104 protein-coding genes and 1 tRNA gene are annotated in these 114,480 nt (G+C 61.7%); 49 read left to right on the plus strand and 56 right to left on the minus strand.

Annotation, left to right across the window (positions count from 1 at the left end; all coding sequences use genetic code 11):
• Window positions 1-753 precede the first annotated feature (753 nt).
• The gene (locus tag XF30_RS33610; protein WP_109145066.1) at window positions 754-3,549 is read left to right on the plus strand and encodes a glycoside hydrolase family 5 protein; all 2,796 of its coding nucleotides are present in this window, start codon (window positions 754-756) and stop codon (window positions 3,547-3,549) included.
• A 35-nt stretch (window positions 3,550-3,584) separates the two neighbouring features.
• Entirely contained in the window at window positions 3,585-4,661 is a 1,077-nt protein-coding gene (locus XF30_RS33615; RefSeq protein ID WP_146207769.1) for a glycosyltransferase family 4 protein, read from the plus strand.
• 68 nt (window positions 4,662-4,729) lie between these two features.
• Here the strand turns inward: XF30_RS33615 and XF30_RS33620 are convergent, their stop codons facing one another.
• A complete protein-coding gene (locus tag XF30_RS33620; protein WP_146207770.1) occupies window positions 4,730-5,857 on the minus strand; it encodes a glycoside hydrolase family 5 protein in 1,128 nt (375 codons plus the stop codon).
• A gap of 300 nt (window positions 5,858-6,157) precedes the next feature.
• On the opposite strand from XF30_RS33620, the gene XF30_RS33625 reads away from it, so the two are divergent.
• Together XF30_RS33625 and XF30_RS33630 are read left to right on the plus strand one after the other, a co-directional pair.
• A complete protein-coding gene (locus tag XF30_RS33625) occupies window positions 6,158-7,366 on the plus strand; it encodes an acyltransferase family protein (RefSeq protein ID WP_109145069.1) in 1,209 nt (402 codons plus the stop codon).
• Window positions 7,363-8,481, plus strand: coding sequence for an acyltransferase family protein (locus tag XF30_RS33630; RefSeq protein WP_109145070.1), 1,119 nt, complete (start codon window positions 7,363-7,365; stop codon window positions 8,479-8,481). The genes XF30_RS33625 and XF30_RS33630 overlap by 4 nt, the downstream gene beginning before the upstream one ends.
• 86 nt (window positions 8,482-8,567) lie before the next feature.
• On the opposite strand, the gene XF30_RS33635 is transcribed toward XF30_RS33630, so the two are convergent.
• The 3 genes from XF30_RS33635 to XF30_RS33645 form a co-directional block, all read right to left on the minus strand.
• Window positions 8,568-9,833 carry a glycosyltransferase gene (locus XF30_RS33635; RefSeq protein ID WP_158284435.1) on the minus strand — a complete coding sequence of 422 codons (1,266 nt, stop codon included), beginning with the start codon at window positions 9,831-9,833 and terminating at the stop codon, window positions 8,568-8,570.
• 168 nt (window positions 9,834-10,001) lie between these two features.
• On the minus strand, window positions 10,002-11,471 hold the full coding sequence (locus XF30_RS33640; RefSeq protein ID WP_109145072.1) for a flippase: 1,470 nt from the start codon (window positions 11,469-11,471) through the stop codon (window positions 10,002-10,004).
• A gap of 49 nt (window positions 11,472-11,520) precedes the next feature.
• Window positions 11,521-12,672, minus strand: coding sequence for a glycosyltransferase (locus tag XF30_RS33645; RefSeq protein WP_109145073.1), 1,152 nt, complete (start codon window positions 12,670-12,672; stop codon window positions 11,521-11,523).
• 170 nt (window positions 12,673-12,842) lie between these two features.
• On the opposite strand from XF30_RS33645, the gene XF30_RS33650 reads away from it, so the two are divergent.
• Genes XF30_RS33650 through XF30_RS33660 form a run of 3 tightly spaced genes read left to right on the plus strand, consistent with a single transcriptional unit; the run spans window position 12,843 to window position 16,029 of the window.
• Window positions 12,843-14,069 carry a glycosyltransferase family 2 protein gene (locus XF30_RS33650; protein WP_158284437.1) on the plus strand — a complete coding sequence of 409 codons (1,227 nt, stop codon included), beginning with the start codon at window positions 12,843-12,845 and terminating at the stop codon, window positions 14,067-14,069.
• A gap of 23 nt (window positions 14,070-14,092) precedes the next feature.
• Complete coding sequence (locus XF30_RS33655; protein WP_109145075.1) at window positions 14,093-14,854, plus strand: WecB/TagA/CpsF family glycosyltransferase; 762 nt, start codon at window positions 14,093-14,095, stop codon at window positions 14,852-14,854.
• Entirely contained in the window at window positions 14,851-16,029 is a 1,179-nt protein-coding gene (locus XF30_RS33660) for a glycosyltransferase family 4 protein (protein WP_109145076.1), read from the plus strand. Before XF30_RS33655 ends, XF30_RS33660 begins: the two co-directional genes overlap by 4 nt.
• A gap of 256 nt (window positions 16,030-16,285) precedes the next feature.
• On the opposite strand, the gene XF30_RS33665 is transcribed toward XF30_RS33660, so the two are convergent.
• Window positions 16,286-17,395: an O-antigen ligase family protein gene (locus XF30_RS33665; protein WP_146207771.1), complete on the minus strand. Its 1,110-nt coding sequence runs from the start codon at window positions 17,393-17,395 to the stop codon at window positions 16,286-16,288.
• Between the two features lie 219 nt (window positions 17,396-17,614).
• On the minus strand, window positions 17,615-18,637 hold the full coding sequence (locus XF30_RS33670) for an ABC transporter substrate-binding protein (RefSeq protein ID WP_109145078.1): 1,023 nt from the start codon (window positions 18,635-18,637) through the stop codon (window positions 17,615-17,617).
• Between the two features lie 206 nt (window positions 18,638-18,843).
• On the opposite strand from XF30_RS33670, the gene XF30_RS33675 reads away from it, so the two are divergent.
• On the plus strand, window positions 18,844-20,349 hold the full coding sequence (locus XF30_RS33675) for an undecaprenyl-phosphate glucose phosphotransferase (RefSeq protein WP_109145079.1): 1,506 nt from the start codon (window positions 18,844-18,846) through the stop codon (window positions 20,347-20,349).
• 480 nt (window positions 20,350-20,829) lie between these two features.
• Here the strand turns inward: XF30_RS33675 and XF30_RS33680 are convergent, their stop codons facing one another.
• From XF30_RS33680 to XF30_RS33705, 6 genes are all read right to left on the minus strand, one after another.
• The gene (locus XF30_RS33680) at window positions 20,830-21,399 is read right to left on the minus strand and encodes a hypothetical protein (protein WP_158284438.1); all 570 of its coding nucleotides are present in this window, start codon (window positions 21,397-21,399) and stop codon (window positions 20,830-20,832) included.
• 184 nt (window positions 21,400-21,583) lie between these two features.
• Window positions 21,584-23,845 (minus strand): polysaccharide biosynthesis tyrosine autokinase, encoded by a 2,262-nt coding sequence (locus tag XF30_RS33685; RefSeq protein ID WP_109145081.1) that lies wholly within the window; start codon window positions 23,843-23,845, stop codon window positions 21,584-21,586.
• 251 nt (window positions 23,846-24,096) lie between these two features.
• Window positions 24,097-24,678, minus strand: a complete 582-nt coding sequence (locus XF30_RS33690) for a hypothetical protein (RefSeq protein ID WP_244609066.1) — start codon at window positions 24,676-24,678, stop codon at window positions 24,097-24,099.
• 133 nt (window positions 24,679-24,811) lie between these two features.
• Window positions 24,812-26,326, minus strand: a complete 1,515-nt coding sequence (locus tag XF30_RS33695; RefSeq protein ID WP_109145083.1) for an O-antigen ligase family protein — start codon at window positions 26,324-26,326, stop codon at window positions 24,812-24,814.
• 28 nt (window positions 26,327-26,354) lie between these two features.
• On the minus strand, window positions 26,355-27,098 hold the full coding sequence (locus XF30_RS33700; protein ID WP_244609067.1) for a hypothetical protein: 744 nt from the start codon (window positions 27,096-27,098) through the stop codon (window positions 26,355-26,357).
• A 9-nt stretch (window positions 27,099-27,107) separates the two neighbouring features.
• Entirely contained in the window at window positions 27,108-28,310 is a 1,203-nt protein-coding gene (locus tag XF30_RS33705; protein WP_109145084.1) for a polysaccharide biosynthesis/export family protein, read from the minus strand.
• A 404-nt stretch (window positions 28,311-28,714) separates the two neighbouring features.
• On the opposite strand from XF30_RS33705, the gene XF30_RS33710 reads away from it, so the two are divergent.
• The 3 genes from XF30_RS33710 (at window position 28,715) to XF30_RS33720 (ending at window position 30,862) form a co-directional block, all read left to right on the plus strand.
• Window positions 28,715-29,158, plus strand: a complete 444-nt coding sequence (locus XF30_RS33710) for a hypothetical protein (protein ID WP_244609068.1) — start codon at window positions 28,715-28,717, stop codon at window positions 29,156-29,158.
• 75 nt (window positions 29,159-29,233) lie between these two features.
• A complete protein-coding gene (locus XF30_RS33715; protein WP_109145085.1) occupies window positions 29,234-29,509 on the plus strand; it encodes a hypothetical protein in 276 nt (91 codons plus the stop codon).
• Between the two features lie 84 nt (window positions 29,510-29,593).
• Window positions 29,594-30,862 (plus strand): hypothetical protein, encoded by a 1,269-nt coding sequence (locus tag XF30_RS33720; protein ID WP_109145086.1) that lies wholly within the window; start codon window positions 29,594-29,596, stop codon window positions 30,860-30,862.
• A 106-nt stretch (window positions 30,863-30,968) separates the two neighbouring features.
• Here XF30_RS33720 and rfbD read toward each other — a convergent pair whose 3' ends face one another.
• Together rfbD and rfbC are read right to left on the minus strand one after the other, a co-directional pair.
• Window positions 30,969-31,874, minus strand: a complete 906-nt coding sequence (gene rfbD / locus XF30_RS33725; RefSeq protein WP_109145087.1) for a dTDP-4-dehydrorhamnose reductase — start codon at window positions 31,872-31,874, stop codon at window positions 30,969-30,971.
• Window positions 31,874-32,428: a dTDP-4-dehydrorhamnose 3,5-epimerase gene (gene rfbC / locus XF30_RS33730; protein WP_109145088.1), complete on the minus strand. Its 555-nt coding sequence runs from the start codon at window positions 32,426-32,428 to the stop codon at window positions 31,874-31,876. The genes rfbD and rfbC overlap by 1 nt, the downstream gene beginning before the upstream one ends.
• A gap of 104 nt (window positions 32,429-32,532) precedes the next feature.
• Here rfbC and rfbA point away from each other — a divergent pair, with 104 nt between their 5' ends.
• A complete protein-coding gene (gene rfbA / locus XF30_RS33735) occupies window positions 32,533-33,408 on the plus strand; it encodes a glucose-1-phosphate thymidylyltransferase RfbA (RefSeq protein WP_109145089.1) in 876 nt (291 codons plus the stop codon).
• 20 nt (window positions 33,409-33,428) lie between these two features.
• Window positions 33,429-34,493, plus strand: coding sequence for a dTDP-glucose 4,6-dehydratase (rfbB, locus tag XF30_RS33740; protein ID WP_109145090.1), 1,065 nt, complete (start codon window positions 33,429-33,431; stop codon window positions 34,491-34,493).
• A 213-nt stretch (window positions 34,494-34,706) separates the two neighbouring features.
• On the opposite strand, the gene XF30_RS33745 is transcribed toward rfbB, so the two are convergent.
• Window positions 34,707-35,333, minus strand: a complete 627-nt coding sequence (locus tag XF30_RS33745; protein ID WP_109145091.1) for a transglutaminase-like cysteine peptidase — start codon at window positions 35,331-35,333, stop codon at window positions 34,707-34,709.
• 192 nt (window positions 35,334-35,525) lie between these two features.
• Between XF30_RS33745 and XF30_RS33750 the strand changes: the two genes are divergently transcribed.
• Both XF30_RS33750 and XF30_RS33755 read left to right on the plus strand, forming a co-directional pair.
• The gene (locus XF30_RS33750) at window positions 35,526-36,263 is read left to right on the plus strand and encodes a metallophosphoesterase family protein (protein ID WP_109145092.1); all 738 of its coding nucleotides are present in this window, start codon (window positions 35,526-35,528) and stop codon (window positions 36,261-36,263) included.
• Between the two features lie 20 nt (window positions 36,264-36,283).
• The gene (locus XF30_RS33755) at window positions 36,284-36,937 is read left to right on the plus strand and encodes a hypothetical protein (protein WP_036011260.1); all 654 of its coding nucleotides are present in this window, start codon (window positions 36,284-36,286) and stop codon (window positions 36,935-36,937) included.
• A 1-nt stretch (window position 36,938) separates the two neighbouring features.
• On the opposite strand, the gene XF30_RS33760 is transcribed toward XF30_RS33755, so the two are convergent.
• Complete coding sequence (locus XF30_RS33760; RefSeq protein WP_109145093.1) at window positions 36,939-37,316, minus strand: hypothetical protein; 378 nt, start codon at window positions 37,314-37,316, stop codon at window positions 36,939-36,941.
• A gap of 416 nt (window positions 37,317-37,732) precedes the next feature.
• Here XF30_RS33760 and XF30_RS33765 point away from each other — a divergent pair, with 416 nt between their 5' ends.
• A complete protein-coding gene (locus XF30_RS33765; protein WP_244609069.1) occupies window positions 37,733-38,110 on the plus strand; it encodes a hypothetical protein in 378 nt (125 codons plus the stop codon).
• A gap of 46 nt (window positions 38,111-38,156) precedes the next feature.
• Here the strand turns inward: XF30_RS33765 and XF30_RS37925 are convergent, their stop codons facing one another.
• Complete coding sequence (locus XF30_RS37925) at window positions 38,157-38,399, minus strand: hypothetical protein (RefSeq protein ID WP_128262894.1); 243 nt, start codon at window positions 38,397-38,399, stop codon at window positions 38,157-38,159.
• 97 nt (window positions 38,400-38,496) lie between these two features.
• A complete protein-coding gene (locus XF30_RS33770) occupies window positions 38,497-38,739 on the minus strand; it encodes a hypothetical protein (protein WP_036035522.1) in 243 nt (80 codons plus the stop codon).
• 183 nt (window positions 38,740-38,922) lie between these two features.
• Here XF30_RS33770 and XF30_RS33775 point away from each other — a divergent pair, with 183 nt between their 5' ends.
• A complete protein-coding gene (locus tag XF30_RS33775; protein ID WP_109145094.1) occupies window positions 38,923-40,134 on the plus strand; it encodes a ribosomal eL19 family protein in 1,212 nt (403 codons plus the stop codon).
• A gap of 15 nt (window positions 40,135-40,149) precedes the next feature.
• Here XF30_RS33775 and XF30_RS33780 read toward each other — a convergent pair whose 3' ends face one another.
• The 3 genes from XF30_RS33780 to XF30_RS33790 all read right to left on the minus strand — a co-directional run bounded on the left by XF30_RS33780 (window position 40,150) and on the right by XF30_RS33790 (window position 41,340).
• Window positions 40,150-40,428 carry a hypothetical protein gene (locus tag XF30_RS33780; protein WP_225112340.1) on the minus strand — a complete coding sequence of 93 codons (279 nt, stop codon included), beginning with the start codon at window positions 40,426-40,428 and terminating at the stop codon, window positions 40,150-40,152.
• 163 nt (window positions 40,429-40,591) lie between these two features.
• Window positions 40,592-41,008 (minus strand): hypothetical protein, encoded by a 417-nt coding sequence (locus XF30_RS33785; RefSeq protein WP_109145095.1) that lies wholly within the window; start codon window positions 41,006-41,008, stop codon window positions 40,592-40,594.
• A 41-nt stretch (window positions 41,009-41,049) separates the two neighbouring features.
• Window positions 41,050-41,340: a hypothetical protein gene (locus XF30_RS33790; protein WP_036011277.1), complete on the minus strand. Its 291-nt coding sequence runs from the start codon at window positions 41,338-41,340 to the stop codon at window positions 41,050-41,052.
• A 908-nt stretch (window positions 41,341-42,248) separates the two neighbouring features.
• Between XF30_RS33790 and XF30_RS38330 the strand changes: the two genes are divergently transcribed.
• From XF30_RS38330 to XF30_RS33805, 3 genes are all read left to right on the plus strand, one after another.
• Window positions 42,249-42,542 carry a hypothetical protein gene (locus tag XF30_RS38330; protein ID WP_156446746.1) on the plus strand — a complete coding sequence of 98 codons (294 nt, stop codon included), beginning with the start codon at window positions 42,249-42,251 and terminating at the stop codon, window positions 42,540-42,542.
• 578 nt (window positions 42,543-43,120) lie between these two features.
• A complete protein-coding gene (locus tag XF30_RS33800; RefSeq protein ID WP_109145097.1) occupies window positions 43,121-44,713 on the plus strand; it encodes an EAL domain-containing protein in 1,593 nt (530 codons plus the stop codon).
• 90 nt (window positions 44,714-44,803) lie between these two features.
• Complete coding sequence (locus XF30_RS33805; RefSeq protein ID WP_036011287.1) at window positions 44,804-45,169, plus strand: VanZ family protein; 366 nt, start codon at window positions 44,804-44,806, stop codon at window positions 45,167-45,169.
• A 44-nt stretch (window positions 45,170-45,213) separates the two neighbouring features.
• On the opposite strand, the gene XF30_RS33810 is transcribed toward XF30_RS33805, so the two are convergent.
• From XF30_RS33810 to XF30_RS33820, 3 genes are all read right to left on the minus strand, one after another.
• Window positions 45,214-45,660, minus strand: coding sequence for a CHRD domain-containing protein (locus XF30_RS33810; protein WP_036026578.1), 447 nt, complete (start codon window positions 45,658-45,660; stop codon window positions 45,214-45,216).
• 134 nt (window positions 45,661-45,794) lie between these two features.
• Window positions 45,795-46,079, minus strand: coding sequence for a hypothetical protein (locus tag XF30_RS33815; protein WP_036011293.1), 285 nt, complete (start codon window positions 46,077-46,079; stop codon window positions 45,795-45,797).
• A 158-nt stretch (window positions 46,080-46,237) separates the two neighbouring features.
• Window positions 46,238-46,681, minus strand: coding sequence for a hypothetical protein (locus XF30_RS33820; RefSeq protein WP_109145098.1), 444 nt, complete (start codon window positions 46,679-46,681; stop codon window positions 46,238-46,240).
• On the opposite strand from XF30_RS33820, the gene XF30_RS40220 reads away from it, so the two are divergent.
• The 3 genes from XF30_RS40220 (at window position 46,680) to XF30_RS33835 (ending at window position 50,163) form a co-directional block, all read left to right on the plus strand.
• Window positions 46,680-47,180, plus strand: coding sequence for a hypothetical protein (locus XF30_RS40220; RefSeq protein WP_502696147.1), 501 nt, complete (start codon window positions 46,680-46,682; stop codon window positions 47,178-47,180). The genes XF30_RS33820 and XF30_RS40220 overlap by 2 nt on opposite strands.
• 126 nt (window positions 47,181-47,306) lie before the next feature.
• Window positions 47,307-47,978, plus strand: coding sequence for a hypothetical protein (locus XF30_RS33830; protein WP_036035538.1), 672 nt, complete (start codon window positions 47,307-47,309; stop codon window positions 47,976-47,978).
• A 34-nt stretch (window positions 47,979-48,012) separates the two neighbouring features.
• Window positions 48,013-50,163, plus strand: a complete 2,151-nt coding sequence (locus tag XF30_RS33835) for an adenylate/guanylate cyclase domain-containing protein (RefSeq protein ID WP_109145099.1) — start codon at window positions 48,013-48,015, stop codon at window positions 50,161-50,163.
• A gap of 49 nt (window positions 50,164-50,212) precedes the next feature.
• On the opposite strand, the gene pobA is transcribed toward XF30_RS33835, so the two are convergent.
• Entirely contained in the window at window positions 50,213-51,385 is a 1,173-nt protein-coding gene (gene pobA / locus XF30_RS33840; RefSeq protein ID WP_109145100.1) for a 4-hydroxybenzoate 3-monooxygenase, read from the minus strand.
• A gap of 50 nt (window positions 51,386-51,435) precedes the next feature.
• Between pobA and XF30_RS33845 the strand changes: the two genes are divergently transcribed.
• Together XF30_RS33845 and XF30_RS33850 are read left to right on the plus strand one after the other, a co-directional pair.
• Entirely contained in the window at window positions 51,436-52,341 is a 906-nt protein-coding gene (locus XF30_RS33845) for a helix-turn-helix domain-containing protein (protein WP_109145101.1), read from the plus strand.
• A 345-nt stretch (window positions 52,342-52,686) separates the two neighbouring features.
• On the plus strand, window positions 52,687-53,298 hold the full coding sequence (locus tag XF30_RS33850) for a LabA-like NYN domain-containing protein (protein WP_109145102.1): 612 nt from the start codon (window positions 52,687-52,689) through the stop codon (window positions 53,296-53,298).
• Between the two features lie 23 nt (window positions 53,299-53,321).
• Here the strand turns inward: XF30_RS33850 and pcaG are convergent, their stop codons facing one another.
• A complete protein-coding gene (gene pcaG, locus XF30_RS33855) occupies window positions 53,322-53,948 on the minus strand; it encodes a protocatechuate 3,4-dioxygenase subunit alpha (protein ID WP_109145103.1) in 627 nt (208 codons plus the stop codon).
• Between the two features lie 5 nt (window positions 53,949-53,953).
• Entirely contained in the window at window positions 53,954-54,742 is a 789-nt protein-coding gene (gene pcaH, locus XF30_RS33860) for a protocatechuate 3,4-dioxygenase subunit beta (RefSeq protein WP_036026596.1), read from the minus strand.
• A gap of 90 nt (window positions 54,743-54,832) precedes the next feature.
• Between pcaH and XF30_RS33865 the strand changes: the two genes are divergently transcribed.
• The 3 genes from XF30_RS33865 (at window position 54,833) to XF30_RS33875 (ending at window position 58,798) form a co-directional block, all read left to right on the plus strand.
• Window positions 54,833-55,762: a LysR family transcriptional regulator gene (locus XF30_RS33865; RefSeq protein WP_109145104.1), complete on the plus strand. Its 930-nt coding sequence runs from the start codon at window positions 54,833-54,835 to the stop codon at window positions 55,760-55,762.
• A gap of 99 nt (window positions 55,763-55,861) precedes the next feature.
• Window positions 55,862-57,166, plus strand: a complete 1,305-nt coding sequence (gene pncB / locus XF30_RS33870; protein WP_036011351.1) for a nicotinate phosphoribosyltransferase — start codon at window positions 55,862-55,864, stop codon at window positions 57,164-57,166.
• 318 nt (window positions 57,167-57,484) lie between these two features.
• Window positions 57,485-58,798, plus strand: coding sequence for a GGDEF domain-containing protein (locus tag XF30_RS33875; protein ID WP_036011353.1), 1,314 nt, complete (start codon window positions 57,485-57,487; stop codon window positions 58,796-58,798).
• A gap of 8 nt (window positions 58,799-58,806) precedes the next feature.
• On the opposite strand, the gene XF30_RS33880 is transcribed toward XF30_RS33875, so the two are convergent.
• Window positions 58,807-59,427 (minus strand): TetR/AcrR family transcriptional regulator, encoded by a 621-nt coding sequence (locus tag XF30_RS33880; RefSeq protein ID WP_192893478.1) that lies wholly within the window; start codon window positions 59,425-59,427, stop codon window positions 58,807-58,809.
• Window positions 59,428-60,086: 659 nt separating this feature from the next.
• Here XF30_RS33880 and XF30_RS33885 point away from each other — a divergent pair.
• Complete coding sequence (locus XF30_RS33885) at window positions 60,087-63,491, plus strand: acyl-[ACP]--phospholipid O-acyltransferase (protein WP_109145105.1); 3,405 nt, start codon at window positions 60,087-60,089, stop codon at window positions 63,489-63,491.
• A 26-nt stretch (window positions 63,492-63,517) separates the two neighbouring features.
• Here the strand turns inward: XF30_RS33885 and tcuB are convergent, their stop codons facing one another.
• From tcuB to mobB, 14 genes are all read right to left on the minus strand, one after another.
• Window positions 63,518-64,618: a tricarballylate utilization 4Fe-4S protein TcuB gene (gene tcuB, locus XF30_RS33890; protein ID WP_109145106.1), complete on the minus strand. Its 1,101-nt coding sequence runs from the start codon at window positions 64,616-64,618 to the stop codon at window positions 63,518-63,520.
• Window positions 64,605-65,996 (minus strand): FAD-dependent tricarballylate dehydrogenase TcuA, encoded by a 1,392-nt coding sequence (gene tcuA / locus XF30_RS33895; protein WP_109145107.1) that lies wholly within the window; start codon window positions 65,994-65,996, stop codon window positions 64,605-64,607. Before tcuA ends, tcuB begins: the two co-directional genes overlap by 14 nt.
• A gap of 88 nt (window positions 65,997-66,084) precedes the next feature.
• A complete protein-coding gene (locus XF30_RS33900) occupies window positions 66,085-66,840 on the minus strand; it encodes an IclR family transcriptional regulator (RefSeq protein WP_109145108.1) in 756 nt (251 codons plus the stop codon).
• A gap of 8 nt (window positions 66,841-66,848) precedes the next feature.
• Complete coding sequence (locus XF30_RS33905) at window positions 66,849-67,730, minus strand: NAD(P)-dependent oxidoreductase (RefSeq protein WP_109145109.1); 882 nt, start codon at window positions 67,728-67,730, stop codon at window positions 66,849-66,851.
• Between the two features lie 62 nt (window positions 67,731-67,792).
• Complete coding sequence (locus XF30_RS33910; protein WP_051057080.1) at window positions 67,793-68,989, minus strand: ABC transporter substrate-binding protein; 1,197 nt, start codon at window positions 68,987-68,989, stop codon at window positions 67,793-67,795.
• Window positions 68,990-69,005: 16 nt separating this feature from the next.
• Window positions 69,006-69,863 carry an alpha/beta fold hydrolase gene (locus tag XF30_RS33915; RefSeq protein ID WP_109145110.1) on the minus strand — a complete coding sequence of 286 codons (858 nt, stop codon included), beginning with the start codon at window positions 69,861-69,863 and terminating at the stop codon, window positions 69,006-69,008.
• Window positions 69,860-70,303 (minus strand): hypothetical protein, encoded by a 444-nt coding sequence (locus XF30_RS33920; protein ID WP_036011397.1) that lies wholly within the window; start codon window positions 70,301-70,303, stop codon window positions 69,860-69,862. Before XF30_RS33920 ends, XF30_RS33915 begins: the two co-directional genes overlap by 4 nt.
• A gap of 161 nt (window positions 70,304-70,464) precedes the next feature.
• Window positions 70,465-71,550 (minus strand): HupE/UreJ family protein, encoded by a 1,086-nt coding sequence (locus tag XF30_RS33925; protein WP_036011399.1) that lies wholly within the window; start codon window positions 71,548-71,550, stop codon window positions 70,465-70,467.
• Between the two features lie 18 nt (window positions 71,551-71,568).
• Window positions 71,569-72,042 carry a Cys-tRNA(Pro) deacylase gene (gene ybaK, locus XF30_RS33930; RefSeq protein ID WP_109145111.1) on the minus strand — a complete coding sequence of 158 codons (474 nt, stop codon included), beginning with the start codon at window positions 72,040-72,042 and terminating at the stop codon, window positions 71,569-71,571.
• 136 nt (window positions 72,043-72,178) lie between these two features.
• Entirely contained in the window at window positions 72,179-74,947 is a 2,769-nt protein-coding gene (fdhF, locus tag XF30_RS33935; RefSeq protein WP_109145112.1) for a formate dehydrogenase subunit alpha, read from the minus strand.
• Window positions 74,944-76,650, minus strand: coding sequence for an NADH-ubiquinone oxidoreductase-F iron-sulfur binding region domain-containing protein (locus XF30_RS33940; RefSeq protein WP_109145113.1), 1,707 nt, complete (start codon window positions 76,648-76,650; stop codon window positions 74,944-74,946). The genes fdhF and XF30_RS33940 overlap by 4 nt, the downstream gene beginning before the upstream one ends.
• A 269-nt stretch (window positions 76,651-76,919) precedes the next feature.
• A complete protein-coding gene (locus XF30_RS33945; protein WP_036011410.1) occupies window positions 76,920-77,153 on the minus strand; it encodes a sulfurtransferase TusA family protein in 234 nt (77 codons plus the stop codon).
• Between the two features lie 47 nt (window positions 77,154-77,200).
• On the minus strand, window positions 77,201-78,457 hold the full coding sequence (locus XF30_RS33950) for a molybdopterin molybdotransferase MoeA (RefSeq protein ID WP_109145114.1): 1,257 nt from the start codon (window positions 78,455-78,457) through the stop codon (window positions 77,201-77,203).
• 9 nt (window positions 78,458-78,466) lie between these two features.
• On the minus strand, window positions 78,467-78,994 hold the full coding sequence (mobB, locus tag XF30_RS33955) for a molybdopterin-guanine dinucleotide biosynthesis protein B (protein WP_109145115.1): 528 nt from the start codon (window positions 78,992-78,994) through the stop codon (window positions 78,467-78,469).
• A gap of 209 nt (window positions 78,995-79,203) precedes the next feature.
• Here mobB and fdhD point away from each other — a divergent pair, with 209 nt between their 5' ends.
• Together fdhD and mobA are read left to right on the plus strand one after the other, a co-directional pair.
• Complete coding sequence (fdhD, locus tag XF30_RS33960) at window positions 79,204-80,094, plus strand: formate dehydrogenase accessory sulfurtransferase FdhD (RefSeq protein WP_036011418.1); 891 nt, start codon at window positions 79,204-79,206, stop codon at window positions 80,092-80,094.
• Complete coding sequence (gene mobA, locus XF30_RS33965; RefSeq protein ID WP_192893329.1) at window positions 80,075-80,731, plus strand: molybdenum cofactor guanylyltransferase MobA; 657 nt, start codon at window positions 80,075-80,077, stop codon at window positions 80,729-80,731. The genes fdhD and mobA overlap by 20 nt, the downstream gene beginning before the upstream one ends.
• Window positions 80,732-80,736: 5 nt before the next feature.
• Here mobA and XF30_RS33970 read toward each other — a convergent pair whose 3' ends face one another.
• Window positions 80,737-81,036: a hypothetical protein gene (locus tag XF30_RS33970; protein ID WP_109145958.1), complete on the minus strand. Its 300-nt coding sequence runs from the start codon at window positions 81,034-81,036 to the stop codon at window positions 80,737-80,739.
• Between the two features lie 110 nt (window positions 81,037-81,146).
• Here XF30_RS33970 and XF30_RS33975 point away from each other — a divergent pair, with 110 nt between their 5' ends.
• A complete protein-coding gene (locus tag XF30_RS33975) occupies window positions 81,147-81,377 on the plus strand; it encodes a hypothetical protein (protein WP_036011421.1) in 231 nt (76 codons plus the stop codon).
• A 41-nt stretch (window positions 81,378-81,418) separates the two neighbouring features.
• Here XF30_RS33975 and XF30_RS33980 read toward each other — a convergent pair whose 3' ends face one another.
• Genes XF30_RS33980 through XF30_RS33990 form a run of 3 tightly spaced genes read right to left on the minus strand, consistent with a single transcriptional unit; the run spans window position 81,419 to window position 85,376 of the window.
• Complete coding sequence (locus XF30_RS33980; RefSeq protein ID WP_109145116.1) at window positions 81,419-83,368, minus strand: molybdopterin biosynthesis protein; 1,950 nt, start codon at window positions 83,366-83,368, stop codon at window positions 81,419-81,421.
• A gap of 13 nt (window positions 83,369-83,381) precedes the next feature.
• The gene (locus XF30_RS33985; RefSeq protein WP_109145117.1) at window positions 83,382-84,488 is read right to left on the minus strand and encodes a molybdopterin-binding protein; all 1,107 of its coding nucleotides are present in this window, start codon (window positions 84,486-84,488) and stop codon (window positions 83,382-83,384) included.
• Window positions 84,489-84,548: 60 nt separating this feature from the next.
• Entirely contained in the window at window positions 84,549-85,376 is an 828-nt protein-coding gene (locus tag XF30_RS33990) for an ABC transporter substrate-binding protein (protein ID WP_036026620.1), read from the minus strand.
• 282 nt (window positions 85,377-85,658) lie between these two features.
• Here XF30_RS33990 and XF30_RS33995 point away from each other — a divergent pair, with 282 nt between their 5' ends.
• Together XF30_RS33995 and XF30_RS34000 are read left to right on the plus strand one after the other, a co-directional pair.
• Complete coding sequence (locus XF30_RS33995; RefSeq protein WP_109145118.1) at window positions 85,659-86,552, plus strand: substrate-binding domain-containing protein; 894 nt, start codon at window positions 85,659-85,661, stop codon at window positions 86,550-86,552.
• 101 nt (window positions 86,553-86,653) lie between these two features.
• Window positions 86,654-87,868 (plus strand): ABC transporter substrate-binding protein, encoded by a 1,215-nt coding sequence (locus tag XF30_RS34000; protein ID WP_109145119.1) that lies wholly within the window; start codon window positions 86,654-86,656, stop codon window positions 87,866-87,868.
• A 187-nt stretch (window positions 87,869-88,055) separates the two neighbouring features.
• Here the strand turns inward: XF30_RS34000 and XF30_RS34005 are convergent, their stop codons facing one another.
• Window positions 88,056-89,018, minus strand: coding sequence for a TAXI family TRAP transporter solute-binding subunit (locus XF30_RS34005; RefSeq protein WP_109145120.1), 963 nt, complete (start codon window positions 89,016-89,018; stop codon window positions 88,056-88,058).
• A 106-nt stretch (window positions 89,019-89,124) separates the two neighbouring features.
• Here XF30_RS34005 and XF30_RS34010 point away from each other — a divergent pair, with 106 nt between their 5' ends.
• Both XF30_RS34010 and XF30_RS34015 read left to right on the plus strand, forming a co-directional pair.
• Window positions 89,125-90,099: a Bug family tripartite tricarboxylate transporter substrate binding protein gene (locus XF30_RS34010; RefSeq protein WP_109145959.1), complete on the plus strand. Its 975-nt coding sequence runs from the start codon at window positions 89,125-89,127 to the stop codon at window positions 90,097-90,099.
• 330 nt (window positions 90,100-90,429) lie between these two features.
• Window positions 90,430-90,505, plus strand: a tRNA-Ile gene (locus tag XF30_RS34015).
• Window positions 90,506-90,733: 228 nt separating this feature from the next.
• Here XF30_RS34015 and XF30_RS34020 read toward each other — a convergent pair.
• The 8 genes from XF30_RS34020 to XF30_RS34055 form a co-directional block, all read right to left on the minus strand.
• Complete coding sequence (locus XF30_RS34020; RefSeq protein WP_036035698.1) at window positions 90,734-91,369, minus strand: response regulator; 636 nt, start codon at window positions 91,367-91,369, stop codon at window positions 90,734-90,736.
• A 164-nt stretch (window positions 91,370-91,533) separates the two neighbouring features.
• Window positions 91,534-92,166 (minus strand): response regulator, encoded by a 633-nt coding sequence (locus tag XF30_RS34025; RefSeq protein WP_036011473.1) that lies wholly within the window; start codon window positions 92,164-92,166, stop codon window positions 91,534-91,536.
• Between the two features lie 60 nt (window positions 92,167-92,226).
• Window positions 92,227-93,363 (minus strand): sensor histidine kinase, encoded by a 1,137-nt coding sequence (locus XF30_RS34030; protein WP_244609071.1) that lies wholly within the window; start codon window positions 93,361-93,363, stop codon window positions 92,227-92,229.
• Window positions 93,364-94,042: 679 nt separating this feature from the next.
• A complete protein-coding gene (locus XF30_RS34035; protein WP_109145121.1) occupies window positions 94,043-94,879 on the minus strand; it encodes an outer membrane beta-barrel protein in 837 nt (278 codons plus the stop codon).
• A 118-nt stretch (window positions 94,880-94,997) separates the two neighbouring features.
• Entirely contained in the window at window positions 94,998-96,260 is a 1,263-nt protein-coding gene (gene arcA / locus XF30_RS34040; RefSeq protein ID WP_109145122.1) for an arginine deiminase, read from the minus strand.
• Between the two features lie 26 nt (window positions 96,261-96,286).
• Complete coding sequence (locus tag XF30_RS34045) at window positions 96,287-97,720, minus strand: basic amino acid/polyamine antiporter (protein WP_036011479.1); 1,434 nt, start codon at window positions 97,718-97,720, stop codon at window positions 96,287-96,289.
• A gap of 144 nt (window positions 97,721-97,864) precedes the next feature.
• On the minus strand, window positions 97,865-100,933 hold the full coding sequence (locus XF30_RS34050) for an efflux RND transporter permease subunit (RefSeq protein WP_109145123.1): 3,069 nt from the start codon (window positions 100,931-100,933) through the stop codon (window positions 97,865-97,867).
• Window positions 100,930-102,021 carry an efflux RND transporter periplasmic adaptor subunit gene (locus XF30_RS34055; RefSeq protein ID WP_244609072.1) on the minus strand — a complete coding sequence of 364 codons (1,092 nt, stop codon included), beginning with the start codon at window positions 102,019-102,021 and terminating at the stop codon, window positions 100,930-100,932. The genes XF30_RS34050 and XF30_RS34055 overlap by 4 nt, the downstream gene beginning before the upstream one ends.
• A 289-nt stretch (window positions 102,022-102,310) precedes the next feature.
• Between XF30_RS34055 and XF30_RS40225 the strand changes: the two genes are divergently transcribed.
• Complete coding sequence (locus XF30_RS40225) at window positions 102,311-102,511, plus strand: DUF3551 domain-containing protein (protein WP_109145125.1); 201 nt, start codon at window positions 102,311-102,313, stop codon at window positions 102,509-102,511.
• Between the two features lie 204 nt (window positions 102,512-102,715).
• Window positions 102,716-103,219: a DUF1269 domain-containing protein gene (locus XF30_RS34065; RefSeq protein ID WP_109145961.1), complete on the plus strand. Its 504-nt coding sequence runs from the start codon at window positions 102,716-102,718 to the stop codon at window positions 103,217-103,219.
• A gap of 18 nt (window positions 103,220-103,237) precedes the next feature.
• Here XF30_RS34065 and XF30_RS34070 read toward each other — a convergent pair whose 3' ends face one another.
• The gene (locus XF30_RS34070) at window positions 103,238-103,948 is read right to left on the minus strand and encodes a Bax inhibitor-1/YccA family protein (protein WP_109145126.1); all 711 of its coding nucleotides are present in this window, start codon (window positions 103,946-103,948) and stop codon (window positions 103,238-103,240) included.
• Window positions 103,949-104,186: 238 nt separating this feature from the next.
• Here XF30_RS34070 and XF30_RS34075 point away from each other — a divergent pair, with 238 nt between their 5' ends.
• The 11 genes from XF30_RS34075 (at window position 104,187) to XF30_RS34125 (ending at window position 114,213) form a co-directional block, all read left to right on the plus strand.
• Window positions 104,187-104,417, plus strand: a complete 231-nt coding sequence (locus tag XF30_RS34075; RefSeq protein ID WP_036026643.1) for a DUF6894 family protein — start codon at window positions 104,187-104,189, stop codon at window positions 104,415-104,417.
• A 128-nt stretch (window positions 104,418-104,545) separates the two neighbouring features.
• Window positions 104,546-105,985: a basic amino acid/polyamine antiporter gene (locus XF30_RS34080; protein WP_109145127.1), complete on the plus strand. Its 1,440-nt coding sequence runs from the start codon at window positions 104,546-104,548 to the stop codon at window positions 105,983-105,985.
• Window positions 105,986-106,014: 29 nt separating this feature from the next.
• Window positions 106,015-106,260 carry a hypothetical protein gene (locus XF30_RS34085; protein ID WP_036011617.1) on the plus strand — a complete coding sequence of 82 codons (246 nt, stop codon included), beginning with the start codon at window positions 106,015-106,017 and terminating at the stop codon, window positions 106,258-106,260.
• Window positions 106,261-106,289: 29 nt separating this feature from the next.
• Window positions 106,290-107,429 (plus strand): AI-2E family transporter, encoded by a 1,140-nt coding sequence (locus XF30_RS34090; RefSeq protein ID WP_192893330.1) that lies wholly within the window; start codon window positions 106,290-106,292, stop codon window positions 107,427-107,429.
• On the plus strand, window positions 107,426-108,025 hold the full coding sequence (locus XF30_RS34095) for a hypothetical protein (RefSeq protein WP_109145129.1): 600 nt from the start codon (window positions 107,426-107,428) through the stop codon (window positions 108,023-108,025). The genes XF30_RS34090 and XF30_RS34095 overlap by 4 nt, the downstream gene beginning before the upstream one ends.
• The gene (locus tag XF30_RS34100) at window positions 108,026-108,511 is read left to right on the plus strand and encodes a DUF992 domain-containing protein (RefSeq protein WP_109145130.1); all 486 of its coding nucleotides are present in this window, start codon (window positions 108,026-108,028) and stop codon (window positions 108,509-108,511) included. It begins immediately after the preceding gene.
• Between the two features lie 147 nt (window positions 108,512-108,658).
• Window positions 108,659-109,216 carry an HdeD family acid-resistance protein gene (locus XF30_RS34105; protein WP_036026649.1) on the plus strand — a complete coding sequence of 186 codons (558 nt, stop codon included), beginning with the start codon at window positions 108,659-108,661 and terminating at the stop codon, window positions 109,214-109,216.
• A gap of 16 nt (window positions 109,217-109,232) precedes the next feature.
• Entirely contained in the window at window positions 109,233-109,511 is a 279-nt protein-coding gene (locus XF30_RS40230) for a twin-arginine translocation signal domain-containing protein (protein WP_109145131.1), read from the plus strand.
• A gap of 39 nt (window positions 109,512-109,550) precedes the next feature.
• The gene (locus XF30_RS34115) at window positions 109,551-109,790 is read left to right on the plus strand and encodes a hypothetical protein (RefSeq protein ID WP_063822473.1); all 240 of its coding nucleotides are present in this window, start codon (window positions 109,551-109,553) and stop codon (window positions 109,788-109,790) included.
• A gap of 65 nt (window positions 109,791-109,855) precedes the next feature.
• Window positions 109,856-111,097 (plus strand): efflux RND transporter periplasmic adaptor subunit, encoded by a 1,242-nt coding sequence (locus XF30_RS34120; RefSeq protein ID WP_109145132.1) that lies wholly within the window; start codon window positions 109,856-109,858, stop codon window positions 111,095-111,097.
• The gene (locus XF30_RS34125; RefSeq protein ID WP_109145133.1) at window positions 111,094-114,213 is read left to right on the plus strand and encodes an efflux RND transporter permease subunit; all 3,120 of its coding nucleotides are present in this window, start codon (window positions 111,094-111,096) and stop codon (window positions 114,211-114,213) included. Before XF30_RS34120 ends, XF30_RS34125 begins: the two co-directional genes overlap by 4 nt.
• Window positions 114,214-114,480 lie beyond the last annotated feature (267 nt).

Below are 114,480 nucleotides of genomic sequence, written 5' to 3' on the forward strand. Positions count from 1 at the left end.
TTCGCCCCCCGGGCCTGATATTGTTGTTGGCTAGTCGGCGCGCCTTCTGCAGGCGATTGTATCAAATCGAAACCGCCGCCGGCTGGGAGGCCACGGCGGTTCTAGCCAAAGGTCCGAGTCGCCTTCGTCTTTTGACCGGCCCGTTCATGCCGGCCGCCCCGCCATCATCCTAGTGGTTTTTCGGCGCTACGGTGGCAAGGCATTCTCGATCGCAAATTCGGCGATCTAGAATGAACTTGGTTAATTTGCCGTATCGTGACCCGGAGATTTTATTAACTACTGGGCACAGAATTCGCCGAGGATGACACTCTTCTCCTAGCGGTACCGGTGTGGCCAAGTGCGCCCCTTCGAATTCCCGACCACAAGTAAAGCTCTCCCCCTTTGTCAGAATGCAGTCTGCAAAGAGTCCAAATGCAGGGTGAGGCAGACGACGAGTCGGCAGCTTGCTGCCTACACCTTCTTACCCGAGAGCCTGTACGCGCATGATCGCCGCCACGCCGGTCTCGAGCGTTGGCGAGCAAAGGCCCATTTGCGAGTAGACGTGATGCACCTTTGACGCACTACCTTTCCGTACAGCTCGACAACGCAGTAATGCTCCAACACCCCACCGCTGACAGACTCTGCTCTCCGCGCATGCTGAAGCATCCTGCCCTCACCGTGTCCAACATCGATAAAATTGCAAAAACAAGCTTAGGCAGACGCCGACGTTTCTACGGTAGATCGACTTGAAACATCGAAAAATGGGCGGCGGATATGGAACTTGGAATAAACCTCACCGGTGCGGACTACGGTCTTTTTCCAACTGAAAGTGAAATGGATTACTTCGCTAGCAAAGGAATGAGCACGGTTCGACTACAGGTCTCGTGGGAGAACTTGCAGCCTACGCAGAATGGCCCGCTGGATCCCGCATTTATTCAAAAGCTGGAGTCCATCGCCTCTTACGCGACTGCCAAGGGCGCACACGTTATCATTGATGTTCATAATTATGGCTACGGCTACGGCAATCTGATCGGAACCGAGCAAACACCAATCTCCTCCTTTGCCGATCTGTGGGGCAAGTTGGCTGGGGTATTCGCAGACAATCCCGACATCGTCTTTGGACTAATGAACGAACCGCAACTCCAATCGGCAGACACTTGGCTCTCTGCTGTCAATGCTGCGATCGCTTCGATAAGGGACAGCGGAGCAACCTCTCAACAGATCCTGGTGCCAGGACTCTATTGGGATGGAGCATTCTCTTGGACTACTTCCACGAATGCCACAGTCTTGGGAGCACCAGGCGCAATTGTCGATAGCGCCAACAACTACGCCTTCGAAGTTCACCAATATCTCGATGATACGTCGGGTCAAAACAGTTGGGTAGTCTCAGAGACCATCGGTGTGGAGCGCCTCGAAGCTATTACAGCTTGGGCCCGAGACTCCGGCGCAAAGTTGTTCTTAGGCGAGTTTGGCGTCGCGAACAATCCGACTGCGCTTACGGCACTCGACAACATGCTCGCATACATGAGTGCGAATGATGACGTCTGGCAGGGCGGCACCTATTGGGCCGCAGGTCCGAGCTGGAACGACTACATGTTTTCTGTCGAACCTGGCCTGGGCATTCTGGACCAGCCGCAGATGGCCGTTCTTCAAAAATACACCGGCGCGCACTTCGTGCGGACAATTTTGAGTAACGGCGGCACTCAGATAGATACGCTGGTCGATGGCATCACTTCGCCTACAATCACTGACATTTACGACGCATTCGAACATCTGACTTCGCGGACGATATTTGACGCAAATGGCAATGCTCGTAAAACTATTGTCGCACAATCCGACGGCACATACGAACTGACTACCTTCCAGAACTCCGATTCGCCAAGTGCAAGGGTGGTTCAAATCTTTGACAGTGCAGAACGCCTCCTGCAAGAGACATCAATCAATGATGACGGAAGCAAGGTCGTACAGCTCTTTGACGAGCTTAAGAACGCGACGAGCATCGAAACCTACAGTTCGGACGGCTCCTTAAGCACGCGTTTGATCAACGAACCGGGCGGCGCACACGTCTCCACCGATTTCAAGGATGGCGCCGTAACAGCTAAGACCATCTACGACTCTCAATGGTCGTTCATTTCTCGCACGACGTATGAAGATAGCGGAACACTCTCCACCGTCCATCATCGAGACGCTCATGGCAACAACGTCATCGACGAGTATGACGCAACCGGGATGTACATCGCCGTCAAAAACATGTATTCGACTACTTGGGCTGACGTCTCTCATACGTACTTCGACGCCTCGGGCAATGTTACGAAGGTTCAGAGGACGCTAGAAAGCGGCGATCACGAGATCAGTTTGTACAGGTCCGGAAGCGACATTCCCACTCAAATAGAGATTCTCAACTCAGAGTGGCAGCTTAGCTCACGCACCATCAGCAATCTGGACAACACGTACACGACAACGAAATATGCATATCCCGGTTCTTCTCAAGTCATCAGCACCGAGGTCTACGACAGCTCTTGGAGTTTAATCTCTCGCACAACCTACTCATCCCAGGGAGAGCTATCCTCCGTCGAAAAGGTTCTTGAAACAGGTCAACATCAGATCAGTCACTACAATGAACTGTCCAACATCTCCCACGTAGATCTCTTCGCGGACAACGGTCAACTCCTCCAGCGCACGCACTACAATTCAGCAGGAGCAATGACAGACATAGATCGCCTCTTGAGCAATGGTGATCACATCGTTCATACTTTTGATGGTCAACCGACAGGCCACCTTGTTTCCTCGGCGACTTACAATTCGAGCTGGGCGCTTACGAGCCGCACGACGTTTGATGCAGCCGGCCATGTCGTTTCGATTCTCGAGGAGCAGCAAGATGGGTCGCATGTGCTCGCCACCTATCTCACTACACAGCAAACGCCATCGACAATCGATGTTTTCGATCAGTCTTGGAGACTTACTGAGCGGTTTCAACTCGACTCAAGCGGAGCCGTCACTGCAATAGATCACGTAAATCCCGACAATAGTCATACTGTCGAAACATTTGAACCTGGATCGGACAAGGTCCTAAAATCAGAGCTGTACGATTCGAACTGGCAGCTTGTGAATCGCACCGAATTCGACGATAAAGGCTTTTTGTTTCAGACCTTGATTGAGAACCCAGACGGTACGCACACTGTCACGAACTTTTCGCCAGGGCTCTCGTCTCCAGCAACGATCGATACCTTCAGTGCCGATTGGCAAATCACTGAACGTCAGCAAATCGATTCATTCGGAAGGGTTATTGCGATTGATCACGTCAGCATCGACGGCTCCCATGTCGTTGATCAAATCAGCAACGATCTGGGGACTTGGACAACCACAATATTCGACTCGTCTTGGAAAGAACTTTCGATGATCGCGCACAACGGGCTTGAAGGCGCCCAAGCGGCTGGTCTGCTGGCCTCTCAGGGCTACCTCAGCGGTGTAGATTCCTCTTCGCATTCGGCTCTCCCCGATAATCTGGCCTCAGACTTTGAGAGCATTTGGCTGCAGAGTCAGGCGTCATCTCAGCTATTGTTTGCATAGCCGAGCACCGATTGACTGCAATAGACGAGGATGAGATGCCTTATCACGTTGTGCTAAATCGACCTACAGACCTGGCAGGCTTCACCAGGAAGGCTGAGCTTGGTCTCTCACCTCGCCACTCTATGGCCGAACTTTCCAGGCTGCTTAATGCCCAGGTCCATGACGGGGCCGGACTGACCCCCAGCCTATGGGACAAATTGCTAGGCAAACTCTCGCGAACTTCGCCGCTCTGGTGGACGATCGCAAGATCTCTTCGCAAGAAAGTGGCTTCCGGCGACGTTATCTTCTGCACTGGCGAAGACATAGCGGCACCCGTCGCCGCACTCTGCGGGAATCTGCCTCAAGTTGGCTTGGCCGTTATGGCCCATTCAGTGGATAGCCGAAAGAAGCGCCTTGCGCTCCAAGCATTTCGCATGAAAAGCAGGGTGGATCTTTTCTTTACAGTTGCGGAGCCGCAGGCTGCCTTCCTTCGCGAGTTCCTGAGGCTGTCTAGCCGACGCGTGAAATTCGTATGGGACCAAACTGATACGCGCTTTTTCACGCCGGGAGCCGCTTCGCCCAATAAGGCGCGGCCGTCCATAGTGAGCGTCGGCCTTGAGCGGCGCGACTATACGACCTTGGCAAAAGCAACGTCAGATCTTGATATAGATGTGTGCATAAGCGGCTTTTCTTCCGACACGAGGTCTGCCTCGCGCGCGTTCCCGGAACAATTACCTGCCAATATGACGCGGCGATTCTATAGCTGGCCGGATTTGCTTCAACTTTACAGAAATGCTGATGCCGTCGTAGTAGCTCTTTTTCCGAATTCGTATGCGGCCGGCGTTCAAGGACTCATGGAAGGTTTGGCGTGTGGCAGGCCGATCGTTGCGACCAAAACCAAGGGACTTGAAAAATACCTAAATGCTCCAGGACAGATCGTGACGGTAGAACCGGGCAATGTAAGCGACATGCGGAGTGCAATAGTTCAGATACTTGAGGATCGTGAGGAGCGAGAGAGACTATCCGAGCAGGGGGCAACGATAGCCGCAGAGAGGCATCAGCTTGAAAGGTATGTCCACGAAATAGCTGCTTCTCTACGTGAACTCGCGGCCAGGTTGGATGATCGGAACTAGGCGAAATACAGTCGCTTCTGTCCGCCCTAGCGTAATTAATTCATATAGTCCGCTTTCCCGCCAATTCTTTAGTTCTCGTTAAGTGGACCAGTCGCACTCAAATAGGGCTCCAAGTACTTCATCTGCGGCCTATCTTTTCGTGGGTGCGCCCACGTTGTCGCTCGTCCGTTGCCGCCCAACGCCACGTTTCGATCCGGGCTGTTTTTGTCCCACTGGGACGCATACGGATCCAGGAGAAAAATGTAATCGTCCTGCCACCAGCCTCCGCCGGCCCACCACGCCCAGCCAAAGAATACGTCCGCATTCTTCTCGACATAGTTTAGAAGCTCTGTAACGGCTTTGTGGCCGTCCTTGGTTGCGCAGGCAGCAAACTCTCCCACCATTGCGCGTCGCCCCGTTAGCCTTGCCCATCTAACAAATTCATCGAAGTCACTCGGCGAGGTTGACTGAACGTAACAGTCTTTGCCAGCGCTATATTTGTCAAAGTAGTGGTGGATAGAGAATGCAAAATTGTTGAGCGGGTCATGAATGGCTGCCGCCCATGTCCGGTTTTCGCGCTTGGAAAACCAACCTGGATGGCTCCAGTCATTTCCTGAGACTACAATAAGGTTCTTTGCACCGACTCTTCTGATTGCAGCGATGGCTGCGTTCTGCGCATCGATCAGAGTACGAGTATCTTGATCGTGCGGCTCGTTCTGAAGTTCAAATATCACATCCTCATAGTCTCTCCAGCGCGCTGCTATCTTCTGCCAGAGATCCGCGAAGTGATCGAGTGACACCTTTTCTGTTTCGCCCACCACGTACTCGACCCCTTCGATCGAACGCCTGCCAAAGCTGTGGATCTCAATCTGGACCTTCCCACCTAACTTGACGATCGCCCTGACTTGAGCGTCAATTTCTGAGACCTGCTTGACATCTAGCGCACCAAACAATTCCGGCTGCAACTGCTCCCATCCGACGAGCAGTCTTACGAAGTTCATTCTCTTCTCAACGAGAAAGTAGTTGATTGCAGAGTTAGCCGGAAACAATTCACCATTCGCGTAAATCTGGCCAGACAAGTTGATTCCCCGCAGCATCGGAGATTTGGTTGGCTGCGGACGAACATCTGAACCTGTGCACGCTGAATTGGCGAGGGCTACCATCAAACACGCGGCTAATTGCACCACGGTTCGCTGGCGAAGGATCAAAGACAGCACGACGACACCTCAGGAGACCACACCTATAAGCACCAGGATAAATCGACGCCCTCCGGTGAAGGCGAATTCGGCTCAGATACACGTCTTATGGCTTGTTTATCGCAATCTGGAGCGTCAAAGACGCTATTGTGGTTGTGATTAACGATCCGACTACTTACGGCTGGCAGCCCTCTCCTAGACCTCGTATTTCCCTTTCAGTTCATGTAATGAAGACAACATTTCTAGGCCCTCATTCCACCCGCGGGTAAACTTTAGAAGATTCCGCCTCTCTATGGAATTCGTACTGGAAGCCACGAACTTATGTTGATCCATAGCCGCCTCCTCCGCAAATGGTTACCCACAGATTCGATAAGTATCGCCGCTAACGATTGGCCCGCCCGAAGCGGACAGACCATTCCATCGCTCGATGGTCTCCGCGCCGGCAGCGTCATGCTCGTTCTCCTCGGCCACCTAATCCTGCCGTCGTCAATGATTGGCATAAGCGCGCTTGGGCTAGATGTATTTTTTCTTGTAAGCGGCTTTCTTATCACACGACTGTTTTTCGCGGAGGCCAGCGAATCTGGTCAGCTCGATCTCAAAGCCTTTTACCTCAGACGGATTGTTCGTCTTTATCCCGTACTGCTTGTCTATCTCGCCATTGTTCTGACAGTGCAGGCGGCTCGGGGAGGAGATATCAACGCGTTCGAGGTTACTTCAGTATTGTTCTACTTTTGGAACTACCTGACCGCGCATCAGGAGATCGTTGGAGAATCGTCTATCCTCCCGATCGGCGTCTTATGGTCACTCTCAGTGGAGGAGCATTTCTATCTTTTTGCTCCCCTTGCCTTCATTTGCTTCAGAGGTAGCCCGCTCGCCATGCTGCGGGCCACCCTTGCCGTGTGCGCCGCCACGTTGCTTCTTCGATATCTGTACTGCTTTATTTGGCCAGGCATAGAGAAGACACTTTGGATCTATAGACATTCAGAGACACGAGCCGATTCTATTGCTTTTGGCGCTATGGTGGCATGCCTCGTTCAAGTTGAGTCTTATCGCTATATCATCAAGATTTTAGCAAGTCGCACAGCCTTTCTAATCGGAACGATCGTGTTGCTGTCTTCTTACGCTATTCGTGACCCATATTTTCAGAACACGCTACGCTTTACGATCCAGGGCCTAGCTCTCATCCCAATGCTCTGTGGCGTGGTGTTCGGGCAGCCATTTCCCGCTCTAAATTATTTGCTCAATCAGTTCATTGTGCGCTGGATAGGCCAGATCAGCTACTCACTCTATGTTTGGCACGGGGGCATCATATTCCTCTTCAGTTCGTGGGTATTCCAGCTCCCAAACTTTCTAAGCTTGTTCCTGCAATTAGCTCTCACTTTTGTACTCGCCGCTTGCTCCTACTACGTGGTCGAGCGGCCGGCTCTAAAACTCCGCAAGCTGGTCACGAACTCCGCTTCTGGCGACAAGACTGCTACAGCAGCGCCCGAGCTTTGCGATCTCACATCTCGAAAGAGCATGGCCGGATGACCTCTCCTACTTTACTTCAATTGCCCACCGGTGCAGTAGCGAGAGAGGCCAGGTTGCCCCCGATTATGCCTGTCTATGTTGGAATCCAATACGCTCGAGCCATTGCAGCTACTTTCGTGCTGGTAGGTCACGCAATGGACATCCTCCCGGGCTCAAAGATTCCGACAGAGTATAACTTTGGCGGAATTGGCGTAGACATCTTCTTCGTCATCAGCGGCTTCATTATGTGGGTCACAACCGAAGCCAGGCAAATGACGCCGGTCGATTTTTGGCTACGCCGCATAAGGCGCATCGTCCCGCTATACTGGCTTTTCACTAGCGTCATAGTCGTCATCGGCATTATTGCTCCGGGACTTCTGGCCGCAACTAAAGTGACGACGACGAGCGCGATACAATCGTATCTCTTCATCCCTCACTACTATAGTAACTCGGCGTACCCCGACCTGATCGCGCCCTTGCTTGGACCGGGCTGGACTCTCAATTATGAGATGTTCTTCTACTTGGTATTCGGGATCTGCCTGCTTCCAAGTTTGTTCCGTAACCGCTTACTGATCATAACCTCAGTTTTCACAACGCTCGCTATAGTGGGAGCCTGCATGAACTCTAGCGCTCCGATTTGGATCGTCTATACCAATCAACTTCTCATGGAGTTTCTATTCGGTCTTTATCTCGGACGATCGCGACGCACTCTGGAACAGCTTCCATTTTCCATGGGATTTGTCCTCGTTTGCGGCAGCCTCTGTCTTGCCGCAGTATTGTTCATACGGTTCGACTATCCACGCCTAGTTACATTCGGACTCCCCGCTGTCGGTTTTGTAGCTGGAATGATTTGCCTTGAGAGAGCATTGCAAAACAAACCTTCGTCAATTTTCCTTTTCTTCGGAGACGCTTCATACTCCTTGTACTTGTGCCATCTATTCGCCATTTCCGCAGTACTCTTTTTGGCAAGGAAGACTTCCATTTCATGGTATCTCTCGGCTCCATTCGCAATTGCTCTCGCATTTGCGCTCGCAGCTCTGGTTTACACAATGTGTGAGCGCCCTCTTATCAGACTGCTCGCAGCGCGCGAACGGCAGCCAAAACACCATGAATCAACAGCGTTAGAGTCTATATAAGGCCTTGATTGAGGAGCTGCTTCGCTCGGCCAAAGCTGCCAATTTGCAACTGCCAATTTGCAAGCCTCAGCCTGAGCAACGCTCGTCTACTTTGCGGATGGTTCGACGCTGCAAAACTCACGCGTCCATTGCGCCCTACGCTCCAGCCAAATCTGCTGAGTGTTCAGTCGCGCAAACTCTATTCCGTGCAGAGCCAAGACAGCTAGGCGCTCCCGGTCCTTATCAAGCTCAATTATCCGTTCTGCCAATGCAGCTGGAGACGGCCACTTCGCTAGAGCGATCGCATTACTCAGTTCGGCGAGATCACGGAAATAAGAGATGTCGAAAGCGATCAACGGCAAACCGCGCGCCATTGAATCGAAAGCAGCTCGAGGAGTGTCTTCGATCACTGGAGCGGCGAGCGTAACGTGCTGCTCCTGCAGGAGCTCAAACAATTGTCGTCCATAAGGAACTTGGGGGACGAATTTAACTCGGTCTTGAAGACCGCAATCACTCACGCGCGAAGCGAGAACTTCCCGCAAGGGGCCATCGCCAATCACAGTCAGCACGGCGCTACTTCCCTGGTCACGCGCGAGCCTGATGGCATCTATCATCCGATCAACGCCTTTGCTGGGCACGAGCCGACCGAAATAACAAAGGCTTAAAACCGAGTCTCCTCGTCGTAGCCAGGAAGATCTTGCTTCCATCTGCACATCAGAAAGTATGTCTTTGTCAGTGTGGACCGCATCAAAAAAATTCTTTACGTGAGGTAGTCCTTTGGCGAATTGATTAACCATCGACTGGCTCTTGAGCATGACCAGCTGGCTGCTCTGAATCGCCAACCTTAGCTGGCTTTCCTTGAACACGTTTGTGACTAGGCGATGGAGCAGGTATTTCCAGACGCTAATTTCCCCCGTATGCAACTGTTGACTAGCGTGCGGGCGAAAATCGATATCGACGATGAATATTACTGGGCGTCGATGGAGTCGCCCTACGATGTTCACAAATAGGAGCATTGGCCGTCGAACATCCGTCGACAGCCCAGAGTGCACGATCGCAGTCCGTGCAATCACGCGATTCAATAACGAGAGCAACGGCAGGGCGTGCCAGAGCCAGAATCTATGAAGGGAAGCCGCCGCGGGATAGGCGGGCACAAATGCAATCGCGTCTCTCTCACTATCAAACGTAACATAGTGAGTTCTTTGACGCTTGTACTCTCCTTCATCAAGCTGAGGCGCAAGAAGCACCAGCCGATAGTCGCCGCCAATGGATTTTCGGAGTTCTTTTAGGTGCTCTCCAAAAGCACTTTCAGTAGCAAAGCAGCCAGGGGACAATGCGTATGCTGGTGTCTGAACTGCTAGGACATAATCCATGTAGCCTCTCCTTGGACTACCTCCGCCTACGCTAGTTATCGACGCCTGTCCCGCTTGTCGCCCCATCAAATCAACCCATTTGCATCGATTTGAGGCAGGGGACGCGCTCCATGCATTTGCCTTCACCTAAAAACAAGATGTTACCAAGATTCATGGGCAAGCACGCACCTAGCCCGAACTAGCAACAGGAACACGGGCCAGCAGCAGGGCTCGAAACTGCTTGTCCCAGGTTAGCGCGCTGCCAGCAAGAACAACTCCAAAGAGAAGCGCAACAAGTATTGCGCTTGTTGAGTCACCAACGAACATGGTTGCTAAGCCGCTTGCGACCATAATACCAGTGGACGGCATTAGCTTACACCAAATCAAAGAATCGATCTTTCCCACAGCAAGTAGAGCTGCAAAATCGATTGTCACCCGCAGGGTCCAAGCTAAAGCCGCTCCGACTAACCCGAACCATTCTGAAAATAGCCAAACCGACGCGAGAAACGGAGCGATCTCATATATATGTATCTTTGCGGTGAGATCCGGGCGCCCGCGGCTCTGCAAAAACGTGAACGGGATGAAGGCAACACCATTTATCCACGCGCCGAAAATGAGAAAGGGAGCTATCGGAGCAGAAAACCGAGCGAACTCCTCACCCAGCCAGAGAGTCAAGAATGGTCGAGACAGGAGAATGGCGGGCGCACATACCATCGCAAAACCGTATGCCAGCGTGATCGTCGCACGCGATGCTAGTGCCTTCGCATCGACGTCGGTTAGATTTGAAAGACGAGGGAACACCGTTTTAGCAAGAGCGAACGCGAGTATCTGCGATCGCGTAGCCATGTTCATTGGCACGGAGTAGTGAGCTACAGCGGAAGGTCCAAGCAGCTTTCCAATAATCAACTGATCCGCAGTATCCAGAAGCGGGCTGATCATGCTTGTGACACTGACCCAGGCGCCGTAGCCGAGCAGCGCTTTCACGTGCGAGCCACAATTTCGAAAACTAATGGGACGCTCGGTGTAATGAACGTACAACAAAACACAAAAGGCTGTGAATGCTCTACCAAGGAACGTCGCTAAAACGAGTACACTTAGAGCCGGTCCAAAAATCAGGGCTCCGCACAACGGAAGGACTTGTCCTAAAACCCCATTTCCGATCGAGAAGATGTTTGATTCAAGGAATCGCTCACGAGACTCTAACGCTCCCGCTCCCACACCGGCAAGCATATTGAGCGGAAGCATCAAAGCTATCCAAGGGAGCGCCTCAATTATCTCCGACTTGAATTGCGCACCGACGAGTTGGGTGTGAAGAAGGACTACGTGTCCCATCGCATATATTATGACTGCGCCGGTTACTCCCAACCCCAGGTTAAGGTAAAAGGATGAAAGCAGGACCGGCACTCTCTCCTCAGGTCCCGCCGAAGCAAGTCGACTCAGAGCATTGGCAGACGCCCTCGATAAACCAAAATCGAGAAAGCCGACGTAGCCCACCAGAACCCAAATCAGCGAAAGCATTCCGTAGCGATCCGCTCCGATCTTGGAGATGTAGATGGGAAGCACAAACAGAGTGACTACTAAAGGCAAGCTAGCGCCCGCCGCATTTAGCAGGTAGTTTCGCACTAAGCTCTTAGGCCTGCTTGCTCGCTCGACAGACATTATACAGATCCTATACGCTACGTTCCCGCGTTGCGCTTGCTAGTCGCGCTCAATCTCGCCGAACAAACCCGAGATAGCGCATCGCAATTGCATTCCACGACAGTGCACCCTCAAGCTTTACCGCGGCATGCGACGCTAGATGACGCCAGTGATCGATTGGCTGCACTCGAAAAGCTCGAATGGCGCTTGCAATCGACTCAGGAGTAGGCGGGCCCTCGATTTGAATACCGCTTAACCCATCATCGAACAGCTCTGAGAGCCCTCCGGCTCGGGTTCCTATAACAGGGCGACCTGCAAGCCCGGCGAGCACACCCACGCCGCTTTGCGAATTGAAATCTCGGTACGCCAACAGGAACGCGTCAACATCTACAATATATGCAGGTAACTCTTCATCCGGTAAGAAGCCAACTTTCACATCGAACGCCGCCGGATCCATTAACATTGCTCCTTGGCATTCCTGCCAATAGTCCAGCTCGTGCGGGTGAGGCTCGCCGGCCAACATCAGCGAGACGCTAGGATCAGATCTTCGTACGAGGATCACGGCCTTGATCGCTTCGAGGACACTTTTGTTCCGTCGGAACGTTCCAAATAAGAAAAAACGCCCTGACCCAGGACATGGCGCGACCGGCTCAATCTTGAACGCCCCGTGGGGAATCACGACGATTTTCGCCGAGCTGAGACCGTGCTTCTCAACTAGTTCGTCCCGAAGCGCCTTCGTCATCACAATAAGCAGATTTGCAAGACGGTAAGACAGCTTATGAGTAGCCAACTCTACACTGCGAAGAACACCGCTGAAGCGAAAGGCGTGAGGGACAGCGTCATGAACTAGGAAGATTACCCGAGCCCCGGAGAGACGGAGCACAATTAGTAATGGTAGCGTAAAGATTAGGGGATCCGGGATACTGAAGACATATGTGCGAGTTCGTGCCCGCATCCAAACTACCGCCCGCCATGTACCGACTACCCGGCGTAGAGAAGCGAGCGCACGAGTGAGACCCGTGCCGCCCTCCGTGAGTTCGCGACCAACCAGGATGCGCACCAGATTAGGATGTCGGGGTTCGCGAGTGGAGGGCTCGGCCAGCGGAGCAATCATGGCGACGGAAGCCCCCTGCTCTGCGATTGCTTGAACGGTCATCTGAGCGACCCAAGCCGCCCCTGCACGCCAAGCCTTGGTCACAAAGCACACTTCAATCATTCGCATTCACCAAACGTCGATGTCTTCGAGGATGTAGGATTTCGGAAACGGCTAAAACCCTAACGATCGAGAGACTTTGCCTAATCTATCACGGGCCATGCTGATCAACTCGACGGGCAGCAATGCTCGAAGCGAGGCAACGCCAGGTTCGATGCCCCCGATCCTGCATAATGCAAATGCAATCAGCCCCGCAGCCTGCCCAAATTAACATCGCGCCGCTGTCCAGCATTAGAAAAGCTGACGAGTGGGGCACCGAATCGATTGATCAGAAAGCCGATAACCGTCTATCCTTGCTAACCTTTCGTCTTCACCAATTCTCACCTTCCCCTTATTGTTCGCTTCATTTTTGGGGAATCTTCTATATACGTTTCATCATAATACTTCAGTTCTGTAAACCTGAGATGTGCATTGCAATGTCGGTCGCGGTTGTCATTGTTAATTGGAATGGCTGGAAGGACACGATTGAATGTATTCGAAGCCTCCTGCAACTTAATCGAGATGTAAGCATTGTAGTTTGTGACAACGGCTCAACCGATGGATCGTTTTACAGAATTCAGAAGTGGCTGATCGACAATCTTCCTGAGATCAATGCCGAGCGATCGATCTTAGGTCGGAAGAGCGTGGAATTTAGATTTTTAGAGACTGCACCTCACACAGCGACGTCGTCGGATCAATGCGGTATCACATTGATCCGAAGCGATTCAAATTTAGGCTTCGCGGGCGGCAATAACGTCGGCCTGCGATACGCTTTGGCTGGTGGCCATTCGTACTTCTGGCTCCTGAACAACGACACAACTGTCGCTGTTGATGCATTGGATCGGTTGTTGGAGAGGGTTAGCGAGGATGATCGCATAGGGATTTGCGGTTCCACACTCGTTTACTTTGACAAGCCGGACGTTGTTCAAAATCTAGCCGGAGGCGGGTTCAAGAGGTTCAGAGGAAAAGCCTATTCTTTAGGAATGGGGCTACCTCTTTCTGAGCCGATCGACCGCGCTCGCATTGAAAACGAGCTTCGCTTCGTGAGCGGCGCCTCCATGCTGGTCACCCGCACCTTTCTCGAACAAGTTGGATTGATGTGTGAGGACTATTTTCTGTACTTCGAAGAGCTCGATTGGGCAGAGCGATCGCGGGGACGCTTCAAGTTGGCATACGCCCCGCAATCCATTGTACGACATAAGGTCGGAGCTTCAATCGGTACCAGCGATTTCGGTAACCGATCGACCCTCTCCGACTATTACATGAACAGAAGCACTATTAAATTTTGCTGGCGACACTCCAAGATCTCCCTTCCGATTGTCCTTGCCTTAGTTGCCCGAGATGCTGTCCGCTGGTGCAGACAGCGTCAGTGGTCTCGCGCGGCAATTCTCGCGCGAGCCGGGCTTGGCCTTCCCTATAAAGCATAATATTTTGATTGGTTCTGTAATCGATGAGCACGCACAGCACGCTGCGCGAGATGCGGCGATTGGTAGAGCGGGTTGATGTTATCGAAACTCGCGAACAAGAGGACCACTTGATCGAAACGCTGTTGGCGATAAAGGCGCCAACAATCGTTTCTTTTCTCAATCAACACGCATTCAACCTGGCCTTTGTCGAGCCGACGTTCCGAGTGGCCTTGCAACATAGCGGCCTTCTCCTTCGCGACGGGGTTGGCGTGGAATGCTGCATGATGCTGCTGGGTCAGCGCCCAGGACGAAACTTGAATGGTACAGACCTCATCCCTCGCATTCTGGAAGCAGCTAAAGGAAAGCGAGTTGCTCTGTTTGGCACGTCTCCTGAATGGCTGAGACAGGCACAAATACCTCTTAAAGAAAGAGGCATTCAGGTTGTAATGGCTCTAGACGGCTTTCAAACCCATTCAGACTATTTAGACGCGGTGCGAACTTCAGATCCTGACATCGTGGTCCTCGGAATGGGGATGCCCAGGCAGGAACTGTTGGCGGCCGAAATTGCTAATGCTTCAGATCGTGCGAGGCTCATCTTCAACGGTGGTGCCATCCTTGACTTCTTCGCTGGTCGCTTCCCACGCGCTCCCCAGGTAATAAGGGCGGCCAGACTAGAATGGATGTTTCGACTGGGTCAGGAACCCCGTCGGCTGGCCCGCCGCTACCTACTTGGCGGAATGAAGTTCGCTTGGAGGATCTATAAATTGAAGCGAGTACTTGGATCGAACAACGAGGGGCTGGTATGAGCTCCCTGTTGAAGGGCTCCCAGCCGGCAAATACCGGCAGTAAACGAGCACCGTTGATCATTCTGTCTCCGGGGGGCCGCATCGGTAACGGCGGCATCGGAACTGTAACCCGATTGATTGCGACCTCCCTCGAGGAGTCCGAGAGCCATTACGAACCTTTCGTCGTCGACACTGGCGGCGCCGGTTCTGTGTTACACGCGCCTTTTCGCTTCGTATCTGCAATACTCACCTTATTGCGACTCCGAATGATACGGAGAGCATCTCTTGTCCATATTCAGGTCTCGGAACGCGGAAGCTTTTTGAGGAAGGGTCTTCTTCTTTTGCTCGCTCACTCGGTCGGCATGAAGACGATTCTGCACCATCACGGCGCTGAACTCGCGCCATTTTTCACAAACGCCAACGCCCTAACGCGCTCATGGGTGAGCTTTATATCTCGCTTGGCAACTCTCAATCTGGTCTTGGGTCAGCGTTCTAGAGATTTCGTTGTTGACCGGATTGGTGTCGACCCAAGCAAGATAGTTGTGCTTTACAACGCTGTGCGGAACCCGACCACCCAAAGGGAAATAGCTGCGCACTGGCACAGCCCTCCACTGCTGGTAATGCTGGCGCACCTGATTCCCCGAAAGGGGGTGAGCGAACTCTTGCAGGCGCTCGCCCAACTCCGAAAGAAGGGGATCAACTTCAAGACCGTCTTGGCTGGGGGGGGAGAAGTTCTGAGGTATCAGAGAGAAGCCGCGTCATTACAACTTTCAGACCTCTGCTCCTTTACCGGATGGCTCTCTGCCGGCGAGGCGCAAAAGTTATTAGCATTAGCTAACATTGTGGTCTTACCCAGTTTTGAGGAGGGGCTGCCTATGGTAATTCTGGAGTCTCTTAGCCTCGGCAAGCCAGTGATCACGACGCCCGTAGGGTCAATCCCTGAAGTTCTCGAAGATGAGAAAACATGCCTGTTCGTCGAACCCGGGAATGTCGATCAACTGACAGAAGCGATAGCTCGGATAATCGGCGATCAAGCGCTCCGGGCGACTCTTTCAGATGCGGGAAGAAGACTTTTCTTGGAACGATTCGAGCTCAATAATTACATGAAAAGTCTGGTAGATCTGTATTCGCGGTTAGAGAGTAAACCGTCGAAGCAGACACGCGCGGACGGAGGCACAACGTGCCAGCGGTCCTGAGGACCGAGTAGTAGCTGGTCTGTTCATGTCGAGTGTTTGTGCGGCTCGGGATTGAGCGGTTGTGATACCCACTGCCAAGCCCAAAACTTCCGCCATTTTCGAGGCGCTTTCGGGATGATCAAACTCGGGACGTGTAAAGCCTGTGGTTGCTGCCGGATGGCCGAAAGATTTCGAGCGATCTGAGCAGACGACGCTGCCTTCGCCAGCGCAACCGGGCAACGCCTCGGAACGTCGTCGCATCAGCTGTGAGCATGACTTAGATCGGCTTGACCTCGTGGGCTCTTAATAATCTGCGCGCCGGCCTGCTCAGCCACATACCCAAGAGCGCAGCGAAATAGATGGCTCCGGACGGATAAAATGGCAGCGGCGCGAGAACGGAGTAAGCGACGATGAAGGCACCGGTCAAAAAGAGTGCGCGGTGAAATTGCCCCGCTCCATGCGCCTCTCGAGTGATGATGTGGCAGCCGACGAAAAACAGTACGAACCCCACAAGACCCCAGTCAAACCAAATGCCGAGTGTTCCAAGATCGGAAGCCGCAAAAAATTCATTGCCGGTTACATATCCCAGATCCACGGTCGTCGGGGGGATTCCTACGCCATAGAGCCAATTACCATGAAGCAAAAGCCGCGCGACGTCGTACTCCTCCGCCCTGGCACCGCCAGAAGAGTCCGACGAGAAGATATCGAACGGGTTCCATCTGGAGTCGAGGAAGCCGTATAAGTACGTGAGGGTCGCTAGGTAAAGTACCGACAAACAGATCCTTCTAATCGTGAGGGTTTTGAAGTTCAGCATCTCAAAGATTGAGACTATCGCAATGACCAGGATGAAAACTCGCGACAACGAGAGAACGATCGCTGCCCCTGCGATCAAAGCGCCCACCGCATTCTGGACGCTGAACGAGGTTCTGATTCGGCTCAAAAACACGAACCACGCGAAGGTCGAGGCTCCTGTGTAGTTGAATAGACGTTCACCCCGTTCGATGTCAGTCAGCACGAGCGGCTCGAGAAGGATGGAAGGCAGTGTATGCAATTGATACAATACGACCATCGAAAAATAGAATGCTGTATAGGCGAAAGCGTAGGCGAATAGCGTGTTAACGAAGTATTCGCGCAGTCCGCACGTGGCAACATAGTAAAAAGCTATGAATGTAAGAGGCAGAATGTATTGGAATCCGGCGTTTACTAGAACCGGCTGACCGCTGACATTCGAGAATACCTCGAGCTGATTCACAATTAACAGGGCCGCGCCCAAAGCGATCAACACTGGCAGTGCGTTACCGCGAAACAAAGAAGCGAGTGAGTAGAAGATCACCAGAGCGGCGCATAGCCCCAGCACTGCTGGCTGAACCGAAGGATGGTCGATCACCCTATAGAGTCGCGATGTAAAAAGAAGATCACAGAGCAATATGGCGTGGATAGCACCTCTATGAAAGGCGAGTTCTAGTTTGGACAATGCTAGGGACGTCGTTGACGCCTGGGTGGATCGGACAATCACTTACAATTCCAAACGTACACTCGCTGCCGAGCTGAGCTTACCTCGTTGGATGCAACTCCGCAGCCTGAGTCACTTCCTCCTGCATCCCACTCAACGCCCCGTAGTAACACCCGGTGCAATTCGGTCAATTGGTTGACGATAGACATCGCGTAAGAACTGATAGGTGACCAACTGAGTTAGGGGAAATTGCTGCTCCCCCAGCTTCGCAAAGAGGAGAACGTCGCGCAGAGTTCGCCAACGGCGCTCGTCATAATCGGCGATCCGACCGTCCGCAGGAAGCACGAGTTCACGCTGTCGTTCAAGCTCGAACTTGATGCGTTCTGGCTTCAGCCTCTCCGGGTCGAACCTGACGAGAACGGGCACACTGTGCGTATAGTCACCGTAGACGAAACGCCAACCTTTGATAACCCCTGTAAGCACCTGCATGATGGCCGAGGGGCGATCGCGCACGAGATCCGAACTGGCAAAGTATACCAATCCAGGGACATGGATCCCGTAATCTTGAGGTTTGATAACATTTAGGCGGACATAGCCAGGCTCGGATGGCGCCGGCTCCCGATCAACAGGGGCGATGATCGCATCCACCTCACCTGAGCTTAACGCGTCGAAATTGTCGCGGTCGGGCAGCTTGACGATCCGGCTCCGTGGAAGGCGGAGTTGAGCCATCATGGCATCAAAGATCACCTCGCCCTCGCTTCCCCTACGGTAGCCGAGACGCTTGTCGATCAGGTCTGCTGGGCGGCGCAGCCCAGAGGCCTCTAATGTAAATATTGCGATTGACGTGTCGAGCAAGCTTGCCGCGAAAGCGGTCACCGGGGCGCCACCCCAGGCGGCAAGCAAGAACTTCTGGCCACTGGTCACGCCAATCGCGCGCTCGCGAACAACAGTTGCCACAAAATCGAGGTTATTCGGCTCGGCGCGCAGCACGACGTTGTGCGCAAAGAAGCTTTCCCTCTCAGCAATCATTTCTCCGGCAAATCGGGCTCCGAACGATCCATCGAGCAGCACGACTGTGGGCGCAGCTGGTTCGCGGTGGGACGCGACAGGGAACGATTCAAATCGCAGCACTCGGTAGAGCACTCCGGCGATAGCAATCACCGCAAGAGCGATCATTCCGATCAGTAGAAATCTTAGCCTCAAGCCTTGCTTTCGACGAGATAATGTTCGAGCCAATTACATCCCCAGCCGCAGTGGTCCTACATTTGCATCCCTATGATGAGGGTAGTAGGGTTACTTTTTGCTAACTATCGTTTTGACCCTCACTTTGCTCGAATGCGCGACAGTTCCCAGCAAGTAATTTCTAGAAGACGGATTTCATAATGACCGTTACTTCCATCCGGCCTAGCCGCCCCGGTCCGGAGCACGGTGGCTTAGACATCGACATTTCCGAAGCCCCCACAGCAAAATTCACTTCGTCACGTCCGACTTGGTTGCGGCCGGCAATCGCGGAGGGACTTCTGGCGATTACCGACGGAATCGTGATCGTCACCTGCGGTGTGGCTTGTGCGGTAATATATCACCTTTCCTCTTGGTCGGCTGTCGGAAAAGCAGACGTCTATGCTGCGGCAAGCATCTTAGTCGCGATCAATTTTGGCCTACTGGTCGCAGTGCAGCACGGCTACCGGTTAAAGAGCATTACAAATCTGCGGCGGCAGTGGCGCCTGGCGGCGGTAACTTGGACCGTTGTGTTTGCAGCGCTGCTTGCGATTGCCTTCACGATGAAGGTAAGCGAAGAGTTCTCACGAGGCGCGATATTATTGTTTTACTTGGTCGGGCTCATAGCACTCCTTCTTTGGAAGGCTACCGCCTCCCGTCTGACGTTGCGCGCATTGCGTGAAGGCGCGTTTGCCAACAGTCGCATCGTGCTCATTGCCGAGATGGGACTGCCCGCCTCTTCCACCGCGATGATAGAACTCTGCCAGCACGGGTATCGTGTGATGCGGACGCTCGAGATCCGCACCAGCCTCCTCGCATCGCCGCTTCTAATGTCTCGAATCGGCTCCCGTATGGAGGAGTTGGCTACATATGCGCGACAGAATCAGATCGAGCACGTGTTCCTGCTGATGGGCTGGGACCGCCAGCACGCAATTGATAGCATTTTGGACACTCTGAAGGTACTTCCCATCCCCATACATCTGGTCCCCGATGCGAACGTTTCGCGCTTTCTAAGGTACCCTTTAGTCAACGCCGGGAGCACGTGGACGGCTGAACTCAGGCGCGCACCTCTGAGTTGGAAGGAGCGCTTTACGAAGCGCGCTTTCGACCTCGTCGGTGCCTCGCTCGCCCTGATCGTCTTCGCACCGGTCATGGTACTCACTGCGCTTCTGATCAAAGCGAGTTCGCGTGGGCCGGTCTTCTTCCGTCAAACACGCAATGGCTTCAACGGAGGCGCCTTCCGGATCTTCAAATTCCGCACCATGCACGTTCTGGAGGATGGTCCGACCATTGTGCAGGCGAGCAAAAATGATCCCCGCGTGACCAGCATCGGTAAATGGTTGCGCAAGACGTCGATCGACGAGCTACCACAGCTATTCAACGTACTTGTCGGCGAGATGTCGCTCGTTGGCCCTCGTCCTCACGCTGCAGCCCACAATTCCGAATACGAGCGGATCATTGGACATTACGCGTTCCGCCATCACGTTAAGCCCGGCATCACTGGCTGGGCGCAAGTTAACGGCTATCGCGGCGAAACCCGTACACTTGAACTCATGGAGAGGCGGGTGGAGCACGACTTATGGTATATCAACAACTGGAGCCTCATGCTTGACGTCTCAATTCTACTGCGCACCATCGCAGCAACAGTTACGAAGCCGTCGGCTTACTGAGTCCAGCGCACGGGTGCAATGACAGGACAATCAATTTCCACTTGCCGATGCACCCAAGGGGGTCCGCAGCTCACGCCTTTCGTTCCGCGATAGAATAGCGGAAATATTTCACACCTGATATTGTTCCTAGTATGGTGTCCACTCGACCATAGCCGGTCACGGTCAGATCGTTGCACCTGTCAGAGCCAAAGTAGCAAACCTTCACTTTTATGGTCTTGGGACACCTATTTTTTACGCTGACCACGTGATCCAAAAGGCTCGAAGTCGCGACGTGTGGGCGCGCAATTGCTTCCACATCCAAGCAAGGTTTGTTCAACGCGTCCCTACTGATATGTGTGCCGGATTGCTCCCCAGGTCCTTGCAACGTCGCCCGGGCCCCATTTAGATTGCTCGTCTGCGCACGGCTGACGCACATGGATACTGCCGTATGTAGGCCAACAACAATCAGCGCAAGGCACACACGAGTTGTCAATCGTGAGTTCATCGCCAAAGCCTCTCATCAAGCTTGACCCCTGGCACAGAGACGCTCACACCATCCCGTAATAATTTCCTGGCAAGGGCCTCCCGTGGCGCAATGTCTACTCTATCCAAACTCTTGAGAAGTTTGTCCCGTGCAACCGGACCTACTCGCATCAGATTATTTGCAGCGACATCAACAAAGCCACTATTTAGAATGGCTGCAAACTCTAATTTCGCACTGCGTTGCGTGGCGCTATCTAACAGCGGGGAACTTGCTAGTGCGAGACTGTTGCGACGCAAAGCGACCCACCCTTCGTTCGCTCCCAGCGTATAAGACTGTTCGAGATAGCTGAGATATCTGAGGTCGAATCCGTGACGCATCGTCGCCACCGAATAGAGCATCAGCCAAAGAAAGGAATCATTTGGATTTATCGCAAGGGCCGCCCTCAGCAAAACTTCGGCGGAGTCTACTTTTTGATCGGCCTTATCCAAGTTGTAACGTTGCGTCGCTTCTTCGGCGCGCAATGCTAAAAGTGCCTTAGTGTACGTGAGCTCAGGCGGCATAACAGTTGGCTGCGAGATGAATGCCATGCGTGTCTGCATTTCTGCTAGGGCTTCGGGCTTGAAGCGATCATCCCCGATAATCCGCGCTGAAATCTCACGGGCCGGCGCAATATGCAAAGATGGTGGGAGAGCGATAGACGACCAAAAGATGCCGGCTGAGCCTAGCAGCAGCATTAGGCTACCAACCAGCGCCTGACGCGTTGGAAAGCCGCTAATCCGCAGAGCCATAGCGGGCATAGTATTTCTGGTAGTACCGGCGGCCGTGATAAGACTCATATCGTGCGAGCAGCCCAGTGTTAGCCTTGTTCAGAGCCACTCCAAGCAACTTTTCCTGGATCTCCGGTGCAGCGCGAAGATAGTGCTGCACCACGTCTATCTTGGTCTCCCCCCACTCCACCACGAAGATAAAGGAATCGACAAAGGACGAGGCAACGCGCGCGTCGACGACCGGCGCAATCGGAGGCATGTCGAGCACCACGTAGTCAAATTTTGAGCGCAACTGCGTAATGAGATCGTTCATTGCCTTAGAGGCGAGAACCTCATTGGTATGCAAAAGTTTCGAGGTAACGCCTGCGGGCAGAATCGAAAGACTCGTCTGAGGGTCGATGGTCAAGGCGTCCTCTAGTCGAGCCTTCCGGGACATGACGTCGAGGAGACCCAGCTGAGCTTCAGGCACCAAGTCGCGCGACAATGAGGGATTCCGCAGGTCCGCATCGACCAGAATAACTCGTGCCCCACCATGTGCCATGAGTTGTGCAAGGTTCGTAGAGAGCGTGCTTTTACCCTCGTTGGGCATGGTCGAAACGATTGCAACCACACGATTCTCACGCACGATTCCGTTGAGGTCCACAGCCACCTTCAACGAACGCACGGCCTCTGCGAATCGGGAGAGAGGATTCTCGACTACGTAGCGCAATAGGTCGAGAGGTTGACGAGGCCTCTTGCCCAGCGTGCTTCCCAACTTGCCGGCCATAGCGAAGGGCCCCCCGGCCTCGCCCAAGGCAGGAAGGATCGCGATGCAGTTTGTACCGAGTAACTGCTCCACTTGGCTGGTAGTTCTGAATACCTTGTCAGACAATTCGCGTGCCATGGCCAGACCGAAGCTCAGTATCAGGCCTGCGGCCAAGCCTTCCGCGAGAATTGTCAAAGTTTTCGGGTGGCTTTTGCCGAGGGGGGCAGTTGCCGCGCTGATTACTCGCGCCTCGGTGATCGGAAAGGACTGCTGCTGCACCGATTCCATATAGCGTTGCAGGAAATTGTCGTACATTGCCTGATAGGATTGCGCGCTGCTCTCGAGTTCGCGGAGCTGAATTTGCGCTTGGTTAGTAAGCTGGGCTTCCGAGACGACGCTTGCGAGGCTCGACTTGACTGCCTGTTCACGCGTGAGCGCAATATCGTAGTCGCTCTTGTAGGACTCCTGAATGCGCTTCAATTCATCTGTAATATTCTTTCTGATTTCTGCCATCTGCCTCCGCAAATTCACAGCTGCAAGATGATCCGATCCGTATTTTGCCGACCAGATTGATTCCTTGGAGGCCATATCGACGTATTGCCCGCGCAACTTGACAATCGTCTCGTTTCTCAAGGCGTCGGCAACTGAGGCATCGGGGATCTCCTGTTTGACAATATCGTTCATGCGATCCAGCCGCGCCTTCGCTTCGGCTGTGGACGCGTGTGCCAGCACGAGCTGGCTGTTCACCTCCGCGAGCTGCTGCTCATTCATCAACCGTCCGCCTGTGTCGACGATATTGTTAGCGATTTTGAAATCAACCACAGCTTTCTGCGCGGCGGACGCTTGGATACGAAGTTCCTTAATACGGTCCTGCAGCCAGACGCTGGCTCGGCGAGTGGCCTGGTATTTTGCTTCTAGCTGGTCGACAATATAAGCATCTGCGATCGCGTTGGCGATGCGCGCGGCCTTCGCTGGATCTTGCGACGTGAAGCTGATTTCCATGACATACGTTCGGCCCACTCGCTTAACCCGCCGACTACCGGCAAACCGACCCAGCGCACCCCGAGTCAGCTCTAATTCTGAAGGAGGCGGCTGAACTCCTGAAAAAAGCCGGGCGACCGAGCTCACAATTGCACCGAGCAGGCCCCCGCCGGCGGTGAACTCCGGGTCGTCCGTGAGGCGCAGCTCGCGGATCACGGCAAGGCTGATGTTCTCGGAATTGAGGATCTCGACTTGAGTTTCGACCGTTGCCGAATCGATTGCGACATCGCCGAGCACCGATTGCTGTTGAAACAGCTGTACTTTTCTGGTGTCGATCACCATCGACACTGTTGAAGTAAAGCGGGGAACTGCGGTGAAGAGATAAAGCGACGCAAGGATCAGACAGCCTAAGACAACGGCGAGCATGGCTAAGTACTGTCGACGGACAACTTCAAGGTAATAAGCAAACGTGTTCGACGAGTTTCCAACCTCCGGATATTCTCGGTTGATCGACGAGATCGGCTTGTTCACCTGCAACATCCAAGAATTCCTGAAAATAGATTATGTGTCGACTAAGGATCGATGTGTCAAAAGCGCGGCGGTGATCTGGAGCAAGCCCGACGCAAGGCGCTCTGCATTAGCACAATCCTGCCTGCAATTGAACGCCGGTCAATGCAGCGCAGGGCGCGCTTGCGCGACTTTTTCCTGGAAGCTTAACGGCCAAAAAACAAAGCGGCGCCTGCTGGCGCCGCAAATCGCGAGAGGTCATCGGCGGCCGCGAGCCGGATTTCTCAGCGCACCGGGCTGACGCTGTTGGCGGCACTGCCGACGCTGCCGCCGCCGGCGTTTGGTGGGGTGTTGGGCGTGCTGTTGTTGCCGAAGACGACGATGCCGCCGCCGCCGCCCGTAGGGAAGCCGTTGCCAGTGGGTCCGCCAGCTCCGGTACCGCCGCCGCCCGCGCCGGTCGCGGCAATCGCGACATCGCCGATCGCGGCCTGATAGGCGGCGATTACTTCGGGATTACCGGTGCCGGCGATCGCCGCCTGGATTTCATTGGCAAAGGCCTGATCCTGCTGCGCGGCCATGCGCGCGAGCTGAGCGAGGCCAGCGACAATCGCGTTCATCTGATCCTTGGTGGTCGCGGGATCCTTCAGGAGTGCAATTAGGCCGGGCACCGTGGTCGGATCGGAAGCGCCGAGGTCGCGCACGCGCGAGATCAGCTGGGGGCCGCCGGTCGGATATTGCTGCAGGAGGCCAGTTGGAGCGGCCTTGAACTCGGTAATAACGGTGGCAGGCAGCTGACGCTGCGGCGGGTAAATGGCGGCGCTGACAGACGACGAGATGGTCGCGGCGAGGGCCGCGGCGGCAGCCATGCGAAGCGCTTTCCTGATAACGCTCATAAATTAACCTCCAGAAAATTAGTTGCCCCGATTGCGTGCTCGGCGGGGGGCAAACGCCTGTGCATTGCAAGAACCTAGCGAAATAGGAAAAAGCTGTCCAATTATACTAAAAACTTTGTAAACGGAGCAACTGCTTCAATCTGGACCGTTTTGTGAAACCCGGGCTCGCTGCGCAGGGCTGGGCTACGGTTGCGGACGACTCTCGGGGTGCGGTGGCGCTACCGTCTGCGCTCGCGCGGCCCTTCCGGCTCGAGAACGATTGGGCCAGGCCAGCGCCGAAAAGCGCAAAGAACGGAATGCTGTAGCCGGGCACCTGGAGAGTGAAGTCGAGGCACGAATGCAGCAGCGACAGCGTCGCGGTGGCCGCGGCGGAAAGCGGGATGATGACATCGCGCCGCCGGCCGAACACGCCCCGCGCCAGCACCAGCAGCATGATGGCCCAGCCGAGCGCGACCACGAGCGCCATGGGAATGCCCACCTCGGAGGCAAGCTCCAGCGGTGTCGAATGCGCGAAATCCCAGATGCCGCTAATCGAGATGCTCGGGCTGCGGTAGGGCGGGAAGGCCCATCGGAAGGTGCCCATGCCGGTGCCGAACCACGGGTTGTCCGCGACGATCCGCAGCGTCGATTTCCAGGCCTCGACGCGGCCTTCGTCGACCAGGCCCTGGCTGTCGAAACGGCTGGAGACGCGGCCGCCTAGCAGCTGCAGCAGGCCGAGCGCGACGGCGAGCCCTGCGCCGAGCGAGATCCAGATGCCGGTGCGCGGCGGCAAGTCCTTTCTCAGGAACAGCGTGAAGGCGACGATCATCGCCAGCAGCGACAGGCCGACGCCGGCGCGCGATCCCGTCATGAACATCGCCATCAGGCAGATCAGGAAGCATGCGAGCTGCGGCAGGATCTCTTTCGGCGGGATCGCGCGCAGGTCGAGCGACAGGGGGCGCCATTCGATGTGCCGCTCCGGCAGGCGGCGGCGGACGTCCTCCTGGAACAAGAGCATCCAGATCACCGCGGCCGAGCCGAAATAGGCTGCCGCCGTGTTGCGGTTGATGAAGGTGCCGGTGACGCTGCCGAGATAGGCGGTCTTGTCGCGCCACAGGATCATGGTCGGCTCGATCAGGAACGAGGCAACGCCATAGAGCGCGTAGGCCGCGCCGGAGATCGCGATGACCCAGAGCAGGCGGCGCGCGCGCGTCCGGTCGGCGCAGACGGTAATGCCGAGCACGATGGCGAGGATGTTGGCGAGCGGCGCGCCGAGCGCGAAGAACGCCTCGTTCTTGACGATGGACGCGGACGGGGCGATCGGCACGCCGAGCAGATCCGAGGCCTGCTTCCAGATCGGCTGGAACGGCGCGACCCAGGGATGGTCGGAGAGCTGCTCGTGCAGCACGAAAGCGTAAGCGGCGACGATTACGCCGATGCCGGCGAGCAGCCACAGATGATGCGTGCGCAGATCGCGCGTGGGCGCGAAGATCACCGCGATGCCGAGACACAGGCACCAGAACGTGATCGAGAGATCATTGGTCGAGCCGAACGGAAACGGCGCACCGGCGGCCACGAAGAACAGGATGAAGGTCGCGGGCAAGCTCCACGACCAGCGAATTTTGGGAAGCCAAAGGCGCATCGTCGTTTTTGCGAGCTGTGCTCTGGGCTTAGAGGAAGCAATCGATCGGATAGATCTTCAGATCCACGTTGAGGCGGCTGTTCCGGCTCTGCGCGCGGAACGCGTAGAATAATCCAAAACTATCACTCCCCTGATCGAGTTTTATTCCGGGGGTTAATTCGTCGGGCGGGACCAGAACGCCGATGTGGCGGTTGATGGCGGATATCTCGATCCGCCCCTCCCCTTGCGCAAAATGCCCGCCGAGCTGGGTCACCGTGACCTTCGGCAGGCCGCGGCGCTGATGGCAGACATCCTCCTCCCAGAGCTTGGTCTGCTGCACCAGTGGCTTGCCCGGGCCATCGGGCACGACGATGTCGGGGAAGGACGGGCGCAGCATCCCGAAGAACTTGCTCTCCTTGGAGTTCGCCGAGAGGCGAACCGTGAAGGACAGCTCGCCCCTGGCGCCCTTGAGGCGCGACAGGACGGGAGCATCCGGCTCGGCGGAAACCATCACATCGATGCGATGGCGGACGCCCATCTCTGCGGCAGCGCCGAGCACCGGCCCGACCGGTGCAAGCGCGACGGCGAAAGGGACGAGAGCCAAAGGATGCCAGAATGCTCGAAAGCGCATGAAGCCCCTTGCAAAGCCGCGGGGTGACTGATGACCGGCGCGCCCGTGCCGAGTGGCGCCTTGATCCAGATCCCGGGCTTGTCGGCACAGCAGAACCGCCTCGATTGCTAAACGAAAATGGCACCGGGACAAAGCCCCGGTGCCATCGATTTGGTCGATCAAGTCGGCGTCTTACGGCGCCAGCTTGATGTTGTTGCGGAAGATCAGGGCGTCGTTGGCGAGATTGATGCTATCGCTGCCGGTCGCCATGATCACACGCAGGTAGTTCAGGAACTTGGCAACTTCGACGTTGCGCGAGTTCGAGACGTAGATGATGTCGCCGTTTTTCATCATGACCTTGGTGGCGAGGAAGAAGCCGCCTGGATCGCGGAAGTTCACGTTGAAGATAACCGGGATCGTCTCCGAGGTGTACTTGCTCACGTCGATGCCGAGTTGGGCCGCAACCTCGCGCGGCTCGCGGCGATAAAGGTACACGGCAGCCGGATCGGCTTGGCCGTCCAGCAGACCGCCGGCCTTGCCGACGGCTTCGCCGAGGTTGATGCGCCAGGCGTCGAAGTTGAACTCGCCGCTCTGGCCGCTGGCGCCGAACGCCAGGAACTTCTGCTGCTCGCGATAGACGTAGATACTGTCGTCGGGCCGCACATAGACGTTGTTCTCGGGCGCCATCACGAGATTCTCGAACGGCACGGTGGCCCGACGTCCGCCGCGCTCCAGCATGACCCAGGTCTCGAAGCCCTGGCCCTTGATGCCGCCGGCGCGGGTGATCGCATCGAGCACGCGATCCTTCGCGCCCGCCGCGCTCGCCGGATAACGCGCCGGCGAATTGACCTCGCCGAGCACGCTGATCAGCTGGGTGCGCTGCGAGGACATCGCCACGACCGCTTGCGGCTCGATGGCGCGGTTGCCGATCCTCTCGACGATCGCGCGCTGGATTTGGACGGCCGTCAGGCCCGCGGCCTTGATCTGACCGGCATAGGGCACGGTGATGAAGCCATCATTGTCGACCGACTGATCCGGGATCGTCACATAGTTACCCGGGCGGACACCGGCTTCCGCCGGGATGAACAGACCGCCTGCTGCGGCTTCGAAGATGGTGACGCTGACGACGTCGCCGATGCCGAACACGATGCTGGCAGGCGGGCGGCGGTCGGTGAAGACGCCGGCTAGGCCCTTGGGCTCGTGGGTGTGCAGGATCTTCACGGTCGCCGGATTGAGCGGCACCAGCTCGTAGGCCGGCGCGTTTTCCGTCTGGATCTTGTTGTTGACGTCGTCGGTCAGCGGTCCCGACCCCGGATTGGTCGAGCAGGCCCCGATCGCTAAAGCGGCCAGCAGAAAAGCTGGCTTCAACACATAGGTCTTGGCAATAGATGACATGAATCGCGCCCGTGGGTCCCCAAGTGACGTAAATTGGTACGGCCTAGGGGGTGGTGCGACAAGGGTTCCCGCTGGTTAACGGAGCGATCCGTCGGCCACTGTTGCGTGTGGGCCACTCTTTCGGGCCTAGTTTAACCCTTTGTGACTATTTGTTGTATTTCGTGTGCCCCGTTCGAGAGCAAACCGCCCGACTCAAGGGCTCGATGTGTCAAGTGCAAGGCTTCTTGACCAAGCCACCGTCTGCTAAGGCTGGGCCGTTAAGAGCAGGAATCTCCGTGTCAGGCGTCCTTCTGATCCCGCTGTTGGCGGGCTCCCTCCTCGGTGCCGCCGATCGCCCCCTGGGCCCTACCGCCCCCTGCCCTGGCAGCGCGGCGGCCTCCTGTCTCGATTTACCGGTCGTTGCCGTGGCCGCCCCGGCCCATTCCTCCGTCTGGAAATTCACCCGAACCCAAGGAGCCAAGGACGGCGAAAGCTTCGCGGCCATCACGAAGACCGCCGACACGACCCAGTCGGACCCGGACTTTGCCGGCCTGATCGTCCGTTGCGCCCCGAAGGGGAAGGTCGACGTGCTGATCGCGCTGATCCGGCCCTTCCCGCCCCGGAGCCGCCCCAAGGTGACCATTGCTGCGAGCGGCGGCGGCACCTTGACCTTTGATGCCAGCATGGCGGCCGCGGGCGCGGCCGTGCTGTTGCCCGACGAGGTCTCGGCCTTTGCCGCCGGGAAGTGGCAGACGACGGTCTCCCTGTCGGTGGTGGTCAGGGAAGGCGACAGCGAGATCACGGGTATGGTGGCGCTCAACGGGCTGCGGGAGGCCTACCACTCGCTGCTGGCAAATTGCGGCCAATAGGCCAAATTTAGCCATACGACTTAAGGGTCTTTTTAGGCGGCGAACCTAGGGTCCGGAGCACGGAGAGTGTTTCGGATGACCGCCTTTTTGACTTTCAGCTTTCTCACAGGGGCCGTGCTGGGCCAACGCTTTCGCGTGTTTGTGCTCCTGCCGGTCACATTTGCGCTCGTGCTCACCGTGCTGCCGGTCAGCATGATGACCAGCCTTGGCTTCCTTGAAGGCATGAAAGCCGCGGCGTTCGCCGCCATCGCCCTCCAGGGCGGTTACCTCTTCGGTTCGGGGGCGCGCTTTGCCCTTGCCGCCGCACGCGCGATCCGCGTCTTCGGTCGACCGGTCAAGGCCACCCGCTGATTGTGACGCAGGCCTCTGTTTGAAAACGCACCGCTCGCTTGTATGGTGACCTGACCGTTTCAGGATTCCCTTCGAGCGCGCCGTTTGTCCCTCGCCTATTTCGCCCTCATCGTTTCCATCGTTTCCGCTTCCGCTCTCGAAATCGCCGGCGCCGCGTTCGGTGCGCAGCTCGGGACGATGGCCGCAGCGCTAGGCCTGCTGGCCGCGGCCTCGAGCTCGCGCAAGGCCGACTACGAGCACTATGTGCGTGCGACCTTCTGGGGCCGCTGGATTTTAGTCGCCATTCCGCTGTGCATCGTGGCCCAGCTCGCTCCGCTTCCGCTCCGCGTTGCGCATCCGATCTGGGCCAGCGCCCACGAGGTGATCGGTGGCCTGTCGCTCGGGCCGATCACGGCCGATATCGGCTTGACGGTGAATGCGCTGCTGCTGGCGCTTGCCGCGATCTCATTGCTCGGCGTCGCGATCCTGGTGGTCCGCAACCGCGGCCGTGCCGAGCTGGTTCTGTTCGTGCTGAGCGGCGTAACCGCGATCTCCGCCTTGATGTTAGTCCTGCATCGGCTCTCGCCGGCGCTTGCCGGATCCGTCCCCCATGACCTCACGACGAGCCTGGCTGGGCTCGGCCTCATGCTCAATCTGGCGGCTATGCAGCTCGCCGCTGAACGGGCGGAGACGCATCATTCGGTCATTCGCTCCGTCGCGATTGGGCTTTGCGGTCTGGTCGGAGCCTTGGTCAGTGCCGCCGCGATCTTTTCGTTATCAGGGACGAACAGCGCGATCGCAGCGGCCCTTGGCGTCGTGCTGATCCTGCTGATCCTCGTCATCCGCAGACTCGATCTGTCGCCATTGGCCGCGAGCGCCTTGTCGGTGGCAGCCCTGGCGGGCGCGGCGATCGTGCTGACCTTCCTTTTCGAGAAGAACTCCGGACCGATACTCCTGCGGCTCGTCCCGGAGATGGGGGCCGAGACGAAGGCTGCGCTCGAGCGGATGTTGGCCGACACTCGCTGGTTCGGCGCCGGCGCCGGGACCTTTACTGCGGTGGGCAGGATCTATCAGAGCGACGCCGGCGCCGTCCTGACCGCACCCTCGGCGGCCATATCGGTGTTCGCGGCCATGGGTTGGGTCGGCTTGGTCGCCATGATCGCGGTGAGCCTGCTCGCTTTGGTTCGCCTGTTCGTCGGCGCCCTGCAGCGCGGACGCGACTCGTTCTTTCCCGCTTCGGCTGCGGCCTGTGTTTTGTTTGCGCTCGTTCAGAGCTTTGCCGGTCCTGGATTACTGCACCCGGCAGCAATCCTCTGTCTTTCGGTGATCGTGGGCCTCGGACTGTCGCAGAGCGTCAGCCAGCTCACACGATAGGAGCGACAGCCAGACTTGTCAGCCCTTCCAAATGGCGGCTGGACGGTGCGGCAACCATCTGTCGGTTCGGCGGGTCGGCACAGCCACAAGTCACCCGTGAACCCAATCAATAACGCTGCTCTCGAAGCACATACGCGTCTAGCTCATCGGCGAGTGCGCTTTGCCAAGCGGGAGTCTTGATATCGTAAACTTCCTTCAGACGTTGTAAATCCAGCCGCGAATTGGCCGGTCGCACAGCCTTGGTCGGATAATCGCTGGTTGCGATCGGAATGACTTCGCTCGCCTTTAACTCAATACCGCGAGACTGCGCACCCGCAATGATCGCACTGGCAAAGTCGCACCAACTCGCCGACCCCGAATTTGTGAGGTGCAGCAGTCCTTCGGATTGATCGAAGCTACCAGGCAGGTCAGGCTCGGCTTGCTCCAATATCCGAGTAAAGGTCGAAGCGATCGTAGCTGCCGTCGTCGGGGTTCCGAATTGGTCAGCAACGACGCGTAACGTATCGCGCTCTTTGGCAAGACGGATCATCGTTCGCATGAAATTTGCACCCTGCGCTGCATAGACCCATGCAGTTCTTATGATCAAGTGAGCCCCTCCAGCACTACGAACTGCAGTCTCACCCGCGAGCTTGCTAGCACCGTACACAGAAAGAGGTCCCGTCGAATCGTCTTCCCTCCAAAGATCGCGACTTTTGCCGTCGAATACATAATCCGTGGAGAAGTGAACCATCGGCACGCCACGGCCTGCGGCCCAAGCGGCCATGGCAGCCGGCGCATCTCGGTTGATTTGGAACGCAAGCGCGGCTTCATCCTCAGCTTTGTCTACTGCCGTATAGGCCGCTGGATTGACAATAAGATCTGGCCTAAACTCATCCAGTTTGCCTGGGAGAGCTTCCGGCTTCGACAGATCAAATTGCGCACGCAAGGGCGCAACGACATCGTGCTTATCTCCGAGCAAAGGCAGAAGTGCGCCACCAATTTGCCCTGCAGCTCCAGTAAGCAGAATTCGCATCAGATCTGCCCGTAAATTGGCAGATTCTGCATCTGAGAAAGCAGTGGAGCGGCCGCGTCCTTAGCGGACAAAGACGGGCTACTGATACCCCATTCGATTGCGATCGTCGGATCGTCCCAGCGTATTCCAATCTCATCCTGGGGACTGTAGACACCGTCGCACTTATAAAAGAAATCTGCCGTCTCAGAGAGCACAAGAAATCCGTGAGCGAAGCCGCGCGGGATCCATAGTTGACGTCGGTTCTCCTCGCTTAATTCAACCGCAACATGCCGCCCAAAGTATGGGCTGCCAACTCGGACATCGACCGCAACATCAAGCACGCGACCGCGCAACGCGCTCACGAGCTTTCCTTGTGAAAGGGGATTTTGTAGGTGCAGGCCGCGCAGCACACCCTGCGTTGAGCGAGACATGTTGTCCTGAACAAAAGGTCGCGCAATACCAGCCGACGCATATCGCTGAAGCTGGTAAGTTTCCAGAAAGAACCCGCGATCGTCGCCAAAAAGCTTTGGTTCAACAATCAGGACGTCCGGTATTTCCGTTGCAATGACATTCATCTTTACCGTCTACCCGGCATGCTGCAATTTACTCTAGATTCATAACAAAGTTGTGCAACGCACGCTATCTGCTAGTTTGCAAGGGGTAAATCATGTGAGGGGCTATGAAGGGGATTATCCTCGCTGGTGGTACCGGGTCCCGCCTGTACCCGGTGACTACGGTCGTATCGAAGCAATTGCTCCCAGTCTTCGACAAGCCAATGATCTACTATCCTCTTTCAACTCTGATGTTGGCAGGGATCAGGGACATTCTTGTCATTTCCACCCCGCAAGACAAACCGCTCTTTCAGCGCCTTCTCGGCGATGGCGAAGAATTCGGATTGCACTTCGCTTATGCCACTCAGGATACCCCGAGAGGGCTGGCTGACGCCTTCATCGTGGGACGCGACTTCGTCGGTTCAGATTCGGTTGCACTCATTCTCGGCGACAATATTTTCTACGGCCATGGCTTGCCCAGCATGCTTTCGAGCGCGGCATTTAGAAAAGCTGGGGCCACGGTATTTGGCTACGTCGTAAATGAACCGCAAGCCTACGGCGTGATCGAGCTCGACGAAACTGGACGCGCGCTTTCGATCGAGGAAAAACCGAAGAAGCCCAAGTCCAATGTCGCCGTAACTGGCCTTTACTTTTATGACAACGATGTACTCGAGATCGCGGCGAACGTGAAACCCTCGGCGCGTGGGGAAATCGAGATTACCGATGTCAATAAGGCCTATCTCGAGCGTGGCGATCTTTTCGTTGAGGTGCTTGGGCGTGGCTTTGCATGGCTCGACACCGGGACTCACGCCTCCCTGGTGGAGGCAAGCCATTTCGTGCAGATTCTCGAGCAACGTCAGGGCCTGCGCATCGCCTGTCCGGAGGAGATCGCACTTCGTCAAGGCTATATTTCGCTGCAGCAATTCGAGACTGTCGCTGAAAGGTCTGCAAAGAGCAGCTATGGCGAGTATTTGAGATCAATCGCGCGTTCATACTCGCGCTGAATCATTGCTGGAGAAGGGACATGCGCTTCAAGGGGGCCACGATTTTCGTTACCGGTGGCGCAGGCTTTATCGGCTCGGCGGCAATCCGACATCTGTTGCGGGACACGCATGCGCGCGTGGTGAATATCGACAAGCTGACTTACGCCGCCAATTTAGATTCGCTACCGAGCGCTCCAGGCAACCCGCACTATGCCTTTGAGCGACAATGCATCTGTGACGGCCCTGGCCTGCGACGACTGTTTGATAAGTATCAGCCTGATGCTGTGATGAACCTCGCCGCTGAAAGCCACGTCGACCGTTCGATCGATGGCCCTGGTGAGTTCATTCAGACGAATATCGTAGGCACGTTTACTATCTTACAAGAGTCTCTCCGCCACTACCGTTCGCTCTCAGCCGAGAGACGTGATCGATTCCGATTCTTGCACATTTCCACTGACGAGGTGTTCGGTTCGTTAGGCAAGGACGACCTTTTCACCGAGACCACAGCCTACGCGCCGAACTCACCCTACTCTGCAAGCAAGGCGTCCTCTGACCACCTGGTACGCGCGTGGAGGGAAACCTATGGATTGCCGACGCTCGTGACCAATTGCTCCAACAATTATGGTCCGTATCATTTCCCGGAAAAGCTAATCCCGCATATGATCATCAAGGGCCTTCGTGGCGAGAACATGCCTGTCTACGGTGATGGTCAGAACGTACGCGATTGGTTATTCGTCGAGGATCACGCCAAAGCACTAACTCTGGTTCTCGAGCGTGGCGCCCCCGGTGAGACTTACAACATTGGCGGGCGCAATGAGCGCACGAATCTGTACGTCGTTGAGACGATCTGCGATCTACTCGATCGATTGACTCCCGCTGCAGAGGGCCCGCATCGGCGGCTAATCTCGTTCGTTGCAGACCGTCCGGGACATGATCGCCGTTACGCGATCGATGCATCGAAACTGGAAGGCGAACTGGGCTGGAAAGCAGAAGAGAACTTCGAGAGTGGCATCGAGAAGACAGTAGGTTGGTATCTGAACAACCGATTCTGGTGGCAAAACATCCTTGACCGCGGGTATAAGCAGGCGCGGATCGGACTGGGGTAATTGGTGAAATGAAGCTTCTGCCGTTGAACTGACCGTAGTCCGCAACCGCTGTCCAGAACGAACTATAATCCTCTCGTCGGACCTCTTGGGACGACCTGCTCGCAAATAGATTCATCGCATCTCCTTTCCTGAAGGTGCGACGGACGGTTGAGTTGTGGGCCTCGGGCTATCGCAGAGCGTCAGCCAATCCGGATCACGATAGCGCGCGGGTGATCAGACCGCGCGGTCGCCGAGCGAGGCCCAGTAGTTCGGATTCTTGGGCGACTGAATGCGGACCCAGCGATAGGGCTTCTTCGACCACGGCATGATGTGGCCGGAGAGATTGTCCAGCACGAGATCGCCGGAGAAGGTGCGCACCACGACCACGAGATGATGCTCGCCCCAGCTGGTCACGACCTCGCTCAGCAGCACCGAGCGCGCCGGAAAGCCCTTGGCGATCAGATCGTGGCGTTTTGTCACGGCGTAATCGTTGCAGTCGCCGCTCGCCGGATGCAGCAGCCACTTTTCGCCGCGCAGCCCTTCCAGGTTGGCCTCGGGGCGGATCGCGGTGTTGACCCGCTGGTTGACCTCCTGCATCTGCGCCATGCGCTCGGCCGTCAGCTTCAGGCGGCCGCCCCGGAAGACGATCCGCTGCGGCCGCGGCTTGCACTCGTCCTTGTACTTCAGGCAGAAGAGCGTGAACGCCATCGGCGGCAGCGTCGGCTGGTCGAACTTGATGTAGTGGATGGCACCACGCAGCCCCAGGGGCGCCCCGACGAAGGCGGCTTCCGCTTTCTGCTGCACCCCCGCAGCAAGGACGATGGCGGCGACGGCCGCCAGGAACTTCACAACTTTGCGCATGTCGCGCTCCCCGTTCTTGTTGGGGAGACGCTACGCGAGACCTCTTGAAATACGGCTCAAAGGCCACGCGAGGCTTTAATCAAAATGCGGGCTCATCGGTCGGAAACAATTAAGAATACCGATGTGTGACTTGTTCTGCTAAGAGCGGTCACGACTTCCGCTCGTGACGCTGGATGCGATTCGACCGACCCGATGGGCCTTTCCTCCCGCTTTCGCAAGAAGACCAAGCCGCGGCTTCCCGATGGCGTCCGCGTCTATGCGATCGGCGACGTGCATGGCCGCGCCGACTTGCTTCAATCGCTGTTAACCGTGATCGACGCCGACTTGGCCCGCTCGGCGCCGCAACGCGCCATTCAGGTCTTTCTCGGTGACTATGTCGACCGCGGCCCGGACTCACGCGCCGTTCTTGATCTCCTGATCGAACGCTCGAAGTCGCACGAGACGGTCTGTTTGAAGGGCAATCACGAGGTCTTCCTGCTCGAGGTGCTCAAGGACCCCGCCCGCCTGCAGGAGTGGCGCCACTATGGCGGCCTGCTGACGCTGGTCTCCTATGGCGTCACGCCGACGATGAACCCTTCCGCGGAGCAGCAGGTCGAACTGATCGAGGGACTGAGACGTGCGCTCCCGCCGGAGCATCTCGCCTTCCTCCAGCAATTGCCCTCGTCCTTTACCTGCGGCGACTTCTTCTTCGTCCATGCCGGCGTCAAACCGGGCGTCCCGCTCGATCGCCAGAAGGATGAGGACCTGCTCTGGATCCGCGAGGAATTCCTCGCCTCCGAGGAGCGCTTCGGCAAATATGTCGTGCACGGCCATACGCCGGTCAGCGCGCCCGATATCCGGTCGAATCGCATCAACATCGACACCGGCGCTTATGCGACCGGCAACTTGACCCTGTTGACGATCCAAGGCGATAGTCTTCTCGCAATTTGAAAGCTCAGGCCGCAACTTCGGTGATCACGCTTCGCGCCATTGGTATCTTGACCGCGATCGCGCTGGCGCTCCACGCCGGCACAACGTTCTATGGCGATCTGGTGCGGCCGAACTTTCGCGCCAGCGACTTGTTCTCGGGCGAAATTCCGCCGGACAAGGCCAAGCTCGCGGCCGCAGGCAGCCTGGCATCCTTTTCGTGGGATGGCGACCTCCTGGCAAATCATGCGGCGGCAATGGCCGCCGACGTTCTGCATCGTCCGTCGGCCGAGGCAGGCGGAAGGGCCAGCGAGAACAAGACGGCCCAAGCCGCTGTCGTGGCAGCCTTGAAAGTTTCGCCGATCAGGCCGGCGCTCTGGCTCACGCTCGGCACGCTACAGGCCCAGGCCGGCGAGGCGGTCACGCCTGCGGTGAAGATGTCGTACCTGACCGGGTCGGTGCCGATCGACGTTGCCTTCTCACGCGTCCGCACCGTGACCTCGAGCGCCGCGGCAACCGACGAGGAGATCAAGCTGCTGGCGCAATCCGACATCCGGTCGGCGCTGGCCAATCGCTCGCGCTACGAGCCGCTGCTGATCGCGGCCTATGTGCAGGCAACTCCGCAAGGCAAGTCGCTGCTGCTGGAGACGACGAAAGTGACCGATCCCAGATTCAACGAGATCTTGCGGCGGTACTAAATCAGCGCACCGATTTCGGGTTGACCGGCACGAAGTCCTGATCGCGGCGCGGCTGATCGGATCGCCCCTGGTAGACGAACATGCCCTTCTTAGTGGCGACGATGTCGCCTCGCTGCAGGCTGTCGTCGCGAAGCAGACGTTCGGTCGCGACGAGGTCCGGATCTTCCGGAGCCGGCTTGTAGAGTTCCGGATGCTCGCGCCGCTCGCGCGCAACCCCCTTGGCACGGCGCCGCGCATCCTCGATGCGCTGCCGCCATTCGTCGCGCGAGACTTCCGGCTCGCTCGGCGGAAGATAGTCCTTGATGGACGGCTCCGGCTCGGTCTGAGCACGGCACGAGAGCGGGCAGGCGTAGAGAGCCAATCCGACAGCGGCAGCCACGGCCGCCTGAACCGGCGCGCGCGCCGGTCTCCGGCGGTCTGACAGGGACTTGCAGCGGACGGGTCGCACTCCGATGACTCCGATGGCGGGCCGAGCGGCAGCCGCAACTTCAGCTGATGCGGCTGCCAATTGCAACATTTTCGGAACGCAGCGGCCGTCCCTTCAAAAAGCGAAAAACAACCCCATGCACAGTAGCCGGCACCAACCGAATCAATGACTTACGTATTTTCCGAAGTCCTGGCTTGATCCGTCGGGCAAAACAGGTCTAGTATGGCATGATCCGGAGAGAGGCCGACCGATGATCGACCTATCTGCGATCAACGTCGGATGAGCGCCGCAAGGACAATAGCGTCGTTCTAAGGCCTCGTTAGACCATCGCTGCTAGACTTCGGCATCTGTCGATGGAGTTGCCGAGAATGTGTGCAAGCCTGGTATCGTTGTTGCGTGTTGCCGTTGCGGCGTATGCCATGTCCGCCCTCACGGCTCACGCCAGCCCCGTCTGCATCAAGGAGCGGACACCGTTCGCTTTGTCGCAAGACACCGTGAAATGGACGATGTCGATCGCGCCTGGCGCCGACTGCATTCAGGGACTGCGTTGGTCTTATATGCAGATCTTCAACGTATCCGTCGTGAGCGGGCCATCACGGGGACAATTGGCGGTGGTCGGGTCTGGCTTTCGCTATTCTGCAGAAAGGGAAGCGCGAGGCGCCGACAAGTTCACGCTGCTGATTTCGGGCAAGAACCGTCATGATCCCGGGACGTCGACTCTGGAGGTCGAAGTCAACCCGCAATAGGCAGGCCCACGACGCGCGAAGGGGTACCTACTTCGCCCGAAACGCTTTAGTAACGGCGGCTCGACCCGCTGCCCCGGGTTGTATTCCCGTGATAGGGCCGGGCCCGTCCGTAAGTCGTCACGGGAGGCTCGATCCGGCTCGGGATATTCGGCGTCGCGTTGGGACGCGCGGGCTGCGACGGGTTGACGATGATCACATTGCGGTTGGGCGTCGACGGATCGCTGACGCCCTGGGCCCAGGCGCCCGCAGGCACCACAAGGGCGAGTGTGATCAAGACTATTCGTTTCATGCGATATCTCCCGAGCAAGAACGTCAGGGAGGCGAAGACCGTTCCTTCACGACGGCATCACGGTTCGTTGCGCGACCTCACCGCGGTACGGGTGACCTCAGCGAGGCACCGCGATCAGCTTGCCATTCCTCCAGACACCTTGGGCCGCCTGTCCGGTAGAACCGCTACCCACGTTCCGGACAGCCGTAGGCCGCGAGGCAGCCTGGGTGGTCTGCTTCTTTTTGTCGGTCGTCGTCACGATGCTGGAGCTAGTCGTGTTGGCCTGATCCTTGGTCCCTTGTGCAGAAGCAGACTGAACCAGAAAGGCCAAAAACATGATTGCTGTCAAAATGCCGCGCATGGTCACACACCGGAAGAAGGAGCCGGTCGAAATGTCACAGGTTTCCGCCCAAAAGCAAGCGCTACGAAACGACCGCGCAGGACCTTTGCGGCCGGAGCATCAGCGTGTTTCACCGCAACCGACGCGATCCGGGGTGAAAAAACCTAGCGAAACGGCACTATCCGGGCTAGTTGATCGCTCTTGATGACCGAGACCGGCGACACCGCAGCCAACGCCTCGCAGGCGCAAGAGATCAAGGCCGGGCTCGTCCGCCTGTTGTCAGAGCGGATCCGCGAAGTCTCCGGCGACCCCAGGCAGATGCGGGATGTCGTCTACGAGCTGGCTCGCGTCAAGCTTCTGGAACAATTCACCCACGCCGATGCGCGGGAAGCGCGAGAGCTCCAGCAAGTCCTCGAACGCGCCATTCGGGAGGTCGAACGCGCCTTTGAGCGAAGCGAGCAGTCTTCACCGACCAGGGATGCCTCGGTCCCGGTGGCGAATTCTCCACCGGCGAACGTTCCCGTCCCCCCGCCCATTCCGACGCTCGCTGCCTCGGCGTCATCAGCCATTCCGATGGCTGCCGAGACGCCGCGGCGTCCTGCCGCACCGCCAGGATCGCCCGACCAACCCAAACGGAGCGGCGCTTTCAAGTCTCTCGTTCGATTGACCGCGATCCTCCTGCTCATTGCTGGCGCCGGCACCGCGGTCGTGTATTGGCCGCGGCTGAAGGCACAACTGACGGCATCGTCGCAGATGGCGCAGCCCGAACGTTCGGCCAAGGGCCCGGAGCCTCAGCTGACCGCGATTCCGACTCCCTCGGCCAGCGAGACCGCTGAACGAATCCCGGAGAGCGCAAAGGAGCCGGCGCCGGCGGCGCACCCCTCGATACCTTTGCCAACGACGTTCGGCGTCTACGCCTTGAGCGAGGGCCAGCTCCACGAGCTGAAGCCGGTTCCCGGAAAAATTCCGGACCGGCGGGTCGCGATCTCGGCCGCCATCAACACGCCGAGCGCGACCACGTTGATGGACGGCGACGTCAAATTCATCGTGTTCAGGCCCGACGGGGGTATCGACGCCAGCGGGACCGAAGTTCGGGTGATCGCAAAAGTCTCGCGAGCGATGGGCGTCGATGCCAGCGGGAAAGCCACCATGGTCAGCGCCGGCGATTCCTGGGTCATCCGCAGCATGTCCTACCCCTACAAGGTAGGTCCGATCGACGACCAGGCGAGAATGCTGTTGCTGCAACCGGAGCAAGACGGCTTCACGCTCGCGCCCGGCCGCTACATCGTGGTGGTCAGGGGCATGGGCTATGACTTCACCATCGCTGGGACGATCACCGATCCCAACCAATGCGTCGAGCGCATCAATGCGGCGAACGGCGCGTTCTACTCGCCCTGCCCGCCGCCGCGGCGATAACGCAGCCTTTGTTTCCTATTTGGCCGGCTTGCTGTCCTTTGGCGCATCCGCCGGCATGTCGTCGACCTTGCCGTTGTTGGCGACGCATTTCTGGAAGTACTCGCGCTGGTCTTTGCCCGTTCCCTTGGCACTCCCCGCTGCGGGGTTGCCGATCTGCCTGGGCGGAAAGGCCTTGGCCACCGCGGCGTCACATGCCCGCGCCACTTCGGCAGTGATGGCCGACGCCGTCGCCGGCACGGCCAATGTCAAAGCGAATGCCAGCCCAACCAATGTCCGCAAATTCTTGACCGGCACGTCGTTGCTCCTTCACTCGGTGAATGCTTGCCGGACCATACCAAAAAGGAACGAGGCGCCAAACGGCAAAGCGCGCTGAATTGTGACTGCGCACTTGTTCGGACCATGCTCCAGAGCCGCGTCTCGAAGCACGGCCGCAGAGCGCGCAGAAATATCACCGCTCCTAGCTGTTCAGCTGCGGCGGCTTGAAATCCGGAAAGCGCGTGAGCATTGCCGTCTTGACGAACTTCAAGTGGGCGATGCTGCTCGCCAATTCCTTGAGCCGGCGCTGGCCGTTCGAGATGTCGGCCGCGAAGAGATCCTGATGATGATTGTCGAGCGGCTCCCGCTCGAGATATTCGTCGGTGCCGTTTCCGAAGGTGACGGAGGCACGGGCAAGCGCATCGTCGACACGCCGGTTGAGCCCGGCCTGCTCCCTCTCCGCCTCCTGCAAGGCGGTTTCGATCGCGGCCAAAACGGCACCGATCCGCCCGCGGTCGGTCTCCGCGTCACGCTCGGCCGAGCGGGCCTTGAAGGTTTTGTCCTCGCGGCAGGAGCCGAGAAGATTGTGTGCGCGCGCTCTCAGGAACAGCTGAAACATCCGGGCCATCCCACATACGAGATCCAGGCGGGTACCATCGGTCAGACGTAGTTAACAAATCCTGAATCCGGCGCCCGTGCGGTCTGGCTTTGTGCAATCCATGCCCGCCAAGCTCCCGCGTGCTTGGAATACAGCTCGTGCCAGCGGATCTCGCCGTCGGCAGCGGCTCCTTTTCGCACGCGGACCTCGGATGTAAATTGCCCTGTCTCGTTCGATGCAAGATCCAGAGCTTCGAACTCCGCCGTCTCTTCCGGAGACAGGCCGATCAGAACGCGATGCCCTTGGGCATCGACGAAGTATCTGCGCGGCGCGTTGTGCCTTTGATCAGTCATTCGCAGGGCCCTCGTTCATGATCCAAGGCCCCGGACGATCCTTCAGCCGCCGCTCAAAGCCACGAACAAACGCGATCAAAACGAGGACGCAAGTCGCGCCCAGCAAAGCAATCAAATACGCCATTCACGCCCACCTATGCGAGCCGCGACAATACAGGCGGCTAAACTCTCACCATGAATTGCTACGTTCTAGGTTGCCTTTCCAAAGCTCTCAAGCGCCGCACCACGTTAACCTAACTGCGCATGGTTATCCGACCCGGCCGCACGGCAGGATCAGTGTGCGCTCACATGGCTGTGCGCCTACGACGGATGCTCACTCTGCTTGGCGCCCATCGCCGCCGGCGTGTAGGGCGCATAGAGACGATATCGTGCCGATCGCCTGCGCGAGCGCCATGCCCGCACGCCGTAGCCGCAGCAAAAGCCAGCTGCAAAAATCGAAATCAGAACCAGAATTGCAAACATTTGGAATGTTCCCAATGATCGGAACGCTCCTCCCGGTACATTTCAACGTGATGTTCTGACGACTTCAAGATCATCGGCGCTGAAAGTTTTGTCAGAGGAAGATGAAGTTTGTGCAACGTGGTGCTTGAATTTTGGCCGTCGCGAGAACCACGAGCCCGGAGGACGACGAAATCTCGCATCGTTCGGGGGCGATATCCAGCCGGCGATGTTAACCCGTGTTCACGGCGGCAGCAGCCTCGAACGAAGCGGCCGGATGCGCTGTCATCGGGCACAGTTGCGATCTGCACGATAGGTCTTGCGAAACGTTCTCGAACGTATGGAGCGGCCTCTCGGACGAGACCGCTGACGAAGCATCCGTGCTTCTACGGAGCGCCATGCACCAACTTCATCGCGGTAAGGTTGAGAGGTTAGCTTAACCCGCGTTGTTTGTTGCGAACTTTCGGCGATTGCTTATCCATCTCGCACCGGGCTCCCCCAAGCCCGGCCCCACCCAAGCAAAGCCGTCGAGCGAACATGGGTCCGCTTGGCGGCTTTGTCGTTGTGTCGACGAGAGGATCATTTCGGTTATGGCGCGCAGGCCCTGGTCGTTCAAGGAAGATCGCCGGCTCATCGAGCTGGCCAAGTCTTCAACCTCGCTGGAGCAGGCAGCGAAAGCTCTCGGGCGCTCGCCCGATGCGATCAAGCGCATGGCGTTGCGGCTTGGTCTTTCCTTGAAGTCGAAGCCGGCAAAGAAGAGCTGATCTTAGAAGTGCCGGCGCTCGCCTCCGCTTCATGTACGGCCGCTGCAGTCGAACGGGCCCCGCATCGATAGGCTAGCCGCCCCTTATCCCGGGGTCGTTCCGGTCCGCCATCGTCTTGGACGGTGAGGTGGATTGAGCGGGTTGCCGGCGGTGCCCCGCCAGCCGCCACACTTAATTCTGCGTCCTCTTCTGGGACCCCATCCCTGGGCTGGTTCCGTAGCTGGGCGTCCCCGTTCCCTTGAAGGCGCCGCCCATCGTGTCGGATCCGGAATTCGTGCCCGTGCCACTGCGCGTCGCGGAGGTGGATTGCGTGCCCGATGGCGTGTCTTTGGTCCCCTGCGCCGAGGCCAGAGAGCTCCCGATTGTCAACGCCATCACGAGACTTAACGTCCTGATCATACTGCTCAACTTTCCATGCTTGTTTCTGACCCCGAGCCGCCAGACCATTGGCCGGGCACTGCTCAGGCGGGGCCCTTCGGGCCAGTCTTTCCGTTAAACCCTATCTTAGCCCCCGCTGGCTAGGATCAATCTCCACGCCTTGCTTGAATTTCCGCCCCGCCTGTTTTCGCCTGAGCCGGATGAGAGTGCTGCGACCAGACCTCCCGTTTGTGGCACTCGTGCTTGCGAGCACGATGGCGTTCGCCTTGGCGGGTCATTTCGCCGCTGGCGCCGTCATTCGCCAGCACCAGGCGCATCAGCTCAATGAGCTCACCGAGGTGGTTCTGCGCCGATCGGAGCTTGCAGTCGATTTCGCTGCGGGCAGCCTGGACGAGCTCGCGCGGCGCAATTTCGCCAGCTGCGAGCCGGCGGCGCTGCAAGCCATCCGCCTGCATGTCTACCAGCGCTCGGCGATCAAGGACGTCCGCCTCGTCAAGCCGGACGGCTCGGTGATCTGCTCGGCCTATTCCGAGACGCTCGAATTCGACAAGGGATGGGTGGATCGCCGCGACATGCTGCCTTCGCGCGACAAGACGCTTTCCCTGTTCCGCGTGGAGCAGTTTGGCGGCGACGCCCTGGGCGTGCTCAGGGACGTCAATGGCAACTCCGCCCTGGTCGCCATTGTCGGTGTCAATGCCAGCCTGTTCGACATCATGCCGGCCGAGCTGCGCGCGCACAGCCAGGTGATCCTCGCCTTGAGCAATGGCGAGAAGCTCGGCGAATTCCAGACCGAGGCCGGCAAGTCTCTGCCGGCGCCGATCGGCTTCGAGCGAGCGTCCGCTCGGCTCCCGCTTCATGCCACGATCCGGCTCGAGGACGCGGTGCTGTCGAGCTGGAACACCGAGGCCTATTGGCCAACGCTTGCAGTGGCGCTCGGACTTGGCGCGATCTTCGGCATCCTGCTGGCACGCAACCGCCGCATGGAGGGGCCAGTGGCCGATCTCGACCGGGCGCTGACAGCCGGCGAATTCATGCCATATTACCAACCGATCTTCGACCTCCGGACAGGTCGGATCAAGGGCTGCGAGATTCTGGCGCGCTGGCTGCGCCGCGACGGCTCGGTGGTCCCGCCGATGAATTTCATTCCGCTCGCCGAATCCAGCGGACGCATCCAGGCGATGACCTGGCAGATCCTGGGATCGGCGCTCACCGAGCTCAGGCCATTGCTCAGGGCCGACAAGAATTTCAAGCTGTCGCTGAACGTCGTGCCCAAGCACCTCCTGAGCGCCGGCTTCGTCGAAACACTGCGGCGCACGGTTCTGACGGCACGCGTCTCCGCGCGCCAGATCGTGGTCGAGATCACCGAGCGCGACGAATTGGATGATTTCGCCCGCGCCGCTTCGGTCGTGGCCGAGCTGCGGGACCGCGGCTTCCGCGTCGCCATCGACGACGTCGGCGTCGGCCATAGCGGTTTGTCGCGGCTGAAGGGCCTCGGCGCCGATACGATCAAGATCGACAAGTTCTTCGTGGACACGATCACGGTGGACGCATCGACGACCACGATCGTGGAGATGCTGGTGGCGCTCGCGAAAGACCTCAATATGAGCGTGGTCGCCGAAGGCATCGAGACGGAGGAGCAGCTCCGCGCGTTGCTCGCCTCCGGCGTCGAGGAAGGTCAAGGCTATCTGGTTGCGCCGCCCCTGCCCGCCGCCAAATTCAATGAGCTCATCAAATCGCGTCGGGCTGCGCAGCCGGATGCGGCGACATCCGGTGCTAAGGCTTTGGTGGCCTGACTGGCCGGCCCCCAGAGGCTTTAACGATACTTTCTAACGATGTTTTCGGCTTTCGAACCGGAGCGGCGACCAACCTTGTATGTTGGCGCCATGCGCAGGAACCACCTCATAGCAGCCGCAAGCATCTGTCTGGCGCTGATCGCCTATGCCACGCTGGCGAAGCTGTCGGGCCGGCCTGCGCTCATGGGTCACCACGAGGCCTATTGGATCGTCGTGATCGAGCGCTTCAGCGCCTATGGCCTGCTCGGCTTCCTGCTGTCGTTCCTGCTGCCGGGACGGTTTAGCCTGGCTTGCTCGCTCGTCATCGCAGTCGCCATGGGGTTGGAGCTGATGCAAGCGTTGATACCCGATCGCGATCCAGGCTTTCTCGACGTGCTGCAGAAGGCGGCGGGCGGCACCGTGGGCGTCATGCTCGCCCAGATGATCCTGGCGTTCCTGCCCAGACCACCTGCCTGAAACGGCGAGCATGGCCTCGGCGGAGCGACCGGGCGACCCGGTCCTTACTTCATCATCTGGCCGCGTAACTCACCGCCTGGGTTGGCGGCCGTGTGAATGTTCGCGTACCATTTTCCGCCCAACAGATCCGCCGCCTGCGCCTCGGTGAGGGTTGCACTGCCTTCGATCGGGCTTTGCGCCGTCTTGAACGGCAGGGCGATGCCGGCATTCTTCCCGGCCTCGCCGGGGCCGTGAAAATGCGCCCCTATCGCCGGTCCCGTCAACCCGGTAAAGGTGACGAGGTAGGTCAGGACCTTCGTTTCGGTGTTGTAGCTCGCCTCCGCCTTGCCCGACCCGGTCGAGCTATTCGGCGGCACTTCATTGCTTCCCTTGAGCTCCGCTCGCAGCTTCACGACCTCCGCACCTGCCGTTCCGCTCGTCGCGCTGACGCCTCCGACCAGCGCCAATGCCCCCAACAGTGCCACGGACCGTCGACACACGGCTTTGCTCATGCACTTCCTCCTGCGGATTTCGTTGGTCCCGCGATGAAAACACCGAGGACTGCCGGACATTCCACCGCAGAGCTTATGCTGATTCGGGACAACGCTCGCGGGAATTAGCCATCGCAAGCGCATCACGCGCCGGCTCAGGCCGCCCCGCGCCTCGTGTGACGCTCGGAGGGAACCAGGAGCTCGGCCATCTTCCGGTGGGTGTCGTGCAGCGCTTCAATGGCGCAGTCGAGATCGAAATCCGCCTCGCGGACGGATGCAAAGAACTTGGCCGTCAGCGCCAGATCGAGCTTGACGCGCGTGGCACCGTCGCGACTCCTGCGACGATCGAGCGACAAATGGATCGCGCGGTCCCTCGCCTCCACAGCATCGCAGCCGCAAAGCGCGCCGAGCTCGTCATATGTCATCCAGATTTGAGGCATGTTCTTCCACCACGCTTGATCTATCGCAGACTAGATAGCTCTCGCTTCTGAAGGCGGAGTTTCTGCAGCGCGAATTCGAGCCAACAACGTCAACGCAATCCTAAGCGCGGCGCAGACGTGAGCCGGGTGGACTGGCGCAGCTTGTTGCCGATCCACTGTCACTTGGGCGCGCCCGTCGTGAACGGATGCCGCGGCCGTGAACGGTTGTCGAGCCTCTTGGGCAGCTTGTCGGCCTTGAGCTTCACGACCGCGCCCCGGGGGTCAGGAGCCGGCGCCTCTTCCTGGCTGTAGATCAGCGTCGCTTCGAATCTCACGTCGGGCGCTTGGCGGGCCGTTCCCGAACAGGTCGCCATCGCCCCGCTATAAACGCCGGAGAGCTCGACCTCGACCTCGTCCAGCCCGAACACGGTCGGCGGCCCGTCGGCATGTCGCCGTGTGGTCAGGACGGCCGTGAAATGCCGGTCGTTGTCGAACTGATAGGAGCCGCCATAATTGAAGAAGCTGTCGCTGCCCGAGATCCGTCCCTGGGCCAGATGCACGATGCCGGTGCCTTGCGCGTGCGCTGTTCTGAACCACGCCGCGTATTTGCCCTCTTTCAGCATGGAAACATCCACCCGTAATTTCCACGTGTATTTGCAACGAAGCTTGAGGCGCGACAATGACCGACACGACGAGCATTCCGCCACGGTTAACGCCCTGCAAAATCAATCCGTTAAATTTCTGCGGCCGCACGCGGCGGCGGCGACGTCAAAACAATTCGATGCCGTCGTCAGCCGTTTCCACGACTTCGACGCGACGCGACGGCCGTACAAGGAGCCAATGCCGCTCGAGCCCGCGCGCGGCTACCTGGTCGAGAACGCCGGGCGACAGTTCGATCCTGGCTGCGTCGAGGCTTTCCTGTTGCGCTGGGACGAGGTGGTCGAGATCGCCGGCGGTCAGCGGACAAGTCCCTTGCCGGTCGCCGCGGCCCCTCCCGCTCCCGATATAGAGCGTGCAGCAGCGAGCTCGTCAGACGCGCGCCGTCCCGCGTCCCGACCGCCTGACCCGATCGATCCGCCAACATCTTGCCGCGGCACCATTTTTCTCCGGTCGCCGGTTTGAACCTGTTCCTGCTAAAGTGGCACCAAGACCTGAGAGTGATTCTGGTCACACTTGCCCCGGCGCCCTGCTGCTAGGCATCGAACCAGGACGGGCACCAGAGCATCGTCGAATTGGATGAGAATTCCCATGAAAAGCCTGATCGGCGCCTGTGTCGGCGCATTCTGCCTTGCGGCCCCCGCTTGGGCGGAGACTCCCGCCGCGATCGTCGAGGACGTCCAGGGCAAGGTCGACGGCATCGCGTTCATGGATTACGTGGCGCCAGGCAAGATCATCAAGCTCGGGCCCAAGGCCAGCATCACGCTCAGCTACCTGAAATCCTGCCAGCGCGAGACCATCAGCGAAGGTGTCGTCCTGGTCGGCGCCGAGCAGAGCACCGTGCAGCTGGGCGAGGTCAAGCGGGAAAAGGTGCCCTGCGATACCAATGCGGCAAAACTGTCCGAGCGCGAGGCGAACCAGAGCGCCGCAACGACCTTCCGCACCGTGCGCTCGGACGCCAAGGGCGGACCGGCCAAGCTGCCGACGCTCTACGGCGTCTCGCCACTGGTGCAGGCCAAAGCCGGCGGCACGCTGGTGATCGAACGCACCGACGGCAAGGAGCCCACGATCAGCGTGCCGCTCAAGCGCGACGCCATGACCGGCGGCGGCAAGTTCTATGATTTTGCCAAGGCCGGAAAGACATTGACCCCGGGCGGCAGCTACCTCGCCATTCTCGGTGCCAAACGCTACACCTTCCAGATCGACGCCAGCGCCACCTCCTCGCCGACCCCGATCATCGGCCGCCTGCTGCGGCTCGAATAGGCGGACTCGAATAAGCGGAGTTGGCGACGGGGCGATGCGGCGGATCGGGGGACGGGACATCGTTGCGGCAATCCTGATCGTGCTCCTTGCGGGCGCGATCTTCACGTCCCCGCCGCTGCAGACACTGCAAGGCCTCTCGCTCGACATCCTCACCGCACTGCGTGGGAAGGTTATCGGCGAGCGCCGCGATCCCGCGACGTCGCCGGTCGTCGTCGTGGCGATCGACGGCGAAACCTACGAGACCCCGCCCTTCAAGGGATCGCCGACGCAGACCTGGACGCGCGAGATCGGCCGGGTGCTCGGCAGTATCAGCGACGGCGGCGCCAAGGTGATCGGCTTCGACGTCATCTTCAAGAACTCGATCGAGCAATCCGAGATTCCCTTTGGCGACGCGCCGCTCGGCGCCCGCATGCGCGGATTTGACCGGGACTATCTGATCGCGCTGCGGCAGATCGCCGACAACGGCAAGCTCGTGCTCGGCGAGATCCTGAGCAATGACCATCCGGAAGTGCCCTACCGTGCGCAGCGGCTGGCGGTGCGAAACAACGTCCGTGCGCTTAATGTCCACACCGACGCCGACGATGTCATCCGGCGGATGCCGCTCAGCTTCTCGATCGAGGGCAAGCCGGTGCCCACAATGGCGGTCGCGCTCGCCGCCCGCGCGCTCGGCGCGAAGGTCGAGATGGCGCCATCCGGCGCGGCCGGGCTATCCGGCTACGCAATCCCGAGCACTGTACCGAACACGCTGACGCTCAACTTCCGCGGCCTCAGCCGCGACGTTCCGACCTTCTCCTTTGCCGATCTGCGCGCCTGCGTCGAAAAAGGCGACCGCGATTTCTTCCGGCGCGCCTTCGAGGGCAAGGTCGTGCTGCTCGGGACCGTCCTCAACTTCGAGGACCGCAAGCTCACCTCGATGCGCTTGTCCGGCGGCTATGACGGAACGCCGTCGGCGCGATGTGCCCTGCCCGCGGCCGCCGGCACCGCGCAAAAGCCCCGCAGCGACGTCGCCGGTGTGTTCGTGCACGCCGCTGCGGTCCGAAACCTGATCGAGCGCGATGCCGTGACCGAGCTCGGCTTTCCCTCGCGCACCCTTCTCACGATCGCGTTCGCGGCCGTCATCGCCTGCGCGGCCGGCGTGTTTGCGCCGAGTGGCGCCCTGATCGCCTGGCTCGGCCTCACCATCGTCTACGCGGTCGTTGCCGTCGGGGCATTCGTCCATGCCTTGGCGCTGCCGCTGACCGAGCCGGCGCTCGCCAGCCTTGCCGCGCTCGCGATCATGATCGGCTATCGCTTCGTGCTGGCCGACCGCGACGAGCGCTTCCTGCGCAAGAGCTTTGCCTTTTACCTGGCGCCCGAGGTGATCGAGACCATGGTGGCCTCCGGCAAGATGCCGGCGCTCGGCGGCGAGATGCGCAACGTCACCATGTTCTTCTCCGACCTCAGCGGTTTCTCGTCGATCGCCGAGACGATGACGCCGGTCGAGCTGGTGACGCTGATGAACGAATATCTGTCCGCCATGACCGACATCATCGAAGGTCATGGCGGTTACGTCGACAAATATATCGGCGATTCCATCGTCGCCATGTTCGGCGCCCCGGCCGACGATCCCGCCCACGCGCGCAATGCGGTGCGTGCTGCGCTGAAGTGCCACGAGACGCTGGCCGAGCTCAATGAAGGCCATCCCGCCTTCGCCGGTCACGGCCTGTCGCACCGTATCGGGCTCAACAGCGGCGAAGCCGTGGTCGGCAACATCGGCTCGCGCCGCCGCTTCAACTACACCGTGATGAGCGACACCGTGAACGTCGCCTCGCGGCTCGAAGGCGCCAACAAATATTACGGCACCGCGATCATGGCCTCGGAAACCACGATGGCGCAGACCGGCGATAGCTTCGCCTGGCGCGAGCTCGATGCGATCAGGGTGCAGGGACGCGGCGAGGCGATCAGGGTGTTCGAGCCGCTGGCGGAAACCGGCGCGGAAAGCGCCGAGCAGGCCAAGGTCGCCGCAGCCTATGCGGAAGGGCTGGCGTGCTGGCGGGCACGGGAGTTTGCCAAGGCGGCCGACGCGTTCGAGGGCGTCGCGAAGATCGATCCTGCGTCAGCCCGGTTCGCCAAACGTGCGAACGTACTGACGCAGACTCCGCCGCCGCCGGACTGGACACCGGTCAATACGCTGGAAGGAAAGTAGTGGCTTCTTACCCTCCCCTGGAGGGCCCTCCAGGGGAGGGTTAGATCGCCTAAAACGGCAGCCCCGTATAATTCTCCGCAAGCAGACGCTGCGCCGTCTCGGACGAGAGCAGGTAGTCGAGCTCCGTCTGCTGCAGACGATCCTCATATTCGATCCGGTCGGGGAAGCGGTGCAGCAGCATCGTCATCCACCAGGAGAAGCGTTGTGCCTTCCAGATTCGCGCGAGCGCCTTGGCGGAATAGCCCTTGAGACCGGCATCGTCGCCGCTCTGATAATGCGCGAGCAGCGCGTGATAGAGATAGTAGATGTCGGACGCCGCGCTGTTCAATCCGCGCGCGCCGGTCGGCGGCACGATGTGCGCGGCATCGCCGGCGAGGAACAGGCGGCCATAGCTCATCGGCTCGGCGACGAAGCTGCGCAAGGGCGCGATGCTCTTCTCGATCGACGGACCCGTGATCAGACGGCCGGCGACCTCGTCCGGCAGCCGGCGCTTCAGCTCGGCCCAGAACGCGTCGTCGCTCCAATCCTCCACCTTGTCGGTCAAAGGCACCTGGATGTAGTAGCGGCTCAGCACCTGCGAGCGCAGCGAGCACAGCGCAAAGCCGCGCTCGTGCTTCACGTAGATCAGCTCGGGCGATACCGGTTTCGTGCGCGACAGCACGCCGAGCCAGCCGAACGGATAGACCTTCTCATATTCGCGCAGCACGTCCTTCGGGATCGACTTGCGGCTGACGCCATGGAAGCCGTCGGCGCCGACGATGTAGTCGCAATCGACGCGGAGCGTCTGCCCGTTCGAGCGATACGTCACATAGGGCCGATCCGACGTCAGATCGTGCGGCGTGACGTCCTCGGCATTGTGCACGACCTTGCCGCCGATCCGGTCGCGTGCCTCGTAGAGGTCGCGCGTCAGCTCGGTCTGGCCGTAGACCAGGACCGAATTGCCGCCGGAATGCCTGTGCAGGTCGATGTGGGAGAGCACGCCGTCATGGGCGATCTCGAACCCGTTGTGGATCTCGCCCTCGCGGTCCATCCGCTCGCCGCATTGCGCCTCGCGCATCAGCTTCGCAAAGCCGTGCTCGAGCACGCCGGCGCGGATCCGGGCCAGCACGTGGTCGCGGCTGTATTTCTCCAGCACGATGGTGTCGATGCCCTTGAGGTGCAGGAGCTGGGACAGCAACAGCCCGGACGGCCCGCCGCCGATGATACAGACCTGAACTTTCATTTTTGCGTCCTCCCGTCGGCATTTTTTTGCATACGTTAAGGCGCAAGCCGATGGAGGGTTTCGCCTTTGTCTTGTACTATTCGAACATGAGAAGCGCGGCCCCCGCCCCGGCCATCCGGGTCTACAATCTGTTCGGCGAGTCCGGCGATCTGCCCGATGTCGTGCATTGCGAGACGATCGCCTCGCGTTCGGTGCTGCACGACTGGACGCTGGCCGTGCACCGCCATGCCCGGCTGCACCAGGTGCTGCTGATCGAGCGCGGCGGCGGCGAGGCGACGCTCGACGGGCGCGTGGTGCCGCTGAGGCCGATGCAGATCGTCAACGTGCCGGTCGGCCACGTCCACGGCTTCCGCTTCGAGCCCGACACGCAAGGCTGGGTGTTGACCATCGCCGCGGAGATCCTCGACGAAGCGCTGCTCGCCGCCGAGGGCCTGCGCGGTGCGCTGTCGCGGTCGGCGGTGGTGCGCGGCACGCCGCAGATCCGCGCCACGATGAAGCAGATTTTCGCCGAGCACGCCGCGCGCGACTTCGGCCGTGCGCATGTGCTCCGCGCCTTGTCGTCGGCCATGATCGGGCTCGTGGCCCGCGCGCTCACGGGCGAGAGCGGCGGCAACGGCACCGCGGAAAGCGGGTTGTTCCGCCGCTTCGAGGCGCTGCTGGAGCAGCATCATCTGGAGCGCTGGAGCGTCGCCGACTATGCCGAGGCGCTGTCGGTGACACCGACGCATCTCAACCGGATCACGCGGGCGGCGACCGGCGACACCGCCTCGCATCTGATCCTCAACCGCCTGATCCGGGAGGCGCGGCGCAACCTCGTCTACACCAACCTGCCGGTCTCGACCATCGCCTACGCCCTCGGCTTCGAGGACCCCGCCTATTTCAGCCGGGTCTACGCCGCCGCCACGGGGGTCTCACCGCGCGCTTTTCGCGCCCGGCTCCATGGCGGCGAAGGCTGAACCACCGGACAAAGGATCAGGGCACGTCTGATCGACGCGCCCCGCATCCGCGATGTCTCTCGTTGCCACTTACCTTCGTATATAGCGCCCCATCCTTTGGATAGAGGCGCTTTACCTCCGTACAATTGAGCGGGGCACGCCCTCGCCCTAGCGTGACGGCATTCGGCGCCCTGGCGCTGGTGGCATGGAACCTCCCTAACCTCGGCGCAAGGCGGCCACCCCTGTCCGGTCGTCTGCGCCGCCTTTTCAGCAAAGCCATCGGCGCCTTCAGTTATTCCCGCCGATACGCCGCGCCATTTCGGCTGGACGGTCGGCTTTCGTGCCGAACCTGGGGAGTTGTGCATAATGTCTTCGCTTGGGAAGAGCGCGCTCTTTATCGACGGCTCCAATTTCCATGCCACCGCCAAGGCGCTCGGCTTCGAGATCGACTACAGACGCCTGCTCAGTGAATTTCAAAGCCGAGCTACGCTGTTACGGGCCTTCTACTACACGACCATCATCGAGGATCAGGAATATTCGTCGATCCGCCCCTTGATCGATTGGCTCGACTACAACGGCTTCACCGTCGTCACCAAACTCGCCAAGGAGTTCGTCGACCCCGCTACCGGCCGCCGCAAGGTGAAGGGCAGCATGGATGTGGACCTCGCCGTAAGCGCGATGGAGCTTGCCCAGCACGTCGATCAGATCGTGTTGTGCTCGGGCGATGGGGATTTCCGTTCGCTGGTCGAAGCCTTGCAACGCCGCGGCGTCCGCGTGACCGTCGTCTCCACACTTTCCACTCAGCCGCCCATGATCGCCGACGACCTGCGCCGGCAGGCGGACATATTCATCGATCTGGTGGAGTTGAAACCAAAAGTGGGGCGCGATCCACCCGATCGACCGGTATCGCGCGAAATGCGGCAGCCACCGCAATTCCTCGCGCGCGGAACGATCAGGCGCGACGACCGGGTGGAATGATCGGAGGACGGCCGCCCGGCACCTCACACGTCGAAGAACACCGTCTCCTCCGGCCCCTGCAGATTGATCGTGAAGGAATACACGACCTTGCCGGCGCGCTCGCTGCGGGTTGCGATCAATGTCTTGCGGCGCACCGGCTGCTCGATGAGGTTGAGCACGGGATCGGCGGCGTTGGCCGCCTCTTCGTCCGAGAAATAGAGCCGCGTGTTGAGGCCGATGTTGATTCCGCGGGCGACGATCCAGAGGTTGACGTGCGGCGCGCATTTGCGCCCCGTCCTGTCGGTGATCGCGCCCGGCTTGATGGTCTCGAAGGTGACGAGGCCGCTGTCGAAGTCGGAGCCGGCGCGGCCCCAGCCGCGAAACTCGTCCTCCAGCGCGCCGGCGGAGCGATCGGCGGGGTGGTTGTAGCGGCCGGCCGCATTGGCCTGCCAGATCTCCAGCAGCACGTCGCGCAGCGGTGTGCCGGTGCCGTCGAGCACCTTGCCCTCCAGCGTGATGCGCTCGCCTTTGGTGTTCGGGCTCACCAGCACGTTGGAGAAGTTCTTCTCGAAGATGTCGAAGCCGGCCATGGCCGGGATCAGGCCGATATGGACGTAGGGCCCGGCGGTCTGCGAGGCGGTTTCCTTGAGATAATTGAGCGGCTGCGGCATGGGCTCTAATTCCCCGCGGTACGGTTTTCGAAATAGGTGGAGCGCTGGCCGCGCAGCACGATGTCGAAGCGGTAAGCGAGCGAGTCGAACGGCGTCGAGGCGTTGAGGTCGAGCGGCGCCACGAGGCGGTCGAGCGCGTCCTTGTCCGGGATCGTCGTCAGGATCGGGCAGACCGGGATCAGCGGATCGCCTTCGAAATACATCTGCGTGATCAGCCGCTGCGCAAAGCCCGAGCCGAACACCGAGAAGTGGATGTGGGCGGGGCGCCAGCTGTTGACGTAGTTGCGCCAGGGATAGGGGCCCGGCTTCACGGTGCGGAAGTAATAGTAGCCGGTGTCGTCGGTGAGCGCGCGGCCGCAGCCGCCGAAATTCGGATCGATCGGCGCCAGATAGGTGTCCTTCTTGTGCCGGTAGCGGCCGCCGGCATTGGCCTGCCAGAACTCGACCAGCGTGTTCGGAACGCCCCGGCCGGTCTCGTCCAGCACGCGGCCGTGGACGATGATGCGCTCGCCGACGGGATCGCCGTCCTTGGCGTAGTTGCGGATCAAATCATTGTCGAGCGGGCCGAGATCGTTGTGGCCGAACACCGGCCCCGTGATCTCCGAGATCGAGTTCTCCAAGGACAGCAGCGACTGGCGCGGCGAGCGCAGCACCGAGGACTTGTAGCCTGGCGCATGCGCCGGCGGATGGATCGCGCGGTCGCGCTGGAAGAAGCCGCCGTCGCCGAGCGGCGGCGTCAAGGGCTCGGGACGATTAAGGCGGGGATCCCGCAAGGCTGGCGCCTGGGCATTCATCGGCGTTGTCTCTCCCTGGGAGCCCGAGGTCGGGCGGCTTATCGGGAGAGCATGAGCCAGCCTATTCTCAAGATAAATAGATGAATTATAATGAATTGCATGAAGGAAATCGATCATTTGGCCCTCGACGGCCATGCCCTCGAGCTGTTCCTAGCGGTGCTGGAGGAAGGCTCGGTGACGGCGGCAGCGACGCGGCTCGGCCTCACCCAGTCTGCCGTCAGCCACGGGTTGAACAAGCTGCGGCGGATTGCCGGCGATCCGCTGTTCGCCAAATCCGGCCGTGGCATCGTTGCGACGGCCCATGCGCAGGCACTGGCCGGCAAGGCACGCGCGCTGATCGACGAGATGCGCAGCTTTGCCGGCGGCGTCAGCTTTGAGCCGCCCCGCGCACAGCTGTCGTTGACGATCGCGGCCAACGATTTCCAGCGCGACCTGCTGCTGCCGCGCTTCTTCGATCACGTCGCCGCACAAGTGAAGAGCCTGAATCTGCGCGTGATCCCCTCGCAATCGCCCTCGCCCGCGATGCTGCGCGAGAACCGCTGCGACCTCCTGATCACGCCGCTGCCGCCGTCCGGCGTCGACATCGTGCAGAAGCGGCTGCTGAGGGATCACTACGTCTGCTACTACGATCCCAAAGCGCGCGCCGCGCCGGCCAGCCGCAATGCCTATCTCGCGGCGCGTCACATCACCGTGGTCTATACCGACAATGAGCGGCTCGACTTCGACCGCCGGCTGGCAGCGAACGGGCTCCACCGCGACATCGCGATCTCCGTGCCGAGCTTCTCAGGCGTGCCGTCGTTCCTGCGCGCCTCACAGATGCTGGCGAGCATGCCGAGCCTGCTCGCGTCCGGCGTAATGCGCGGCTTTGCGCAAACTCCGATCCCACTGGCGTCCCGCACGAAGACCCTGGCCGAGCTGCCGATGTTCATGGTCTGGCACCAGCGCTACCAGAAGGACCCGGCCCACCGCTGGGTCAGGAGCCAGCTCGAGGCCGTCGCGGCGACGGCCGCCACGTTCTGACCTGCCGTTCTCATGTCCTGATAGCAGGCGCCGCGCTCCGCAAGACTGCCCTTCCCAAACCCACTGGTTGCGCAGGGGGAGCCGCGCTAAAATCCCCCCATGACAGTGACTGACATTGCGAACCGGACCTACAATCACAGCTGGCGGCTGGATCCCATCATCCGCAGCCTGCTCGATACCGACTTCTACAAACTATTGATGTTACAGATGATTCGGGAGGATTACCCGAGTCAGAATGTGACCTTCTCGGTCATCAACCGCTCGCGCCATGTGCGCCTTGCGGAGATCATCGACGAGGGCGAGCTGCGCGCCCAGCTCGACCATGCCCGCACCATCCGCTTCACCAAGAAGGAGCTGATCTGGCTGGCCGGCAACACCTTCTACGGCAAGACCCATATGTTCTCGGCGGATTTCATCCGCTGGCTGGCGGAATTCCGCCTTCCCGAATACGAGCTGCGCAAGGTCGAGGGCCAGTACGAGCTGCATTTTCACGGGCCCTGGACCCACACCACGATGTGGGAGATTCCGGCGCTTGCGATCCTCAACGAGCTGCGTTCGCGTGCGGCCATGAAGGGCCGCGGCCGCTTCGAGCTCGACGTGCTCTACGCCCGCGCCAAGGCCAAGTTGTGGACCAAGGTCGAACGGCTGCGCCAGCTCGAGAACCTGCGGCTCTCCGACTTCGGCACGCGTCGCCGCCACGGCTTCCTCTGGCAGCGCTGGTGCGTCGAGGCGGTGAAGGAAGGCCTCGGCCCCTCCTTCATCGGCACCTCCAACGTGCTTCTCGCGATGGACAACGATCTCGAAGCCATCGGCACCAACGCGCACGAGCTGCCGATGGTGGCCGCCGCGCTCGCCAGAGACGACGAGGAATTGCGCTGGGCGCCCTACCGCATTCTCGACCAGTGGCGTCAGACTTACGGCGGCAACCTCCTGATCGCGCTGCCCGACGCCTTCGGTACCAGGACCTTCCTCCGCGATGCACCGGAATGGGTCGCCGATTGGACCGGCTTCCGCCCCGACAGCGCGCCGCCGATCCAGGCTGGGGAGGAGATCATCGCCTGGTGGCAGAAGCAGGGTCGCAACCCCAAGGACAAGCTGCTCGTCTTCTCCGACGCGATGGACGTCGGCTCGATCGAGGACACCTATCGCCACTTCGCAGGGCGCGTGCGGCTCTCGTTCGGCTGGGGCACCAACCTCACCAACGATTTCGTCGGCTGCACGCCGGACGGCTCGATCAGCCTCGATCCGATCTCGCTGGTCTGCAAGGTCTCATCGGTCGACGGCCGTCCGGCCGTCAAGCTCTCCGACAATCCGGAGAAGGCGACCGGCCTGCCCTCGGAAATCGAGCGTTATCTGCGCGTGTTCGGCGACGCCGGTCGCGTGCGCAAGCCGGTGCTGGTGTAGGACACACGTCCACGGAGAGCGTGTAGCGCCCGTCCGGCGCTACGTCGTCATTGCGAAGAGCTCTTGCGCCAGAATGATGCCGCGGAGGCAGGCTGGATTGCTTCGCTGCGCTCGCAATGACAAGGCATTGGTTCGCGATATCACATCAGCTCCGATTTCGCGGCATTTGAAACGATCTGCGCGCATCCACGTCACATTACCTTCACCCTCCGTCACAATCCCTCGCACTTTTCAGGTCCAGTTAAGCAACCATCTCGTCTACTTTGCGTTGCAGGCGCAACGCCCCTGCCGGGCGCGTCGATCGACTTGGGGACTGGTGTGTTTCGCAGAACAGCGGCGTCGGCGGAGGGCGGCAACCTCCTTCACGTCATCAAGCTCGTCTCGCCTTTCGTGATGGTCGTCGTGCTGCAGGCGGCGATCGCCGGATTCAGTCTCGAGGTGATGTCGTCGGTCCGCGCCTATGTCGCCGGCGAAGCACTCTGGTCGCGCTCGCAGAAGAACGCGGTCTACTTCCTCAATCTCTATCTGCATTCGGGCGAACCGAGCCAGTTCGCGCAATATCAGGCTTCACTCGCCGTCCCCATCGGCGACGAGTTCGCGCGCTGGGCGCTGGAACGCGATCCGGTCGACGTCGAGGCCGCCCGCGTCGGCTTTCTCCAAGGCGGCAACCATCCCGATGACGTCCCGGGACTGATCTGGCTGTTTCGCTATTTCAATCGCGTCAGCTTCCTCCAGGACGCGATCAGGGAATGGGCCGCCACCGATCCCATGCTGCTGGAGCTCAGCGTGTTCGGCGAGGTCATCCGATCCGAGCTGAAGAAAGGTCCCATTCAGGACGACGACCGCCTGCAATTCCTGTCGTCGCGGCTATCGGAGCTCAATGCCCAGTTCACGGTGCACGCCAAGCAATTCTCCACCGTCCTCGGCGAAGGATCCCGGGCGATCAAGCTGACGCTGACGGGCATCAACATCATCACGGCTGCGGCGCTGATCCTGCTCCTGATCTGGCATACGCGGCGCCTGGTGCGGCAACGGCAGACCTTCGAAGACGCCTTGCATGCCGAGAAGGAGCGCCTGGCCTGGCAGGCATCGCATGATTGGTTGACCGGCCTCTCCAACCGCCGCGCCTTCGAGGCGCGCCTGCAAGCCGAGCTGGACAATGCCGCGGCGGGTGCGCTCGCCCTCATCCTGCTCGACCTCGACCAGTTCAAGAGCGTCAACGACAGTTGCGGCCACCTCGCCGGCGACCGCCTGCTCTGCCAGGTCTCGCGCCTGCTGCAGCAGGACCGGCATGCGCATGATCTGGTGGCCCGGCTCGGCGGCGACGAATTCGGCCTGATCCTGCCGCGATGCTCGCCCTTCGATGCCGTCGACATCGCCGAGGGTCTGCGCCGGTCGCTGGAGCTGTTCAATTTCGCCTGGGACGACCGTTGCTTTGCCGTGACCGCCAGCATCGGCGTCGCCTGCATCGCAGACGGCAACATCACGCTCGAGGATGCGATGCGACGCGCGGATGCGGCCTGCTACCGCGCCAAGGAAAAGGGCCGCAACCGCGTTCAGGTCGAGAACGGGCGATCGGACGTTGTCGTCGTTGCGCCACGCCCGCGCGAAGCGGTCGCTGCACGAGGGTAATGGCATCGTCACCGCAGGGGCAGAATTCCAAGTCCTGCGAGATGGGTGTCGACGAATTGTTCGATCTGCTGGCGCAGCATCTGCGACGGCACGGCCACCATGCGCTCCTCGAGGCCGAGCGAGATGATGCCATGCACGGCGGAAAACAGCGTGCGCGACAGCAGCGCAATCTTCACGTCGTCCGCATCCGGCAATAGCCGCACCAGGGGCGGATGCATCAGCGCGAACGCATCCATCACCATCTGGAGGATGTCGTCCGGATAGGGGCGATCGTCCTCCATCCGATGCTCGAACAGGGAACGCAGCAAATTGGCGTGCGCGGCGAAGAAGTCGAGATAAGTCTCGGCGAGCCCATAAAGCTGGCGGACCGGATCCTCGGCGGGAACAGCACGGAGCCGGGCCGTGAGCGCCTGAACCGTTTCCCGGTTCACCGTCAGAATGACCCCGTCGAAGTCGCCAAACTCGTTATAGACGCTGCCAACCGAGCAGCCGGCCGCCTCGGCAACATCCCGAACCTTCAATGATCTCAGCCCCTTAGCTGAGATGATGCCGCGGGCAATCTCGACGATCTGGAGCCGGCGCCGAAATTTTTTCTGGTCGCGCAGCGATTCTTCTTGAACATTGTTCATTTTCAAGCTACTCATGTGAACATTGTTCAATCTAACCCGGAGACCTGGAAAATGCAAACCCTTGCTGTCGATATCGCCACCACCTTCGTCGATGACGCCGCCGCCCTCGTCGCCGGCTTTGGCCGGGCCCTGCTGCGGCTGGCCATGGCCCCGGTCAATCGCATCGCCAACGCCTGCGACGTTGCCGGTGTGCTCGCCGAACGCCGGGCGACTCTTCGGATGTGGCGGGCGAGCCGTGCCCGTGCCCGTCACGAGGGCCGCCGGTTCAGCCTGCTCGGCCGCTTCTCGCCGTTTCGCCACCTCGCCCATCTCACCTGAGGCGCGCACGCGGGTCGGCTCGAATGCAAGCGCCGGCTGCAGGATGGACTTAACCATGTCCGGACGGGCGTGGCCGATCCGGCCGATTTCGACGATGCGGTTCAGTCTTTCCTTCATCGCCCGGCGCCATATCCGGGCGAGCGAGGCCGCTCCGCCCGGCCTCGACCGGATATTTGCGAACCTAACGATGCCGATTGGAGACCAACAGGATCGGAGGAACCGAGGGGACAGAGCAGGCCAGCAACTTCGTTGCCGCGCAATCGTTCGCCCTATGCTTCCGGTCGTGACGTTTCACAGACAACGTAACAACCTCAGTCTGCCTTGCCAAAACAGGACCAGTCATGATCAGGGAATTGATGTCGTCACGCCGCTTTGCGCCGCTGTTCTGGGCGCAATTCTTCTCGGCGCTCAATGACAACGTGCTCAAGAATGCGCTCGTCATCATCCTGCTCTACAGCGCGGCAACGAGCCACGGCGATGCGCTGGTGACGGTGGCAGGCGCCGTCTTCATCTTCCCCTACTTCATCCTGTCCGGGCTCGGCGGCCAGCTCGCCGACAAATACGTCAAATCCGTCGTCGCAAGGCGGCTCAAATTCGTCGAGATCTTTGCAGCTTGCTTCGCCGCTGCCGGCTTCTTCCTGCATTCGGTACCGCTCTTGTTCGCCGCGCTCGCGCTGTTCGGCACCATCGCCGCGCTGTTCGGCCCGGTGAAATACGCGATGCTGCCGGACCAGCTCGAGCTCGGCGAACTCGCGACCGGCAACGCGCTGGTCGAAGGCGCGACCTTCATGGCGATCCTGCTCGGCACCGTCGCGGGCGGCCAGTTCGTCGCCGGCTCCGCGCATATGGGCTGGGTCGCATCCGCCGTGGTCGTGCTGGCCGTGTTGTCCTGGGCGTTCGCGTCCCGCATTCCGCAGACGACGCCCTCCGCGCCTGAGCTGCCCGTCGACGCCAATCCCTGGACCTCGACGGTGAGCCTGCTCAGGACGCTTCGTGCCGACCATCGCCTTTGGGACGGCACCGTGATCGTCTCCTGGTTCTGGCTGGTCGGCGCCATCGTGCTGTCGCTGCTGCCGGCGCTGATCAAGGACGTCGTCGGCGGCACCGAGGGCGTCGTGACGCTGTGCCTTGCCATCTTCGCGATCGGCATCGCCATCGGCTCGCTGTTTGCCGCCAGCCTCAGCCACGTTCGCCCGAACCTCGCGCTGGTGCCGATCGGCGCCATCATCATGGGCTTTGCCGGCCTCGATCTCGCCTGGGCCATCGGCGTCACCGCAAAGGGGCACGAGATCACCGCGCTCGGCTTCGCGACTTCGTTCGGTGGCCTGCGCATGCTGGCCGACTTCGTCGCCTTCGCCTTCGGCGGCGGCCTGTTCGTCGTTCCGTCCTTTGCCGCGGTCCAGGCCTGGTCGCAACCTTCCGAGCGCGCCCGCATCATCGCCGCCGGCAACGTGCTGCAGGCCGCCTTCATGGTGGTCGGCTCGCTGTTCGTCGCGCTGTTGCAGGCGGCAGGTCTGCATATCGGCTGGATCTTCTTCGGCCTCGGCGTCGCCAGCTTCGGCGCGGTGTGGTTCGTGCTGACCAAGTGGGGCAAGGAAGGCGTGCGCGATGCTGGCGGGCTTCTGTTCCGCGCCCTGTTCCGTACCGAGGTGCGCGGCCTCGAAAACCTGCCGCCTCCCGGCACGCGCATGCTGATCGCGCCGAACCATGTCAGCCTGATCGACGGCCCGCTGCTGCACGCCGTGCTGCCGATCGACGCGAGCTTTGCGGTCGACACCGGCATCGCCAAGGCCTGGTGGGCCAAGCCGTTCCTGCGCGCCGTCAAGCACTACACTATGGACCCGACCAAGCCGCTGGCTGCGCGCGACCTGATCAAGCTGGTGGCGGCGGGCGAGCCTGTCGTGATCTTCCCTGAGGGACGCATCACCGTCTCGGGATCGCTGATGAAGGTGTATGACGGCACCGCGATGATCGCGGACAAGGCTGACGCCGTGGTCGTGCCGGTCCGGATCGAAGGCGCGCAGCGCTCCTATCTCAGCTATCTCAACTCCAGCCAGATCAAGCGGTCCTGGTTTCCGCGCGTGACGGTGACGATCCTGCCGCCGGTCAAGCTTCCGGTCGACGAAACGCTCAAGGGCAAGGCACGCCGCAACGCTGCCGGCGCCGCGCTGCAGGACGTCATGATCGACGCCCTCGTCAAGAACGCCATGCTCGATCACACGCTGTTCGAAGCTCTCGGACACGCCTATCGCGACCGCGACACCGGCAAGGTCATCATCGAGGACGCGCTCGGCACCAAGCTGACTTATCGCAAGCTGATCCTCGGCGCGCAGGTCCTGAGCCGCAAGCTCGAGAACGGCACCGCAACCGGCGAGAATGTCGGCGTGCTGCTGCCGAACTCCGCGGGCGTCGCCGTCGTCTTCATGGCGCTGCAGAACAGCGGCCGGGTGCCGGCGATGCTCAATTTCTCGGCCGGTCCGGTCAACGTGCTCGCCGCCATGAAGGCCGCGCAGGTCAAGACCGTGCTGACGTCGAAGGCCTTCATCGAGAAAGGCAAGCTCGACAAGCTGATGACTGCGATCTCCGCGGAGGCACGCGTCGTCTATCTCGAGGACGTCCGCGCCTCGATCGGCATCGCCGACAAGATCAAGGGCCTGCTCGCCGGCACGACGCCGCGCGTGCCCCGCCAGGCCAACGATCCCGCCGTCGTGCTGTTCACGTCGGGCTCGGAAGGTACGCCCAAGGGCGTGGTGCTGTCCCACCGCAACATCCTCGCCAACGCGGCGCAGGCGCTGGCGCGGGTCGATGCCAATGCCAACGACAAGGTGTTCAACGTGTTGCCGGTGTTCCACTCGTTTGGACTCACGGGCGGAATGATGATGCCGATGCTGGCGGGCATTCCGATCTACATGTATCCCTCGCCGCTGCACTACCGGATCGTGCCCGAGCTGATCTACCAGACCGGCGCTACGATCCTGTTCGGCACGGATACGTTCCTGACCGGCTATGCGCGCTCGGCGCACGCTTACGACTTCCGCACCCTGCGCCTCGTCATCGCCGGCGCCGAGGCGGTCAAGGACCGCACGCGGCAGGTCTTCATGGAGCGCTACGGCATTCGCATCCTCGAAGGCTATGGCGTCACCGAGACGGCGCCGGTGCTGGCGATGAACACGCCGATGGCCAACCGCCCCGGCACCGTCGGCCGTCTCTCGCCGCTGATGGAAAGCCGCCTCGATCCGGTCCCTGGCATCGAGGAAGGCGGACGCCTCTCGGTGCGCGGCCCGAACGTGATGCTCGGCTACCTCAGGGCCGAAAATCCCGGCGTGCTCGAAAAGCTCCCCGACGGCTGGCACGACACCGGCGACATCGTTTCGATCGACGCGGCCGGCTTCATCACCATCAAGGGCCGCGCCAAGCGCTTTGCCAAGATCGCGGGCGAAATGGTCTCGCTGTCGGCGGTCGAAGCCATCGCGACGGCGTTGTGGCCGCAGGCCGCATCGATCGCCGTGTCGATCCCCGACCAGCGCAAGGGCGAGCGCATCGTGCTGCTGACGACGGAGAAGAATGCCGAGCGCAGCGCGATGCAGGCCCAGGCCAAGGCGATCGGCGCCTCCGAGCTCACCGTGCCCGCTGCGATCATGGTGGTCGACAAGGTGCCGCTGCTCGGCACCGGCAAGACCGACTATGTCACGGCCACGACGATGGCCCGCGAGCAGGGATCCCCGCCCGAGCGCGAGGTGGCGTAAGAGGTTGCGAGACGGGCGGCGCGGGGTCACGCCGCCGTCCGTCGCTCCTGCGCATAGCGCACCAGCGCGGCGAAGCGATAAAGGCCGTGCACGAACTTGCCGTAGGGCATCGTGATGAACAACGCGAACACGGCGCCGAGATGCAGCGCGAGCAGCGGTCCCATCGCGGCAGTCTCGCGCAGCACCAGCAGCAGCATTCCGGTGAGGCCGGTCAGGAACAGCATGGCGATGAAGCCGACGTCCATGCCGTAGCTGTATTCGTCGAGCAGCGCGGGATCGCGCCGCATCTTGGCGGCGAACAGGCCGATCGGCCCGACGATCAGGCCGATGCCGCCGAGCGTGCCGAGCACCACGGGCAGGTCCCACCACGGATACGGCGCCTCGCGGCCGAGCAGATAGTGATAGAGCGTCGCGACCGACGTCGCTGCGAAGCACAGGATGAAGCCGTAGAAAGTCAGGTGATGATAGAGCTTGCGCCGGTCGGTCGGCTTGTCGTCTTCGTTGTAGCAGCCGACGCCGCCGCCATGGAGATAGCGCAGCTCACCGGCGTCGCGGATCGCCTGAAAGATCGATCCGCCGTCGGCGCGGTTGCCGATCGGTGTGCCGATGTCGCGCCAGAAGGCACGCACGCTCATGACGAGTGCGAGGATCGCGTAGAGGAATGCGGCGCCAAACAGCGCGACCATCGCGTTGTGCGGCATCAGCTTGTAGAAGGCGCCGGGCCCGGTGTGCACGCCGAACAACACGCCGCGGTCATTCAAGGCGGCAAAGCCGAGAATGAAGATCGCCATGCTGAGCGCGGCGGTGATGCTGATGACGAGGCCGTTGCGCGCGAAGGCGCCGGATAGCGGCCGCGGCCAGGCATAGGCCGCATAGGACTCCGCGCGCGCAACCGCCAACGTCTTCGGGACGTTGACGTTGAATTCGTGCGGCGGCGAGAACTGGCAGTCGACGTAGCAGGCGCCGCAGGAATGGCAGAGATTGGCGAGATAGTTGAGATCGCCGTCGGAGAAGGCGCGCCGCATCTCCATGGCCGGAAACACCGCGCACAGGCCCTCGCAATAGCGGCAGGAATTGCAGACCGTCATCAGACGGTCGGCTTCGTCGAGAATCCTAGTTCCGTGCATGTTTCGCCGCTTCCCGTCCTGCGATCCGCCCGAACACGCTGCCGATCGTCATGCCCATGCCGGCCGCATAGCCCTTGCCGAGCACATTGCCGGCCATGATCTCGCCGGCCGCGAACATGTTGGCGGAGGGCTTGCCGTCCTTCATCAGCATTCGCGCCTCCTTGTTCACGCGCGTGCCGAGATAGGTGAAGGTGATGCCGGGCCGCACCGGATAAGCGAGAAAAGGCGGCGTCTCGATCCGGCGCGCCCAATGCGTCTTGGGCGGCGTGATGCCCTCCGTCACGCAATCATCCAGAATGGTGTGGTCGAAGGTCCCGGGCCGCACCGCGGCGTTGAACTCGGTGATGGTCTGTTCCAGCGCGGCCGGATCGAGCGCGAGCTTGCCGGCGAGCTCCGCGATCGTCTGCCCGGCGATCGGCGGAAACAACGTCGGCATGAAGCTGGTCACGACGGTGGAATCGAAGATGATGTAGGCGATCTGGTCGGGCTGCGCCGCGACCAGCCGGCCCCAGATCGCGTACCGCTTCGGCCAGAGGTCCTCGCCCTCGTCGTAGAAGCGCTGGGCATGCTTGTTGACGACGATGCCGAACACGACGGAGTCGTGCCGCGTGATGATGCCGCCGTCGAATTTCGGCGCGCGGGCATCGATCGCGACCGCATGACACTGCGTGGGATCGCCGACCTCCTGCACGCCCTTGTCGAGCAGCATCTTCAGGATCGAGCCGCGGTTATAGGGCGTGCCGCGGATCAGGAAGTTGTCGGCGGCCTCGCCCCAATATTGCTTGAGCCATTCGATGTTGGCCTCGAACCCGCCGGCGGCGGCGACCAGTGATGTCGCGCGGATCTCGGTCTCGCCCTTGATCGGCCGCTGGAGGCGCGCGGCGAGGAACATGCCGTCCTCGATCACGAGATCGACGACTTCGGCGTCGTATTCGACGTCGACACCGAGCCGCTCCGCGGTGAGATAAAGCGCGTTCAGCATCGCCCGCCCGCCGCCCAGGAAGAAGGAGTTGGTGCGGCCGAGGCTCAGCGTGCCGCCGAGCGAGGGCTGCCAGCGCACGCCCTGCTCCACGATCCAGTTCAGGATGTCCTTGGATTCGCGGATCATGTGACGCGCCAGCACCTCATCGGTCTGTCCGCCCGTGACGCGCAAGAGATCTTCCCAGAACTCTTCCTCTGTATAGGGTCCAGTCAGGATCTCGGTGGGGGCATCATGGGCGCAGCGCATGTTGCGGGTGTGGCGGGTGTTGCCGCCGCGATAGAATTTTGGCGCGCCTTCGAGCACGAGCACCGAGGCCCCGCCGCGCCGCGCGCTGATCGCCGCGCACAGGGCGGCATTGCCGCCGCCGATCACCAGCACGTCGTATTTGCTGCTCATCCCGTCTGCCCGACGGCATGCGAGATTGGAGAAATTCTGTCCATCAGTGGCATGCTCGACCTTCCAGCGTTGCGCATTTTGTCGACAACTAGCGCCTCGCCCTGCGCACTGGACGCGCGTCTTCAGCCGAAGCCGATAAGGCATTGTCGAGAGCCTCGGTCGGACCGCCCAGCGTGCGCGTCAGGCGGATGGCTGCCTTCAGCAACAGCGACGTCATCGTCTTGATATTGTCCCTCGTGAAGCGCGGCTTCGGCCCCGAGAGCGACAAGGCGCCGACGCACTTGCCGCCGGACCCGAACACGGGGCAGGCCAGCCCGGCACAATCCGGATCGCGCTCCCCGAACGACACTGCGATGCAGCCCTCGCGAATCGCGTCATAGGTCGCGCCTTTCTCACCGTCGAAGGCGAGGATAACCCGGCCCGCCGCCCCGCGCTCCAGCGGCAGCAGCATGCCGGCCTCGACGCGGTCGAGCGTAGAGTGTTGGGAATCGACGCGGAACACGCAGAGCCGGCGCTTGGCATCATGCCGGACGTGGTACGACGGACTTTCGGCGCCGTCGGCCACGAGCTGGCGCAGCAGCGGCATCACTCGATCATGCAGATTGTTGTTGCGCTGGTACACCGCACCCAGCCGGAACGGCGTCGGCCCGAGATGGTAGCGGCCGTCGGCGAGTTGCACGAGGTAGCCGAATTCCTGAAGCGAGGCCATCAGCCGCAACAGCGTGCTTTTGTACATCTTGGTGCGCTTGGCAAGCTCCGCCAGCGTCATCGGCTCCGGGGCATCCTCGAACGCGGCAAGGATCGTCAGAGCGCGGTCGACGGCGGCGACACCGGGCGAAGGCATGGCGTTTCCTATTGGGGGAATCCGGAGAAATCGATGAGCTTAGCGATGACGGGAAAGTAAGCATCCCCCATCCCCTTGTCGATCGTCTCCTGGAAGATGGTGCGCATAAGCGCGGCGCCGCGCAGGTTGAGCCCAGCCTGCGCGCCGAGCTCCAGCGCATAGGAGAGGTCCTTCATTGCATATTCAGTGGAGAACGCCCGCAGCGGAAACTCCCCGGCGACGATCGCCTTCATGCCGTGATTGCGCAGGGCAAAACTGTCCGCCGACCCCTTGGACAACGTCTCCAGCAGCAGCTTCGGCTCGACGCCGCTGTGCTTGGCAAGCGCGACGGCCTCCGCCAGCGCATTCACCGTCTCGAACAGCACCATGTTGTTGAGGATCTTCGTCACTTGGCCTGCGCCGGTTACGCCACAGAGAGTGACGTCGGTCGCAAAATGCCGGATCAGCGGCTCGACCGCGGCGAACTGCTCGGCTGTCGCGCCGACCATAACGCTGAGCGTGCCGTCCTGGGCTGCCTGGCGGGTGCGCGCGATCGGCGCATCGATCCAGAGCGCGCCCTTCTCCGCGAGCTGCTTCGCGAATGAACGGGTCAGGCCGACGTCGGACGTGCCGAGATCGATCACAGTCTGGTCGCGCTTGACCGCCGGCAGGATGCTCTCGAAGACCGACATGACGTGCTTGGCGCTGGGCAGGCACAGGAAGACCGTCTGTGCGCCGGCGACGACATCCCCGATCGACGTCGTCGCCGTCGCTCCGTCAGCTGCGACCCGAGCCAACGGCTCCGCAGCAAGGTCGAAGGCAAGCACCGGCCGGCCGCTCTTGCGCAACAGGTTGCGGCAGATCGGCTCGCCCATGACGCCAAGACCGATGAACCCAATCGAACCAGACATTCCTTAACTCTCCCTCGAAGTCGTGTGGCCGGGCGGACGCCGGTCCCGCCCGGCCGGCGCAGTTACTTTACCAGCGGGCAGCCGCCTTCGCTCAACGGCCGGAATACCTCGTCGCCCGGCTTGGAGCCGACGATCCGGTAATAGTCGAACTTGTACTTGGACTCCTCCGGCTTCTTCACTTGCACGAGATACATCGTGTGCAGCACGCGCCCGTCGGGGCGGACCGCAACGTCCTTGTTGTACATGTCGTTGACCTTCAGCTCGTGCATCTTGGCGGCAACGACCGTTGCATCGGTGGTGCCCGCTGCCTTGACGGCGGCGAGGTAATGTCGGACGCCGCTGTAGACGCCTGCCTGCACCATGCTCGCGACCTTGCCGTCCATCAGCGTCGAGTAGCGCTTCGACCAGGCCCGGGTCTGCTCGTTGAGGTCCCAGTAGAACGAGGTCGTCACCTGCAAACCCTGCGTGACCTTCAGGCCAAGCGAGTTCACATCCGTGATGAAGACCAGGAGGCCGGCGAGCTTCTGGCCGCCCTCGACGATGCCGAACTCACCAGCCTGCTTGATCGCGGTCTGCACGTCCGCGCCCGACGTCGCAAGGCCAACGACGTCGGCCTTGGATCCCTGCGCCTGCAGCAGAAAGGACGCAAAATCCGCAGTGCCGAGCGGATGCGCGGCCGAGCCGATCACTTTGCCGCCGGCGACGTCGATGAACTTCGTGGCATCGCGCTGAAGCGCGTGACCGAAGGCGTAGTCGGCTGTCACGAAGTACCAGGTCTTGCCGCCAGCCCGCGTGATCGCGTCGCTGGTCAGCTTCGACAGCGCGTAGGTGTCGTAGTTGAAGTGGAAGCTGATCGGCGAGCAGGACTTTCCCGTGAAATCGGACGAGCCCGGACCCGAGATGACGAAGATCTTGTTCTTCTGCTTGGCGACTTCCAGGATGGCAAAGCCGGCCGAGGAGGCTGCGCCGTCCGCGATCATGTCGACGCCCTCATTGTCGAACCATTTGCGCGCAGTTGCCGATGCGATGTCCGGCTTGTTCTGATGGTCGGCCGAAATGATCTCGATCTTCTTGCCGAGGAGTTCGTTGCCGAAATCCTCCGCGGCGAGCCTTGCGGCGGCGACCGAGCCCCGCCCTCCATTGTCGGCGAACACACCGGACTGGTCGTTGAGAACGCCGATCCTGATGACATCGTCGGCCGCGACCGCGGCACTCGTCTGCGCGGCCAGAGCGACCGCAATCATCCAACGCAACTTCATAACATACGCCTCCCGTTTACGACTTTTGCTTATCGAGGATGTTTTGCAGCACCGGCGCGATGTAGCGGCGGAACTGGCCTGGGTTTTCACTCATCGGAAAATGGCCGAGCCGCTCCATGACGGTGGCCTTCGCACCGGGAATCCCGGCGGCGGTCCGCAGCGTGTCCTCCGGCGTGCAGGAGAAATCGTACTCGCCGGTCAGCAGATAGAGCGGGCACTGGTTGACGTCGATGTTGCCGGTGCGACCACGCAGATCGCCATCGACGCGATAGAAATAAAGATCGCCCTTGAAGATGCCGGGTCCGCCCTGCTTGTAGCCCCACAGTGTCTCGTTGCGCGCACCCTCAGGACCGCCAGGCGCGATCAATCCCGATACCAGCGCGGCGCAGACCTCGCCGCCATGAACATCGGGCCGGTTCAGCCAGGTCGTTTCGTACCAGGGCTGCTGGAAGTCGGCGGCCTCAAGGCCGATCAGAGCGCGAAACTCGTGAGCATGCGCAATGGCGAGATTGAGCACGATGCGGCCACCGATCGAGCAACCCATCACCACCGGCCGCTCTAGCCCAAGCGCGCTGCAGAAGGCGCGGATCGTCGCCGTGTAGCTCGCGGTGGTCAGCCGGTATTCGCTGCCATATCGGCTGTCCGGGGGATTGGACTTACCATGCCAGGGCATGTCGAAGGTGATGACTCGGAAATGCCTCGTGAACTCGTCGTCCACGAGCAGATGACGCCACTGCCGCGCGTCGGAGCCGGCGGTGTGGAGGCAAACCAGGGGAATGCCGCTGCCGTTCTCCTCGAAATAGATCCTGTTGACCTCGCCATCGATCTCGACGTGCACGTAGCGCCCGACAATCGGCTCGATGAAGCCGTTCATGACGCGCCTCCGAACCCGCTGCGCCGCGGTAGCGCCAGAAGATCCTTGAAATACTGAAGGTACGCCATGAACGGATGCAGATCGCCTTCGAGCGTCGCCTGCCCGCGCTTGGTCAACGCCAGCAGATCGTGCCATCCCGCCGGCGGCATTCGTTGCCAATATGCGGCGAACGCGGCGGGCGTCGCGCGATAGGAGAAGCGCCAGGAACGCATCAGCACTGGCGCCGGCGCCATGTCGACGATCCGACCGGCCCGAATGGCGAGGTGGAATGGCTGCGTGCTCGGCCCGAGCAGGCAATCCACATCGAGCCAGCGACCACGGGCAGTGAGGGCCTCGTCGCGGATCAGCAAATCGGGAATCGCCTTGAAGGCTTCGATGACGGCATCGGGCGTGAATGGCACCGGTGAGCCGTCGTCCTGCCGGACGCGTTCGAATTCCATTGTCTCGTCCCTCAATTGCGTTCGTTCTATTGTACAGAACGATATTCTGTTTCTATTCCAGTTTCTATACAGGGCTTGTGAGCGAACTCAAGTGCGCAGGAGCCGTGGGGCCGCGCGCCGTGGCGGAAGCAGGCCGACCGCGCGAGAGAGACCGCTTGATTTCAAGCTTCGAAGACGCGCGCGACCAGCCAATAGCCGCCGAGCAGGCCGATCATGGCAGAGAACGTGTAAACCAGCCCCGCCGCCCTCACCGGTTCGGACCGGTCCCCTCCGCTCCATCGATCGGCGAGACGGAGGGTCGGCAACGCGACCGCAACGATCGCGACCTGCCCGATCTCGACGCCGATGTTGAAAGCGGCAAGCGCCGGCACGGCTGTGTTTGGCGGTAACCCGATGTCACGCAGCACCCCCGCGAAGCCGAAGCCGTGGATCAAGCCGAACAGAAAAGCCACGCGCCAGCGCCTGTCGACGTCGCGCGAGAAGAAGTTCTCCACAGCCACGAAGACGATCGAGGCCGCAATTGCAGGCTCCACGATGCTGCTCGGAATCACGAGAACATCGAGCGCGGCCAGCGACAAGGTGATTGAATGGGCAATGGTGAAGGCCGTCACGATTTTGACGACGGGCATGAGCCGTCGCGCCCACAGCACCACCGCGATCAGGAATGCGATGTGATCGTAACCGAGGAAGATGTGCTCGATGCCGGTGATGACATAGCGCTGCATCGTCGACCACAGCGACGGCGGCGCGGTTGAAAGCGTGACCGTCGTGTTGCCGGCGTCGAGCAAGGCCTGCGTTTCCGACCGCCCCTGCGCAATCAGCACGACTTGTCGAGCAGCCTTGTCCTTCTCGGTCAGCACGGTGGAACGATAGATGAGATCGCCGGCGGCGTCCGCGCAGGCAAAGCTGTTGCGATAGACGACGCCGTCGCCGTCGGCCAAGATCGCGGCATCTCCGGCAACACAGGCCTTGGCACCACCTGTGACAGCCAGGTGCGTGCCCATATAGGCAAGGATCGCGGGCTTGGCCGCTTCGACCGCGACAGGATCGACCGCGTCCCGTCTCGGATCATAGATCTTCGTACCGATCAGGCGATCGACATCGCTGCCCTTCAACCCGAGCTCGACGCTCACCGAGCGATCAGGGCTCAGCCCCACGCGCGCGGTGACGAGATTGACCTCATGTGCCTCTGCCGGAAAAGCGATGCCGAGCAGCACCCAGAACCCCGCCAGAAGCAGCCGCCTCATGATCCCGCTCCATCGCGCTCACGCCAGCACATCCGCCACCACGGCCTTCAGGACGTCCCGCGCATCGGCCGGCTTCAGCCGGACCTGCAAGCCGCGCTGGCCTCCATTGAGATAGACGAGATCATGCGCAAGCGCGCTCTGCTCGATCACGGTGCGCACAGGCTTGCGCTGCCCGAACGGGCTGATGCCGCCGACCTTGTAGCCGGTGACGCGCTCGGCCTCGGGCGGCTTCATCATCTGCGCCGACTTGCCGCTCGCCGCCGCCGCCAGCTTCTTCATCGAGACCTCCTGGTTGGACGGCACGACCACGCACACCGGCTTGCCGTCGACCAGCGCCATCAGCGTCTTCAGGACGCGCGCCGGCTCCTCGCCGAGCGCGGCCGCCGCCTGCAGCCCGATGCTCTCGGCGTCGGGATCATAGTCGTAGGTGTGCACGGTGAAGGCAACACCGGCGGCCGTGAGTGCGCGTGTCGCGGGGGTGACTTTGGACATGCGTCACATGTAGCACCGTCATTGCGAGGAGCGAAGCGACGAAGCAATCCAGAATCTTGCCGCGGAGGCAGTCTAGATTGCTTCGCTTCGCTCGCAATGACGGTGTGGGCACCATGCGCCCCACCCATGACGTCCCCTACTCCGCCGCGTCACGCATCTCGGCGCGCTCGGCCCTCGCCGCGCAGAACTTGAACTCCGGGATCTTGCCGAACGGGTCCAGTGCCGGGTTGGTGAGCAGGTTCGCCGCCGCCTCGGCGTAGCAGAACGGCATGAACACCATGTTCTCCGGCACGTCGCGGTCGGAGCGGACCTTGACCTCGACGGCGCCGCGGCGGGTCTCCAGGCGAATGAAATCGCCGGGCACCAGCTTCTTCTTGCGCATGTCCTTTGGCGACATGAACGCGACCGCCTCGGGCTCGATCTGGTCAAGCACCTGGGCGCGGCGCGTCATCGAGCCGGTGTGCCAGTGCTCCAGCACGCGGCCGGTCGAGAGCACCATCGGATATTCGTCGTCGGGAATCTCGTCCGGCGGGATGACCTTGGCCGGCACGATCTTGCCGCGGCCGCTCGCAGTCGGGAAACCTGTGGTGAAGATGATCTCGTTGCCGGGCTTGTTCGGATCGTCGACCGGATAGGTCACCGCGCCTTCGCGCACCAGCCGCTCCCAGGTGATGTTCTTCAGCGACGGCATCAGCTCTGCCATCTCGGTGAAGACGTCGCCGGGTCCGGCATAGTTCCACGGCAGGCCCATGCGCTTGCCGATCTCCTGGATGATCCAGAGATCCTGGCGCGCATCGCCGGGCGGCTTGATCACCTGACGCGCCAGCTGCACGCGGCGGTCGGTGTTGGTGAAGGAGCCGTCCTTCTCGGCGAAGGCCGAGGCCGGCAGGATCACGTCGGCGTGGAACGCAGTCTCGGTGACGAAGAGGTCCTGCACCACGAGATGATCGAGCATCGCCAGCGCGTGGCGCGCGTGCTGCAGATCGGGATCGGACATCGCTGGATTCTCGCCCTCGATATACATGCCCGTGATCTCGCCGGCATGGATCGCGTTCATGATCTCGACAACGGTCAGGCCGCGGACGGGATCGAGATCCTGCTGCCAGAGCTTTTCGAAACTGCCGCGCAGATCGTCGCGGCCGACCGGCTGGTAGTCCGGCAGGAACATCGGGATCAGGCCGGCATCGGAGGCGCCTTGCACGTTGTTCTGGCCGCGCAGCGGATGCAGGCCGGTGCCGGGACGGCCGACCTGGCCGGTGATCAGCGCGAGCGCGATCAGGCAGCGCGCATTGTCGGTGCCGTGGACGTGCTGGCTGATGCCCATACCCCAGAAGATGATCGACGATTTCGCGCGCGCATAGGTGCGCGCCACCTCGCGCAAGGTCTGCGCCGGGACGCCGCAGATCGGCTCCATCTTCTCCGGCGTGAACTCCTTGATCTTCTCCTTGAGCTCCTCGAAACCCTCGGTGTAGCCGGCGATGTACTGGTCGTCGGTCAGGCCCTCAGTGATGATCGTGTTGATCATCGCGTTCAGCATGGCGACGTCGGAGCCGGGCTTGAACTGCAGATGCTTGGTCGCATGCCGCGACAGCGACTGCCGGCGCGGATCCATAACGAACAGTTTTGCGCCGTTCTGCTTGACCGCGTTCTTGATGAAGGTCGCCGCAACCGGATGGTTCACAGTCGGATTGGCGCCGATCACGATGATGACCTCGGCGTCCATGGCGGCAGAGAACGGTGCCGACACCGCGCCCGAGCTGAGGCCTTCGAACAGCGCCGCGACCGACGAAGCGTGGCAGAGGCGCGTGCAGTGATCGACGTTGTTGGAGCCGAAGCCGGTGCGCACCAGCTTCTGGAACAGATAGGCCTCTTCGTTCGAGCCCTTGGCCGAGCCGAAGCCGGCCAGCGCCTTCACGCCCTTCTCGTCGCGGATCTTGACGAGGCCCTTGGCGGCGATGTCGAGCGCTTCCTCCCAGCTCGCCTCGCGGAAATGCGTGAACGGATTGGCCGGATCGACCTGATCGTTCGCATCCTTCTTCGCGTTCGGCAACCGCACCAGCGGCTTCGTCAGGCGATGCGGATGGTGGATGTAGTCGAAGCCGAAGCGGCCCTTCACGCAGAGACGATTGTGATTGGCGGGGCCGTCGCGGCCTTCCGCATAGATCACCTTCTCGTCCTTGACCTCATAGGTGACCTGGCAGCCGACGCCGCAGAACGGGCAGAGCGAATCGACCTTCTTGTCGGCATAGGTGACGCGCGTCTGCTTGTCGTCGAGCATCACGGCCGGCATCAAGGCGCCGGTCGGGCAGGCCTGCACGCATTCGCCGCAGGCCACGCAGGTGGACTCGCCCATGGGGTCGTCGAAGTCGAACACGATCTTGGCGCCGGCATTGCGATAGGCCATGCCGATGACGTCGTTGACCTGGACCTCACGGCAGGCGCGCACGCACAGGCCGCACTGGATGCAGGCATCGAGGTTGACGCGCATCGCCGGATGGCTGGCATCGGTCGCCCAGCGCTCGGCGGCGGGAAAGCGGCTCTCGGTGACGCCTGTCGTCTCGGCCCAGTGCCAGAACTTCGACTCCGGGTCGTGGCTGGTTTCGCGCGCCGGCTGGTCTGCGACCAGCAGCTCCATCACCATCTTCTGCGCAGCAGTCGCGCGGGCGCTCTCGGTCTTCACCTTCATGCCGACCGACGGCGTGCGCTTGCAGGACGCAGCCAGCACGCGCTCGCCCTCGATCTCGACCATGCAGGCGCGGCAATTGCCGTCGGGGCGATAGTCCGGCGCCGGCGAATAGCAGAGGTGCGGAATGTCGCGGCCCTGGCGCTTTGCGACCTGCCAGATGGTCTCGCCGGGTTTGGCCTCGACCTGCTTGCCGTCGAGTTCGAACGTGATCTTGGTCATTCGGCGGCTTCCTTGAACTCGTCAGGGAAATATTTGATCACGGAAGACAGCGGATTCGATGCCGCCTGTCCGAGCCCGCAGATCGAGGCATCGCGCATCGCCTGGCTCAATTCTTCCAGCAAGGCACGGTTCCAGACCGGCCTTTGCATCAGCAGCGCCGCCTTCTGGGTACCGACGCGGCACGGCGTGCACTGGCCGCAGCTCTCGTCCTCGAAGAACTTCATCAGGTTCAGTGCGGCCGACCGCACGCTGTCCTTGTGCGACAGGATCACGATCGCAGCCGAGCCGATGAAGCAGCCGTATTTCTCCAGCGTGCCGAAATCGAGCGGGATGTCGTCCATCGCTGCAGGCAAAATGCCGCCGGATGCACCGCCCGGCAGATAGGCGTAGAACTGGTGGCCGTCGGCCATGCCGCCGCAATATTCCTCGATCAGCTCGCGCACGGTGATGCCCGCGGGCGCGAGCTTCATGCCGGGATTCTTGACGCGGCCCGAGACCGAGAAGCTGCGCAGGCCGTGACGCTCGTGGCGGCCATGGCCCTTCCACCAATCGGCGCCCTTCTCGACGATGTCGCGCACCCACCACAGCGTCTCGATATTGTTGATCAGCGTCGGCAGGCCGAACAGGCCCACCTGGAACGGGTAAGGCGGCTTGTGCCGGGGCAGGCCGCGCTTGCCCTCGATGCTCTCCAGCAGCGAGGATTCCTCGCCGCAGATGTAGGCGCCGGCGCCGCGCCGCAGATGCAGCGTCGGGCCGCCCGACGGAAGCTTTGCGATCTCGCGCTGGAGGATCTCGCGCGAGGCCGGATATTCGTCGCGCAGATAGATGTAGACGTCGCTCGCCTGCACCACGTGGGCGCCGATCAACATGCCCTCGATGAAGCGATGCGGATCGGTTTCGAGATAATAGCGGTCCTTGAACGTACCGGGCTCGCCCTCGTCGCCGTTGATCGCCATCAGCCGCGGCCCGGGCTCGCCCAGCACGGCGCGCCATTTGCGCCCGGTCGGGAAGCCGGCGCCGCCAAGGCCGCGCAGCGAAGCGTCGTCGAGCGCCTTCAGGAGATCGTCCTTCGACAATTCGCCGGAGCGCAGACGATTGAGCAGCTTGTAGCCGCCACCCGCGACGTAGGCATCGTACTCGGTATATTTGGGCAGATGCGTATGAGTATCGCCGGCCTTTGCCGCCGCCATCACATCGGCGACGGTCGCGTGGTCGACGAAATTGTGCCCGACCTCGGCGGCCGGCGCTGTGTCGCAGCGTCCAACGCAGGGCGCGCGCACGACGCGGATGCCGGGACCTGACGCGCTCTGCAGATCTTCGAGCAGGTTCTCGCCGCCAAGCATCGCGCAGGTGAGCGAATCGCAGACCCGGATCGTCAGCGGGGGAATGTCGGGCTCGCCTTCCTTCACCACGTCGAAATGCGCGTAGAAGGTCGCCGTCTCGAACACCTCGGCGAAGGCGAGCTTCATCTCGTCGGCGAGCGCAGCCAGATGCGCCGCCGAGATCTGGTGATACTTGTCCTGGATCAGGTGCAGATATTCGATCAACAGATCGCGCCGCCGCGGCCTGTCGCCGAGCAACAGCTCGATCTCGTGCGCGGCCGTGGGATCGACCTGCCGCCCCTTGGGGGTCGCCTTGGCGCGTCGGCGTCCCTCACCGGGATGCTCGAAGGAGCGGACCTTGTGCACGTCGTCGTGGCTCATCGCTTCGTCTCGATCTCGTCCTTATCAGAACTCCACTTCTATCCTCTGGCATGCCAGATGCCAAGAAAATTATCACGCTCGCGGAAGTGGTTACGCTGCACGGCTCAACAGAGCCCAGCACCGGCCCTGCGTTCTTGAGCAAGGCCGAGCCAAGCCCGAATTGGCCGGGAGATCAATAAAGGCGTCTCATGCTGCGATAGCGAAGTCCTATCGACGTCGCTTGAGGCGCGGCGGGAGCGCAAGGGCCGCCGCCGTGAACATTTCCCTTTCTACGGGGCGTCGCTCTTTTCGACCAGGAACACGATGCGCGCCTCGTTGCGCTCGGTGATCTCGACCTTGTCGCCGGTCTCGCGGATCAGATTGGGAATATCGATCACAGAGAGCGGATCGGTGCAGTGAACTTCGAGCTGGTCCCCTGCCTTGAGCGGCTTGAGCGCCTTCCGCGTCTTGAGGGCCGGCAACGGGCATTTCAACCCGGTGAGATCAAGTGTCGTCCTGGTCATGGCCGCACCATGGCGAGGCGCAGCGGCTGCGTCAACGTTAGGCGGCATCAGATCAGGCTGGCGTAGGGCAGGAAGCCGACGTCCTGCCCCGGCTCGACATTGGTAATGTCCTCGCCGAGTTCGACGAGGCCATCGGTCTCGACCAGCGAGGATAGGAGCCCTGCCCCTTCGCGCGGGAACTTGATCGCCTCGAGCCCGCCGTCCTGCGCGCGCCGCAGCGAGGCGCGCACATATTCACGCCGGCCGGCCTTCTTCTTGTAGGTGAACGCCGCGCGCAGCGGGATGGGCAAGAGCGGCTCCGGCAAGGCGCCCGACAGCGCCAACGCCGTCGGTCGCACCACATGGACGAATGTCACGAAGCTCGCGACGGGATTGCCGGGAAGTCCGATCAACGGCGTGCCGTCGATGATGCCCATCGCGACGGGACGGCCGGGCTTGATCGCCATCCGCCACAGCACCAGCGAGCCGATGCTCTCCACCGCCGCCTTGACGTGATCCTCCTCGCCGGTCGAGACGCCGCCGGTGGTGAGGATCAGGTCATGGCCGCCTGCGACCTGCTTCAGGCCGCGCGCCAGCGACGCTCGCTCATCGCGCAGAATGCCGAGATCGCTGACCTCGCAGCCGAGCCGCCGCAGCATCGCCATCAGCATGAAGCGATTGGAATCGAACAATTGCGAGGCGGCGCGCGGCTCGCCGGGCGAGGCGAGCTCGTCGCCGGTCGAGAACACGGCGACACGGATGCGCCTGACGACGTCGAGCCTCGTCAGGCCGAACGCGGCGGCAAGGGCGACGTGCTGCGGCCGCAGGCGCTGGCCGGCGCGTAGCGCGACCTGACCTTGGGGAATGTCCTCGCCTGCGGGCCGCACATTTGCGCCGGGCTTCAGCCCCGGCGGCAGCACGATCCTGCCTGAAGCATCGACACGGACGTCCTCCTGCATGAAGACGGTCTCCGCATCCTGCGGCATCGGGGCGCCGGTGAAGATGCGCGCGATGTGGCCGGGTTTGATCGGCGCTTGCGCAAGGCCGCCGGCCTGGATGCGGCCGTCGAGCGGGAAGGCCTGCTCTGCGCTTGCCGGAAGGTCGGCATTGCGCACGGCGTAACCGTCGACGGCGGAGTTGGTGAACGGCGGCAGCGGCAAAGGCGCGGCCACATCGCGCGCGAGCACGCGCCCGTCGGCATCGACCAGCGCCACCGTCTCGAGATCGACGATGGCGTTAACGCGCGTCGTGATGAAGCCGACGGCTTCGTCGACCGACATCATCGGGCCGCCGAAGGCAAAGCAATCGTCCGACAGTTGCGCCATGGTGCCTCGTCAGCGTATCGCGGCGCTTCTTGCTACCGCTTCCTCGACCGGCATCGCCGCCCGTAGCATCAATGCCGCCGCGCCTTCGATATCGTCGAGATGGACAGTCGGGAGCCTCGTGTCAACCGCGACGTCGGTCGCAATCCCGGCAATTCCGGGATCGTCCGGAAACAGCAGCGGCTTGCCGTTGGCGGCACGATGCACCTCGATCTTGCGGTGCGGCTCGCGCTTGAATCCCTCGACCACGACGAGATCGACCGCGGAGAGCTTGTCGAGCAGCTCCGGCAGCCGCGGCTCCGCCGCCCCGCGCAGCTCATGCATCAGCGCCCAGCGTTTCGACGAGGCCACCAGAACCTCCGCCGCGCCGGCCTCGCGATGGCGCCAGGAATCCTTGCCGGGCATGTCGACGTCGAACTGGTGATGCGCATGCTTGATCACGGAGACGCGCAGGCCCTGCGCGTTGAAATGCGGGATCAGCCGCGTCAACAGCGTGGTCTTGCCCGCACCGCTCCAGCCTGCAAGGCCGATGACTTTCATTCCGGCTCTCTTTTCCAGCAACCAGCGCTCGCCGATGGAACCACCATCCCCTCCCCGTCATTGCGAGCGCAGCGAAGCAATCCAGACTGCCGCTGCGGAAAGATCCTGGATTGCTTCGCTGCGCTCGCAATGACGACAAGGTGGCATTTCGCTCTCTCCCCTCCATGCCTATATCAGCTTGACCCGAATGTCATGCTAACCTCGCCGCCATGATGAAGATCGACAAAGCCCCGGTGCCCCTGATCGTCCCCAATCCGGATGACCCGCGCCTGACCCAGAGCGTGACCGGTACGGACCAGACCGGCGCCAGGGTCGAAATCAAGGTGCCGATGGAGCGGCCGCTGACGCTCTATTTGAACGCGCAGGAGATCGTCACCATGATGACGATCGGCGACTACCCGGAATATCTGGCGCTCGGCTATCTGCTGAACCAGAACATGCTGAAATATAACGACGTGGTCACCGAGGTCGAGTACGACGATGACCTCCAGGTGGTCGTCGTGCGCACCTCACACCACACCAATTTCGAAGCCAAGCTGAAGAAGCGCACGCAGACCTCCGGCTGCGCGCAGGGCACCGCCTTCGGCGACCTCTTGGAGGCGGTCGAGAGCGTCGCGCTGCCTAAGGCAGAGCTGCGCACCTCCTGGCTCTACCAGATGACGCAGACCATCAACACCATGCCCTCTCTGTACCTCGAGGCCGGCGCGATCCACGGCTGTGTGCTGTGCAAGGAGGGCACCCCGCTCTGCTACACCGAGGATGTCGGCCGCCACAACGCCGTCGATAAGATCGCGGGCTGGATGTACCGCCACGGCGTCGACGCGTCCGACAAGATCCTCTACACAACGGGGCGCCTCACCTCGGAGATGGTGATCAAGACGGTGCGCATGGGCATTCCGATCCTGGTGTCGCGCTCCGGCTTCACCGCCTGGGGCGTCGATCTGGCAAGGCAGGTCGGCCTGACGCTGGTCGGGCGCACCCGCGGCAAGCGCTTCATCGCGCTCGCAGGCGAAGAGCGTATCGTCTACGACCAGAACCTCGCTTATGTCGAAGAGGAATCGGCCAAGCACAAGCGCAAGGGTGAAGGCGGTGACGACTGACATTTCCGCGGCGCGTGTTCCGCCGACTCTCGGCGTGCTGCTCGCCGGTGGGCTCGCGCGGCGCATGGGCGGCGGCGACAAGCCGATGCGCACCATCGGCGGCCGCACCATTCTGGAACGCGTGATCGCGCGCCTTTCGCCCCAGTGCAGCGGACTGATCCTCAACGCCAACGGCGATCCCGCCCGCTTTGCGGCGTTCCGCTTGCAGGTCGTCGCCGACGACGTGCCCGGCTTCCCGGGTCCCCTCGCCGGCATCCTCGCGGCGCTCGACTGGGCCGCGGCGAACCGGCCGCAGATCGAATGGGTGCTCAGCGCCGCCGGCGACTGCCCGTTCCTGCCGCGCGACCTCGTCGCGCGCCTGCATGAGGCGCGCGCGCGTGAGAATGCGCAGCTTGCGGTCGCAGCCTCAGGCGAGCAGTCGCATCCGGTGATCGGCCTGTGGCGCGTCGCCTTGCGCGAGGAGCTGCGCCACGCGCTCGTGGACGAAGACCTCCGCAAGATCGACCGCTGGACCGCGCGCTATCCGCTCGCAACGGTGACCTGGCCGAACGAGCCGCTCGATCCGTTCTTCAATGCCAACACGGTCGAGGACATTGCCGAGGCCGAGCGGCTGGCGGCGCTGGATGACGCATCCTAGCGACTCTATGATTTCGGAAACTCGTTGAGGAGCTGCGCCCAGATGATCGCGAAGGCGATCAGGCCGCAAATGCCGACGGCAGTGGTGAAGCGCGGCAAACGGCCGATCGCAACCAGCACCCAGGCCGGCAGGAAGAACGCCCCGAAGACCATGCCCAGCGGAAACACCGCGAGCCATTGAAAGCCGCTGCCGTCCCCGGGCGGAACATTCGCGATGTAATGGAAGGTGTAGAGCCAGAACAGCGTGCCGGCCGCCGCGACGAGAGCAGCGATCTTGCGGAAATTGAGGGGCGTCGATGCAGTCATGACCTGGCTCATGTTCCTTGGTCGCTGCGGCGCCCCGCCAAGTTCATGACGTCTTGAACCGGACCTGGAACGGGAGCGACCACAGGTCTGGACATTCCCCGGACGAAGCCATGGCCGCCCCTCTCTTGAATACGATCTTCGAATTCGTCGACTTCGTCTTCGATCTCTCCGAGACGATCGATCGCACGAGGCAGCTGAGCAAGCCTGACATCGTCGAGGTGCCGCCGGATCCAAAGCCGCTGCCACCCGCCGCGCGGCGCGCGCTTGCCGAGGCCGAGGATCGTGAGCGCAAGCGAGAGCAGGCCGCTCAGGCCGCCAGCCGTACCGACCAGGCATCGTAGCCGTAGACCTCTCATGGCTCGAACGCGTCGTGGTCCCTCGTCTATGCGGGCCGGAAGCCCGCTCGCGCGAGCGACGCGCGTACCTCGTTGGAGCCGAGTGCGTCGAGAAACGCCTGCACTGCCGGCCGTTGCTTTCGCGCACTCACCAGCGCGAAGTCATAATGCTCTTCCGCGAGCGGAATGAAACCGAGGCCGACGGCGTGGGCGACCGGCGCAATGGTCATGCCCCAATCGGCCCGGTGCTGCGCGACGGCCGCCGCCACCGCGTTGTGCGAACGCGGCTGGTTCCAGTAGCCTTCCGGCCGCGCGCCGCCGAGCAGCCGGTCGATCAGGATGCGCGTGCCGGCGCCCTGGTTGCGGTTGACTATGATGCAGGCGTGATCAGCGAGCGCCGCCGCAACGGCGTCCTTTGCACCAAGACCTTCGAAACGTTTGTCGTCCTTGCGGAAGACGATGCCCTGCATCCGCCGCCAGCCTGGCACGAGCTCGAGACCTTCGACGAGATAGGGCGTGTTGTAGGTCTCGCTTCTATCGTCGAACAGGTGGATCGGCGCGAGATCGCATTCGCCACGTTTGGCTGCTGCAAGCCCGCCGAGGCTGCCGACCGCGATCGAGCGCACGGTGAGACCAGCATGCGCGAGCTGTGCGGTGACGAGATCGAGGCCGGTGCAATGACTGCCGACGATGACGAGATCCGGCACGCGCACATGCGGCGTGAACAGCGTCACCTCGGTCTCGGTGCCGGCCGGCATCTGGTCGGCAAGTGCGTCGATGCGCAGAAAGCCGTCCGCCTGAGCAAAGGACGTGATCGCACCAGACCCCTTGCCGGAGGGATAGGCGATGAGGCCCTCCCTGCCCTCAACCAGCGAGACCATGACGAATTCGGTGCGGCCGAGCTCGGAAGCGATGCGTACCGGCACGGTCGCGTTCACCTTGGCATCGGAGCGCGGCGGCAGTCCGGCCATCCTGCGCAGCACCGGCACGATCATGTCGTGGAAGGTGAACATCGCCGAAGTCGGAAAACCCGGCAGGATCACGACAGGCTTGCCGTCGCACACCGCAAGACACAACGGCTTGCCGGGCTTGAGCGCGACGCCATGGGCGATGATGCCGGGTGCGCCGAGCCGGCTGATGATGCGATGAGAGAGGTCGCCCGCGCCTTTCGACGTGCCGCCCGAGAGCACCAGCATGTCGGCTTCCGCAAGCGCGTTGCGCATGGCGGCTTCGAGCCTGGCTTCGTCGTCCGGAACAGCGCCGAGGAAGACGGCCTCGCCACCGTTTTCGTCGACCGCGGCCGCGACGATGGCGCCATTGGTATCGTAGATCTCGGCGGGCCCGAGCACCTCGCCGGGCTGAACCAGCTCATCGCCGGTGGAGATCACGGCAACCCGCGGCCTGCGCGCGACACCCACCTCGGCGATGCCGCAAGCCGCCAGCATGCCGATCTCGCGCGAGCCGATGATGGTGCCGGCGCGCAGCAGCGCCTCGCCGCGCGCAATGTCGGACCCGGCATACGAGACGAATTGCCCCGGCGACACGGCGCGACGGACATCGATCGCATCCTGGCCGGCCGGCTGGGTGTGCTCGACCATCACCACGGCATCGGCGCCGCGCGGCAACGGACCGCCGGTGGCGATCGCCGTTGCGGTTCCGGCCGCCACCTGCAGCGTCGGCGCGGTCCCGCAATGAACGGTCTCGCCATTCAGCGCGAGGCGCACGGGCGCGCCCTCGCCGGCCGCCGCAAGGTCGGCGGAGCGCACGGCAAAGCCGTCGACATTGGAGCGGTCGAACGGCGGCACGTCGATCGTTGCCGTGATATCTTCGGCGAGGGCAGCGCCCAGCGCGGCTGCGAGCTTGCGCGTTTCAGTTCGAAGCGCGCGCGGGAACAAGGCCGCCTCGAAGCGCGCCAAGGCCTCTTCGCGCGACAGGATCTTGAGGAACTGCTCCTGCTCGAGCGCGCTGCGGTCCGGTGATTTCGGGATCATCGTCATGCCAGAACCCTTATCACGCCCGCATCAGATACGCATCGATCGGCGTACCTGCCGCAAATCCCTCGTCGCTGGCGGAAATGAGCAGCCATGCGTCCGCACGGGCGATGGCCTGAAGCGGCCATTCGCCCACGGCAAGCGGCATCCAGGCACGATGTTCCTCAGCCAGCAAAGCGATCTCCGTGATGCCGACGCTGGAGGCGATCTTTCGCGCAAGCGGCAGCGACACTTTTCGACGCGGCCGACGCGCCGACAAACGGTCTGCGAGCGGCAGCGCGAGTGCAAGCCAAGCTGCAAGCGCGGAATCGGGCGAGCCGGGCAAGGCGACGACGGGAACCCGTCCCAACCGTCCGACCGCAGCGGTGCGTCCCGGCTGCAGCGCAAGGCCGTGCGCCATCACCTCGCCGCGCCGGGCGAGGGCGGCGATGGCGGCGTCCTGGCGGCCGACGCCGCTGCCGCCGATGGTCAGCAGGACATCGCAGGAGGACGCATCGAGCGCATCGGCAATCGACGCTGCATCGCGCGCACGCGCTGGATGCGTTTCCACATCCAGTCCCGCTGTGTGCGCGATCCCGGCAATCGTCTGCGCCGCGACCGTCCCACCCGGCACATTGACTATGCGCAGCCGCGGCCGCCTCACGGCGAGTTTGTCCCCGCCCGCCACACGCGCCAGCAACAGGTCCGCCGCACGGATGGGATGGCCGGCGTCCCCCACGGCCCTACGCGCGGTGATGTCGCTGCCTGCGCGCCTGACACCCTGCCCCGGCGCGCCCTCTGCGAGCACCTGGGCAAGCGGCCCCGACGTCTCCACGGCGTCGGCATCGAGCACGCAGTCGCATCCCGCCGGCAGCGCCTCGCCCGCCTCGACCCATGCAGGAGCCATTGCCAGCGGCACAGGCGAGTAAGCGGAGGCCCCGACGAGATCGTTGGCAGATAGCGCCCAACCATCCACGGCCGCAACGTCCCGCGACGGATAGGCGGCAAGCAGCGGCGCACCCGCCGCGATGCAGCCGATTGCGTCCGCCAGCGGCACGTCCATCGGCGCGACGGGATCAACGCCCTGCAGCAGCGCGGCGAGCGCGGTGTCGAGCGGCGTGAGCGAAGGCGGCAGGCGCTGGGTCATGCGCCATGAGGACCATGCATCGTCCGGTTTGGCAACCGCCGGCGGTGCCGGCCTCAACCCTCAGCCGCCCGACCTGTCCGAATTGGGGAAGAACAGCTGCTGTCCGTCCACCTTGTAGCCGGCGATCGCCGTCTGCCCCTCCGGCGATGTCAGCCAATCGACGAAGGTCTGCGCGAGGTCCTTCTTCACGTTCGGGAACTTCGCAGGGTTCACCAGCATCACACCATATTGGTTGAGCAGCCGCCGGTCGCCTTCGACGACGATGTCGAGATCGCCGCGATCGCTGAACGCGATCCAGCTGCCGCGATCCGCAAGCACATAGGCATTGGCCGCGCGCGCGGCCCCGAGCGATGCGGCCATGCCGGGCCCGGCCTCGCGATACCAGGCGCCCTTGGCGCTCGCGATGTCGATGCCGGCAACGATCCAAAGCGCGAGCTCCGCGGCATGAGTGCCCGACCGATCGCCACGCGTCACGAACGGCGCGCCTTTGGCTTCGATCGCCTTCAGCGCCGTCGCGATGTCCTTGCCCTTTACGCCCGCGGGATCGCTCTTCGGCCCGATCAGCACATAGTCGCTGTACATCACGTCGTATCGCTTCACGCCAAAGCCGTCGGCGACGAACTTCTCCTCCTGAGGCCGCGCGTGCATCAGCACGACGTCGACCTCACCCCGCCGCGCCCCATCGAGCACTTCGTCGGCGCGCCGCGCGATCACGGTGACGTCGATGCCGGTCTTGTCGCGGAAGATCGGCAGCAGATAGTCGAGCAGCCCGGATTCCTGCGTCGCCGTCGTCGAAGCGAGGACAATGCTGCGGTCCTCCGCGGCCGAAGCCGCAACGCCTGCGGCAAGGCCGCAGAGAAGCGCAAGTGCAACGGACAGGCGGCCCATGATCGGGTTCCCTCAGGTTTGACGCCGTCATGATGATGATCGATTGCGCCGCACTCGTGACGCGTTTTTGCGCTGCCGGCCGGGAAATTTCGGCAACTTCATCGCGGCGCACCGGGCGCGCGATCTCTTTAGGATCGTTCACCAAAGCAGAGATCGCGCGTGCGGATGTGTTGCAAAGCAGCGAGATGATCGGGCATGGTTCCCTGCGACAAATATCTGAAATGCAGAATTCCACCTGCGTCGGACGTCAAAAAGAAGCAAGAATTTGCATAGGAATGCAGGATGGAATTCCTGACCACCAGCGAAGCCGCCGATTACCTTCGGCTCGGCGAACGCAAGCTTTACGAGCTCGTCACCACCGGTGCGATCCCCTGCAGCAAGGTGACGGGGAAATGGCTGTTCCCACGGCACGAGCTCGACCTCTGGGTCCTGTCGGGCCTTGCGCGTCCGGCCGGCATGTTGATCGCCGAGCCGCCGCCGGTCGTCGGCGGCAGCCACGACGAACTGCTCGATTGGAGCCTGCGCGAGTCCGGCTCGGGGCTCGGATCGATGAGCGAGGGCAGCGCGCGCGGGCTCGAGCGCTTGCAGCGCAATGAGGTGATGGCTGCGGCGGTGCACTTCCACGCGCTCGATGCCGGCGACAATTTCGCTAACGATGCCAGCATCGAAGCGCTGCGGACCACGCCGGACCTGCATGATGCGGTGCTGATCGCGTTCGTGCGCCGCGAAGAGGGTCTCCTGCTGCCGCACGGCAATCCCAAGCGCCTGCACAGCCTGACCGACGTGCTCGCAGCCGGGGCCCGGATGGCGATGCGGCAACAGGGCACGGGCGCGCAGATGCTGCTCGACGTGCTGCTCAAGCGCGCCGGCGCCTCGATGCGGGACTTGCGCCGGATCGAGACGCCGGCGCTGACCGGCCCGGATCTGGCCGAGCTGGTTCGCGCCGGCCAGGCCGATTGCGGCATCGCGACGCGCGCCGCGGCGCGTTCGGCCGGTCTCGATTTCGTGCCGCTGGTCTGGGAGAATTTCGACCTCGCGATGCGGCAGCGCAGCTATTTCCGCCCCGCGATGCAGGCCTTGCTCCGCTTCCTGAACGAGCGGCGGCTGCGCCAGCGCGCGGAGGAGCTGACCGGCTACGATCCCTCCCCCGCAGGGCAGATCCGCTTCGCAGCCTGACATTGACGCCAGCCCCCTAATAGTTGCAAAAGAAACCAATTCGACCGGGCCATACCCGGACAAGCAACACCGGCCAATGAGCCGGATCAGGGAGGACGAGCGTGAACCCAATCAGACTTGGAGTGCCCGTCGCGGCCGCCTTGCTGGCAACCCTGCTGTCCGGCGCGGCGTCGGCGCAGGTTTCCGACGACGTCGTCAAGATCGGCGTGCTCACCGACATGAACGGCCCGGCCTCGGCGCCGACCGGCCAGGGCTCGGTGACCGCGGCGCAAATGGCGATCGACGATTTCGGCGGCAAGGTGCTCGGCAAGCCGATCAGCGTCGTGATCGGCGACCACCAACTCAAGGCCGACATCGGCGCTTCGCTGGCGCGGCGCTGGTTCGACGTCGAGCAGGTCGATCTGATCGTGGACGTGCCCGTCTCGGCGGTCGGGCTCGCGGTGCAGACCATCGCCAACGAGAAGAAGCGGCTGTTCATCACCCACTCCACCGGCACCGCGGACTTCCACGGCAAGTTCTGCTCGCCTTACGCGATCCAATGGGTGTTCGACACCCGCGCGCTCGCGGTCGGCACCGCGGACGCCGTGGTCAAGCGCGGCGGCGACAGCTGGTTCTTCATCACCGACGATTACGCCTTCGGCCATTCGCTGGAGCGCGACGCTTCCGCCGTCGTCACCGCCAATGGCGGCAAGGTGCTGGGCTCGGTGCGGCCGCCGCTGGCAACACCCGATCTCTCCTCCTTCGTGCTGCAGGCGCAGGCCTCCAAGGCCAAGATCATCGGCATTGCCGCCGGTCCCCCCAACAACATGAACGAGATCAAGACCGGCGCCGAGTTCGGCGTGTTCAAGGGCGGCCAGCAGATGGCGGCGCTGCTCGCGCTGATCACCGACATCCACGGCATCGGCCTGCAGGCTGCGCAAGGCCTGCTGCTGACCACCTCGTTCTACTGGGACATGGACGACAAGACGCGCGAATGGTCGAAGCGCTATTTCGCCAAGATGAACAGGATGCCGTCGATGTGGCAGGCCGGCGTCTATTCCAGCGTGATGCACTATCTCAACGCCATCAAGGAGACCGGCACCGACGATCCGCTGAAGGTGGCGGCCAAGATGCGCGAGAAGCCGATCGAGGATTTCTTCGCCCGCAACGGCAAGCTTCGCGAGGACAATCTGATGGTGCACGACCTCTGGCTGGTGCAGGTGAAGACGCCGGAGGAGAGCAAATATCCGTGGGACTATTACAAGATCCTCACGACCATCTCCGGCGACAAGGCGTTCGGCCCGCCGGACCCGGCGTGTCCGCTGGTGAAGAAGTGACCGCGTAAAGGTGAAGCCGCACTGACGGTGCACCCTCTCCCCTTGCGGGAGAGGGTGGATTCGCGAAGCGAAGCCGGGTGAGGGGTTCTCACCGCGAGCCCAAGTCTCATTTGAATGCGCGGAGACAACCCCTCATCCGGCGCTTCGCGCCACCTTCTCCCACAAGGGGAGAAGGGAAGTAAGAGAGCTACTTCACCACCCCTATCTCGCGAAAATACTTCATCACGCCCGGATGGATCAGCTCCGGCCTCGGCGCGGCCGCGACCGTGTTCGCGGCGGTGGTCTCGCAGGCCTGGGCGAGCTTCTTGCAGAACGTCGCCTCATTGCCGTGCAGCGTCTTGGCGAGGCGGTAGGCGACGTCGTCGGGCAGATCCTCGCGCGTGAGGATGAAGCTCCAGGAACCGAGCGAGGCGATCGGCTCGGTCTGCTTCGGGTAGGAGCCGGCCGGCACGGTCAGCGGCTTCAGGAAGGCATGCCTGGCGCGGATGCGCGCGATCTCGTCCGCACTTGGCGCGATGAAGCGTGCGCCGGATGCGCTCGAAGCGACCGCGGCAAAGCCGGGCCAGCCGACGCCGGCGCCCCAGAGCGCAGCGACGCGGCCGTCCTCCACCATCGCGGGGCCGTCGCCGGCGCGGTCGAGATAAACAGCCTTGAAGTCCTCGTCCTGCTTGAGGCCGAGACCATCGAGCACATAGCGCGCCAGGATCGGCAGGCCGGAGCCCCTGGCACCGAACGCGACGGGCTGACCGACGAGATCGCGGATGGTCGTGTACGGGCTGTCGGCGCGCACCACGAACATGCCGGGGTTGGAATAGATCGCGGTGAGGATCTTCAGCGCTACCTTCGCATGGCCGATGCCGGCGAAGGCTTCATAGGCCGGCTCGCCCGCAACCAGTGCGAGATCGAGCTCGCCCTTTTCCAAGAGCGGGATGTTCTCGTTGCTGCCCTTGGTGTTGCGCGGGGCGATGGTGAGATGCGGATCGGCCGCGTTCATCACCTCCGCGAAGGCGTTGCCATAGAGCGGGAAGCCGCCGCCGGGCGTCGCTGTTCCCAAGCTGATCGTCGCGGTCGGAATGGCCGTGCCTCCGGTTTGGGCGGCGGCGGGGCTGGCGAGCAGCGCCGCACCGAGAAGGATCATCGCGAATCTCATGGTCGCCCCTGACGGGCCTGCGTCAACACCGACTTGCGGCGAAGTAGGCAGCCGCCGGTTTTTGTGAAAGCATGCAGCCAACGACAATAGAACAATGGGAGGTGTCATGTTGCGAATTTTGCGTAACAGTGTTTTCGGGCTCGCAGTCCTGTCGGGTCTTTTCAGCGCCACCCCTCCCGCCGCCGCAGCCTATCCCGATCGTCCCGTACACTGGCTGATCGGCTTTTCCCCCGGCGGCCCGGTCGACATCGTGGCGCGGATCATGGCGCAGTGGCTGTCGGAGCGGCTCGGCCAGCAATTCATCGTCGAGAACCGCACCGGCTCAGGCGGCAACATCGCCGCTGCCGCTGCGATCAACGCCCCGCCTGACGGCTACACGCTGCTGTTCGTCGCGCCCAACAACGCGATCTCGACCTCGCTCTACAAGAAGCTGCCGTTCGACTTTTTGCGCGACACCACCCCGGTTGCGAGCATCATGCAGCTCACCAACATGCTGGTCGTCTCCAACGCGTTTCCGCCGAAATCGGTTCAGGAGTTCATCGATTATTGCAAGGCCAATCCCGGCAAGATCTCCTATGCCTCCTCCGGCAACGGCACCTCGGTGCACATGTCGGCCGAGCTGTTCAAGGTCATGACCAAGTGCGACATGGTGCACGTGCCCTATCGCGGCTCGGCCATCGCCTTCCCCGACATCATCTCCAACAAGGTGCAGCTGATCTTCGACAATCTGCCCTCGGCGATGGAGCAGGTGAAGGGCGGCAACGTCCGCGCGCTGGGCGTGACCTCGCCGCAGCGCTGGCCGAGCGTGCCCGACGTGCCCGCGATCGCCGAGACCGTGCCAGGCTTCGAATCGGTCGGTTTCTACGGCATCTCCGCGCCGAAGGGCACTCCGCCTGAGGTGATCGAGATCCTCAACAAAGCCGTCGGCGAAGCGCTGAAGGACCCGAAGCTGGTGGCAAAGCTCGCCGAGACTGGCGGCATCCCCAAGCCGATGACGCCGGCCGAGTTCGGCAAGCTGGTCGCGGACGAGACCGCGAAGTGGCGCAAGGTGGTCGAGTTCGCCGGGGTCTCGGTGGACTAGGCAGCGGCCGTGCCGCCGAGCTCGCCCGCACCGCATCTGAGGGGGCCAAAAGGCCCTCTCAGACAAAGTTTGCGAAAACAACCCCATGCACAGTAGACGAGGCCAGTGATTTCAATGGGTTACCACCCACGTCGAAAAAACCTGCGAAAACGCGGTTTGCTTCGTCGGGCAAAACAGGGTTATACAGGCATCATCGCCAATTTCGTAATTTATCAATGATGCCGTGCCGGCGTTCCCATCCACCAGCGCCAGCATTGCACCCCCGCCTCAGGCCCTGTAAACGAACCGCGCACCGTTGCCGGCCGCACTACCTGCGGCCGCCTCGCGGCGGGGCCTGTAGCTCAATGGTTAGAGCCGGCCGCTCATAACGGTCTGGTTGCAGGTTCGAGTCCTGCCGGGCCCACCACGCTTCGCCCTTCGGGCTACGCGTGGCGCAGCCAAGCGGAGAACGAGGGGCAAGCGCGGTGTCGTAGCCGGAGCGCAGCGGAAGCAAAGACGGACTGGCGCGGCAAGCTTCGGCTCGGCAAGCCAACGCCACACATCAAAGTAAGCATGCGAAGGTATTTCTCGCGTCCGTTCACTCGACGGTGCACTCTCGATCTTTCGCGAGCAGGCGAAAGCGCTCCCCGCTCGTTCAAGGTGAAACCAGCCGCTTGCGGACAGCATACCGAACCAGCTCGGCGGTGGAGGACATCCTGAGCTTGCGCATGGCCGAGGCGCGGTGTGTCTCGACCGTCTTGACGCTCAGATTCAGGATCGCGCTTATCGACCTGTTGGTGTGCCCCTCTGCGATCAGCTGGACCACGCTCTCCTCGCGCGAGGTCAGCAGCATGTCGGCCCGGTTCTGCTTGTTCGCCTGGTAGTCGCGGAGCAGCTTCTCCAGCAGAACACTCGTGAAGTAGGGTCTGCCGTCGAGCAGCGCTTCGACCGCGGAAATGAGATGGTTGCGAGCGTCGGACTTGAACAGGAAGCCGCGGATTCCGGCCAGAATGGCCTCTGTCAGCAGCTCCTCGCTTTCATGCATCGTGAGGATAAGCACCTCGGTTTGAACGTGAAGCGCTCTGAGGCGGCGGCTGACCTCCAGGCCGTTGATGATCGGCATGGAATAATCGACGATCACGATGTCTGGCCTGGTTTCCAGCGCAAGCGTGACCGCCTGCTCACCATTGGTCGCCTCGCCGCTCACGATCCAGTTGGACCGCGTTTCAACAATCGCGCGAAGTCCGGAACGCACGATTTCATGGTCGTCCGCAATCAAGATGCGTTTCACGGGTCGTTCCCGTTTGCCTACCCTCGGCCAAGCCAGGTGGACTAGAGCGGTCATCGGCGGTCAGGTCGAACGATGATACGGCGTCCCACAAGAACGGTTATCCAGCAAAACCCTGAGAGATGCAGGCGAAGGTACTGACAGCCACGGATCGCCACGGCTTGCGATCAGGCCTCGACGAGTCCGCTCCGCACCGCGTAACGCACGAGGCCCGCCGTCGAGTTTACCTCCAGCTTGCGCATCGCCGCTGCACGATGTGCCTCCGTCGTCTTAACGCTCAGGTCGAGGATCGCGCTAATCCCTTTGTTGCTGTAGCCCTCGGCTACCAGCTTGACGACGAGTTGCTCGCGCGAGGTCAGCCCATGGTGGTGTCGTTCGCCGTGGGGGCCCGGCCCGCCATCGTATTCGATAATGCTATTCGTACAGAAGAACGGCCTATGCATCAGCAGCGACTCGACAGCCGCCAGCAGCAGCTTGTTCGCATCAGACTTCACCAAGAAAGCGCGGGCGCCGGCCTCGAACGCCTGCTGCGCTATCAGACCCGAATTGTGCACGGTGAAGATCAGGATCTCGGTTTGCAACCGATAGTCCCTCATACGCCGCGCCACCTCCACGCCGGTCATCCTCGGCATCGAGAAGTCCAGGATGGCGACGTGGGGCTGGCTCTGGATCGCCGCGGCGACCGCCTTGCCCCCGTCAGTGGCCTCGGCCACCACTTCCCAGTCCGCCCGCTGTTCGAGGACCGCCCGCAAACCCGATCGCACCGCTTCGTGATCGTCGGCTATGAGGATACGTTTCATGCAGCACACTCCCTATTCTTGACGGCGGTTCGGGTCACACTTTCGACCCGCCGCCGCTGGCTAGTGTTCTTTCGCTGATTGTGTGCCGGTATCGGCCCTCGTATTGGTCGTGGTCCTTCGTCGATTGCGCCGATTCACTGCAAGGACGTGCGGGAAGACCGCGGACAGCACGGTACCGGAATGCGGCGCCATCCCGCTGGACTGGATGGCCAACGTACCTCCGATCCCGTGCAGTCTTGCTCGCATCGCGGGAATTCCGACGCCGCTCGATAGCGTCCCGGCACCCGGCCTGCCAGGGTGGGGAAGACCGCGTCCATTGTCGCTGATCATCAATTGGAAACGACTGTCGACAACATCGATGACGATTGCCACCTCCGTCGCTTTTGCGTGACGGAAGACGTTCGTCAGAGCCTCCTGAACAACGCGCAGCAGCGAGCGTTGGGCCTCATAAGGTAACCCATCGACCTCCGGCACGATGTTCACCCTCACATGCAACGAGGTGCGCGCCGCGAACCCTTCCGCGTAGCCTTCGATCGTGGCCTTCAATCCGTCACCCGTCAGATCCCGCGGATGCAGCAGATAGGCAAAAGCCCGGAGCTCCCGGAGCGCTTCATCAATCGACGCGTCGATTTCGTCGCAGATCCGTTCGGCGGCTTGTGTGCCGTCAAGGTGGCCGCGGATCCGCATCAAGCCGAGACTCGCGGCAATCAGATGTTGACAGGTCGAATCGTGGAGATCGGAAGCGATCCGCTGCTGAATGCTCTCCTGAAGCGACAGCAGGCCAGCTTCGACATCCAGCCCGTTCCCCCATGTGGTGGGGTCCTCGAAGCGAACGTCGCGCGCCTCGCGATGGCAGCCGATCAACCGGACGACACCGCGGGTCGCGGGATCCAGGATCGGCGTGACCGTCGTTTCCCTCGTGCGGGATGAACCACCAAACGCCAGCCGCTGCCGGATCCTGATCTCAGCCTTCTCCGCGAGGCTCGCCCGAAGTGCTTCGCAGACAGATCTCGCGTCATCCGCGCTCAGGCAATCGGATACATCCATGTCGAGCACGTCTCGCGACGATACGCCGAGCCGGGACTCGAATGCCGGATTGATGCTCTCGTAGACGAAATGTCCGCAAAAGGAGGGGCGCGCGACGAAGAGGAGATCTGCAGAAGAGTTCCAGTAAAGCTCCTCGGTCGATGGTTGCAAACCTACGCGCAGCCAGCGCTTGGGACTGGTTTGCCTCGACTCTCTGGCGGGGGAGCCATGTGGCTTCACTGTACTACTCACTCTATTCCGGCGACTCCCGATATTGGCCACGACGACAATAGCGGGGTCTCTCCCCACCCTGCCGGCGAGAAATCCTCCACCGAATTCGGAATAGCGCACCTGCGGGGTCAATCAACTATACACCCAGCGAACCGCTCATTCAACATGAGGTAGTATTCATGGGGGATTGAAATCTTGGCCTTCGTCAAGGGCCGCCGAATCTCAAATCCGATGCAATAGAGAGTAAAAATGGCGATGCGCGGCGAACGAGCCCCAATGGCATCGTCGCGCCGCCATTCCGTGGTCGCCGGGCGTCCTCCACCGTTCCCCCCTAATGCGCTGACAGGTTCGCCAGGGCTATCGGCTACTGCTCGTGTCCGACTTCTTCTTTCTGGTCGCCTTCGCGGGCGGTGCCGCCGGGGCCGGCGCAATTGCGAGCGGGTGAGATGGTTGCTCCAGACGGCGCGTCGCGGCATCATCCCGAAGTGCATCGGTATCGAGTCGGTGGCTACGATCGACCGCATCGCGAGGATCGGCCAGCACGACCGTCGTCATCATGCTTGAGATGATGAGGCAGGTCAGCATTAGAAGGCGTCTTGCCGGCATCTCTCGAGCACCTCTAAAAGGCAAAGTCCAGGCGAGGCCCGATCCGAACGTCCCTGTATCGCCGCAGCGGGACGTTCGAGGTTCGTGCCTCGTAGAGCACGGTCGTCGTGAGCGACACGTTGTTGGCAACGTTGTACTTCAGGCCGAGGTCAACCGAATAGAGCTGATCCTGGCGACCGGTATTGAGTCCATCGGTGAACCAATAGGCTTCGAACAGGGGCGTACTGACGATCGACCATCTGGGATCAAGCTTGACCTCGATTCCGAGCACGGCGTCAAAGCGCCAGCGGCGCGCCTCGGCCAGATCGGAGAAACGGTAGGTCAAAAGCACTAGTGGCGAGAACGTCGCGTTGCCAACGCGGAAATCGCGCGCGACTGAGCCCATCACGTCGTGGGACGTGAAGGCGAGATCGCGGTAGATGCCATCGAAATCATATCGATTTTCGTAAATGCCAGACAAGCGCCAGCCGTCCCAGTTCTCGGTCAGACGCGCGCCCATACGCGCGACGGCGAAATTGCCGTCCTTTTCCCGCGAAAAGGCTTCGTATTGAGCCCGCGCATAGAGCCGGTATGACAGATCGTTGGTGAGGTTCCCGTCGAGCCTGACGCTCACGTCTGGCGCGTAATAGACGTCGGACCTGCGGTTATCGCGGGTGAAGAGCGCGTTGTCGGTGAAAGTCGGCGAGATGGAGCCAACGACGCTCCAGGACGGGGCTTGGTAATAAGGAACCGCGTAGGAGGATGTAGCGGCTCCGCTCGATTTGAAGTCGGCGAGATCGAGGTCCGCCGCCCAAGCCGTACTACTGCCGAGCAGTGCGGCAACCGGCAGAAAAAATCCAGACGGTCGCATAGGTCCCCTCCGATGCTGCAGCCGGACACCGGGATTCGTGTCACACTGCGCGCCGATTGTGGCGTGTTAATGTTCAGATGATAAATCACAGGTTGATCTGGGTCGATTCCTCCGCCGGCTAGTAGTCGACCGGATCCCTGGTAATCGGGCAGGTCATGCAGTGACCACCGCCGCGGCCGCGGCCGAGCTCCGCGCCGACGATGGTGATCACTTCGATTCCCTCCTTGCGCAGCAGCGTATTGGTGTAGGTGTTGCGATCGTAGGCGAAGACGACGCCTGGAGAGGCGCAAACCAGGTTAGCGCCGCTGTCCCACTGGGTTCGTTCGCGCAGATAGGCATTGCCACCGGTCTCCACGACGCGGAGCTTCTTGAGGCCGAGCGCTTCAGCTACGACGTCCACGAAAGGCTTCTCGTCCTTCCGCAACTCGATACCAGCGGAATTATCCGCCGGCCGGTAGGAGAACGCCGTGATGCTATTGACGATATCGGGGTAAAGCAGCACGCAATCCCGATCGGCGAACGTGAAGACCGTGTCGAGATGCATCGCCGCGCGGAGCTTGGGCATGGCCGCCACAATGACGCGCTCGGCAGCCTTTCTCCTGAAAAGAGCGGCAGCAAGCTGACTGATCGCCTGTCTCGATGTCCGTTCGCTCAATCCGATCAGGACGTTTCCCTTCCCGATCGGCATCACATCGCCACCTTCCAGAGTGGCAAGGCCGTGATCCTGAGTCGGATCGCCCCACCAGACCTGGACCTTGCCGGCGAAATCCGGATGGAACTTGTAAATGGCGGCGGCGAGGATCGGCTCCTCGTGACGCGCCGGCCAGAACAGCGAATTCAACGTTACGCCGCCATAGATCCAGCAGGTGGTATCGCGCGTGTACAGCGTGTTCGGAAGTGGCGGCAGCAGATACTCGGTCATGCCGGCCGCCTCCCGGATCAACCGGAGCATTTCACCGCCATGTGCGTCGGGGAAATCGTGGGTCGACAATCCGCCGATCAGGGTTTCCGCCAGCGCGCGGGGGGCGAGGCTTTCCAGATAGCCGCGGAGCTCGTCAATCAGGCCGAGACCGACCTGGTTTGGGACCACCTGATTGTCGAGGATCCATCGCCTCGCCTCCGGGATGGCGACGGTGTCCGCGAGCAGATTGTGCATCTCGACGACCTCGATGCCGCGGTCGCGCATCTTCTGCACGAAGTCGAAATGGTCGCGCTTGGCATTGTCGACCCACAGGACGTCGTCGAACAGCAGCGTGTCGCAATTGGTCGGAGTGAGACGCTGGTGAGCGCGGCCTGGCGAGCAGACCATTACCTTGCGCAACTGACCGACTTCCGAATGAACGCCAAAAGGAAGCGCTCCGTTTGATGTCTGTTGTGTCATGAGCGCAACCTCCGCAATCGATCCGCCTAGATCGTGATGTAGCCGGTGGCGAGGCCGTGAATGCCGACGGCCGCGCCGATCGCAGCCACGATGAAGATGCCCCACTCCACCGGTGCAAAAATCCGCGCCTTCTGTTGGACCCGCGCCCAGACATACAGCGCCGTGCCGGGCACGTAGAGCAGCGCGGATAGCAGCAGGTATTTCATTCCGGCCGCGTAGATCAGGAAGAGTGTGTAGATAACGGCGATGCCGGTGAAGATCAGGTCTCGTCTGTGCTCGCCCGCGCTCTTCTCGTACGTCTCGCCGCGCTTCACCAGCAGCAATCCGTAGGCGGCGACCAGGAAGAACGGAATGAGGTTCATGACGCTGGTGAGATTGAGCATCAGCGAGAAGGCATCACGGGACCAGTAGGTGCTGATGACGAAGAGCTGCACCACGATATTGGTCAGCCAGAGCGCGGCAGCCGGCACCTTGTTGGCGTTTTCGGTACCGAACACGCGCGGCATGTCCCGGGTCCGACCGGCCGCGGAGAGCACTTCGGCGCAGATCAGCGACCAGGCGAGATAGGCGCCGAGCACCGAGACCAGGAGCCCGATGCTGACGAAGACGGCACCCCAATGTCCGACCACTGCCTCCAGCACCGTGGCCATTGACGGTTGCCGCATGTCTGCAATCTCCGCACGCGGCAGCACGGCGTAAGGCAGCATGGTGACGAGCACCATCAGGCTCGTGACGACCAGGAAGCCCATGATCGTCGCCGCGCCGACGTCGGACCGCTCCTTGGCGTAGCGGGAATAGACACTGGCCCCCTCGATCCCGAGAAAGACGAACACCGTGACCAGCATGGTCGCGCGGATCTGCTCGAAGAGTCCCGTGTCCGGCATGCCCTCGCCGCCCCAGAAATTGGCACGGAACAGGTCGGCCTTGAAGGCAAGGATCAGGATGACGATGAAGATCAGGATCGGCACGATCTTGGCGATGGTGACGATCGTATTGATCGCGGCGGCCTGTTGCACCCCGCGCAGGATCATGAAGTGGAACAGCCAGATCCCGATCGAGGCTACGACGATCGCGATGACCGTATTGCCGTCGCCGAACACGGGAAAGAACGCGCCCAGGGTCGATTTGATGAGGACCCAGTAGGACACGTTGCCGATGCAACTTCCCATCCAGTAACCGAGCGCCGACAGGAAGCCGGGATAGTCGCCAAAGCCCTCTTTCGCATAGGCATAAACACCGGCATCCAGACCAGGCTTTCGCTCGGCCAGAGACTGGAACACGCGCGCCATGGTGTACATGCCACCGCCTGCGATGCACCAGGCGAGGATGGCGCCGAAGGGACCGGTTGCGGTGCCGAAGGTTCTGGGCAGCGAGAAGATGCCGGAGCCGACCATGGAGCCGACGACCATTCCCGTCAGTGCGAACAATGAGAGCTTCTGGGCCGATGTCGTCGCAGTCATTGAATGGCCTCGAAGAGCGAGCGAAGACCGACGCCGTCATCGATGTCTCGAACGATGCGTTGCCGACCTCCTCATTGCGAGATCGAACCATGCGCCGTGGCCTCGGCCCGGCCCATCAGGTGATTACCTAGTCGCTGTCCGGGATTACCCTCGCGCCGGGCTGGAAGCATCGGAAGCTGGCGCCATTTCTTTCCCGCCGAACCAGGCGACATACAAGGTCGGCAGCAGCACCAGAGTTAGAACGGTTGCGACGAGCAGGCCGCCCATGATCGCAAAGGCCATCGGCCCCCAGAAGACGGTCGGCGCTATCGGGATCATGCCGAGTACGGTTGAGACGGCCGTCAGCATGATCGGACGAAAGCGGGAGCTGCTTGCATCCACTGCCGCCTGCCAGGGCCCCTTCCCTTGCAAGCGCTCCGCCTCGATTTGCCCGATCAGGATCACCGCGTTCTTGCTAATCATGCCAAGCAGCGCCAACACGCCGAGGATGGCGACGAAGCCCAGCGGCCGCCCGGACACGAGCAGCGCCGCGACGACGCCGATCAGGCCGAGCGGCGCGACGCTAACGACCATCAATAGCCGCGGGAAGCTCTGCAGCTGCACCATCAGCACCGTAAACATGACGAACAACATCATCGGTACGACTGCCATCACGGACGACCTCGAATTTCGGCTCTCCTCCACCGTGCCGCCGACCACGACATCGTACGAACGCGGCAGAGTGGCCTTCAGCTTGGCGATAGCGGGAGCCAGCCGATTGACCACCGTCTCCGGCGGCATCTCGTCGGGAACGGCGGCCCGCACCGTCAGGGTCGGCATGCGATCGCGCCGCCAGATCAGCGGAAACTCCTGACCGTATTCGAAGGTGGCAAACTGGCTCAGCGGAACGGTCTGCCCTCCCGGGATCGGCACCTGCAGCGTCCGCAAGCTCGGCAGCGAGACGCGCTGCTCGTCCGTTGCGCGGGCCAGCACATCGACGAGGTAGATATCGTCCCGCACCTGGGTCACGGGCAGGCCGGAGATCACGGTGTTCAGAACGATTGAGATCGCCTGCGAGCTCAGGCCGAGACGGCGCGCCTCATCCTGGTTGACGCGAACGCGGATCTGGCGATCCGGCTCCATCCAGTCGAAATTGAGGCTCTTGGCCCTCGGGTCGGAGCCGACGATCCGCGCGACTTCGACCGCGATGTCACGCACGAGCTCGACGTCGGGACCGCTGACGCGATACTGCAGCGGCCATCCCACGGGGGGACCGAGCCCAAGCGGCGAAACCGAGGAGATGGCGTTCGGGAATTCTTCCACAAGGAACCGTTCCAGCTTGGCATGCAGGCGCTCGCGTGCCGCGACGTCTTTGGCCACAACGACCGCCTGGGTGAAGAAGTCATTCGGCAGCTCGACGCTGAGCGGCAGATAGAAGCGGATCGCACCGCGCCCGACATTGGTACTCCAATGACCAACGTCGGGATCACCGGTCAGTACTTGATCGAGGCGCTTGGCCGCCGCCTCGCTGGCGTAAATCGATGCATTCTGCGGCAGGCCGATGTCCACGAGAAGTTCCGGCCGGTCGGACAATGGAAAGAACTGCTGCGGAACCAGCGGAAGCGCGAGCACAGAAGCGAGAAAAAGCGCAACCGTCGCGCCGATCGTCAGCCATTTGGCGCGGATCGCCAGGACCAGGAAGCGCCGGTACAGGCGAAAGGCCATTCCCGGCGCATCGGCTGTGGTCTTGGGCGGCGCGAGGATAGCGACGCCGAGCAGCGGCGTGAAGATGACGGCGACGAACCACGACGCCAGGAGAGCGATCGTAACCACCACAAACAGCGAGAACGTGTATTCGCCGGCCGCGCTGGCTGCAAAGCCCACCGGAATGAACCCGGCGATCGTTACGAGTGTGCCCGTGAGCATGGCGACTGCATGCGTGCGAAAGGCGTAGGCCGCGGCCGCGATCTTGCCGTCGCCCAGCGCCAACCGATTAAGCGTGGCGTCCGTCGTCGTCATGGCGTCGTCGACCAGCAGCGCGAGCGCGATGATGAGAGCGCCGAGGGAAATTCGCTGCATATCGATGCGAAGAAACTCCATCGTCGGGAACACGATCGCAAACGTGAGCGGAATAGCCAGTGCGATGATGAGGCCCGGCCGAACGCCGAGGCTGATGAAGCTCACGACAAGGATGATCGCGATCGCCTGCACCAGCGAGGTCATGAACTCGCGGATCGCTTTGTCCACCACGACGGCCTGGTCGGCCACGAGGCTCGGTTCGATTCCGATCGGCAGATCGGCCGTGATCTCTGCCATCGCCGCCTTGATGTTCCTGCCGAGAACGAGAATATCGCCGCCCTCGCGCATCGCGATCGCGAGCCCGATCGCTGGACGACCGCCGACCCGGAACAGCGGTTGCGGCGGATCGGCATAGCCTCGCCGTACCGTCGCGAGATCGCTCAGACGTAGCGTGCGACCGCCCGCGCTGAAGTTGATGTCGGCAATGTCCTGCTCCGACTGGAACGCCCCGGACACCCGAAACGAAATTCGCTCGGTCCCGGTCTGGATGGTGCCGGCCGGGCTCACGATATTCTGTGCCTGCAGGGCGGCGATCAGAGCCGTGCGATCGACCCCGAGACTTGCGAGTTGCCGTTTCGAGAACTCGACGAAGATCACTTCGTCCTGCGCACCCAGCAGTTCGATCTTCGCGACATCGGGCACGTCTAGAAGACGCGAGCGGACCGCCTCGACCCGGTCACGCAGCTCGCGCTGGGTAAATCCATCACTGGTGAATCCATAGATGATCCCGAACGTGTCGCCGAAATCGTCATTGAACGCTGGCCCCACGATGCCCGCCGGCAGCGTGTGACGGATGTCCCCAATGGATTTCCTCACCTGGTACCAGGTATCGGAGACGTCCCTTGCGTTGGCGCTCCCCTTCAAGTTCACGAAGATAGTGGTGAGACCGGCCCGAGTGAAGCTGCGCAGGAAGTCCAGATGTGGCGTCTCTTGCAACCGCCGCTCGAGCCGTTCGGTCACCTGCTTCATCGTCTCTTCGGCCGTCGCTCCAGGCCAGGCCGCTTGAACAACCATAGTCCTGATGGTGAATGCAGGATCTTCGTTCCGGCCCAGCCGCAGATAGGACAGCACGCCGGCGATGACGGCGGCAATCATCAGATAAATGACGAGCGCACGGCGCCCGAGCGCCCATTCCGAGAGGTTGAGCCCGGTCATGGCTCCGACCCAAGGACGCGCACCCGCTGACCCGGATGAAGTGCCTGGACGCCCGCGGTCACCACGACCTCGCCTATGTCCAAACCTTGCGAGATGATCACCTGCGCCTGATCGAACCTCAAGACGTCGACATTGCGGATGGCGACCGTCTTCGTCGCGGGATCCAGGATCCAGACCGCCGGCTGGCGATTCATCCTGGTCAGCGCCGTTGCCGGAATGTCGATCATTGGTCCGGCGCTCATCTCGACGCGCCCCGTGACAGTCGCCCCCAGCCGCATCGCGGCAGGGGGATCGCGAAGTCCTATCTTGATCTCAAAGGTTCGCGTGACCGGATTGGCCTGCGCGGCAACCTGCCGGATACGTCCTTCCGCGGTCACCGCTGGATCGTCGGTCAGACTGACGCTCACCTGCAGATTGGCCGGTGCCGCGCGGACGAATTGAGCCGGCATGTCGAAGACCGCGTCTCGGCCATCCTGCCGCGCGATCCGCGCAATCGTCTGTCCGGCCTGGACGACCTCTCCGGCGGCGGGCCCCGTTTCGGTTATCTTGCCCGGTGCATCGGCCCGCAGCTCGGTGAAGCTGACCTGGTCGTGGGCGGAATTCAACTGAGCTTCGGCCATTTCAACATTCGATTGCGCAGTCTGTTGCGCCTGCGTCGCGGCCTCGAAGTTGGCGCGCGTGGTCCATCCCTGCGCCAACAGAGTCTGCTGGCGTTCGAAATGATTGCGTGCCTGAGTGAGCTGGCCCTGAGCTGCGGCAAGGGCGGCCTGCGCCTGCCGCAACGCGCTGAGTTGGTCCTGCGATTCAAGCTGCGCCAACAGCTGGCCGGCCTCGACGCGCTCACCGAGCCGGATGTCGCTCGAGTGCAGCCGACCGGAAATTCGAAATGCCAGATTCACTTCGTCTTCGGCTTCGATGCGGCCGGAAAATGTGAGGGGCGTGAGTTGATCCCGCTTCTCGACTGTCATGGTGCGGACGGGACGCGCCGGCGTCGGCAGGGAGACCGTCGCCGCCTCCCTCTCACAGGCGACCAGCAGCAGCGCAGAAACCCCTGCAACAAGCGTCGTCCTCAGTGACCGCAGCTGCATGAATCGACCCATCCGTGCCGCTGAGGATTTTGCGGAGAATTCATCCCGCTTGTATCGGTAAATCTACTGAGCATCCGCGGGTGCAATCGTGAACGAACATCCGGCGGAGCCGAAAGATTCCGGCAGCGAAGTCAGGCGATCACCCGATAGCCCAAGCGCGCAGACGGTGCATAAGCCTGCAGCTGCCGCCGTTGCGGCGCATGCGATCCCTTCGTCAAAGCCGCGGCGGGTTTGACGAGCCTGCGACCCGCGGCTCCACGTGATTGCTCAACGACAAGGAGAAACCAAGATGACAAAGCTGGCTTTGCTCTCCGCTGCCGTCTTCATTGCGCTCAGTGCCATGGGCTCGTGGACGCCAGGACAAGCGCAGGATCTGGCATGGTGCAGAAAGTTCAGGGGAACGCTGACCTGTATGTATGACACTCTTGCCCAATGCCGCGCGTCGGTGAGCGGGCGGTCCGGCACCTGCGTCCCGAATCCGCGCCGCTAGATGCCGCAATTGATCGCCGAGGTCGCATCGATCGGGCGGCGCCAGCAATTTCACTTTGCGCCGCCCCTTCGGGACGCAGTCTACAGCGTCCAATCTCATTCGGAACATTCCCCACCGGGACCGAGGGTTTTCTCCGATCCCCTGAGGCAGCTCTCGCGCGGTAGCTTCCTCGGGTCCGCTTGCATGCTCCAACGGGAGGTCTTCATGTCCGATCTGGTCGCCATCGTATATCCGTCCGAGGCGAAGGCCGAGGAAGTGCGTCAGCAATTGCTCAGGCTGCAGAAGGAGTATCTGATCACGATCAGTGACGCCGTGATCGCCGTAAAGACGGACCAGGGCAGCATCAAGCTCAACCAACTCGTCAACACGACCGCCATGGGCGCGGTGACGGGAAGCTTCTGGGGCCTTTTAATCGGTGTCCTCTTTCTCAATCCGATCCTCGGAGTTGCCGTAGGCGCAGCGTCGGGTGCGCTCGGCGGCGCTCTTTCGGACGTCGGCATCGACGATGCCTTTATGAAGGGTCTCTCCGCCAGCCTTCAGCCCGGCAACGCCGCCCTGTTCGTCCTGATCAAGCACATGACCGCCGACAAGGTGATTAAGGAGATCAAGGACGCGGGGGGCGTCGTACTCAAGACCTCCCTCGACGAGACGAAGGAAAAGGCGTTGCGCGATGCCCTCGCCAGCACGGTGGAGCGGCCGGCGGCCTGAGCCGCCGCCCTTCCCTTCTCAACGGCGGCCGCCCGCAAGACGCAGCAGCATCAGGAACAGGTTGAGGAAATTGAGATAGAGCGACAGCGCGGCAAGGACCGACTTTCGCCCCGAAGCGGTTTGGTCATCCGCGCTGTCGTACATCGCCTTGATCCGCTGCGTATCATAGGCCGTCAAGCCGGCAAACACGCCGACTCCTACGATCGAGATCAGCCAGTCGAGCGCAGTCGACCACAGGAACAGGTTGACGACGCTCGCGAAGATGATCCCAATCAGCCCCATGAACAGGAAGGTACCCAATCCCGAAAGGTCGCGCCGGGTCGTGTAGCCTAAGACGCTGAGCCCGCCGAACATTGCAGCAGCGATGACGAAGACGCGGGTTATCGATGAACTGGTGTAGATGTGTAGTAGGATCGAGAGCGAGATACCGACCAGGGCAGCATAGAGGAAGAACAGCAGGCGCGCAGTTGGCACCGACAATGTCTCGATGCGCGAGCTGAGAAAGAACACCAACCCAAGCGGCGCCAGGATGAAAACCCACATCAGCGGGCTCTGCAGCAGCGCGGGGCCGGTGACCTGATAGGTCAGGCCGGCGGCGACGGCGGTCAGGGCGACACCCGCGGCCATGTAGCCATAGATCCGCAACATGTACTGGCGCAGTCCGGCATCCACGGTGATCCGGCCGCCGACGACGTCTGTCGCCGCCAAGTTCTGATCGAGATTCGACATCGCATCCTCCTGTGCAGCCCCCTAAAGCGCGACCACGCTAGGCTCTGCTTCGACGGAACAACATCGGACAATCACCCGAAGACATCAGGTGAAAACCACTCTTGCCCGAATGGGGACGGCATGGCGCTGATTGCCGATCCGTAAGACTGGAACCTGCTTCGGGGTCGTAAGACTTTTGACTGAGGCACCTTGCGCTTTTGTCACTGGAGACCGGAGGCGCCATGACCTAACCGGAGACATGCGCTTCTTCTTCCATATCACCGATCGATACGGCGTCTCGCCCGACACGATCGGATGCGATCTTAGCGAGCAGGATGCGGCCGTCCTACATGCCAGGCGCCTGGCCGCCGAACTCGCCAAGTCCGGCGAGTTCTTCCGTGGCAGCGTCGTGCTGGTCGCGCGGGATACGTTGCCGACGTCCTGGCACAAGGGCGAGGACGACACCGCCGCTTCCCGTGGCGATATCTGAATCGGCGGCCACCGATTTCCTGCCTCTCTTCCTACAGACAATCCCTGATGTGCGCACGCGGGAGGTGGCTCTAAGGTTCCGGGAGGGAGGCCGCGAATGCAGCCGCCTCGGATCGGAAGGCATCCATCATGGCTGCTTCGACAAGCGAGGCCGATCAGAAGCTTTCGCGCAATGCGCTGATCGCCCTGGTGATCGGGTCGATGGTCGGCTCCGGCATCTTCGCATTGCCGGCTCAGTTCGGGCGCACCACCGGCGCTTTGGGAGCGATCATTGCCTGGATGATTGCTGGCACCGGCATGTTGACTCTGGCCTTCGTGTTCCAATCGCTATCCCGGCGCAAGCCGGAGCTCGATGCGGGCATCTACGCCTATGCCAAAGCCGGTTTCGGTGACTACATCGGCTTTGCGTCCGCCGCCGGCTACTGGATCGGCTGTTGTCTAGCCGACGTCGCCTGCCTCATCCTGATCAAGGCCACGCTCGGCCAATTCTTCCCCGTGTTCGGCGACGGCACCACGCCGGTAGCCATCGCTTCGGCCTCCGTGCTGCTTTGGAGCGTCCATATTCTGGTGCTGCGCGGCATCAAGGGGGCTGCCGCGCTCAACACGGTCACAACTTTCGCGAAGATCATCCCCATCGTGCTGTTCATCGTGGTGGCTGCGGTCGCCCTGAACCGCGGGCTTTTCTCCGACAATTTCTGGGGAACGACCGAGCCCGACGCCGGGCAGGTGTTGAGCCAGGTCCGCAGCACGATGCTGCTCACGGTGTTCGTCTTCGTCGGCATCGAGGGCGCGAGCGTGTATTCGCGTTACGCACGAAGGCGCGACGACATCGGTATCGCGACGGTCACCGGCTTTCTCACCGTTCTCTGCCTTCTCGTGCTCGTGACACTCCTGTCCTACGGCATCCTGCCGCGGAGCGGGCTCGCGGACCTGCCGACACCATCGATGGCAGGCGTGATGGAGGCCACGGTCGGCCGCTGGGGCGGTGTGTTCATCAGTATCGCATTGCTGATCTCGATCCTCGGCAATTACCTGTCATGGTCCCTCCTTGCGGCCGAGATCCTGCACTCAGCGGCCATTCAGCGCACGATGCCGGCCTTTCTGGCGCGCGAGAACGTTCACAGGGTCCCTGTCGGCGCGCTCTGGCTCACCAACTGCGTGATCCAGGCGTTGCTTCTTGTGAGTTGGTTCGCCGAATATGCCTTCACGCTCGCCCTCAAGATGACGAGCGCAATGACACTGGTCCCGTATTTCCTCGTGGCGGCTTACGGCCTGAAGCTCGCATGGACTGGTGAGGCTTATGCTTCCGGCGAGCGCGCCCGCACCAGCGAGGGGATCTTCGCGGCTGTCGCGACGCTCTACGCGGCGGGAATGATCTACGCCGGCGGGGCGAAATTTCTCCTGCTATCCGCGATCCTCTACGCGCCGGGAACGCTGCTGTTCCTGATCGCCAAGCGCGAACGCAAGGAGCGGCTTTTCAGGCCGGTCGAGTCCGTCCTGTTCGGCGCGGTGGCCATCGCCGCGGGGATCGGAATCTACGGCCTGGCTGTCGGAGCCATCGCGATCTGACCGATGTCGCTGACCGCATGGAGGCGAGGATGAAGATGTGGATCAACTATCGTACCCTGTTCCTCACCGCAGTCGTAGCCGCCACTCTGCCGTCAAGCATTTCCCCGGCTCAGCCGAAGGACGATACCGTGGCCGCGCCGAAGCAAACCGGCGCGGCCGCCCCGGGCGATGCGAGGCCCAACATCAACACCAACACGAATCCATTCAAGCATCGCTATTGGCGTCATCGCGGCGGCAAGCATCCGCATTTTGGCAGCCGCCGCGTCCGCTCGTGAGGCGTGACCACATGACGGCGGACCGATCGATGAGCGACGCCAGGGTCGGATCCGAGCGGGTCCGCGGCCTCGTTCGGAATGAGAGCCCGATCGACGATTCGGTCCAATCCGGACGACCGAGCCTGCTTGCGATCGGCCTCACTGTGCTCGTCGTGGCCGTGGCCCTCTTCCTGGTCTGGCAAACGGTGTCGAGTCTCTTGATCGTGTTCGCAGGCGTGCTTTTCGCAGCCTTTCTCGATGCCGCAGCCCGGGCTCTGGCGCCGGTTCTTCCTCTCAGCCGCGTCTGGCGTCTGACGCTCGTTCTCCTGCTGCTGTCGGCGCTGGCAGGCTTCGGGCTGGCCTGGGGGACCGGTAAGCTGCCGGAGCAGACGCGTGTGCTGCTGAAAGTCATGGATGCCCAGGTCGACATCCTGCAAGAGCATTTGTTGTCTTATGGCGTGGATCTGCTCGGCCCGGAATGGGGGCGTGACTTCGCGCAGTGGCTGTTCGCCGACCAGGGTCGGTTCCTCAGCCATGCGCAATTCCTGCTCGGCGGCGCCTCGAGCCTTTTGACCGCCGTGCTCGTGATCTTGTTCCTCGGCATTCTCTTCGCCTTCGATCCCATCAGCTACCGCGACAGCGTGGTCGTGCTGGTCAGGCAATCTTACCGGGCCCGCGCGCGCGAGGTGATGGACGAGATGGGCACCGTGATGCGGCTGTGGTTCGTCGGCCAGTTGATCCGCATCATCCTGATGACGCTCTTCGTCTGGCTTGCCCTTTATCTCATCGGCCTGCCTGGCCCATTCGTTCTCGGATTGCAGGCAGGATTGTCGAACTTCATCCCCTATCTTGGGCCAATCGTCGCCGCGATCCCGATCGCGCTCGTTGCGATGCCGCTCGGAGCCTCGCCGCTGATCTGGGCGGTCGCGGTCTACACCATCATCCAGTCGATCGAAGGTTACGTCATCGGCCCGCTGATTCAGCGGCATGCGGTCGAGACCCCGCCAGCCTGGACCCTGGTCGCCATCGTCCTGCTGGGCGCCTTGTTCGGCGTCATGGGCATTGCGCTCGCGATGCCGCTCGTCGCGGTCGGACGGGTGGCGATCATCAGGTTGTATGTCGAGGATTATCTCGGAGACAGGATCGAACCGGCAACGACCGATCCCCCAATCCTGGGTGAGCAGCCATGAGCGAAACGGATGCACAGCAGCGTGAAGACCACGTGCCTCAACAGGCTCGCTCGGGGATGGGGCGTCTTGTCTGGCAGCAGCTTCCGTACGCCGTCGCGCTGCTGCTCGCCATCGCAGGAGTTGCCTATACCAACGTCTCGCACCAGCCGCTGATCGGCTATTGGGAATTCCTGGCGCTGGCGATCGGGGTGGTCTGCGTCATCACCAAATGGCCGGAGATCGGAGGCAGGGATGGCCAGATTCGTCTGATCTGGACCCAGGCGCTGCACTGGATCGCCGTCCTGATCACGATGAACATCATCCTGGTCTCCGGCGTTCAGCAACTGCTCCCGACGCCGGCAACCGGTCTCGTCCTGCTGACGCTGCTCGCGCTCGGCACATTCCTCGCAGGCATCAGCCTGTTGTCATTGCAGATCGCTTTTCTCGGCCTTGCAATGGGCGCAGCCGTCCCGGCAATCTCGTGGCTGAAGCAATCCATCTTCTTCTTCCTGCTCGGCGCCGTGCTGCTGATCGGGCTGGCCATTTCGTTCTGGCTGCGCCGGGACGGCAGCCCGCCGCGGGCCCCGACCGAAACAAAGCACCAGGCGGAGGCTTGAATGCGACAATCGCCATATCTCGCGGCCATCAGCGCAGTGGCGGTGCTGTTGACGATTCCCTCGCCCGCAGGAGCCGAGAGATTCAGAATAGGCAGGCTGCTATGCTTCTCGGAGCCACGCGTTGGACTGGTGCTCGGATCGACGCAGTCGCTGCGCTGCGTGTTCGATGGGGTGCGCCCTGCCCGCCGCTACGTCTACGAGGGACGGATCAGACGCCTCGGCCTTGATCTCGGCGTGACCAGCGCCGGCACGCTGTCCTGGGCCGTGTTCGCCAGGACTTCGCGGATTGGTGCCGGCACTTTGCGCGGCAGCTATGTGGGCGCGAGTGGCAATTTCGCTCTAGGCCCCGGCCTCGGCGCCAACGTCCTGATTGGCGGCTCGCGCAGGAGCATCATGCTCCAGCCGATCTCGATCGAACGCTCGATCGGGCTCAATCTCGCGGCCGGCGTGACCCATCTGACACTGGGCCCGCGCGGACCGCGATGAGCCGTGTCCGCTCAGGAAAGGTCGCAACAAGTTGGAATGAGAATATTCCCGCCCCTCAACTCCGGGTTTCGTCCGATGTTGGACCTGCTGGTTCAAGTCTAGGATCGAAGGCGTGTCGATCGGAGCGTGAGCACCCAGGAGGTTCGCATGACCGTCTACGACAGCCGCGACGATCTCAACACGCTGGGTGCCCCACCGCTATGGGCTTGCGCTCTCCTCGGAATTGTCCTGATCGCCGCCGGCCTCCTCGCCCTCGGCGATCTCGCCTTCGCCACGATCATCAGTGTCAAGTTCATTGGGCTCACCGCAATCGCTGCCGGCGCCTTCGAGATCGCGCATGCGTTCTGGACAAAGGGTTGGGGCAGTTTCCTGTGGCGGATCATTCTCGGTGCGCTCTACCTCGCATTCGGCCTGATCCTTCTCACCCAGCCGGTGTCGGGTGCACTGATCCTGACCTATTTCCTCGGCGCGCTGCTATTCGCATCCGGCGTCGTTCGATGCGTGCTGAGTTTCGCCTATTGGCGACAGAACGGCTGGATGATGCTGATCTCTGGCGTCTTCGCCATGGCCGCCGGCGTGCTCATCCTGTTTGGCTTCCCGGATATTAGCGTCTGGGCGCTCGGCTTCCTGCTCGGCGTCGACCTGATCTCACACGGCCTCGCATGGCTGCTCTACGCCCTGCAATCGCTGCGATCGACTGCGTGACAGAGGAGGACGACACATGGTTGGTTCCAGCCGCCGAGCCTTCCTAGGCTTTGCAACGAGCGCCCTTGCCGCTGCCGCGCTCGGCGCCACCCGCGTTCGCTTGATCGACGTTGCCGAAGCGCTGCCGATCGATCCAGATCCGCGACGCGCCACCACGTCATCAGAACTGATCAAGACGCAGTGGGGACCGCCTCCGCGACCCGGCTGGGGCCCTCCACCGCGCCGTCGCCGGCACCGGCGCTGGGTCTGCTGGTGGCATCGCGGCCGGCGCCGCTGCGGATGGCGTTGGGTCTAGGCGGGTCTCCGAAGCCTTGCGAAGCTGATGGAGGTAACGATGCGCGACAGGAACCAATGGGCGATCGCCGCCTTGCTGGCCGGTCTGCTGGTCGGGGCGAGCTGGTTTTGCGTGTCGGTCTGGCGATCGACGCCGATGCCCCTCTATGGAAACGTCATCCTGACCGGAGCCGTGATTCTCATCCTGATCTTAGGCTGCGGCCTGATCGCGCTGATGTTCTACAGCCATCGCAAAGGTTACGACGAACCAGCCCGCAGCAACAGGACGCAGCGCGAGTAATGCAGTCCGCCAGACGCCGAACGAAGTGACGTCGGCGTTCGGAGCTCTGGAACACGGAGCGGACCATGAACCTTGCTGACGTCGCGACCAGATTACTGGCGGCAGGATTGGTTACGGTCTCGATCGGCGGGACTGTCCGGACCCAGCCGACGCCTTCCACGCCTGCCGTCGGCGTTGTGGAGGCAACGCGCCGGCTGATCACCGAAAGCAACGAGTTCCTCGGCCGAGTTGAGGCGGTCAACCGGGTCAACGTGACGGCCCGTGTCACCGCCGCTCTGGAGCAGCGGCTGTTCAACGAGGGTGCCGAGATCAAAAAGGGCGACCAGCTCTATCGGCTGGAGCGCGGCCCATTCGAGGCCGATCTCGCAGCCAAGCAGGCGCAGGTGGCGCAACTCGAGGCGATGCTGGAAAACGCCAGGCTGACGACGGAGCGCGCGCACACCCTTCTCGGCGGGCCGGCCGGGCAGCAATCGACCTATGACGCCGCGCTCGCCACCCAGCGCAGCTTACAGGCCCAGGCCCAGGCTGCCCAGGCGCAGGTCCAGGCCTCGCAGATCAATCTCGACTACACCGTCATCAATGCTCCGATCGACGGCAAGATCGGTCGCACGGCGGTAACCGAAGGCAACATCGTCGGGCCCTCCTCCGGCGTGCTGACCACGATCGTCAGCCAGGACCCGATGCACGTCACGTTCCCGGTGCCGCTGCGAGAGGGGCTCGAGCTGCGCGAGCGGTACCTCCCACAAGGCGGCCTCGAGGCGGTGACGATCAGACTGCGGCTGCCCGATGGCCGTATGTACGGTCAGTCCGGCAAACTGAACTTCGTCGACAACAGCATCGCCCAGAACACCGACACGATCACGGTCCGCGGCGAGATTGCCAACCCGATCTTGCGCGCCCCGTCTGCCGCAGGCGTGACCGCGCACGAGCTGACCGACGGCGAATTCGTCACCGTTCTGCTCGAAGGCGTCCAGCCGATCGAAGTACTTGCGATCCCACGCGCGGCGGTGTTGTCCGACCAGCGTGGCGACTATGTTCTCGTCGTCGGCAAGGACAATAAGGCAGAGGAGCGGCGCGTTCAGCTCGGACAATCGACCGCAACAATTGCCGCCGTCATCGGCGGGCTTGCTGCCGGCGACAGGGTGATCGCCGAAGGGTTGCAGCGGGTTCGCGCGGGTCAGACCGTCGCTCCGGATACAGCAAGCGCACTCCTGCGGTCGAGCATGGACGGCGTAGCGAGCGAGGCGCCACCGCGGAGCGGCCGCGGCACTCCGATCCGGCCCCACGCCGCGGACCGCACTCCATGATATCGGGCGTCTTCGTCGATCGGCCGCGCCTTGCGATAGTGATCGCACTTCTCATCACCATTGCCGGCGCGTTGGCACTCACGCAAATTCCCGTGGCGCAATTTCCGGATATCGTGCCGCCGCAGGTTACCGTCTCCGCGACCTTCCCAGGCGCGTCCGCCGAGGTCGTGGAAAGCAGCGTCGCCCAGCCTCTCGAAGCGCAGGTGATCGGCGTCGACCGCGCGCTCTACATGAAATCAACCAGCGGCAATGACGGCAGCTACACGCTCACCATTTCTTTCGCGCATGGCACCAATGCCGACATCAACACGGTCAACGTCAATAATCGCGTGCAGAGCGCGCTGTCGCAGTTGCCGACGGAGGTGCAGCAGCAAGGCGTGAGGGTGCAGAAGCGATCCTCGTCGATCCTGCAATTCCTCGTGCTCTACAGCGCCGACGGCCAGCAGGATCCCCTCTTCATCACCAATTACGCCATCATCAACGTGCTGGACGCGATCGCGAGCACGCCGGGCGTCGGCCAAGCGAACCTGTTCGCAAAGATGAACTATTCGATGCGAATCTGGTTCGATTCGCAGCGGCTCACCAGCCTCAGCTTGACCCCCTCGGACGTGATTGCCGCGATCCGCGCGCAGAGCGTCCAGGCTGCCGTCGGCCGCATCGGCGCGCGGCCGATCAGCGACGATCAACAGTTCCAATTCAACGTGCAGACCCTCGGCCGACTCGCCAGTGCCGATCAATTCGCCAACATCGTGCTGCGCGCAAATCCCGACGGATCCTCGCTGCTGGTGAAAGATGTCGCGCGCGTCGAGATCGGTGCGCAAAACGTCGACAGCGAGGCGCGGATCGACGGGCGCGCCGCCGTTCCGATCGCAGTCTACCTTGCGCCGGGAGCGAACGCGGTGACCACGGCGCGAGCGGTGGCCGAGACGATGCAACGGCTGTCAACGCGATTTCCGCCTGGACTGAGCTATCTCGTCCAATACGATTCCACGAGCTTCGTTCGGGACACGATCGCGGAGGTCTTGCGGACACTGGCCGAAGCCTTCGTCCTCGTGATGCTGGTGGTCTATATCTTCCTCGGTAGTCTCCGTGCGACGGTGATCCCGGCCATCGCAGTACCGGTGAGCCTGATCGGCACGTTCGCAGTTCTGCTCGCGTTCGGCTATTCGGCCAATACGGTATCGCTGCTCGCGATGGTCCTCGCCATCGGCATCGTCGTCGACGATGCCATCGTCGTCGTGGAGAATGTCGAGCGCGTAATGGCGGCGGAACCAAGCCTGGCTCTGGCCGAGGCCACCAAGAAAGCCATGACCCAGATCACCGCGCCGATCATCGCGATCACTCTGGTGCTGCTCTCGGTCTTCGTGCCGATCGCGTTCATTCCCGGCATTTCGGGCACGTTGTTCCGTCAGTTCGCCGTGACGATCAGCGCCGCAATGTTGATTTCGGCGCTGAACGCCCTGACGCTATCCCCTGCACTGTGCGCGCTGCTGATGCGTCACGGCAGACGGCCCCGCGGCATCATCGGCCGTGTACTCGGCGGCATCGACTGGTTGCGCGAGCGCTACGGCAACGGCGTCCGCTACCTCGTGCGCCGGGCCGCCCTCTCGCTGCTGCTGGTTGCGGTATTCGCCGCCGGCATCTTCGGTGTCTCACTGCTAACCCCGACCGGCTTCCTGCCGGAGGAGGACCAGGGCGCCTTCTTCACCTCCGTACAACTGCCCGACGGCGCGTCGGTCGCGCGCACCAGCCAGGTTACGCGCCAGATCGAAGACGTCCTGAAACAGATGCCGGCCGTCGATCACGTGCTCGCGGTGATCGGCTTTTCACTGCTCGATGGCGTCTCCCAATCGAACAGCGCACTGGTGGTGGCGCGGCTCAAGCCATTTTCCGACCGGACGGCGGCCGCAGACTCGGCGCAGGCGCTAATCTCCAGGACATTCGCAGCCGGTGCCCAGGTACGACAAGCCAATGTGCTGCCGTTCAACCTGCCGCCGATCATCGGCCTCTCCACCGGCGGCGGATTCGAGTACCAGCTTCAAGCTCTGGAAGGACAGGGCCCAGCCGCGATTTCGAGCGTGACAAACGCCCTGATCGGCGCCGCCAACGCCGATTCGCGGCTCACGCGGGTGTTCTCGACCTTCACCGCGACCAATCCGTCGCTCTATCTCGACGTCGACCGGCGAAAGGCCCAAGCGCTGGGCGTCGCGGTCAATGACATCTTCATTGCGCTGCAGGCGACGCTCGGCGGCGTCTACGTCAACAACTTCAACCTGTTCGGACGCACCTGGCAGGTCAACGTTCAGGGTGACGCATCCGATCGCGCCCACGTCTCGGATATCTGGCGGATCTACGTGCGCAACAACAAAGGCGAGATGGTGCCGATGCGGGCGCTGGCCGACGTCATGGTCGTAACCGGGCCGCAGGCCATCACTCGCTACAACAATCATCGTTCCGTGACGGTGAACGGAAGCCCTGCGCCGGGGACCTCTTCGGGCACCGCGCTATCCGCGATGGCGCAGATCTCCGACACCGTGCTGCCGTCCGGCTACGACTTCGCCTGGACCGGCACCGCCTTTCAGGAGCAGGGAGCGGCAGGTCAGACCGGAATCGTGCTCGCGCTGGCCGTGATGTTCGCCTATCTGTTCCTGGTCGCACTTTACGAGAGCACGGTGATCCCGATCCCGGTGCTGCTGTCGGTGGTCGTCGGTGTGCTCGGATCTTATCTCGGCATCATGACTGCGCGCCTCAATCTCGACCTCTATGGCCAGATCGGCCTCGTTGTGCTGATCGCTCTTGCCGCCAAGAACGGCATCCTGATCGTCGAGTTTGCGAGGGAACAGCGGGAGGCGGGTATCCCGATCTGTGAGGCCGCGGTTCAGGGTGCCCATATGCGTTTTCGTGCGGTCATGATGACGTCACTTGCATTCATCCTCGGCCTTCTGCCGCTGGTCATTGCGACCGGAGCTGCCGCGCTGAGCCGCAGAGCAGTGGGCACCGCTGTCTTCGCTGGTATGCTCGCAGCAAGCTCGATCGGGATCTTCCTGGTGCCGATGCTCTACGTCACCTTCCAGCGCATACGGGAGCGCGCGAAAGGCACAATCAAAAGCGGCTAAGAATGCCCGATCCTAACAAAAACATAGAACGTAACGAAAGAATGTCGTCTGGCTTAGATCAGCTACTTCGACGATTGAGGAGTACGCTGCCGGATTACGAGAGATTATTAGTAAGCTGCGCAGAAAATTGAACCAAGTTTACCCGGGTAGAGCTTTCATAGAGCGCTATTTCCACAGTTGGCACCCCGATTCCTGCTCCGCCGGTGTACAGAGAATCCCTAATGTACGGGACAGATGGCGTCTCTAAGCTGGCGGACTGGAAGGCTC

The organism is Bradyrhizobium sp. SUTN9-2 (genome assembly GCF_003122645.1).
GTDB classification, from domain to species: domain Bacteria; phylum Pseudomonadota; class Alphaproteobacteria; order Rhizobiales; family Xanthobacteraceae; genus Bradyrhizobium; species Bradyrhizobium yuanmingense.

Coding starts and splice junctions, on each gene's coding strand:
- XF30_RS33630 (WP_109145070.1), top strand. CDS start 7,363: ATGACCTCTCCTACTTTACTTCAATTGCCCACCGGTGCAGTAGCGAGA.
- XF30_RS40230 (WP_109145131.1), top strand. CDS start 109,233: ATGGTTGGTTCCAGCCGCCGAGCCTTCCTAGGCTTTGCAACGAGCGCC.
- XF30_RS33995 (WP_109145118.1), top strand. CDS start 85,659: ATGGAATTCCTGACCACCAGCGAAGCCGCCGATTACCTTCGGCTCGGC.
- XF30_RS33785 (WP_109145095.1), bottom strand. CDS start 41,008: ATGTTTCAGCTGTTCCTGAGAGCGCGCGCACACAATCTTCTCGGCTCC.
- pobA (WP_109145100.1), bottom strand. CDS start 51,385: ATGAAAGTTCAGGTCTGTATCATCGGCGGCGGGCCGTCCGGGCTGTTG.
- XF30_RS33770 (WP_036035522.1), bottom strand. CDS start 38,739: ATGCGCGGCATTTTGACAGCAATCATGTTTTTGGCCTTTCTGGTTCAG.
- rfbC (WP_109145088.1), bottom strand. CDS start 32,428: ATGAATGTCATTGCAACGGAAATACCGGACGTCCTGATTGTTGAACCA.
- XF30_RS33830 (WP_036035538.1), top strand. CDS start 47,307: ATGAAAAGCCTGATCGGCGCCTGTGTCGGCGCATTCTGCCTTGCGGCC.
- XF30_RS33920 (WP_036011397.1), bottom strand. CDS start 70,303: ATGGAATTCGAACGCGTCCGGCAGGACGACGGCTCACCGGTGCCATTC.
- XF30_RS34080 (WP_109145127.1), top strand. CDS start 104,546: ATGGCTGCTTCGACAAGCGAGGCCGATCAGAAGCTTTCGCGCAATGCG.
- pcaH (WP_036026596.1), bottom strand. CDS start 54,742: ATGAATGCCCAGGCGCCAGCCTTGCGGGATCCCCGCCTTAATCGTCCC.
- XF30_RS33925 (WP_036011399.1), bottom strand. CDS start 71,550: ATGAGGCGGCTGCTTCTGGCGGGGTTCTGGGTGCTGCTCGGCATCGCT.
- XF30_RS33975 (WP_036011421.1), top strand. CDS start 81,147: ATGGCCGCCCCTCTCTTGAATACGATCTTCGAATTCGTCGACTTCGTC.
- XF30_RS33660 (WP_109145076.1), top strand. CDS start 14,851: ATGAGCTCCCTGTTGAAGGGCTCCCAGCCGGCAAATACCGGCAGTAAA.
- XF30_RS33680 (WP_158284438.1), bottom strand. CDS start 21,399: ATGGCATTCATCTCGCAGCCAACTGTTATGCCGCCTGAGCTCACGTAC.
- XF30_RS33750 (WP_109145092.1), top strand. CDS start 35,526: ATGGGCCTTTCCTCCCGCTTTCGCAAGAAGACCAAGCCGCGGCTTCCC.
- XF30_RS34125 (WP_109145133.1), top strand. CDS start 111,094: ATGATATCGGGCGTCTTCGTCGATCGGCCGCGCCTTGCGATAGTGATC.
- XF30_RS33845 (WP_109145101.1), top strand. CDS start 51,436: ATGGAGGGTTTCGCCTTTGTCTTGTACTATTCGAACATGAGAAGCGCG.
- XF30_RS33615 (WP_146207769.1), top strand. CDS start 3,585: ATGCCTTATCACGTTGTGCTAAATCGACCTACAGACCTGGCAGGCTTC.
- XF30_RS33675 (WP_109145079.1), top strand. CDS start 18,844: ATGACCGTTACTTCCATCCGGCCTAGCCGCCCCGGTCCGGAGCACGGT.
- XF30_RS34055 (WP_244609072.1), bottom strand. CDS start 102,021: ATGCAGCTGCGGTCACTGAGGACGACGCTTGTTGCAGGGGTTTCTGCG.
- XF30_RS33910 (WP_051057080.1), bottom strand. CDS start 68,989: ATGAAGTTGCGTTGGATGATTGCGGTCGCTCTGGCCGCGCAGACGAGT.
- XF30_RS34120 (WP_109145132.1), top strand. CDS start 109,856: ATGAACCTTGCTGACGTCGCGACCAGATTACTGGCGGCAGGATTGGTT.
- fdhF (WP_109145112.1), bottom strand. CDS start 74,947: ATGACCAAGATCACGTTCGAACTCGACGGCAAGCAGGTCGAGGCCAAA.
- XF30_RS34005 (WP_109145120.1), bottom strand. CDS start 89,018: ATGAGATTCGCGATGATCCTTCTCGGTGCGGCGCTGCTCGCCAGCCCC.
- XF30_RS33820 (WP_109145098.1), bottom strand. CDS start 46,681: ATGCTGAAAGAGGGCAAATACGCGGCGTGGTTCAGAACAGCGCACGCG.
- XF30_RS33775 (WP_109145094.1), top strand. CDS start 38,923: ATGACCGAGACCGGCGACACCGCAGCCAACGCCTCGCAGGCGCAAGAG.
- mobB (WP_109145115.1), bottom strand. CDS start 78,994: ATGAAAGTCATCGGCCTTGCAGGCTGGAGCGGTGCGGGCAAGACCACG.
- XF30_RS33880 (WP_192893478.1), bottom strand. CDS start 59,427: ATGAACAATGTTCAAGAAGAATCGCTGCGCGACCAGAAAAAATTTCGG.
- XF30_RS33745 (WP_109145091.1), bottom strand. CDS start 35,333: ATGCGCAAAGTTGTGAAGTTCCTGGCGGCCGTCGCCGCCATCGTCCTT.
- pncB (WP_036011351.1), top strand. CDS start 55,862: ATGACAGTGACTGACATTGCGAACCGGACCTACAATCACAGCTGGCGG.
- XF30_RS34115 (WP_063822473.1), top strand. CDS start 109,551: ATGCGCGACAGGAACCAATGGGCGATCGCCGCCTTGCTGGCCGGTCTG.
- XF30_RS34065 (WP_109145961.1), top strand. CDS start 102,716: ATGTCCGATCTGGTCGCCATCGTATATCCGTCCGAGGCGAAGGCCGAG.
- XF30_RS33705 (WP_109145084.1), bottom strand. CDS start 28,310: ATGTCATCTATTGCCAAGACCTATGTGTTGAAGCCAGCTTTTCTGCTG.
- XF30_RS33650 (WP_158284437.1), top strand. CDS start 12,843: ATGCAATCAGCCCCGCAGCCTGCCCAAATTAACATCGCGCCGCTGTCC.
- XF30_RS33900 (WP_109145108.1), bottom strand. CDS start 66,840: ATGCCTTCGCCCGGTGTCGCCGCCGTCGACCGCGCTCTGACGATCCTT.
- XF30_RS33950 (WP_109145114.1), bottom strand. CDS start 78,457: ATGGCGCAACTGTCGGACGATTGCTTTGCCTTCGGCGGCCCGATGATG.
- XF30_RS33915 (WP_109145110.1), bottom strand. CDS start 69,863: ATGAACGGCTTCATCGAGCCGATTGTCGGGCGCTACGTGCACGTCGAG.
- XF30_RS33970 (WP_109145958.1), bottom strand. CDS start 81,036: ATGACTGCATCGACGCCCCTCAATTTCCGCAAGATCGCTGCTCTCGTC.
- XF30_RS34070 (WP_109145126.1), bottom strand. CDS start 103,948: ATGTCGAATCTCGATCAGAACTTGGCGGCGACAGACGTCGTCGGCGGC.
- XF30_RS34090 (WP_192893330.1), top strand. CDS start 106,290: ATGAGCGACGCCAGGGTCGGATCCGAGCGGGTCCGCGGCCTCGTTCGG.
- XF30_RS33905 (WP_109145109.1), bottom strand. CDS start 67,730: ATGTCTGGTTCGATTGGGTTCATCGGTCTTGGCGTCATGGGCGAGCCG.
- XF30_RS33635 (WP_158284435.1), bottom strand. CDS start 9,833: ATGGATTATGTCCTAGCAGTTCAGACACCAGCATACGCATTGTCCCCT.
- XF30_RS40220 (WP_502696147.1), top strand. CDS start 46,680: ATGGAAACATCCACCCGTAATTTCCACGTGTATTTGCAACGAAGCTTG.
- XF30_RS34105 (WP_036026649.1), top strand. CDS start 108,659: ATGACCGTCTACGACAGCCGCGACGATCTCAACACGCTGGGTGCCCCA.
- XF30_RS33980 (WP_109145116.1), bottom strand. CDS start 83,368: ATGACGATGATCCCGAAATCACCGGACCGCAGCGCGCTCGAGCAGGAG.
- arcA (WP_109145122.1), bottom strand. CDS start 96,260: ATGACACAACAGACATCAAACGGAGCGCTTCCTTTTGGCGTTCATTCG.
- XF30_RS33885 (WP_109145105.1), top strand. CDS start 60,087: ATGATCAGGGAATTGATGTCGTCACGCCGCTTTGCGCCGCTGTTCTGG.
- XF30_RS33655 (WP_109145075.1), top strand. CDS start 14,093: ATGAGCACGCACAGCACGCTGCGCGAGATGCGGCGATTGGTAGAGCGG.
- XF30_RS33610 (WP_109145066.1), top strand. CDS start 754: ATGGAACTTGGAATAAACCTCACCGGTGCGGACTACGGTCTTTTTCCA.
- XF30_RS33850 (WP_109145102.1), top strand. CDS start 52,687: ATGTCTTCGCTTGGGAAGAGCGCGCTCTTTATCGACGGCTCCAATTTC.
- XF30_RS33865 (WP_109145104.1), top strand. CDS start 54,833: ATGAATTGCATGAAGGAAATCGATCATTTGGCCCTCGACGGCCATGCC.
- XF30_RS34100 (WP_109145130.1), top strand. CDS start 108,026: ATGCGACAATCGCCATATCTCGCGGCCATCAGCGCAGTGGCGGTGCTG.
- XF30_RS33790 (WP_036011277.1), bottom strand. CDS start 41,340: ATGACTGATCAAAGGCACAACGCGCCGCGCAGATACTTCGTCGATGCC.
- rfbD (WP_109145087.1), bottom strand. CDS start 31,874: ATGCGAATTCTGCTTACTGGAGCTGCAGGGCAAATTGGTGGCGCACTT.
- pcaG (WP_109145103.1), bottom strand. CDS start 53,948: ATGCCGCAGCCGCTCAATTATCTCAAGGAAACCGCCTCGCAGACCGCC.
- XF30_RS33625 (WP_109145069.1), top strand. CDS start 6,158: ATGTTGATCCATAGCCGCCTCCTCCGCAAATGGTTACCCACAGATTCG.
- XF30_RS33670 (WP_109145078.1), bottom strand. CDS start 18,637: ATGATCGCTCTTGCGGTGATTGCTATCGCCGGAGTGCTCTACCGAGTG.
- XF30_RS40225 (WP_109145125.1), top strand. CDS start 102,311: ATGACAAAGCTGGCTTTGCTCTCCGCTGCCGTCTTCATTGCGCTCAGT.
- tcuA (WP_109145107.1), bottom strand. CDS start 65,996: ATGAGCAGCAAATACGACGTGCTGGTGATCGGCGGCGGCAATGCCGCC.
- XF30_RS34075 (WP_036026643.1), top strand. CDS start 104,187: ATGCGCTTCTTCTTCCATATCACCGATCGATACGGCGTCTCGCCCGAC.
- XF30_RS34050 (WP_109145123.1), bottom strand. CDS start 100,933: ATGACCGGGCTCAACCTCTCGGAATGGGCGCTCGGGCGCCGTGCGCTC.
- XF30_RS33835 (WP_109145099.1), top strand. CDS start 48,013: ATGCGGCGGATCGGGGGACGGGACATCGTTGCGGCAATCCTGATCGTG.
- XF30_RS33945 (WP_036011410.1), bottom strand. CDS start 77,153: ATGACCAGGACGACACTTGATCTCACCGGGTTGAAATGCCCGTTGCCG.
- XF30_RS33805 (WP_036011287.1), top strand. CDS start 44,804: ATGCGCAGGAACCACCTCATAGCAGCCGCAAGCATCTGTCTGGCGCTG.
- rfbA (WP_109145089.1), top strand. CDS start 32,533: ATGAAGGGGATTATCCTCGCTGGTGGTACCGGGTCCCGCCTGTACCCG.
- XF30_RS33990 (WP_036026620.1), bottom strand. CDS start 85,376: ATGGGCCGCCTGTCCGTTGCACTTGCGCTTCTCTGCGGCCTTGCCGCA.
- XF30_RS34025 (WP_036011473.1), bottom strand. CDS start 92,166: ATGAAACGTATCCTCATAGCCGACGATCACGAAGCGGTGCGATCGGGT.
- XF30_RS33940 (WP_109145113.1), bottom strand. CDS start 76,650: ATGAGCCACGACGACGTGCACAAGGTCCGCTCCTTCGAGCATCCCGGT.
- XF30_RS33695 (WP_109145083.1), bottom strand. CDS start 26,326: ATGCGCCTTTGGCTTCCCAAAATTCGCTGGTCGTGGAGCTTGCCCGCG.
- fdhD (WP_036011418.1), top strand. CDS start 79,204: ATGATGAAGATCGACAAAGCCCCGGTGCCCCTGATCGTCCCCAATCCG.
- ybaK (WP_109145111.1), bottom strand. CDS start 72,042: ATGTCCAAAGTCACCCCCGCGACACGCGCACTCACGGCCGCCGGTGTT.
- XF30_RS33685 (WP_109145081.1), bottom strand. CDS start 23,845: ATGTTGCAGGTGAACAAGCCGATCTCGTCGATCAACCGAGAATATCCG.
- XF30_RS33640 (WP_109145072.1), bottom strand. CDS start 11,471: ATGTCTGTCGAGCGAGCAAGCAGGCCTAAGAGCTTAGTGCGAAACTAC.
- XF30_RS34085 (WP_036011617.1), top strand. CDS start 106,015: ATGAAGATGTGGATCAACTATCGTACCCTGTTCCTCACCGCAGTCGTA.
- XF30_RS33690 (WP_244609066.1), bottom strand. CDS start 24,678: ATGGCTGCCGCCGCGGCCCTCGCCGCGACCATCTCGTCGTCTGTCAGC.
- XF30_RS34095 (WP_109145129.1), top strand. CDS start 107,426: ATGAGCGAAACGGATGCACAGCAGCGTGAAGACCACGTGCCTCAACAG.
- XF30_RS37925 (WP_128262894.1), bottom strand. CDS start 38,399: ATGAAACGAATAGTCTTGATCACACTCGCCCTTGTGGTGCCTGCGGGC.
- XF30_RS33810 (WP_036026578.1), bottom strand. CDS start 45,660: ATGAGCAAAGCCGTGTGTCGACGGTCCGTGGCACTGTTGGGGGCATTG.
- XF30_RS33815 (WP_036011293.1), bottom strand. CDS start 46,079: ATGCCTCAAATCTGGATGACATATGACGAGCTCGGCGCGCTTTGCGGC.
- XF30_RS33800 (WP_109145097.1), top strand. CDS start 43,121: ATGAGAGTGCTGCGACCAGACCTCCCGTTTGTGGCACTCGTGCTTGCG.
- XF30_RS33645 (WP_109145073.1), bottom strand. CDS start 12,672: ATGCGAATGATTGAAGTGTGCTTTGTGACCAAGGCTTGGCGTGCAGGG.
- rfbB (WP_109145090.1), top strand. CDS start 33,429: ATGCGCTTCAAGGGGGCCACGATTTTCGTTACCGGTGGCGCAGGCTTT.
- XF30_RS33765 (WP_244609069.1), top strand. CDS start 37,733: ATGTGTGCAAGCCTGGTATCGTTGTTGCGTGTTGCCGTTGCGGCGTAT.
- XF30_RS34010 (WP_109145959.1), top strand. CDS start 89,125: ATGTTGCGAATTTTGCGTAACAGTGTTTTCGGGCTCGCAGTCCTGTCG.
- tcuB (WP_109145106.1), bottom strand. CDS start 64,618: ATGCACGGAACTAGGATTCTCGACGAAGCCGACCGTCTGATGACGGTC.
- XF30_RS33715 (WP_109145085.1), top strand. CDS start 29,234: ATGACCGCCTTTTTGACTTTCAGCTTTCTCACAGGGGCCGTGCTGGGC.
- XF30_RS34035 (WP_109145121.1), bottom strand. CDS start 94,879: ATGCGACCGTCTGGATTTTTTCTGCCGGTTGCCGCACTGCTCGGCAGT.
- XF30_RS34045 (WP_036011479.1), bottom strand. CDS start 97,720: ATGACTGCGACGACATCGGCCCAGAAGCTCTCATTGTTCGCACTGACG.
- XF30_RS33985 (WP_109145117.1), bottom strand. CDS start 84,488: ATGACCCAGCGCCTGCCGCCTTCGCTCACGCCGCTCGACACCGCGCTC.